The 115,343-nt window shown below is 66.4% G+C and carries 101 protein-coding genes and 3 tRNA genes (1 of these 104 running past the window's edge); 41 read left to right on the forward strand and 63 right to left on the reverse strand.

All coding sequences use genetic code 11. From position 1 onward, the window contains the following. Positions 1-133: 133 nt before the first annotated feature. Positions 134-583: a hypothetical protein gene (locus DZC52_RS01600; RefSeq protein ID WP_116649371.1), complete on the reverse strand. Its 450-nt coding sequence runs from the start codon at positions 581-583 to the stop codon at positions 134-136. Next, positions 580-2,502 carry a CBS domain-containing protein gene (locus DZC52_RS01605; RefSeq protein ID WP_116649372.1) on the reverse strand — a complete coding sequence of 641 codons (1,923 nt, stop codon included), beginning with the start codon at positions 2,500-2,502 and terminating at the stop codon, positions 580-582. The genes DZC52_RS01600 and DZC52_RS01605 overlap by 4 nt, the downstream gene beginning before the upstream one ends. A 165-nt stretch (positions 2,503-2,667) precedes the next feature. Between DZC52_RS01605 and DZC52_RS01610 the strand changes: the two genes are divergently transcribed. Beyond that, positions 2,668-4,356, forward strand: coding sequence for an AMP-binding protein (locus tag DZC52_RS01610; protein WP_116649373.1), 1,689 nt, complete (start codon positions 2,668-2,670; stop codon positions 4,354-4,356). Between the two features lie 21 nt (positions 4,357-4,377). Here DZC52_RS01610 and DZC52_RS01615 read toward each other — a convergent pair whose 3' ends face one another. From DZC52_RS01615 to DZC52_RS01685, 15 genes are all read right to left on the reverse strand, one after another. Continuing rightward, positions 4,378-5,463 carry a DNA polymerase IV gene (locus DZC52_RS01615; RefSeq protein ID WP_281268735.1) on the reverse strand — a complete coding sequence of 362 codons (1,086 nt, stop codon included), beginning with the start codon at positions 5,461-5,463 and terminating at the stop codon, positions 4,378-4,380. Continuing rightward, entirely contained in the window at positions 5,460-5,798 is a 339-nt protein-coding gene (locus DZC52_RS01620) for a PilZ domain-containing protein (protein ID WP_116649375.1), read from the reverse strand. The genes DZC52_RS01615 and DZC52_RS01620 overlap by 4 nt, the downstream gene beginning before the upstream one ends. Positions 5,799-5,802: 4 nt before the next feature. Continuing rightward, positions 5,803-6,753 (reverse strand): DNA polymerase III subunit delta', encoded by a 951-nt coding sequence (gene holB / locus DZC52_RS01625; RefSeq protein WP_116649376.1) that lies wholly within the window; start codon positions 6,751-6,753, stop codon positions 5,803-5,805. Then, complete coding sequence (gene tmk, locus DZC52_RS01630; protein WP_116649377.1) at positions 6,753-7,379, reverse strand: dTMP kinase; 627 nt, start codon at positions 7,377-7,379, stop codon at positions 6,753-6,755. Before tmk ends, holB begins: the two co-directional genes overlap by 1 nt. Continuing rightward, on the reverse strand, positions 7,376-8,374 hold the full coding sequence (mltG, locus tag DZC52_RS01635) for an endolytic transglycosylase MltG (RefSeq protein WP_116649378.1): 999 nt from the start codon (positions 8,372-8,374) through the stop codon (positions 7,376-7,378). Before mltG ends, tmk begins: the two co-directional genes overlap by 4 nt. Beyond that, positions 8,362-9,180 (reverse strand): aminodeoxychorismate lyase, encoded by an 819-nt coding sequence (pabC, locus tag DZC52_RS01640; RefSeq protein ID WP_116649379.1) that lies wholly within the window; start codon positions 9,178-9,180, stop codon positions 8,362-8,364. Before pabC ends, mltG begins: the two co-directional genes overlap by 13 nt. After that, positions 9,173-10,510 (reverse strand): aminodeoxychorismate synthase component I, encoded by a 1,338-nt coding sequence (locus tag DZC52_RS01645; RefSeq protein ID WP_116649380.1) that lies wholly within the window; start codon positions 10,508-10,510, stop codon positions 9,173-9,175. Before DZC52_RS01645 ends, pabC begins: the two co-directional genes overlap by 8 nt. Then, positions 10,507-11,754, reverse strand: a complete 1,248-nt coding sequence (gene fabF / locus DZC52_RS01650) for a beta-ketoacyl-ACP synthase II (protein WP_116649381.1) — start codon at positions 11,752-11,754, stop codon at positions 10,507-10,509. The genes DZC52_RS01645 and fabF overlap by 4 nt, the downstream gene beginning before the upstream one ends. A 57-nt stretch (positions 11,755-11,811) precedes the next feature. Then, positions 11,812-12,051: an acyl carrier protein gene (acpP, locus tag DZC52_RS01655; RefSeq protein ID WP_116649382.1), complete on the reverse strand. Its 240-nt coding sequence runs from the start codon at positions 12,049-12,051 to the stop codon at positions 11,812-11,814. 162 nt (positions 12,052-12,213) lie between these two features. Continuing rightward, entirely contained in the window at positions 12,214-12,963 is a 750-nt protein-coding gene (gene fabG / locus DZC52_RS01660; protein ID WP_116649383.1) for a 3-oxoacyl-ACP reductase FabG, read from the reverse strand. Beyond that, positions 12,963-13,907 (reverse strand): ACP S-malonyltransferase, encoded by a 945-nt coding sequence (gene fabD, locus DZC52_RS01665; protein ID WP_116649384.1) that lies wholly within the window; start codon positions 13,905-13,907, stop codon positions 12,963-12,965. The genes fabG and fabD overlap by 1 nt, the downstream gene beginning before the upstream one ends. Positions 13,908-13,968: 61 nt before the next feature. Then, the gene (locus DZC52_RS01670) at positions 13,969-14,934 is read right to left on the reverse strand and encodes a beta-ketoacyl-ACP synthase III (protein WP_116649385.1); all 966 of its coding nucleotides are present in this window, start codon (positions 14,932-14,934) and stop codon (positions 13,969-13,971) included. A 26-nt stretch (positions 14,935-14,960) separates the two neighbouring features. After that, on the reverse strand, positions 14,961-15,962 hold the full coding sequence (gene plsX, locus DZC52_RS01675) for a phosphate acyltransferase PlsX (protein ID WP_116649386.1): 1,002 nt from the start codon (positions 15,960-15,962) through the stop codon (positions 14,961-14,963). A 16-nt stretch (positions 15,963-15,978) separates the two neighbouring features. Continuing rightward, positions 15,979-16,191 carry a 50S ribosomal protein L32 gene (rpmF, locus tag DZC52_RS01680; protein WP_116649387.1) on the reverse strand — a complete coding sequence of 71 codons (213 nt, stop codon included), beginning with the start codon at positions 16,189-16,191 and terminating at the stop codon, positions 15,979-15,981. Between the two features lie 17 nt (positions 16,192-16,208). Beyond that, positions 16,209-16,721, reverse strand: coding sequence for a YceD family protein (locus DZC52_RS01685; protein ID WP_181918718.1), 513 nt, complete (start codon positions 16,719-16,721; stop codon positions 16,209-16,211). 47 nt (positions 16,722-16,768) lie between these two features. Here DZC52_RS01685 and DZC52_RS01690 point away from each other — a divergent pair, with 47 nt between their 5' ends. The 5 genes from DZC52_RS01690 (at position 16,769) to DZC52_RS01710 (ending at position 23,202) form a co-directional block, all read left to right on the forward strand. Beyond that, positions 16,769-17,359, forward strand: a complete 591-nt coding sequence (locus DZC52_RS01690) for a Maf family protein (protein ID WP_220338241.1) — start codon at positions 16,769-16,771, stop codon at positions 17,357-17,359. Between the two features lie 74 nt (positions 17,360-17,433). Then, positions 17,434-19,419, forward strand: a complete 1,986-nt coding sequence (locus DZC52_RS01695) for a 3-hydroxyacyl-CoA dehydrogenase NAD-binding domain-containing protein (protein WP_116649388.1) — start codon at positions 17,434-17,436, stop codon at positions 19,417-19,419. Continuing rightward, positions 19,419-20,867 carry an acetyl-CoA C-acetyltransferase gene (locus DZC52_RS01700; RefSeq protein WP_116649389.1) on the forward strand — a complete coding sequence of 483 codons (1,449 nt, stop codon included), beginning with the start codon at positions 19,419-19,421 and terminating at the stop codon, positions 20,865-20,867. Before DZC52_RS01695 ends, DZC52_RS01700 begins: the two co-directional genes overlap by 1 nt. 149 nt (positions 20,868-21,016) lie before the next feature. Next, positions 21,017-21,421: a CPBP family intramembrane glutamic endopeptidase gene (locus DZC52_RS01705; protein WP_245960737.1), complete on the forward strand. Its 405-nt coding sequence runs from the start codon at positions 21,017-21,019 to the stop codon at positions 21,419-21,421. Positions 21,422-21,486: 65 nt separating this feature from the next. Then, positions 21,487-23,202 carry a serine/threonine-protein kinase gene (locus DZC52_RS01710; RefSeq protein ID WP_116649391.1) on the forward strand — a complete coding sequence of 572 codons (1,716 nt, stop codon included), beginning with the start codon at positions 21,487-21,489 and terminating at the stop codon, positions 23,200-23,202. A gap of 4 nt (positions 23,203-23,206) precedes the next feature. Here the strand turns inward: DZC52_RS01710 and DZC52_RS01715 are convergent, their stop codons facing one another. From DZC52_RS01715 to folD, 6 genes are read right to left on the reverse strand one after another with little or no spacing between them, the layout of a single operon-like run. After that, on the reverse strand, positions 23,207-24,373 hold the full coding sequence (locus DZC52_RS01715) for a LysM peptidoglycan-binding domain-containing protein (protein ID WP_181918719.1): 1,167 nt from the start codon (positions 24,371-24,373) through the stop codon (positions 23,207-23,209). A 56-nt stretch (positions 24,374-24,429) separates the two neighbouring features. After that, the gene (locus tag DZC52_RS01720; protein WP_116649393.1) at positions 24,430-25,707 is read right to left on the reverse strand and encodes a TRAP transporter large permease; all 1,278 of its coding nucleotides are present in this window, start codon (positions 25,705-25,707) and stop codon (positions 24,430-24,432) included. Beyond that, on the reverse strand, positions 25,704-26,231 hold the full coding sequence (locus tag DZC52_RS01725; protein ID WP_181918720.1) for a TRAP transporter small permease: 528 nt from the start codon (positions 26,229-26,231) through the stop codon (positions 25,704-25,706). Before DZC52_RS01725 ends, DZC52_RS01720 begins: the two co-directional genes overlap by 4 nt. Next, entirely contained in the window at positions 26,218-27,225 is a 1,008-nt protein-coding gene (gene dctP, locus DZC52_RS01730; protein ID WP_116649395.1) for a TRAP transporter substrate-binding protein DctP, read from the reverse strand. Before dctP ends, DZC52_RS01725 begins: the two co-directional genes overlap by 14 nt. After that, positions 27,226-28,080 carry a TRAP transporter TatT component family protein gene (locus DZC52_RS01735; protein WP_181918721.1) on the reverse strand — a complete coding sequence of 285 codons (855 nt, stop codon included), beginning with the start codon at positions 28,078-28,080 and terminating at the stop codon, positions 27,226-27,228. Beyond that, the gene (gene folD / locus DZC52_RS01740) at positions 28,077-28,946 is read right to left on the reverse strand and encodes a bifunctional methylenetetrahydrofolate dehydrogenase/methenyltetrahydrofolate cyclohydrolase FolD (protein WP_116649397.1); all 870 of its coding nucleotides are present in this window, start codon (positions 28,944-28,946) and stop codon (positions 28,077-28,079) included. The genes DZC52_RS01735 and folD overlap by 4 nt, the downstream gene beginning before the upstream one ends. 55 nt (positions 28,947-29,001) lie before the next feature. On the opposite strand from folD, the gene DZC52_RS01745 reads away from it, so the two are divergent. Then, positions 29,002-29,481 (forward strand): glutathione peroxidase, encoded by a 480-nt coding sequence (locus DZC52_RS01745; RefSeq protein WP_116649398.1) that lies wholly within the window; start codon positions 29,002-29,004, stop codon positions 29,479-29,481. Positions 29,482-29,512: 31 nt separating this feature from the next. Here DZC52_RS01745 and der read toward each other — a convergent pair whose 3' ends face one another. The 8 genes from der to ndk all read right to left on the reverse strand — a co-directional run bounded on the left by der (position 29,513) and on the right by ndk (position 37,441). Beyond that, complete coding sequence (gene der / locus DZC52_RS01750) at positions 29,513-30,919, reverse strand: ribosome biogenesis GTPase Der (protein ID WP_245960738.1); 1,407 nt, start codon at positions 30,917-30,919, stop codon at positions 29,513-29,515. Positions 30,920-30,931: 12 nt separating this feature from the next. Then, complete coding sequence (gene bamB, locus DZC52_RS01755; protein WP_181918722.1) at positions 30,932-32,104, reverse strand: outer membrane protein assembly factor BamB; 1,173 nt, start codon at positions 32,102-32,104, stop codon at positions 30,932-30,934. Continuing rightward, positions 32,101-32,748, reverse strand: a complete 648-nt coding sequence (locus DZC52_RS01760) for a YfgM family protein (protein ID WP_116649401.1) — start codon at positions 32,746-32,748, stop codon at positions 32,101-32,103. The genes bamB and DZC52_RS01760 overlap by 4 nt, the downstream gene beginning before the upstream one ends. 53 nt (positions 32,749-32,801) lie before the next feature. Beyond that, positions 32,802-34,082 (reverse strand): histidine--tRNA ligase, encoded by a 1,281-nt coding sequence (gene hisS / locus DZC52_RS01765; RefSeq protein ID WP_116649524.1) that lies wholly within the window; start codon positions 34,080-34,082, stop codon positions 32,802-32,804. Between the two features lie 81 nt (positions 34,083-34,163). Beyond that, positions 34,164-35,102, reverse strand: a complete 939-nt coding sequence (locus DZC52_RS01770) for a helix-turn-helix domain-containing protein (RefSeq protein ID WP_116649402.1) — start codon at positions 35,100-35,102, stop codon at positions 34,164-34,166. Continuing rightward, positions 35,095-35,886: a type IV pilus biogenesis/stability protein PilW gene (gene pilW, locus DZC52_RS01775; RefSeq protein WP_116649403.1), complete on the reverse strand. Its 792-nt coding sequence runs from the start codon at positions 35,884-35,886 to the stop codon at positions 35,095-35,097. Before pilW ends, DZC52_RS01770 begins: the two co-directional genes overlap by 8 nt. Beyond that, complete coding sequence (gene rlmN, locus DZC52_RS01780) at positions 35,883-37,001, reverse strand: dual-specificity RNA methyltransferase RlmN (protein ID WP_116649404.1); 1,119 nt, start codon at positions 36,999-37,001, stop codon at positions 35,883-35,885. Before rlmN ends, pilW begins: the two co-directional genes overlap by 4 nt. A 20-nt stretch (positions 37,002-37,021) precedes the next feature. Then, complete coding sequence (ndk, locus tag DZC52_RS01785) at positions 37,022-37,441, reverse strand: nucleoside-diphosphate kinase (RefSeq protein WP_116649405.1); 420 nt, start codon at positions 37,439-37,441, stop codon at positions 37,022-37,024. Between the two features lie 297 nt (positions 37,442-37,738). Between ndk and DZC52_RS01790 the strand changes: the two genes are divergently transcribed. From DZC52_RS01790 to DZC52_RS01805, 4 genes are all read left to right on the forward strand, one after another. Beyond that, entirely contained in the window at positions 37,739-40,648 is a 2,910-nt protein-coding gene (locus DZC52_RS01790) for a ligand-binding sensor domain-containing diguanylate cyclase (RefSeq protein WP_116649406.1), read from the forward strand. Positions 40,649-40,843: 195 nt separating this feature from the next. Next, entirely contained in the window at positions 40,844-43,117 is a 2,274-nt protein-coding gene (locus DZC52_RS01795; protein WP_116649407.1) for a diguanylate cyclase, read from the forward strand. Positions 43,118-43,203: 86 nt separating this feature from the next. Further along, positions 43,204-43,280, forward strand: a tRNA-Asn gene (locus DZC52_RS01800). A 63-nt stretch (positions 43,281-43,343) separates the two neighbouring features. Beyond that, positions 43,344-44,093, forward strand: a complete 750-nt coding sequence (locus DZC52_RS01805; RefSeq protein ID WP_116649408.1) for an SOS response-associated peptidase — start codon at positions 43,344-43,346, stop codon at positions 44,091-44,093. Between the two features lie 23 nt (positions 44,094-44,116). On the opposite strand, the gene DZC52_RS01810 is transcribed toward DZC52_RS01805, so the two are convergent. Together DZC52_RS01810 and DZC52_RS01815 are read right to left on the reverse strand one after the other, a co-directional pair. Then, positions 44,117-45,544, reverse strand: a complete 1,428-nt coding sequence (locus DZC52_RS01810; protein ID WP_116649409.1) for a Y-family DNA polymerase — start codon at positions 45,542-45,544, stop codon at positions 44,117-44,119. Beyond that, complete coding sequence (locus DZC52_RS01815; protein WP_116649410.1) at positions 45,525-46,187, reverse strand: DNA lesion error-prone repair protein ImuA; 663 nt, start codon at positions 46,185-46,187, stop codon at positions 45,525-45,527. The genes DZC52_RS01810 and DZC52_RS01815 overlap by 20 nt, the downstream gene beginning before the upstream one ends. A gap of 87 nt (positions 46,188-46,274) precedes the next feature. Between DZC52_RS01815 and DZC52_RS01820 the strand changes: the two genes are divergently transcribed. Then, complete coding sequence (locus tag DZC52_RS01820; protein WP_116649411.1) at positions 46,275-49,463, forward strand: error-prone DNA polymerase; 3,189 nt, start codon at positions 46,275-46,277, stop codon at positions 49,461-49,463. Between the two features lie 185 nt (positions 49,464-49,648). Here the strand turns inward: DZC52_RS01820 and DZC52_RS01825 are convergent, their stop codons facing one another. From DZC52_RS01825 to smc, 4 genes are all read right to left on the reverse strand, one after another. After that, on the reverse strand, positions 49,649-50,089 hold the full coding sequence (locus DZC52_RS01825) for a universal stress protein (RefSeq protein ID WP_116649412.1): 441 nt from the start codon (positions 50,087-50,089) through the stop codon (positions 49,649-49,651). A gap of 87 nt (positions 50,090-50,176) precedes the next feature. Next, complete coding sequence (gene ligA / locus DZC52_RS01830) at positions 50,177-52,201, reverse strand: NAD-dependent DNA ligase LigA (RefSeq protein WP_116649413.1); 2,025 nt, start codon at positions 52,199-52,201, stop codon at positions 50,177-50,179. 22 nt (positions 52,202-52,223) lie between these two features. Next, on the reverse strand, positions 52,224-52,952 hold the full coding sequence (gene zipA / locus DZC52_RS01835; RefSeq protein ID WP_116649414.1) for a cell division protein ZipA: 729 nt from the start codon (positions 52,950-52,952) through the stop codon (positions 52,224-52,226). Positions 52,953-53,019: 67 nt separating this feature from the next. Further along, complete coding sequence (smc, locus tag DZC52_RS01840) at positions 53,020-56,505, reverse strand: chromosome segregation protein SMC (protein WP_116649415.1); 3,486 nt, start codon at positions 56,503-56,505, stop codon at positions 53,020-53,022. A 65-nt stretch (positions 56,506-56,570) separates the two neighbouring features. Here smc and queF point away from each other — a divergent pair, with 65 nt between their 5' ends. Beyond that, positions 56,571-56,960, forward strand: a complete 390-nt coding sequence (gene queF, locus DZC52_RS01845) for a preQ(1) synthase (RefSeq protein ID WP_116649416.1) — start codon at positions 56,571-56,573, stop codon at positions 56,958-56,960. Positions 56,961-56,970: 10 nt separating this feature from the next. Here queF and DZC52_RS01850 read toward each other — a convergent pair whose 3' ends face one another. The 3 genes from DZC52_RS01850 to DZC52_RS01860 are packed head-to-tail and all read right to left on the reverse strand — an operon-like array spanning position 56,971 to position 58,377. Beyond that, the gene (locus DZC52_RS01850) at positions 56,971-57,822 is read right to left on the reverse strand and encodes a peptidylprolyl isomerase (RefSeq protein WP_181918723.1); all 852 of its coding nucleotides are present in this window, start codon (positions 57,820-57,822) and stop codon (positions 56,971-56,973) included. Next, positions 57,812-58,081, reverse strand: coding sequence for a BolA family protein (locus DZC52_RS01855; RefSeq protein ID WP_245960739.1), 270 nt, complete (start codon positions 58,079-58,081; stop codon positions 57,812-57,814). Before DZC52_RS01855 ends, DZC52_RS01850 begins: the two co-directional genes overlap by 11 nt. Next, complete coding sequence (locus tag DZC52_RS01860) at positions 58,078-58,377, reverse strand: YciI family protein (RefSeq protein ID WP_116649419.1); 300 nt, start codon at positions 58,375-58,377, stop codon at positions 58,078-58,080. The genes DZC52_RS01855 and DZC52_RS01860 overlap by 4 nt, the downstream gene beginning before the upstream one ends. Before the next feature lie 124 nt (positions 58,378-58,501). On the opposite strand from DZC52_RS01860, the gene DZC52_RS01865 reads away from it, so the two are divergent. The 3 genes from DZC52_RS01865 to DZC52_RS01875 are packed head-to-tail and all read left to right on the forward strand — an operon-like array spanning position 58,502 to position 61,013. Beyond that, entirely contained in the window at positions 58,502-59,314 is an 813-nt protein-coding gene (locus DZC52_RS01865) for a segregation and condensation protein A (RefSeq protein WP_220338242.1), read from the forward strand. 18 nt (positions 59,315-59,332) lie between these two features. After that, positions 59,333-60,238: an SMC-Scp complex subunit ScpB gene (gene scpB, locus DZC52_RS15925; RefSeq protein ID WP_116649420.1), complete on the forward strand. Its 906-nt coding sequence runs from the start codon at positions 59,333-59,335 to the stop codon at positions 60,236-60,238. Positions 60,239-60,257: 19 nt separating this feature from the next. Further along, the gene (locus DZC52_RS01875) at positions 60,258-61,013 is read left to right on the forward strand and encodes a pseudouridine synthase (protein ID WP_181918724.1); all 756 of its coding nucleotides are present in this window, start codon (positions 60,258-60,260) and stop codon (positions 61,011-61,013) included. 54 nt (positions 61,014-61,067) lie between these two features. Here the strand turns inward: DZC52_RS01875 and DZC52_RS01880 are convergent, their stop codons facing one another. The 3 genes from DZC52_RS01880 to DZC52_RS01890 form a co-directional block, all read right to left on the reverse strand. Further along, a complete protein-coding gene (locus tag DZC52_RS01880) occupies positions 61,068-61,742 on the reverse strand; it encodes a YiaD family glycine zipper/OmpA-like lipoprotein (protein WP_116649422.1) in 675 nt (224 codons plus the stop codon). A 93-nt stretch (positions 61,743-61,835) separates the two neighbouring features. Continuing rightward, the gene (locus DZC52_RS01885) at positions 61,836-63,212 is read right to left on the reverse strand and encodes a sigma-54-dependent transcriptional regulator (protein WP_116649423.1); all 1,377 of its coding nucleotides are present in this window, start codon (positions 63,210-63,212) and stop codon (positions 61,836-61,838) included. Beyond that, positions 63,209-64,672: a sensor histidine kinase gene (locus DZC52_RS01890; RefSeq protein ID WP_181918725.1), complete on the reverse strand. Its 1,464-nt coding sequence runs from the start codon at positions 64,670-64,672 to the stop codon at positions 63,209-63,211. The genes DZC52_RS01885 and DZC52_RS01890 overlap by 4 nt, the downstream gene beginning before the upstream one ends. Positions 64,673-64,824: 152 nt before the next feature. Between DZC52_RS01890 and DZC52_RS01895 the strand changes: the two genes are divergently transcribed. After that, the gene (locus tag DZC52_RS01895; protein WP_116649425.1) at positions 64,825-65,208 is read left to right on the forward strand and encodes a DUF4168 domain-containing protein; all 384 of its coding nucleotides are present in this window, start codon (positions 64,825-64,827) and stop codon (positions 65,206-65,208) included. Between the two features lie 96 nt (positions 65,209-65,304). Here DZC52_RS01895 and DZC52_RS01900 read toward each other — a convergent pair whose 3' ends face one another. From DZC52_RS01900 to rnr, 3 genes are read right to left on the reverse strand one after another with little or no spacing between them, the layout of a single operon-like run. After that, entirely contained in the window at positions 65,305-65,880 is a 576-nt protein-coding gene (locus DZC52_RS01900) for a nucleoside deaminase (protein ID WP_116649426.1), read from the reverse strand. After that, a complete protein-coding gene (rlmB, locus tag DZC52_RS01905; RefSeq protein ID WP_116649427.1) occupies positions 65,877-66,611 on the reverse strand; it encodes a 23S rRNA (guanosine(2251)-2'-O)-methyltransferase RlmB in 735 nt (244 codons plus the stop codon). Before rlmB ends, DZC52_RS01900 begins: the two co-directional genes overlap by 4 nt. Before the next feature lie 14 nt (positions 66,612-66,625). Then, complete coding sequence (gene rnr, locus DZC52_RS01910) at positions 66,626-68,761, reverse strand: ribonuclease R (protein ID WP_181918726.1); 2,136 nt, start codon at positions 68,759-68,761, stop codon at positions 66,626-66,628. A 163-nt stretch (positions 68,762-68,924) separates the two neighbouring features. Here rnr and DZC52_RS01915 point away from each other — a divergent pair, with 163 nt between their 5' ends. From DZC52_RS01915 to DZC52_RS01925, 3 genes are read left to right on the forward strand one after another with little or no spacing between them, the layout of a single operon-like run. Further along, on the forward strand, positions 68,925-70,484 hold the full coding sequence (locus tag DZC52_RS01915) for a lytic transglycosylase (RefSeq protein WP_116649429.1): 1,560 nt from the start codon (positions 68,925-68,927) through the stop codon (positions 70,482-70,484). Further along, positions 70,477-71,331, forward strand: a complete 855-nt coding sequence (locus tag DZC52_RS01920) for a M23 family metallopeptidase (RefSeq protein WP_116649430.1) — start codon at positions 70,477-70,479, stop codon at positions 71,329-71,331. Before DZC52_RS01915 ends, DZC52_RS01920 begins: the two co-directional genes overlap by 8 nt. Beyond that, positions 71,315-72,235, forward strand: coding sequence for a hypothetical protein (locus tag DZC52_RS01925; RefSeq protein WP_147307579.1), 921 nt, complete (start codon positions 71,315-71,317; stop codon positions 72,233-72,235). Before DZC52_RS01920 ends, DZC52_RS01925 begins: the two co-directional genes overlap by 17 nt. Before the next feature lie 28 nt (positions 72,236-72,263). Here DZC52_RS01925 and folE2 read toward each other — a convergent pair whose 3' ends face one another. From folE2 to DZC52_RS01980, 11 genes are all read right to left on the reverse strand, one after another. Continuing rightward, on the reverse strand, positions 72,264-73,238 hold the full coding sequence (gene folE2 / locus DZC52_RS01930) for a GTP cyclohydrolase FolE2 (RefSeq protein ID WP_181918727.1): 975 nt from the start codon (positions 73,236-73,238) through the stop codon (positions 72,264-72,266). Between the two features lie 139 nt (positions 73,239-73,377). Next, a tRNA-Pro gene (locus tag DZC52_RS01935) sits at positions 73,378-73,454 on the reverse strand. Between the two features lie 37 nt (positions 73,455-73,491). Then, complete coding sequence (locus DZC52_RS01940; protein ID WP_116649433.1) at positions 73,492-73,848, reverse strand: MerR family transcriptional regulator; 357 nt, start codon at positions 73,846-73,848, stop codon at positions 73,492-73,494. Further along, positions 73,829-74,128 carry an integration host factor subunit alpha gene (locus DZC52_RS01945; RefSeq protein WP_116649434.1) on the reverse strand — a complete coding sequence of 100 codons (300 nt, stop codon included), beginning with the start codon at positions 74,126-74,128 and terminating at the stop codon, positions 73,829-73,831. Before DZC52_RS01945 ends, DZC52_RS01940 begins: the two co-directional genes overlap by 20 nt. Positions 74,129-74,135: 7 nt before the next feature. Beyond that, entirely contained in the window at positions 74,136-76,511 is a 2,376-nt protein-coding gene (gene pheT / locus DZC52_RS01950) for a phenylalanine--tRNA ligase subunit beta (RefSeq protein ID WP_116649435.1), read from the reverse strand. Between the two features lie 22 nt (positions 76,512-76,533). Further along, positions 76,534-77,538, reverse strand: a complete 1,005-nt coding sequence (gene pheS / locus DZC52_RS01955) for a phenylalanine--tRNA ligase subunit alpha (RefSeq protein WP_116649436.1) — start codon at positions 77,536-77,538, stop codon at positions 76,534-76,536. A gap of 2 nt (positions 77,539-77,540) precedes the next feature. After that, positions 77,541-77,897: a 50S ribosomal protein L20 gene (gene rplT / locus DZC52_RS01960; RefSeq protein ID WP_116649437.1), complete on the reverse strand. Its 357-nt coding sequence runs from the start codon at positions 77,895-77,897 to the stop codon at positions 77,541-77,543. A gap of 12 nt (positions 77,898-77,909) precedes the next feature. Then, positions 77,910-78,107: a 50S ribosomal protein L35 gene (rpmI, locus tag DZC52_RS01965; protein WP_116649438.1), complete on the reverse strand. Its 198-nt coding sequence runs from the start codon at positions 78,105-78,107 to the stop codon at positions 77,910-77,912. A gap of 140 nt (positions 78,108-78,247) precedes the next feature. Beyond that, positions 78,248-78,793 (reverse strand): translation initiation factor IF-3, encoded by a 546-nt coding sequence (gene infC, locus DZC52_RS01970; RefSeq protein ID WP_425451380.1) that lies wholly within the window; start codon positions 78,791-78,793, stop codon positions 78,248-78,250. Between the two features lie 32 nt (positions 78,794-78,825). After that, positions 78,826-80,748, reverse strand: a complete 1,923-nt coding sequence (thrS, locus tag DZC52_RS01975; protein WP_116649440.1) for a threonine--tRNA ligase — start codon at positions 80,746-80,748, stop codon at positions 78,826-78,828. Positions 80,749-81,170: 422 nt separating this feature from the next. Then, positions 81,171-81,247, reverse strand: a tRNA-Val gene (locus DZC52_RS01980). A gap of 156 nt (positions 81,248-81,403) precedes the next feature. Between DZC52_RS01980 and mfd the strand changes: the two genes are divergently transcribed. Beyond that, entirely contained in the window at positions 81,404-84,826 is a 3,423-nt protein-coding gene (gene mfd, locus DZC52_RS01985; protein WP_116649441.1) for a transcription-repair coupling factor, read from the forward strand. A 107-nt stretch (positions 84,827-84,933) separates the two neighbouring features. On the opposite strand, the gene DZC52_RS01990 is transcribed toward mfd, so the two are convergent. Next, complete coding sequence (locus DZC52_RS01990; RefSeq protein WP_116649442.1) at positions 84,934-86,292, reverse strand: FAD-binding oxidoreductase; 1,359 nt, start codon at positions 86,290-86,292, stop codon at positions 84,934-84,936. Between the two features lie 49 nt (positions 86,293-86,341). On the opposite strand from DZC52_RS01990, the gene serA reads away from it, so the two are divergent. The 6 genes from serA to DZC52_RS02020 all read left to right on the forward strand — a co-directional run bounded on the left by serA (position 86,342) and on the right by DZC52_RS02020 (position 92,580). Beyond that, positions 86,342-87,574 (forward strand): phosphoglycerate dehydrogenase, encoded by a 1,233-nt coding sequence (gene serA, locus DZC52_RS01995; protein WP_116649443.1) that lies wholly within the window; start codon positions 86,342-86,344, stop codon positions 87,572-87,574. A 29-nt stretch (positions 87,575-87,603) separates the two neighbouring features. Next, a complete protein-coding gene (locus DZC52_RS02000) occupies positions 87,604-87,882 on the forward strand; it encodes a GNAT family N-acetyltransferase (RefSeq protein WP_116649444.1) in 279 nt (92 codons plus the stop codon). A 109-nt stretch (positions 87,883-87,991) separates the two neighbouring features. Beyond that, positions 87,992-88,447, forward strand: coding sequence for a c-type cytochrome (locus DZC52_RS02005; protein WP_116649445.1), 456 nt, complete (start codon positions 87,992-87,994; stop codon positions 88,445-88,447). Between the two features lie 13 nt (positions 88,448-88,460). Continuing rightward, the gene (locus DZC52_RS02010; protein WP_116649446.1) at positions 88,461-89,816 is read left to right on the forward strand and encodes a cbb3-type cytochrome c oxidase subunit I; all 1,356 of its coding nucleotides are present in this window, start codon (positions 88,461-88,463) and stop codon (positions 89,814-89,816) included. Further along, positions 89,809-90,615, forward strand: a complete 807-nt coding sequence (locus DZC52_RS02015; protein ID WP_116649447.1) for a CbbQ/NirQ/NorQ/GpvN family protein — start codon at positions 89,809-89,811, stop codon at positions 90,613-90,615. The genes DZC52_RS02010 and DZC52_RS02015 overlap by 8 nt, the downstream gene beginning before the upstream one ends. Before the next feature lie 36 nt (positions 90,616-90,651). Beyond that, positions 90,652-92,580, forward strand: a complete 1,929-nt coding sequence (locus tag DZC52_RS02020; protein ID WP_116649448.1) for a nitric oxide reductase activation protein NorD — start codon at positions 90,652-90,654, stop codon at positions 92,578-92,580. A gap of 4 nt (positions 92,581-92,584) precedes the next feature. On the opposite strand, the gene DZC52_RS02025 is transcribed toward DZC52_RS02020, so the two are convergent. Both DZC52_RS02025 and DZC52_RS02030 read right to left on the reverse strand, forming a co-directional pair. Further along, positions 92,585-93,673: an ATP-binding protein gene (locus DZC52_RS02025; RefSeq protein ID WP_116649449.1), complete on the reverse strand. Its 1,089-nt coding sequence runs from the start codon at positions 93,671-93,673 to the stop codon at positions 92,585-92,587. After that, the gene (locus DZC52_RS02030; protein ID WP_116649450.1) at positions 93,670-95,934 is read right to left on the reverse strand and encodes an ATPase, T2SS/T4P/T4SS family; all 2,265 of its coding nucleotides are present in this window, start codon (positions 95,932-95,934) and stop codon (positions 93,670-93,672) included. The genes DZC52_RS02025 and DZC52_RS02030 overlap by 4 nt, the downstream gene beginning before the upstream one ends. A 225-nt stretch (positions 95,935-96,159) precedes the next feature. Here DZC52_RS02030 and DZC52_RS02035 point away from each other — a divergent pair, with 225 nt between their 5' ends. The 10 genes from DZC52_RS02035 (at position 96,160) to DZC52_RS02080 (ending at position 106,961) form a co-directional block, all read left to right on the forward strand. Beyond that, the gene (locus DZC52_RS02035) at positions 96,160-96,552 is read left to right on the forward strand and encodes a hypothetical protein (protein ID WP_147307580.1); all 393 of its coding nucleotides are present in this window, start codon (positions 96,160-96,162) and stop codon (positions 96,550-96,552) included. Between the two features lie 108 nt (positions 96,553-96,660). After that, positions 96,661-97,992: a TolC family protein gene (locus tag DZC52_RS02040; protein WP_116649452.1), complete on the forward strand. Its 1,332-nt coding sequence runs from the start codon at positions 96,661-96,663 to the stop codon at positions 97,990-97,992. Continuing rightward, on the forward strand, positions 97,989-99,449 hold the full coding sequence (locus DZC52_RS02045; RefSeq protein WP_116649453.1) for an efflux RND transporter periplasmic adaptor subunit: 1,461 nt from the start codon (positions 97,989-97,991) through the stop codon (positions 99,447-99,449). Before DZC52_RS02040 ends, DZC52_RS02045 begins: the two co-directional genes overlap by 4 nt. Further along, on the forward strand, positions 99,446-102,580 hold the full coding sequence (locus tag DZC52_RS02050; RefSeq protein WP_116649454.1) for an efflux RND transporter permease subunit: 3,135 nt from the start codon (positions 99,446-99,448) through the stop codon (positions 102,578-102,580). The genes DZC52_RS02045 and DZC52_RS02050 overlap by 4 nt, the downstream gene beginning before the upstream one ends. Before the next feature lie 69 nt (positions 102,581-102,649). Continuing rightward, positions 102,650-102,916, forward strand: a complete 267-nt coding sequence (locus DZC52_RS02055) for a DUF5676 family membrane protein (RefSeq protein ID WP_116649455.1) — start codon at positions 102,650-102,652, stop codon at positions 102,914-102,916. Between the two features lie 32 nt (positions 102,917-102,948). Next, on the forward strand, positions 102,949-104,040 hold the full coding sequence (locus tag DZC52_RS02060) for a c-type cytochrome (protein WP_116649456.1): 1,092 nt from the start codon (positions 102,949-102,951) through the stop codon (positions 104,038-104,040). Then, a complete protein-coding gene (locus tag DZC52_RS02065) occupies positions 104,030-104,533 on the forward strand; it encodes a DUF411 domain-containing protein (protein ID WP_116649457.1) in 504 nt (167 codons plus the stop codon). Before DZC52_RS02060 ends, DZC52_RS02065 begins: the two co-directional genes overlap by 11 nt. Positions 104,534-104,609: 76 nt before the next feature. Then, the gene (locus DZC52_RS02070) at positions 104,610-105,554 is read left to right on the forward strand and encodes a cation diffusion facilitator family transporter (protein ID WP_116649458.1); all 945 of its coding nucleotides are present in this window, start codon (positions 104,610-104,612) and stop codon (positions 105,552-105,554) included. Then, positions 105,551-106,486, forward strand: a complete 936-nt coding sequence (locus DZC52_RS02075) for a DMT family transporter (RefSeq protein WP_116649459.1) — start codon at positions 105,551-105,553, stop codon at positions 106,484-106,486. Before DZC52_RS02070 ends, DZC52_RS02075 begins: the two co-directional genes overlap by 4 nt. Positions 106,487-106,544: 58 nt before the next feature. After that, positions 106,545-106,961: a hypothetical protein gene (locus DZC52_RS02080; protein ID WP_116649460.1), complete on the forward strand. Its 417-nt coding sequence runs from the start codon at positions 106,545-106,547 to the stop codon at positions 106,959-106,961. Positions 106,962-107,048: 87 nt separating this feature from the next. Here DZC52_RS02080 and DZC52_RS02085 read toward each other — a convergent pair whose 3' ends face one another. Then, positions 107,049-107,441, reverse strand: coding sequence for a DUF302 domain-containing protein (locus DZC52_RS02085; protein ID WP_116649461.1), 393 nt, complete (start codon positions 107,439-107,441; stop codon positions 107,049-107,051). Positions 107,442-107,503: 62 nt separating this feature from the next. On the opposite strand from DZC52_RS02085, the gene DZC52_RS02090 reads away from it, so the two are divergent. From DZC52_RS02090 to DZC52_RS02105, 4 genes are all read left to right on the forward strand, one after another. After that, positions 107,504-108,964 carry a phospholipase D-like domain-containing protein gene (locus tag DZC52_RS02090; protein WP_116649462.1) on the forward strand — a complete coding sequence of 487 codons (1,461 nt, stop codon included), beginning with the start codon at positions 107,504-107,506 and terminating at the stop codon, positions 108,962-108,964. A gap of 11 nt (positions 108,965-108,975) precedes the next feature. Beyond that, positions 108,976-109,635, forward strand: coding sequence for a lysoplasmalogenase (locus DZC52_RS02095; protein WP_116649463.1), 660 nt, complete (start codon positions 108,976-108,978; stop codon positions 109,633-109,635). Then, positions 109,632-111,101 carry a DASS family sodium-coupled anion symporter gene (locus tag DZC52_RS02100; protein ID WP_116649464.1) on the forward strand — a complete coding sequence of 490 codons (1,470 nt, stop codon included), beginning with the start codon at positions 109,632-109,634 and terminating at the stop codon, positions 111,099-111,101. Before DZC52_RS02095 ends, DZC52_RS02100 begins: the two co-directional genes overlap by 4 nt. Positions 111,102-111,197: 96 nt before the next feature. Then, a complete protein-coding gene (locus DZC52_RS02105) occupies positions 111,198-113,255 on the forward strand; it encodes a M13 family metallopeptidase (protein ID WP_116649465.1) in 2,058 nt (685 codons plus the stop codon). A gap of 107 nt (positions 113,256-113,362) precedes the next feature. Here the strand turns inward: DZC52_RS02105 and DZC52_RS02110 are convergent, their stop codons facing one another. Further along, on the reverse strand, positions 113,363-114,784 hold the full coding sequence (locus DZC52_RS02110) for a pyridoxal phosphate-dependent decarboxylase family protein (RefSeq protein WP_116649466.1): 1,422 nt from the start codon (positions 114,782-114,784) through the stop codon (positions 113,363-113,365). 34 nt (positions 114,785-114,818) lie between these two features. Continuing rightward, positions 114,819-115,343 carry the end of an NAD-binding protein gene (locus tag DZC52_RS02115; protein ID WP_116649467.1) on the reverse strand. 1,167 nt of this gene lie beyond the right edge of the window, so the window shows 525 of its 1,692 coding nt (coding positions 1,168-1,692); its start codon lies off the right edge, out of view — the gene reads right to left on this strand; its stop codon occupies positions 114,819-114,821.

The following is a 115,343-nucleotide window of genomic DNA, read 5'->3' on the forward strand; positions in this document are numbered from 1 at the left end:
TGATAAACTCCTGATTTACAGTACGTATCAATGGGCAGTTACACAAATCTCAGGACAGTCCCTTTTCTTTTTTTAATCTGTGTTCATCTGTGTTCATCTGTGGACAATTAAATCATTTGGCTCACTGCCCCCGTCATCCTCGACCGGCAACGGTTTCCCAGCGCGCAGAGATCAGCATCCACTCGCCGTCGTCCAGGCGCCAGCCGGTTTCGAGCCGGTACCAGCCCCCGGTGTCGGGGATCAGCCCGGTGCCGCCGGTGACCACGGCGTGCATGGTGGCGGTCGCCCGTTCTTCGCCCTGCAGCGCCACTTCGATATCCACCAGTCGCGCCTTGATCTGATCGTGAGCGAGCATCTCCCGGCGCAGCAGGAAGCCGGCGGCGCGGCGGTCCAGGCTGCGCGTGGCTGCGGTGAAATCCTCGGCGATCGGCGCCATGAAGGCCCGTGCGTTGCCTTCCGAAAGGTCGGCCTGCATGCCCTCGATGCGGTTGCGGATCTGTTCCTCGGCCGGGGGACGTTCTCCGCAGGCCGCCAGCATCACCCCGCACAGCAGGGCCAGGCCGGCGTTGCGCAGGCGACTCACTTGAGCTGGTCCTCGCTGAGATAGGACTCGAGCAACCGACTGGCGACCACGATCAGGTCGTACTCGGTGACCAGCCCGACGAGCTTGCCGTCTTCGACGACCGGCAGGCTGCTGAGGCGGTTGTCGCGCATCAGGCGTATGGCCTCGACCGTGGTCGTCTCCGGCGTGACCGTGATCGGATCGGGGCGCATGATATCCCGCACGGTCACCCCTTCGTCGCTACGATTGCCCCGGGCGATCAGACGCAGGAGCTGGCGGTGGGAAACCAGGCCGAGCAACTGGCCCGAGTCGTCCTCGACCGGCACGTGACGGACGTGGCGCCACTCCATCAGGCTCGCGGCGAAGTCGACAATGTCGTCCGGGCGCACGGTGAACAGGTCGGTGGCCATGAACTGACCGACGTGGCGGTAGCTGTCGCGCCAGTCCTGCTGATTGCAGAATCCGGCCAGCTCCCACTCCGAGACCGGCTTGCCGCTCTCGGAAAGATCCACCATGGACGACACCAGCGCTCTCAGTCGTTCGTGCTCGTTGCCCTCCTCGCGCATGCTCTCCAGGGATTCGAGCTGCCAGCGCGCGCCGGTACGACGGTTCTCGACGCGGCCCCGGATCACGCCCAGGTAACGGTCGATGTCGCGCTCGTCGATCCCCGCCTCGAAAAGGCCTTCCCGCGCCATGGGCAGCAGTTCGTCGAGGATCAGTTCCTGCGCGGTGACCTGGCGATCGTCGAACCAGACCTGCTGGGCCCGCAGTCCCTCGCGGGCGGCCGCGAGGAAGTTGCTCTTGACGTCGCTGAAGTTGAGGTGCTCCCGGATGTCCTCAACGGAGTTCGACAGGCGCGACATCATGCCGAAGAAGAACGCCGCATTGGCGACCTCGTCGAGCACGGTCGGCCCGGAGGGAATCACCCGGTTTTCGATGCGCAGGTGGGGCTTGCCGTTGTCGGAGATGCCGTAGCAGGCCCTGTTCCAACGGTAGACGGTGCCGTTGTGAAGGCAGAGGGCCCGCAGTCGCGGCACCTCGCCACGGGCCACCATGCCGATGGGATCCTTCTCGAATTCCGTGGTCAGGACGACACGGAAACGGGCGATATCTTCCTTGAAGATCTCGATGACCGACTCGTCGATCCAGTGATCGCCGAAGTGCACCCGCGGCTTGTGCCCGCGGGCGGCGTGCGCCTCCGAGCGGGCGTCGATGGAGTGCTCGAACACGGCGATGCGCGTTTCGTGCCACAGCCGCTTTCCGAGCAGGATGGGCGAGTTGACGCAACTGGCGAGCAAGGGGCCGGTAACCGCCTGGGCGATATTGTAGAGGTGGGCGAACTCCTCGGCCCCGACCTGGAAATGCACCTGGAAACTCGTGTTGCAGGCTTCCAGCATGAGGTTGTCGTGATTGATGCTGAGCTGGTCGATGCCCTTGATGGCGAAATTGAAATTGCTGCCCCTCAATCTGAGCAAGGCTTCGTTGAGTGCAAAGTACCGGGCGGTCGGAACCATCGCCTCCAGCGACATGTGCTCACGCGTGAGCGTGGGCAGGATGCCAACCAGGGCGATGCGGCTACCCACTGCCGAGGCCTTTTCGCGAGCAATGCCCAAAACCTCGTCGGCTTCCTTCTCCAGCTGGCGCAGGCAATCCCCGCCCAACTCCAGCGGCGAGAGGTTGGCCTCCAGGTTGAACAGGCCGAGTTCGTGAGTGAAACGCGGATCATCGATTGTTTCGAGAATCTGCATGGCGGTCAACGCCGGGCGGGAGGCCTGGTCGACCAGGAACATCTCCTGTTCGGCGCCGATCCGCCGGATGCCCGACTCGATCATGCCGGCGTCGAGCATGTCCTCGAGCGCACGCACTTCATCGAGCAGCGCCTTCATGAAGGCCCGGCGGGTCTGCTCGTCGGCGGTCTGTTCGACGTTCTGTTCGCCCATGGGACGCTCGCCCGAGGTAACTTCCCGGCGATAATAAACGCCCCTCGTGAAAGGGGCAAATGGCGGCTCTCACGGCCGCTGGTTAAAGCTTGTCTCGCGCTGCGACCTGTGCCAAGCTTTAGCCCTTGATGATATTGCAACGGAACGGATCGGAAGGGAGAATCCATGAGCGACAAGCCCTGGCTCAATGAGTATCCGGAAGGGGTGCAGGCCGAGATCGATATGGACGAGTTCGACTCGGTCGTCGACGTCATCGACAAGAGCTGCAACGAGTTCCGCGACAAGGTCGCCTACGTCAATTTCGGCGCAGAATTGACCTTCGGCCAGGTGGATCGGCACAGCGCAGCCTTCGCCGCCCGCCTGCAGGCCATGGGCCTGGAGAAGGGCGATCGCATCGCGATCATGATGCCCAACGTGCTGCAGTATCCGATCGCCGTTTTCGGCGCATTGCGCGCCGGCCTCGTGGTGGTCAACACCAACCCGCTCTACACGGCGCGGGAGCTCAAGCACCAGCTCAACGACTCGGGCGCCAAGGCGATCGTCATCATGGACAATTTCGCCTCCGTCCTCGAGGCCGTCATCGACGACGTGCCCATCGAGCACGTGATTCTCACGCGCATGGGCGACATGCTCGGCGGCCTCAAGGGCGCGTTTACCAACTTCGCGGTGCGCTATGTCAAGAAGATGGTGCCCGCTTACAACCTGCCCAACGCGCGTCCGTTCAACGCGGTTCTTCGCGAGGGCGCCGACGAACGCTTCCTGCCGGTCGAGCTCGGCCACGAGGATATCGCCTTCCTGCAGTACACCGGCGGCACGACCGGAGTGTCCAAGGGCGCCGTGCTCACCCACGGCAACATGGTTGCGAACATGCAGCAGGCCTCGGCCTGGCTGGGCGGTCGCCTGGATGTCGGCAAGGAAACCATCATTACCGCCCTGCCCCTCTACCACATCTTCGCGCTGACGGCGAACTGCCTGGTCTTCGTCAAGCTCGGCGGTCGCAACGTGCTGATCACCAACCCGCGCGACATGAACGGCTTCGTCAAGGAACTGGGCAAGGAGAAGTTCACCGCCATCACAGGCGTGAACACGCTGTTCAACGGCCTGCTCAACACGCCGGGTTTCGTAGACCTGGACTTCTCGAGTCTCAAGATGACCCTGGGCGGCGGCATGGCCGTACAGCGATCGGTGGCGGAGCGCTGGAAGAAAGCGACCGGTGTGACCCTGGTCGAGGCCTACGGCCTGACCGAAACCTCGCCGGCTGCCTGCATCAATCCCATGGATCTCGAAGAGTACAACGGTGCCATCGGCCTGCCCATTTCCTCGACCGAGTGCCGGGTCATCGACCCGGACGGCAATCCGCTTCCCGTGGGGGAAACCGGCGAGTTGTGTGTGCGCGGGCCCCAGGTCATGAGGGGCTACTGGAATCGGCCCGAAGAAACCGCCAAGGTGCTCGGCGACGACGGCTGGCTGCGCACCGGCGACATGGCGAAGATGGACGAAAAGGGCTACTTCTACATCGTCGACCGCAAGAAGGACATGATCCTCGTATCCGGTTTCAACGTTTACCCCAACGAGGTCGAGGATGTCGTGGCCGATCACCCGAAGGTGCTCGAAGTCGGCGCGATCGGCGCGCCGGACGAGAAGTCCGGCGAGGTGGTCAAGGTGGTCGTCGTCCGCAAGGACGACTCGCTGACCGTCAAGGAACTGCGTGAGTTCTGCCGCGAACAGCTGACCGGCTACAAGGTGCCCAAGTACGTCGAGTTCGTCGACGAGCTGCCCAAGACCAACGTAGGCAAGATCCTCCGTCGTGAATTGCGGGATCTCTACGGCGAGGCGCGAAGCTCCGAGGACTGATCGCGCGCCTCTCGGCCCGAATCAACCGAGCAGGTCGGTTTCGTCCGGCCGCTCGGCCAGCCCGGAGACGCCGACACCGATCAGGCGCACGGCGAATTGCCTTCGCCACCCTGCCCAGCCCTCGAGCAATTCCCGAGCGCCTGCGAGTATCTTGCGGGCGCTTCGGGTGTGCCCGCCCAGCGACTGGCTGCGCGTGATGGTCGAGAATCCGCTCGAGCGCAGCTTGATGGTGACGGTCCTGGCGTAGAGCCCGCGGTCGGCCAACCGGGAGGCCACCTTCTCGGCCTGCCGGGCCATCACCTCGACGAGCGCCTCGATCGAGTGAACGTCTTCGGAGAATGTGGTCTCCTGGCTGATCGAGCGGCGCACGCGTTCGACCTTGACTTCTCGCTCATCGATGCCGGCCGCGCGCTCGACAAGCTCCAGCGCGTGGTCCCCGAACAGCCCTGACAGCACGTCGAGACTCGTCCGGCGCAATTGCCCCACGGTAAAGACCCCGACATCGTGGAGGCGTTCGGCCGTGCGCGGCCCGATTCCCCACAGCCGTCGGATCGGCAATGGATCGAGAAAGCGCTGGACCCGGTCGGCCGGGATTTGCACCAGGCCGTCGGGCTTGTCGTAGTCGGAAGCGATCTTGGCCAGGAGCTTGTTGTGCGCCATGCCCACCGAGGCCGTCAGGCCGGTGGTCTCGGCGATGCGGCGCTTGAGCTGGCGGCCGAGTTCGGGCAGGGATTCGCCCCGATCGTGGACGCGCTCGCTGACGTCGAGAAAGGCCTCGTCGAGGCTCAGACCCTCGATCCGGTCGCTGAATTCGGCAAAGATCTCGAAGACCTGACCCGAGACCTCCCGGTAGCGCTCGAAGCGGGCGGCCACGAAAACGCCCGACGGACACAGGCGCCTGGCCCGCGCACCGGGCATGGCCGAGCGAACGCCGTATTGCCGGGCTTCATAGCTGGCCGCCGCCACCACACCGCGGCTGCTGCCGCCGCCGACCATGACGGGGCGTCCGCGCAGTTCGGGATGATCGCGCTGCTCGACACTGGCGTAGAAGGCATCCATGTCGACATGGATGATCGCCCGGCGGGAACGGGAAGGTGCCTGGCTCAGATGGTGCGCGTCGGCTTGTCGCTGTCGAGCATGCCCGCCAGCAGCGAGACGATGGTGCTCTGGGCCTGCTGGCCTTCGGCGCTGTCGGAGAACTGGACCCCGACGCCGCTGTTGGCGGTGTGGCGCCCGCCCGCCGGCGTCAGCCAGGCCACCTTGCCGGGAACGGCGATGCGCTCCTCGCCCATCAGTCCGAGCAGGATGAGCACTTCGTCGCCGAGTTGGAACTGCTTTTTAGTGGGGACGAACAACCCGCCGTTGATCAGAAACGGCATATAGGCGCCGTAGAGCTCCTGCTTGTTCTCGATGTTGTAGGAGAGAATGCCTTTCTGGGCCATGGACTCACTTCCGCGCCGTTTGGGACGCTTCCCATTCTAGCAGCCAACGCCCCAGAAGCAGGTCCTGTCGGACGACGCCGCGCTCGGCTTCGCGATGCCCGTCGAGCGCCATCTGCCAGAGGCGCGCCAGCGTCCGGCGATCGACCGCCTCGGACAGGCGCCGACCGGTGGGTTGCCAACTGCCGGCGCCGCTGGCGCGCGCCATGATGACCGCCAGCCAGCGCGCCAGCCACAGCCAGGTGGCGACCGGGTCGGCCTGCCAGCGCTCCAGCACCTCACCGTGGGGGCGCCCTTCGACCAGATCGTCGAGGATCGACATTCCGGACTCCAGGCCGCCGGAGACGAGCATGTCGCGCGCGGCCAGCGGGGCGCCCGCGCTCAGTTCCAGCGCCGCCTCGCGATCGGCCGGTGCGGCATCGGGGCAGGCCTCGGCCAGCCAGGGCGCGGTCGTTTCGGGGTCGGGCGCGCGCAGGGGCAATTGCTGGCAGCGCGAGCGGATGGTGGCGGGCAGTCGGGCCGGTTGCTCGCTGAGCAGGATCAGCCAGGCGCCCGGGGGCGGCTCCTCGAGCGTCTTCAGCAGGGCGTTGGCCGCATTGCGGTTCATGGCGTCGGCCTGCGGAATCATGCCGACCCGGTTGCTGCCCAGCGAGGCGGTCAGCTGCAGGCGCTCGATCAAGCCGCGCACCTGGTCGACGCCGATGCCCTGCTTGTCTTCGGGGATCTCGACGACGAACAGGTCGGGATGGGTTCCCCCGTCGAAAAGGCGACAGCTCTGGCAAGCGCCGCAGGCGCCCTGCTCGTCCGGCTGGCTGCACAGCAGCAACCGCGCCAGCCAGTCGCCCAGCTCGCGCTTGCCGATCCCGCGCGGGCCGTGGATCAGCGGCGCGTGCCCGAGGCGCTGGCCTTCGATTCGATCACGAAGCGTTCGACAATGAGTCTCGAGCCAGGGCAGCATCAACTCCACTTTGCCTCCAATGCAGTTTCGATGGCGGCCGACACGTCCGGCAGGGGCCGGGAGGCGTCGATGACGACGAATCGGTCGGGTTCGCGCTCGGCCTGGCGCAGGTAAGCCTGCCGGACCCGTTCGAGGAAATCCGGCCGGCTCTGCTCCATCCGGTCCGGCCCCCCTTCCCGGCCGCGTATGCGTTCCATGCCGAGCGCCACGGGAACGTCGAGCAGCAGGGTCAGGTCGGGCCGCAGATCGGGGTGGACCAGGTCGGCAAGGGCTTCGACCGCTGCGTCTCCCAGCTGGCGGCCGGCGCCCTGGTAGGCGCGGCTGGCGTCGGTGAAGCGGTCGCAGACGACATCGGTTCCGGCCGACAGCGCCGGCCGGATGACGCCGGCCAGGTTCTCCTGCCGCGCGGCGAACATCAGCAGCAGTTCGCTCATCGGCGTCAGCGTACCCGTCTCCGGATCGAGCAGGAGCTCCCGGATACGCTCGGCCGCGGCGGTCCCGCCGGGTTCGCGCGTGATGACAACCTCGCGGCCCTTTCGTGACAGCCATTCGGAGATGGTCCGCATGGCCGTCGTCTTGCCCGCGCCTTCGCCGCCTTCGAGCGTGATGAATCGTCCCCGCGTCAAGGCCGCCCCCTTATGTAGCGATCCACGGCGGCATTGTGCTCGGCGAGGGTGTCGGAAAACTGGTGGCTGCCGTCGCCCCGCGAGACGAAATACAGCGCCGTTCCCTCGGCGGGGTGGGCCGCCGCCAGCAGCGAGGCGCGGCCGGGCAGCGCGATCGGGGTCGGCGGCAGGCCATGGCGGGTATAGGTGTTCCATGGATGGTCGGTGCGCAGGTGAACCCGGCGCAGCCGGCCGTCGAAGTCCTCACCCAGGCCGTACATGACCGTCGGATCGGTCTGCAGCCGCATGCCGCGCTCGAGCCGTCTCACGAACACCCCCGCGATCCGGTCACGCTCCGCCGGCTTCCCGGTTTCGCGCTCGATCAGGGAAGCGAGCACCAGCAGCTCGTAGGCGTCGTCGAGGGGCAGCCCGACATCGCGATCCGACCAGGCTTCTTCCAGCGCCGCCTCCATCGCCGTGTACGCGCGTTCCAGCAGTGCCAGGTCACTCGAGCCGCGCACGAAGAAATACGTCTCCGGGAGAAACCGGCCCTCGGGCTCGCAGCCCGGGCAACCGAGCTGCTGCATGAGCCGTTCCGGGCTGTAGTCCGCCGCGACCTTGCGCAGTCGCGTATCCATCGTGAGCGCGGCGCGCATCTCGCTCACGGTCCAGCCCTCGACGATCGTGAAGCGATGTTTGCGGACCCGGCCGGCCTCGATGGTCTCGATCAGGCCCATGACGGAAGTGCCGGGCTCGATGCGGTACTCGCCGGCCTGAAGGACGGGAGATTCGAGGCGACCCAGGAGGCGCCAGCGCCAGTCCAGCCGCGTGACACCGAGCGACTCGAGCTGACGGACCATGCCCTGGAAACTCGTTCCGCTGTCGAGCCAGAGATTGACCTCACCGGCCCGGGTAAGCGGCCGCTGACGGAACTGCTGCCAGTCGAGCAGCAACCAGCCCGCCACGCCAGCGCCCAACACCATGGCCAGGCCGATGCCGATGATCAGTCTTCGCATTCGAACAGTTCGTCCCAGAGTCGCTGCCAGCGCCGCAGCTCGCCGGGGATCGCCAGGCGGCGATCGTCGAGGCGTTGCGCGGGCCGGATACCGGCGACCGAGTTTATCACCATGACCGCTTCGGCCCGGCCCAGGTCTTCGGCCTCCAGTTTCGTTTCCCGAAGGATCACGCCGAGCCGCTCGGTCAGTGCCTGCAAGCCCACGCCCGCCACGCCCGAGCCCGGTCGGGCCGGCGTGACGGCCAGTCCGTCGACGACGACGATCAGGTTGCCGGCGATGGCCTCGACAAGCCGGCCATCGATGTCGAACAGGATCGCCTCGTCCACGCCGGCCCGGCGCGCGTGCTCCGCGGCGAGTACCTGCTCGAGGCGGTTGCCGTGCTTGATTCCCGCCAGCGGCCCGCCGACCGCCAGACGAACAGGGCTGGAGTGCAGCACGATCCCATCGCGGCGCGCCGAGGCAAGCGCCGCCGGCCAGGGTCGTCGCAGCAGGATGCGGCGCGGCACGGGCCTTGATGGCGGCTCGTAGGCCCGCCCGCCGCTGCCGCGCGTGATGCTGATGCGGACCACGCACCTGGACCGGCCCTCTGCCAGCATGGCGCACTCGGCCGCGAGAACCCGCTCGTCGGGCGGCGGGATCAGCAGGCGCTCACAGTCGCGCGCGAGCCGGCGCATGTGCAGCTCCCACAGCGGCGCCCGCCCGCCGACGAAGGCGATGGTCTCGAACTGGTGGTCGCCGTAGAGCAGGCCCCGGTCGTCCGGAGGCACGCAGTCGCTCGCCCTTCCGTCGATGAGCGCCTCAACCATGACCAATGGCGTTGAGCAGGCCGCGGGCCTTGTCTTCGGTTTCGGCCAGCTCGGCGGCCGGGTCGGAATCGGCGACGATCCCCGCCCCGGTCCGGAAGCTGATCCGCTCGCCGCCGACGACCATGGATCGGATGAGGATATTGAGATCCATGCGCCCGTCCAGGCCGAGGTAGCCCAACGCGCCCGTGTAGCAGCCGCGGCCCTGCCCTTCGAGCTCGGCGATGATCTCCATGCACCGGACCTTGGGGCAGCCCGTGATGGTGCCGCCCGGGAACACCGCCCGGATGACGTCGGCCGCGCTGGCGCCGTCCCGGAGCTGGCCACGCACATTCGAAACGATGTGGTGCACGTGGGCGTAGGACTCGACGACCATCAGCTCATCCACTTCGACACTGCCCACGCGGCACACCCGGCCCAGGTCGTTTCGCTCCAGGTCGATGAGCATGATGTGCTCCGCCCGCTCCTTGGGGTGCGAGACCAGTTCGCTGGTCAGGCGGCTGTCCGCTTCCTCGGAGAGACCGCGCGGCCGGGTCCCGGCAATCGGCCGCGTCTGGACGACACGCCCGTCGACGCTCACCAGCCTCTCGGGTGACGAAGAGACGACCGTTCCGCCGGGCAGCCTGGCCAGCGCGGCGAAAGGGGCGGGGTTGGCGCCGGCCAGCGCCCGGTAGATGGCGGCGGGGTCGATCGGCGCTCGACCGACCGCCTCCCAGCCGCGTGAGAGATTGACCTGGAAGACGTCGCCGGCCCGGATGTACTCGCGAATGCGCTCGACCCCGGACTTGAAACGCTCGCCGGGGTCGGCGCTCAGCGCCAGGTCGGGCAGCGGGGCCAGCGGCCCGACGGCGCCCTCCCCGGCCGACGCCACTTCCTCCAGCGCCGCGGCCAGCTCCGCCTCGTCCTCGGCCACGACCCAGCATCGATCATCGAGATGATCCTGCAGCACGGCCGATCGGCAGCGCTGTGCCAGCGCGACGGGCAAGCCGTCGGTCGCCGGCGGGAGCTTCAGGCCCGGTTCGACTTCTCCGGCCAGCTCATAACCGAGATAGACGAACCAGCCGCCGCAGAACGGGAATCGCGAATCGCCCTGGCCCACGCTTGCCCGGCCCTGCCGGTCGGCCAGTTCGTCCAGGAAGCCGGATCCGGCCTCGAGTTCGGATGGGTCGAGCACCAGCGGCTTCTCGTCGGCGGCGCGAAGCAGCAGCGACCAGCGGCCGAGTTTCCCGGCCGAGGCCGAGCTTGCGAGCAGGAAACTCCAGCGATCGGGATAGCGGCGATGAACCGTGAGCAGCGACGGAGCAGTCGCCAGCTCACGCGCCAGGCAGGTCATTCAAACCGTTTCAGCAGCAGCGTACCGTTGGTGCCGCCGAAACCGAAGGAGTTGCTCAAAGCCACGCGGATCGGCTTTTCGCGCGCCTCGTTGGGGACCAGATCGATGTCCCGGCACTCGGGGTCGACCTCGTCGAGGTTGATGGTCGGCGGAATGATGCCGTCCTTCAGGGCGAGAGCGGTGAAGATCGCCTCGACGCCGCCGGCCGCGCCGAGCAGGTGCCCGGTCATCGACTTGGTCGAGCTCATCATCAAGTCACCGGCATGATCGCCGAAGCAGGCTCGAACCGCCGAGCATTCGGCGCGGTCGCCCAGCTGCGTGGACGTGCCGTGGGCGTTGATGTAGTCGACATCGGCCGGATCGAGCCCGGCATCGCGCACGGCGGTTGCCATGCAGCGCGCCGCGCCCTCGCCGCCTTCCGACGGTGAGGTGATGTGATAGGCGTCGCCGCTCATGCCGTAGCCGGCGACTTCGGCATAGATCGTCGCGCCGCGCTTCCTGGCGTGTTCGAGCTCCTCGAGCACGACGATGCCGGCCCCGTTGCTGAGCACGAAGCCGTCGCGGTCCACGTCCCATGGGCGACTGGCCTTCTCCGGCTCGTCGTTGCGCGTCGACAGCGCCTTGGCGGAGGTGAAACCGCCGTAGGCCGTCGGCGTGGTCCCGAACTCCCCGCCGCCGGCCACCATCACGTCCGCATCCCCGTAGGCGATGATGCGCGCGGCATCCCCGATATTGTGGGTCGCGGTCGTGCAGGCGGTGACGATGGAGATGTTCGGACCCTTGTAGCCGTACTTGATCGACAGGTTGCCCGCGATCATGTTGATGATCACGCCGGGCACGAAGAACGGCGAGATCCGGCGCGGGCCGTTGTCGAGGTAGGTCTTGTAGGTCTGCTCGATGGTCGAGATGCCGCCGATCCCCGAGCCGATGGCCAGCCCGATTCTCTCGGCGTCATGCTCGCTGTCGGTCAGCCCGGCATCGGTGATGGCCTGCATCGCCGCGGCCATGCCGTAGTGGATGAAGGTGTCGCACTTCCGCGCTTCCTTGGGCGAAAGATACTCGGTGACGTCGAAGCCCCGAATCTCGCCGGCGATCTTGGCCGGAAAGCGCTCTGGATCGAACGCTTCCAGCGGGCCGATGCCGCTGCGACCGTTGCAGATGGCATCCCAGGCGCTGGCCACGTCGTTGCCGACGGGCGACAGGCAGCCCATGCCCGTTATCACGATGCGACGGTCCCCACGCATGTGCGACTCCGTTATCCGATTGCCAATGACTGTTCGAGTAGACCCTGCAGACGTCGATTACTTGTCGACGTTGGCCTTGATGTAGTCGATCGCCTGCTGAACGCTGGTGATCTTCTCGGCCTCTTCGTCGGGAATTTCGCACTCGAACTCTTCTTCGAGCGCCATGACCAATTCCACCGTGTCCAGCGAGTCGGCACCCAGGTCATCGACAAAAGAGGCGCTGGGGGTCACTTCCTCTTCCTTGACGCCCAGCTGTTCGATCACGATTTTCTTGACGCGTTCTTCAATGCTGCTCATTGGTGATTTCCTCGTTGATAAGGGTTGCCCAAAGCGGGCACATTGTAGTGAACAATTTCGCTCACTGCCAGTTTCCAGGCACCGAATCTTCGGTGAAACCGCCTCGGCCCTGACGAAAGCATTTTATTACAATTCAATAATTTATTAAAACTTTTTCAAGTTTTAGGTCATGTACATGCCGCCATTGACGTGCAGCGTCTGCCCCGTCACGTAGCCGCTGGCGTCCGCGGCGAGGAATCCGACGGCGGCCGCCACGTCGTCGACGCTGCCCAGACGATTGAGGGGAATCGAGTCGGTCAGGCGCTCGCGCTGTTTATCGTCGAGCTCGGCGGTCATGTCGGTTTCGATGAACCCGGGCGCCACCACGTTGGCGGTAATACCCCGGCTGCCCAGCTCGTGCGCGATCGAGCGCGAGAACCCGGCCACGCCGGCCTTGGCCGCGGCGTAGTTGCTCTGACCCGGATTCCCGCTGTAGCCAACCACCGACGAGACGCTGATGATGCGTCCGAACTTCTCCTTGAGCATGCCGCGCAGGCAAGCCCGCGTCATTCGCATCACGCCGCGCAGATTGGTGTCGAGCACCGCATCCCAGTCGTCGTCCTTGAGGCGCATCAAAAGCTGGTCGCGCGTGATCGCGGCGTTGTTGACCAGCACCGTCACGGCGCCGGCCCGTTCCTTGATGGTGGCCACGGTTTCAATGATGGCGTCGGGATCGGTTACGTCGAGGACCAGGCCCCTGCCCTCGCCGAGCCGCTCCGAGATACCCCGGGCGCCCGATTCGGAGGTGGCGGTGCCGAACACCTCGCCGCCCATCGCCTTGAGCCAGTCGGCCGTCGCCCGGCCGATGCCGCGGCTGGCGCCGGTGACCAGAACCACGCGTCCGTCGATGCGGTTTGCCGTCTCGGGGGTCATCACTGCGACTCCTTGTAAGCGCTGATCGTTTCTTCGAGGGTGTCGGGGTTTTCCAGGGCGATCCATTTCGCCTGGCGATCGATGCGGCGACCGAGCCCGCAAAGCACCTTTCCGGGCCCGCATTCGGCGAGCTCCATGATACCCGCCTCGCAGATCGCCCGCACCGACTCGGTCCAGCGAACCGGGCTGGTCAGCTGGCGCACGAGGGCGTCGCGAATGGCGTCGGCGCCTTCGCGGATGGCGACATCGCAATTGTGGATGACGGGGACGCTGGGCGTACCGATGTCGGTGTCGGCCAGGATCTCCCGCATGGCGTCGGCGGCCGGTTCCATCAGCGGGCTGTGGGAGGGGACGCTGACCGGCAGCTTCACGGCTCTCCGGGCACCCGCCTCGCTGCATTTGTGCAGGGCGCGCTCGACCGCGGCCGCATGCCCGGCGATCACGATCTGGCCGGGGGAGTTGTGGTTGGCCGGCACGACCACCTGGTCCTCGGCCACCTCGCGACAGATGGCGGCGACCACTTCGTCGTCCAGCCCCAGGATGGCCGCCATCGCGCCCACGCCTTCAGGCACGGCCGCCTGCATCTGGCGACCGCGCTCGGCCACCAGCGCCACCGCGGTGCGGAACGCCAGTGCCCCGGACGCGACCAGGGCCGAATACTCGCCCAGGCTGTGGCCGGCCATGCGCGCGGGCGCGGGACCACCGAGATCCCGCCAGACGCGCCAGACCGCAATGGCCCCGGCGAGCACGGCCGGCTGCGTGATCTCGGTGCGGTTGAGCTGTTCTTCCGGACCGTTGCCCACGAGCTGCCACAGGTCGGTGCCCAGCACCTCGCCAGCTTCCTCGAAGGTCTCGCGAACTCGAGCATGTCTTTCGGCCAGCGCGGCCAGCATGCCGACCGACTGCGAGCCCTGCCCCGGAAACAGCATTGCAAAATCCGTCATGCGTTCTCCCCTGGCGATGGAATGCTTGAAAAGGAAATGGAAACGACTGATTGGAGGGCGGTCAGTAGGCGACCAGCGCCGCGCCCCAGGTGAATCCGCCGCCGAAGGCTTCCAGCAGCAGCTTGTCCCCGCGCTTGATGGCTCCGCTGCGCAACGCCTCGTCGAGCGCCATGGGCACCGAGGCCGCGGAGGTATTGCCATGCCGGTCGACCGTCACGACCACCTGGTCCATCGACATCTTGAGCTTGCGGGCGGTGGCCTTGATGATGCGAAGGTTGGCCTGGTGGGGAATCAGCCAGTCGAGATCCTCCTTTTCCAGGTTGTTGGCCGCCAGGGTCTCGTCGACGATGCGACCCAGGGTGTTGACGGCCACCTTGAAGACCTCGTTGCCCTTCATCGAAACCGAAACGCCGCCTCGCGCTTCGGCGCGGAAGCCTCGCGAAACGCCCACGTCGACCTTGAGCAGGTCGCTGTAGCCGCCGTTGGCGTGGATATGGGTCGACAGGATGCCGGGATTCTCGTCGGCGGTCAGCACGGCCGCGCCCGCGCCGTCACCGAACAGCACGCAGGTCGATCGATCGTTCCAGTCGAGCATGCGCGTGAGGGTTTCGGCCCCGACCACCAGCACGTTGCGCGCGGTGCCGTTGCGGATGTACTGGTCGGCGACCGACAGGGCATAGATGAAGCCGGAGCAGGCGGCGTTGATGTCGAAAGCGCCGCACTCGGCCATGCCCATACGGTGCTGCAGAAGGCACGCCGTGGACGGAAAGACCAGATCCGGCGTGGTCGTCCCCACCAACAACAGGTCGATGTCGCCCGGCTTGAGACCGGCGTCTTCCATGGCCTGGCGGGCCGCCTGTTCGGCCAGGTCACAGGTCGTCTGACCTTCGGCCGCGACATGGCGCTGGCGGATGCCGGTGCGCTCGGTGATCCATTGATCACTGGTGTCGACGAGTTGCTCGAGATCCTTGTTGGTGAGGACCTTCTCGGGCAGGTAGCGACCGGTTCCGATGATACGCGCGTACATTCTTCGTTATTGTCCCTGCGTTTCGGTCAATAGCTGGCCCAGAGCGCTTCCTCGAGCTCCGGAATCAGGTTTCGCCGTGCTTCCAGCGCGGCAAGGCCGATGGCCGATGCGAAACCGCGCTCGCAGGCGCCGCCGTGACTCTTGATCACGATTCCGTGCACGCCCAGAAGCGGGGCACCATTATGCCGGGCCGGATCGAGCTTGTCATACATGCGCCTGAGCCCGCCCCGAACGACGGCTCCGCGCCAGCCGCGCATTTCCTCGCGCAACTGGCCGAAAATCAGCCGAACCATGCCCTCGGCGCTCTTGAGCAGGACGTTTCCGGCGAATCCGTCACAAACGACCAGGTCGACTTCACCGGCGAACACCTGGTCGGCTTCGACGAAGCCAGTGAAATCCAGACCGGCCTCCGCCTCGATGAGCCGCGCGGCCTCGCGCACCACATCGGGGCCCTTGTTGGGCTCGTGCCCGATATTGAGCAGGCCGATCCGCGGCGACCGATCGCGCAGCACCCGCACGGCGGTGTTGCCGAGTTGGGCGAATTCGCACAGGCGGTGGGCGTTCACGCCGACGTTGGCGCCGAGATCCAGCGCCCAGACCGAGCCGCCGGCCGTCGGCAGCGCCGCCATCAGGACCGGCCGCTCGATCCCCGGCAGCATGCCGAGCACCTGCCGCGACAGCGCCATCAGGGCGCCCGTATTGCCGGCGCTGACCACCGAAGAACTGCGACCGGCGGCGACGCGCTCGAGCGCCACCTGCATGCTGCTACCTCGCCCCTGTCGAAGCGCGTGAGCCGGGCCGGCGTCCATGGGCAGAACCTGATCGGCCGCGACCAGCTCGACCCGATCGCCTTCATCGAGCCCGGCCGCACGCAGCAGCGCACGAAGGCGCGCCACGTCGCCCACCAGGTCGACCCGGAGTCCGGGATCGGACCGAAGCGCCCGGCGGACCGCCGACAGCGTGGTATCGAGCCCGCCGTCGCCGCTCATGGCGTCGACGGCGACACTGGCGCGTCCCTGCGCGGCCATGGGTCAGCGCGGCTTGTCAGCCCTGCGTTTCTTCGAGGTCTTCTTCGTCGATCTCGGGAGCCACTTCCACGACCTGGCGGCCGCGATAGAAGCCCTCGGCCGATACGTGGTGGCGGCGATGGATCTCACCGGTGGTCGATTCTTCCGACAGCGTCGGACCGCTGAGTCCATCGTGCGAACGACGCATGCCGCGGCGCGACGGGGTCTTGCGACTTTTCTGAACAGCCATTGCTCAATACTCCTGTGTCATTTGTCCTTGTCGCGGTTCTTGCGCAGTTCATCGGCCAGTTCCGCGAAGGGCCGGTATGTGTCCGAAGTCGGCGCCTCTTCGCCCACCTTGGACGAGGCCGGATCGATCGGCACCAGCGGCAATCCAAGCAGGACCTCCTCGCCGATCAGGCGAACCAGCTCCACCTTGTTGTCCGGGCACAAAAGCGGCTCGTAGTCTTCGGGCAGCGAATCGGCCGCGCGGTCGTCGGGGACGATGCCCACGACCGAACGGCTTTCGATCGGATGCTCGAAGACCTTCAGGGTTCTCTGGCAGCGCAGCGGCACCCGCCCGCTTACCGAGACCTCGGCCCTGACCTGGCGCTGCTCGTCGTGCCCGAAGACAATGCGGAATTCAATCTCCGCATCACCGGGATCGGCTATCATGCCGTCCAGGCGAGTCAAGCGCGCCAGCGGGACCGTGCCGCTGAATTCCCGTCCGGCGGCGGCCGCCTTGTCCGGGTCGATCCAGTCTGGAAAGTCTCGCGACATAAGCCGATCATTATACCACTCAAACAGCCTGCACAACACTTTGCGTGATGCCCGAATCGAGCCGCAGCCCCATGATCGTGCTCGCATCCAGCTCGCCCTACCGCGCCGAGTTGCTCGGACGCCTGCGCCTGGACTTCGAGAAGCTTTCCCCCGCGATCGACGAGTCGCCCGCAGCGGGTGAATCGGGCGCGGATCTGGCCCGCCGCCTCGCCGCCGCCAAGGCCGCCGCGGTCGTCCGCCAGCGCCCCGGCGCCATCGTGATCGGCTCCGACCAGGTGGCCGAGTGCCGCGGGCGGCTGATGGGCAAGCCCGGCGCGCGCGATGCCGCCATCGAACAACTTTCGTTCTGCAGCGGCGCGGCCATCGTCTTCCATACCGCCGTCACCCTGCGTCGCGACGACGAAGAATTCTCCGGGCTGATCCCGACGACCGTGCACATGCGCCGTCTACGGCGCACGCAGATCGAACGATACGTCGAGGCCGACCGCCCTCTCGACTGCGCGGGCGCAATGAAAAGCGAGGCGCTGGGCATTTCCCTGGCCGAGCGTGTCACGAGCGACGATCCGACCGCCCTGATCGGCCTTCCCCTGACGCTTGTCGTACGACTCCTCGGTCGGTTCGGTATGGAGCTCCCCTGATCCCGTGACCCGCGACACAACGCAGCGGGCATGGTGATAAGCTAACCATACGCACCAGAATGGAGTACTTCCGGATGGCATCAACTGCCTCGCAATCCAGCGCCGGCAGGCACTGGCGGCTGGAATACGATCTCGACGGCATTGCCTGGCTCTACCTCGACCGCGACGACGAAAAGGTCAACAGCCTGGGCTCGAAGGTTCTAGAAGAACTCGAAGCCATCATCGGCCGGCTCGAAGCCGATCATCCCAGGGGGCTGGTGCTGATGTCGGGCAAGCCGAAGTCGTTCATCGTGGGCGCCGACGTGCGTGAGTTCGACGCTACCGACGATGTCGACGAGCTGCGCAGCAACGTGCGCGACGTGCACAAACTGTTCCAGCGCATCGACGATCTGCCCTTTCCCACGGTGGTCGCCTTCGAAGGCTATTGCCTGGGCGGCGGCCTGGAACTGTCGCTGTGCTTCGACTACCGCATCGCGCTGGACGCCGATCACACGCGCATCGGCTTCCCGGAAGTCAATCTCGGCATCTACCCGGGATTCGGCGGATCCGGACGCAGCATTCGCGCCATGGGCGGCCTGCAGGCCATGCAGATCATGCTCACCGGCAAGATGCTGCGAGCGCGCGCCGCGAAAGGCCTGGGCCTGATCGACCAGACCGTCGACCGGCACGGCTCGCTGCGCTGGGCGGCGCGCAACGCCATCCTCAAGAAACGCAAGTCGCGCCGGCCCGGGCTGACCGCCCGCGCGACGACCTGGGGGCCGGTTCGCAAGTTCCTGGCCGGCCAGATGCGCAAGCAGACCGCATCCAAGGCGCGCAAGGAACATTACCCGGCGCCCTATGCATTGATCGACGCGTTCGAGGCGGCCGGCGACTCCTGCTCGGGGATGATCCGCATCGAGGCCGAGGAGGTCCCGAAGCTGCTCGCCGGAGACACCTCGCGCAACCTGCGGCGCGTGTTCCGCCTGATGGAAACGCTCAAGGCCCAGGGCAAGCGCAGCGACTTCAAGGCTCGCCGCGTGCACGTCATCGGTGCCGGCGTGATGGGCGGCGACATCGCGGCCTGGTGTGCGTCCCGCGGACTGGAGGTCACCCTGCAGGACCGCGAAATGAAGTACATCGAGCCGGCCCTCAAGCGCGCCAACGGCCTGTTCAAGCGCAAGCTCAAGACGCCGACGGCCGTTGCGGCCGCGAAAACCCGGCTGATTCCCGATGTCGAGGGCTCGGGCGTGGCCCGGGCCGACGTCATCATCGAGGCCATCTTCGAAGACCGCGACGCCAAGCGCGAACTGTTTGCCAAGGTCAACAAGGCCGCCTCGCGCAACGCGGTGATCGCCACCAACACCTCGGCGATCCCGCTGTCCGAACTGGCCGATGCGCTCGACGATCCGTCGCGCCTGATCGGACTGCACTTCTTCAACCCGGTCGCCAAGATGCCGCTGGTCGAGGTGGTCTACGACGCGAAGCTTTCCGACACCGACCGCGTCGACGACGGATCGAGCTTCGCCACCCAGATCGGCAAATACGCCCTGCCCGTGACTTCCACGCCGGGTTTCCTGGTCAATCGCGTGTTGGCCCCCTACATGCGCAACGCCATGAAGATGCACCGCGAGGGCGTGCCCAAGGAAGCGCTCGACAAGGCCGCCGAGAAGTTCGGCATGCCGATGGGGCCGGTGGAACTCGCCGACACCGTCGGCCTGGACGTGGGCCTGGGCGTGATCAAGACCCTGATGGGCGACGACGCCGGCGAGGACCGCAAGGTGCTCGAGGAAATGGTCGACGCCGGCAAGCTCGGCAAGAAGTCCGGCGAGGGGTTCTACCGCTGGAAGGACGGCAAGCCGCAGCGCGACTCGGACGCCCACAAGGGACATGATCTCGACAAGCTGGCCGGGCAGCTGATGCAGCCCTACTTCGACGAGTGCCGGTCCTGCCTGGACGACGAGGTGGTCGGGGACGCCGACCTGCTCGACGCCGGCATGATCTTCGGCACCGGGTTTGCGCCCTTCCGGGGCGGACCGATGCACTATCTGGAATCAACCGAGGCCGACAAGGAGGCGTCCTGATGCCCGACAATAACCTGCGCCGAATCGCCATTGTCGGCGGGAGCCGCATTCCGTTCTGCCGCTCCGGCAGCCTGTATGCCGATCAATCCAACCTGGACATGCTCACCGCGGCCTTCCAGGGCGTGGTCGACCGCTACAACCTGTCGGGCAAGAAGCTCGACCAGGTGATCGCGGGTGCCGTGACCACGCATTCCAAGGACTGGAACCTGGCCCGCGAGGCGGTGCTGTCGACCGACCTGTCGCCGCTCACGCCGGCCGTCACCATGCAACAGGCCTGCGGCACGAGCCTGCAGGCCGCGCTGCTCGCCGGCAGCCAGATCGCCTCGGGCGAAATCGAGTGCGCGCTGGTCGGCGGCACCGACACCACGTCCGACGTGCCGATCGTGTTCAAGCGCCGTTTCGCCCAGCGCCTGATGAAGCTCAACAAGGCCAAGACCTTCGGCCAGCGCCTCAAGGCCTTCAAGGGCTTCAGTTTCTCCGAGCTGGCGCCGCAGCCGCCGCGCAACTCCGAGCCGCGCACCGGTCTGTCGATGGGGCAGCACTGCGAACGCATGGCGCAGGAGTGGAACATCACCCGCAAGGAACAGGACGAGCTGGCGCTGGAGAGCCACCGCAAGGCCGCCGAAGCCTGGGATGCCGGCTTCTTCGACGACCTCGTCCGCCCGCACAACGGCGTGATCCGCGACAACATCGTGCGACCGGATTCGACGCTGGAAAAGCTTGCCAGCCTCCGGCCGGCGTTCGACCGCTCCGGCAAGGGCAGCCTGACCGCCGGCAACTCGACGACGCTCAGCGACGGTTCGGCAGCGGTCCTGCTGGCGTCCGAGGACTGGGTTCGCGAGCACGACCTGCCGGTGCTGGCCTGGCTGACCCATTCGCGCACGGCCGCTGTCGACTACGTCGACGGCGACGAAGGGCTCCTGATGGCGCCGACCGTGGCGGTCGCCGAGATGCTGCAGCGCGCCGGCCTGGGCCTGCAGGATTTCGACTTCTACGAGATTCACGAGGCCTTCGCCGCCCAGGTGCTTTGCACCCTCAAGGCCTGGGAGAGCGAGAGCTACTGCACCGAGCGCCTCGGCCTGGACGGCCCGCTGGGCAGCATCGATCGCAGCCGCATGAACGTGCACGGCGGATCGGTGGCCATCGGCCATCCCTTCGCGGCGACCGGTGCCCGCATCGTCGGCACCCTGGCCCACGTTCTCGAGAAGGCCGGCTCCGGGCGCGGGCTGATCTCGATCTGCACCGCCGGCGGCATGGGCGTGGCCGCGATCCTCGAGCGCGACAACAACGGCTCGGGCGGCGGTTCCGGAAAGAAGACCGCGAAAAAGGCGGCCGGCAAGAAGTCATCGAAGAAGAAATCTGCCGCCAAGGCCACCAGGAAAAAGACCGCGCAGAAGTCCGAAACCGCAGCCGGAGGCGGTGAATCGACCGCGAGCGGGGAAAGCTGAACGCCCGCACCCGCCCCCTGACGACCGCCCTGCTCTTCCAGGGCGGTCTCGTCGTCCTGGCGCTGGCGCTGGCCTGGCTGTTCGGCCTTCGTCCCTGGGCGGAAGTCGAGATCTCCGGGTGGTCGCTGCTGCTGAGCCTGGCGGCCACGGTGCCGCTGGCCGCCGCCCTGGTCGCCGTGCCCGGCGGCAGGTGGCGCTGGCTGGATGAACTGACCCGCCTCGTGCGCGGCTTTCTCGAACTGCTGTTCCGCAACGCCCGGCCCGGCGCCGTACTCCTCGTCTCGCTCCTGGCCGGCATCGGCGAGGAACTGCTTTTCCGAGGGGTCGTACAGGCGGGCCTGGCGTCCTGGGCTTCGCCCGCCGCCGCCATCCTGATCGCATCGCTGATGTTCGGCGCCGCGCACGCCGTTTCCCTGCCATACTTCGCAGTGGCGGCCTTTCTCGGCCTGTACCTGGGCCTTCTGTATCACTGGACCGGCAACCTGCTCGTGCCCATCGTGGTCCACGCGCTGTACGACTGGATCGCGATCCACTACTACCTGCGACGGCGCTGACCGCGGGAAGAGCCCCGCCCCGCGATGGGTTAACATGACCCTCCGGATCAAGGACAGCCAACGCCATGGAGCGCATCGGCCGCTACAGGATCGAACGTGAACTCGGACGGGGCTCGATGTCGATCGTCTACGAAGCCTTCGATCCGCACATCAATCGCCACCTGGCCGTCAAGGTGCTGCGCGAACGCTATGCGCGCGATCTGAAAAGCCGCCAGCGCTTCCTGCGCGAGGCCCGCTCGGCCGGCGGGCTCAGCCACGCCAACATCGTCACCGTCTTCGACGTCGGCCAGCACGAAGGCTTGCCCTTCCTGGTCATGGAGCGGCTCAAGGGACAGAGCCTGGAGGAGTACCTCGATGAGGGCGGCCGCCTGAGCACCCGGGAAATCCTGGCCATCGGCATCCAGTTGGCCGGCGCGCTGGAATACGCCCACGAGCGCGGCGTCATCCACCGTGACGTCAAGCCTTCCAACATCTATTTCGACCCCGAGTCCGGACTGGTGAAGCTGGTGGACTTCGGCATCGCCGCCATCGGCGACCGCAGCCGGGCCGAAAGCGAGGACTTCGAGACCATCGCCGGCACCCCGAAGTACATGGCGCCGGAACAGATCCAGGGCGGCGAACTCGACGGCCGCACCGATCTCTACGCACTCGGCGTCGTGCTCTACCGCCTGCTGTCGGGATCGATGCCCTTCAAGGCCGAATCGATCGGCGCTCTGATCCACCAGATCGTCCACCGGCCGCCGGCGCGGCTCCAGCCGCTCGACGACCGCACGCCCGTGGACCTGATCGATCTCGTCCATCGCCTGGTGGCGAAGGATCCCGAGGCCCGCCCGGCCGGCGGCTCCCTGGTGCTGGAGGAGCTACAGGAAATCCGGGCCGACCTGGACCGGGGCCTGCTCAACACCGTTCGCGGACGACCGGGCGCGTGGCGCTGGCTGGCCGCACTCTCGCTGGCCCTCATCGTCGTGCTCGGCGGCGGCCTGACCTGGGTCTATCACAGCCAGACCAGCGCCATGACCGAGTCGACCTACGGCTATGGCGACGCGCTGGCCAGCGTGATCGCCCGCGAAACCGCCGAGGCACTCATCCTCGGCGACAACACCGGCCTGTCGAACCTGGTCGACGATTTCTCGGTCAACCCCAGGATCACCTACCTGCACATCAGCAACCGCGACGGGCACGTTCAGGCCAGCACCGACCCGTTCCTGCAGGGCGAGCCGAGGCCCCAGCCGGCTCGCGCCACGATCGAGCGCGAGCAGGGCGCCGTTCGCCTGCTCTCGCGAGAGGACGGCAACCTGGAGTTCCAGACCCCGATCCGCTTCCAGACCGAGCGCATCGGGACCGTGCAGCTGGGGATCGACGGCGAGCAGCTCCAAGCGGCGGCCCGGACGACGCTGACCATGCTCGCGCTGGTGTTTGTCGTGACCCTGATCGTCGTCGGAGTCGGCTTCAGCCTGCTGGTGAGACGCCAGCAGCGATCCATCCAGCGCGTCAGCCGCGGCCTGCAGCGCATTGCGCGCGGGCAGTACGACGCGCGCCTGGAATCCGACGGCCAGGACGTCTTCGCCCCGCTATTCCAGCGATTCAACGACATGGCCAACCGCCTCGAGGAGCGTCACGGCTACCTGCAGCACAAGCCGGCCTACAGTCCGCTGCCCGAGGTCGACGAACGAATCGACGCCGACATCGAAGAAACGGTGGAGATGGATCGCCCGAAAGAGGAATCCAATGTCCTCCCCTTGTCGGAGCGCAAGAACTCCGAGGGAGGTCGCGGGGACTGAAACCTCAGCCCTGCCCGAGCGCTTTCAGTTCTTCCTTCGCGCGTCGGGCGCGTTCGAGGTAACGCACGGCCGGTTCGAACGCCGGATCGATCGTCACCACCCGCTCCCACAGTTCGATCGACAAATCGACCCGCTGATCGCGCCAGGCCGAAAGGGCGCCGTCGTGGTAGTGCTCGATCAGGGCGGTCTCCACCCGCTCGAGCTTCCCGCCGTGGGTCTCGGTGAGGTCGGCCGCCAGTTCGCGCGCAGACACGAGCGCGTCGAAGGCCGCGTCGTAACTTCCGCGCGCGAGCTCCTGCTCCGCCCGACCCAGTGAGAAACGCGCCTCTACATGTTCGCGCTGAAGCGCAAAAGGGCCTTCCTCCGCGTTCGTGCCCAGCCAGGGAGAGGCCTGGTTGAGGGCTTTCAGAGCCTCGCCGGGGTCGTCGTCCCGGCAGGCGGCCTGCGCCAGCGCCACGGCGGCCCGCGCGAGCAGCGCATCGCCCTCGGCCTGCAGGTTGCCGGCGCGGGCGGAACTGAGCAGAAGGGCGTAGGCCTGGCGATATTGTTCCCGCTCGATGAGCCGACGCGCCGTGGCAGGCAACTCGGCACCCGCCCGGACCTCGTCTTGCTCCTGATCGGACGCGCCTGCATCCTGTCGGCCCGATTCCGGCACCGAAGGGGACTCGACCGTCCCGACCGGTTCGACGACCGGCACCCGGATACGCTGGCCCGGCCGCAGCAGGCGCGGCACCTCGATGCCGTTGAGCCGCGCCAGCGAATAGAACAGCAGTTCGTTGTCGATGGTGCGCCCGGCGATGGCCGAGAGGCTGTCGCCGGGCCGGACTTCGATCTCCTCGAAGGACTCGCCGAGCAGTTCCTCCGGGGGCTGGCGGATCTGGGCCAGCAGCAGTTTCGCCGTGGGACTGCCCGGATTCTGTTCCAGAATCGCCGAAAGCACGGTTTCCGCCCGGGCTTCCTCGCCGTTCTGCAGCAGGGTCATGGCCCGCCCGATCGAGTCGGCGCCCGGGGCCGATTCGACTTCGGAGCCGGTGTGCGCGCCCGGCTGCCCGGGCGGTTGCTCCCCGGCACTGCCCGGGCGCTTGAATGGCCAGAGTTGGCAGCCCGCCAGGGCCAGGCAGGTCATCAGGATCACCAGCAGACGGGCCAGCGACAAGGGCGAATTGGGCATCGAGGAGCCTCGTCGATTCATCATGCGGCAGTGTAGCGCAGTCTCGTCCCCCCGCCTCAGTCGCCGAGCAGGGACGGCAGCGCCAGGCTGAGGGCCGGCCACCAGGTGATGATCAGCAGCGCGACCAGGAGGATGCCGAGAAACGGCAGCGTGGCGCGGTAGACGGTGAGGATATCTCGCTCGAAGCGGTGACTGGCCAGGAACAGGTTGATGCCCACCGGCGGCGTGCAGTAGCCAATCTGGAGGTTGGCCAGAAACACGATGCCGAGGTGCACCGGGTCGACGCCAAAAGCCATCGCGACCGGGATGATCAGCGGCGCGAGAATCACCAGGGCGGCGAAAATATCGAGAAGCATCCCGGCGACCAGCAGCAGCGCATTGACGGCGAGCAGGAACACCAGGCGGCTGTCGATCAGGGGCTCGATCCATTCGAACAGACGCTGCGGCACGCCGGCGTCGATCATCACGTTGGTCGAGGCCAGGGACATGCCCAGGACAACGAGGATGGCGGCCACCAGCACCATGGCTTCCGTAATCACTTCGGGCAGCCTGGAGAATCGAACCTCTCGGCGGATCAGGACCAGCGTGACGAGCACCCAGGCAGCCGTAACGACCGCCGCCTCCACGACCAGCAACCAGCCCGAGTAAATGCCGCCGAGCACCACCAGGGGCAGCGGCAGCTCCCAGGCGTTCTCGCGCAATACCTTGCCGAGCGGCTCTCGCGGGCGTTCGTCCCTGGGCAGGCCGCGCTGCACCCAGGCGGCGTAGCCGCCCATCAGCACCAGCATGAGCAAGCCCGGCAGCAGACCGGCAAGGAAGAGATCGTCGACGCTCAAACCGGCGCGCGGGGCGACCTGCTGGGCGACCACCGCGTAGAGAATCAGGGGCAACGAGGGGGCAAAGAGTACGCCCAGGCTGGAGCCGGCCGTCACCATCCCGAGACTGAAGCGTTCCGGATAGCCGCCCTTCACGAGCGCCGGCAGGAGCAGGCTGCCGAGCGCGACCACGGTGATGCCCGAGGCGCCGGTAAAGGCCGTCATCAGCGAGCACAGGACCAGCGCGAGGATCGCCAGGCCGCCGGGCATCCAGCCCAGGGCCGAGCGCGTCAGCTCGACCAGGCGTCCGGGAGCACGGCTGTGCGCCAGCAGCACGCCGGCGAAAGTGAACAAGGGCAAGGCCACGAGCACCGGCAGTTCACCGATGCGCATGAACTCCATGCTGGCCAGCACCGGATCGAGCCCGGCCTGCCAGTAGCCTCCCAGGGCGGCCAGCGCGATCACCGCGAACAGCGGCATGCCCAGGAGGGCCAGGAGGACGAGGAGAAAGACCATCATTCGGACGGCTCCCGCGTCGAGACCGGCAGGACTTCTCCCTTCGGCGGCGCGAAGGCCCAGGCCATGAAGCGGGCCGCCATCATGCCGAATCCGATCGGGACGATGACCTGGACCACCCAGTTGGGCACATTCAGGAAGGCAATGGCCTGGAACTCGTATTCGAGCGAGACGATATCGAGGCTCGTCCAGGTCAGGGCCAGGCAGACCAGCGACGTGGCGCCGAAGACTCCACGCCGGAGCCAGACGACCCCGCCGGGCGGCAGCCAGCGTTCGACCAGGTCGATGCGGATGTGCCGCAGTCGGCCGGTGGCGACCACGCCGCCCAGCATGGCCAGCCACAGCACGATGGCCCGCATGGCACCGTCGGCCCAGGGCAGCGCCATGCCCGCGAAATTCCGGAAGCCGATCTGCGCCAGGCCGATGACGACCAGGGCAAGAAACAGCACGCTCAGCGTGCCGGTCTCGAGGGCGCGGATCGTGCGCTCGGCCCTGTCGTCTTCGTTCCGGCGATCACTCTCCGCCACGCAGGCGCTCCAGCTCGGCTTCCAGGCGGTCGAGGTGCGGCAGCTCGAAGCGGCCTGCCTCGACGGCGTCACGGCGGATCCGGTGAGCCAGCTCGTGCCAGTAGCTCACCAGCGACGGCGCCGGCTGCAGGATCTCGACGCCGCCCTCGCGAAGCGCCTCACGGGCCTCGGCATTGTCTTCGAAGTTGTCGGCCTCGATGCGCTCGAGCGTGGCCCGCAACTCCTCGAGAAGGATGGCTCGATCGGCCTCCGGCAAGCGATCGATCGTCCGCTGGTCCAGACCGATGGTTCCGGCGGTCATCAGCAGCGGCATGTCGAGCATGCTCTCCGCCCGGGTGTGCCACTGCAGGATGATCGTGGCCGAGGGCGTGCTCGCGAAGGTGTTGACCGCGCCGGTCTGCAGCGCCGTGTAGACCTCCGCCAGGGGCAGCGGCACCGGCGTGGCGCCGGCCTCTTCCAGGGTCCGCTGCGAAAGGCGGTCACCGGCGGGCACCCAGATGCGGAATCCGCTATCGATCTCCTCCGGGTCGGCGGTGGGCATTTGGCGATCGCTGAACAGGTAGGCGAATCCACCCAGGCTGATCCCCGGCGCGATGATGCCCCCTTCGGCCAGCCCCTCGATGACCAGCGGATCGAAGGTTTCGCGAACCGCCCGCACTTCCTCGACATCGCGAAAGACGAAAGGCATCGAATACAGGTTGGCGACCGGTGCAACCGAGGCCAGCTCGCCCACCGTGAAGGCGGCACCGTGCAGCTGCCCCAGGCGCATGCGGCGCAGCACGGCTTCGGCGTCGCCCATGACGCCGCCTGGATAGAAGCGCAGGCGCACGCCGCCGTCGGTGCGCTCCTCGATGCGATCGGCCGTGGCGCGCATGCGCTCCATCCAGCTCGATCCGTCGGGCGCGATGGTCGCCAGCTTGATCTGGGCGGCGTCGGAAGTCGCCGCCAGGCAAAGGGCGGCCAGCGCCAGCAAGGCCAGGGTCATGTGCTTCATCTAGTCGAAAATCCTTTCGGTCTGGGCCAGTAGCTCCCGCGCCCGCTGACGGGCCACGGCATTGACCAGCCGGTATTCCGGGGCATCGACCTCGCTGTCGACGACGCCCTCGAGCGTCGACACGAACAGCTCGCGATCGAAAAGCAATCGGGCGTAATGATCGGCCAGCATCACGTCGACGATGAGATTGTTCCCTTCGGAAACGCGCCGGGCCCGTTCGAAGTACTGACGGGCCAGGTCGGGACGACCGCCCGCCGCCGGCGGGCGCTGGGAATGGAGCACGGCCAGGTACAGCCAGGCGGCGCCGTCGTCGTGGCCGGGTGCGGTCTCGACCACCCACTCGAGCAGGGCCTGGGCGCGCGGCAGGTCGGCCAGTGCACCGTAATCGTCCGAGTGGCTGTCGATCCAACCCACCCAGGTGGTCGCCAGCAGGTAGGCGGCGGGCAGATCGTCGGATTCGAGCTTCCCGATTCGTGCATCGAGGCGCTCGAAAGTGATCTCGTCAAGACCGCACAGCGGCTGCGCGCGGAGGCACGCTCCGCTGCGGGCATGAGCCAGCGCACGCCTGGTCAGTCGACGCGTCGAGGCCTCGCCGTTGCCGAACAGGGTCGCGTAAGTGCCGGTCAGCCGCGCGGTGGTCAGGAGGAGCCCGGCATCGTCCGGGTTGGACTGCAGGCGCGCCTCCAGCAGCAACAGATAGGCCGGCAGGGCATCGGCGATCGTGGCCGGGTCTTCGTACTGGCGGATTGCCGTCTCGAGATCGTCGGCCAGGCGCTGGGTCTGGCGTTCGACGATGGCCGAGCAGCCGGCCAGCAGGGCCAGCGTGATGAGGACGAGCAGCGGACGGAAGTTCACGGCGCCCGCACCACCAGCCCGGCCGCCTCGACCGTGTTCTGCATCAGCGTGGCGACCGTCATCGGTCCGACGCCGCCGGGAACGGGCGTGATCCAGCCGGCACGCTCGGAGGCCGCCTCGAAGTCGACATCGCCGTGCAGCTTGCCGTCCTCGCCGCGATTGATGCCGATATCGACCACGATCGCGTCCTCGGCGATCCACTCGGGCCGGACGATGCCCGGCTTGCCGACGGCGACGAACAGCACTTCGGCGCGTTCGACGTGAGCCTGCAGGTCGCGCGTGAAGCGATGCGCGACCGACACCGTCGCACCGGCGAGGAGGAGTTCGAGCGCCAGCGGCCTGCCGACGATATTGGAAGCACCCACGACCAGCGCGTTCATGCCCTTGGTGTCGATGCCGTGAGCCGCCAGCAGGGTCATCACGCCGCGCGGCGTGCACGGCCTCAGCCCGGGATCGCGCAGGGCCAGGCGCCCCATGTTGACGGGATGGAAGCCGTCGACGTCCTTGTCCGGGGCGATCCGGCGCGTCACCGCCCGTTCGTCGAGATGGGCCGGCAGCGGCAGCTGCACCAGGATGCCGTCGACCGCCTCGTCGCGATTGAGCGCGTCGATGAGGGCCAGCAGTTCGCCCCGCCCCACCCCGTGCGCGAGACGATGGGTGGTCGAGACCATGCCGGCACGCTCACAGGCGCGGATCTTGTTGTTGACGTAGACCTCCGAGGCGGGATCGTCGCCGACCAGGATCACGGCAAGACCCGGCGGCCGCCCGCCTTCCCCGACATGATGGGAGACGGCGTCGGCCACGTTGGCGATCAGTCGGTCGGCGACCGCTCGGCCGTCGAGAATTCGGGCTGGGGACTTCGTCATGCGCTACATTGTAAGGTAGGATTCGAACGGAAACCGACTCGGAGCCAGACTTGCCGTGAACCTGTTCAATCATCATTTCATGGACCTTTCGGGCGCGCGCATCTACCTCGAGCGTTACCGCAACCAGCCCTTCTTCATCGTCAACATCGCCACCGAGAGCCGCTTCGTGCCGCAACTCAAGCGGCTGCAGCAACTGCACACGCAATTCAGCCGGCACGGGCTGGTCATCATCGCCATTCCCTGCAACGACTTCGACGAGGAACCGCGCGAGGAAGCGCAGATCGACGAGTTCCTGCGGGAGAACTATCCCAGCAGCTTCATCGTCACCCAGCGCTACGCGGTGACCGGTCCCGAAGCCCATCCCCTGTTCCGCGAAATGCTGCAGGAAAAAGGTGCTGCCGCCCTGCCCCGCGGCACGTTCAACAAGTACCTGTTCGACCGGCGCGGTGAACTGGCCGAGCACTTTCCTCCGGAAACCCTGCCCGACGACCCGATGCTGGTGCGATCGATCAATCAGCAGCTCGGCGGTGTATGAGACTGGCGCGGCGGGCCGCTGAGCCGGCCGGCTAGCGCTTCCGGTTCTTGCGCTGCGTGAACTGCTTGAGCCGGCGACGCTTCTGGATCTGTCGCGGCGTCAGCGGGTTGCGGCGACCGGCGTAGGGGTTGTCGCCTTCGCGGAACACAAGGCGAACCGGGATGCCGGTCAGTCGGAAATGCTTCCTGAAGCAGTTGACCAGGTAACGCTGGTACTGGTCCGGAATCCCCTTGGCGCGGTTGCCATGGATGACGATGCGGGTCGGAAAATGCCCGCCACCGTGTGCGTAGCGAAGCTTGGGCGTCTTGCGCTGGACCGAGGGCGGGGGGTGAGCTTCGACCGCATCCCGCAGCACCCGTGTGAGCGCGCCGGTCGACAATTCCTGCTCCCCGGCCGCCTGGACGTGCTCGATGGCGTCGGTCAGCTCCCCGAGGCCGCTGCCGTGAAGCGCAGAGATCGTCACGACCGGCGCAAAGCGCGCGAAGTCGAGCCGCTCGGCCACTTCCACCAGCACGGCGCGACGCCGGTCCTTGTCCAGCGCGTCCCACTTGTTCAGCGCGATGACCAGGCCGCGACCGGCCTCGATGACGTGACCGGCCAGCCTGGCGTCCTGCTCGGTGATGCCCTCGACCACGTCGCAGACCAGGCAGACGATGCGGGCCTGTTCCATCGACTGCAGGGCCTTGATGGTGCTGAAACGCTCAATGCCCTCCTGGCTTCCGCGGCGGCGCCGGATGCCCGCCGTGTCGATCAGGTGGTAGCGTACCCCGTCGCGCTCGATCGTCGCGTGGATGGGATCTCGGGTCGTTCCCGCCACCGGGGTGGCCAGTGCCCTTTCCTCACCCAGCAGGCGATTGAGCAGCGTCGACTTGCCGGCATTGGGTCGACCGATCAGGGCCAGGCGCAGGCCGTCGTCGTCGGGGACGCTGCTGTCTTCAGGTTCGGGCAGGCGCTCCACGACGGCGTGGCCGAGCTGTTCGAGGCCGCGGCGATGGCTGGCGGCGATGGGAAAGATGTCGCCCAGTCCGAGTTCCGCCGCCTCGGCCAGGGCCATGTCGGGGTCGAGCCCGTCGGTCTTGTTGACGACCTGGATGACGGCCTTGCCCCGATTGCGCAGGTCCGAGGCAATCTCGTGCTCGACGGGAACGACGCCCGCGCGGGCGTCGGTGAGGAACAGCACCAGATCCGCTTCGTCAATCGCCAGACGAGTCTGGGCCTGAGCGCCGAGCTCGACCTCGCCGCCGGCCTCGTCGAGGCCGCCGGTGTCGACGAGGATGACGGTTCGTCCATCGAGCTCCGCCCGGCCGTAGATCCGGTCGCGGGTCACCCCCGGCGTGTCCGCCACCAGAGCGTCACGAGTCCGCGTCAGCGCATTGAACAGCGTGGATTTTCCGACGTTGGGTCGCCCGACGATGGCGACCACCGGCAATGCAGACACGCTAGCTCGTCCTCAGCCCGAACGGCCGACTCGCCAGGCGCTCAATCTTCCGCCTTCGTCGAGCAGGTAGAGCGTATCGCCCACGACCAGCGGCGCCGCTGCCGGGGCATCGTCACCTGCCCTCGCCCGGCCGACGATCTGCCCGCTGTCGGCGTCGAAGAAATGCAGGTAGCCTTCGAAATCGCCCACGGCCACGAGCCCGCCCAGGAAAACCGGGCGCGTCAGTTCTCGTCGAAGCAGCTGATCGTCGCGCCACAGCGTTGCGCCGTTGCGGCGGTCGACCAGCCAGACATTATCCTCGCTGTCGGTGACGGCGAGCTGGGTCCGGCGCAGACTCAGGCCGCTCGAAGATGAAATGTCCTTGACCCACAAGGTGCGCCCGGACTCCAGCGCCAGACCGGCGAGCCGCCCGTGATAAGTCACCACGTAGAGCTCGGTGCCCACGACCAGCATCGGACCGTCGATGTCCGCCAGGCGATCGAGTTCGGTGCGGCCCTCGGGTGCGCTCACGCGCTGCTCCCAGAGCACCGATCCGTCGGAGACGCGGATTGCGGTCACCTGGCCGTCGTCGTAGCCGATGTAGACCTGCCCCGCGCGCGGGAGCGGATCGCCGTTTCCGCGCAGGGTCAGGAGGGGAACGCTGCGGTCGTGCACCCAGATGCGCGCGCCGTCGCTTCGATCCAGCCCGAAAACACGGCCGTCGATGCAGCGAGCCACGACGATGCCGTCGTGCAGGACCGGCTTGGCCAGGATCTCGGAGGAAAGCTGGGCCCGCCACTGGATCCGTCCCGACTCGCGATCGATGACCACCAGCTCCCCGTCGAAGGTGCCGACGATGACCAGGTCGGGCGTCACGGTGGGGCCCGCTGAAATCGGCAGCTCGATATCGATCTCGCGCTGCACCCGCCCGGTCTCGGCATCGACCGCCGTGATCAGGCCTTCATGGTCGGCCACCCAGACCTGCCCGTCGGTGTAGACGGGCCGGATGCGGGGCTGGCTGCGATTGGTGCCTTCGCCGGTATCGACGGACCAGACCCGGTCGATCGGCACCGGCTGGCTGATCTCGGTCAGCTCCGCCGGCTCCGGCTCGTCACTACCGCCGCCGAACCAGCCACCGATGGTCTGGCAGCCGGCCAGGGCCAGCAGCGCGGGAACCAGCAGGAAAAGTCGTCCCTGCCGGGTCACGAAGGACCTCCTTCGGTCGTTGCGGCGTCGATCTTGATCTGGAGCAGCCGCGGGTTGCCCCCGTCGGCCGTGCGCCGGGCCAGGGCATCTTCCCAGGCCGCGCGGGCTTCGTCGACGCGACCGCGTTCGAACAGCAGGTCACCGCGCGTTTCGGCCCAGGACGCCTCGAACCCTTCGGGCGCGGCGCCTTCAAGCAGCGACAGGGCCTGTTCGTACTCGCCCTGGGCTTCCAGCACTCGCGCCAGACGCAGCTTGGCGACCGGCCAGAGCGATTCGAGGCGACGGTTCTCGAGAATGCCCCGGTAGATTTCGGCGGCCGGTGACAGGCGGCCGTCGTCGACCCAGGCAGCGGCCAGCTGCATTCCCGCCAGCCCCGTGTAGGCGGTCTCGCCGACAGTCTCGAGCATGACCTGGTATTCCGACTCGGCCGATTCGAGGTTGCCCTCGGTCACCTGCTGGCTCACGACCTGGTAGTAGTCCGACCCCATCAGCTGCTGATCGGCGCGGTAGTCCTGCCAGTAGCGGAACCCGAAAATGCCGCCGAAGGCGAGTATCAGGCCGACGATGATCGCCGGGGTGTATTCCTTGATCCACTTGCGGACGCGTTCGCCCTGTTCGTGTTCGTCGTAAAGCTCTACGGCCATGTCGGGTTGATCCTTGCAGTGGGCATGGTGAAAATTCGATCGCCTATGATAAATCAGTCGCCCGTGTCGGCGGCAAGCAATGCCTGCAGACGCTGCGGCAACCGATCGAGCGCGACCATCTCCTGCCCGGAGTCACCGCGCAGGTCCTTGATCGCGGCTTCGCCGCGCGCGAACTCGGCCTCGCCGAGAATCACGCACCAGCGTGCGCCGCTCCGGTCGGCGCGCTTGAACTGGGACTTCATGCTGCCCCCGCCGAGCGCGGTTGCGAGCGAGAGCCCGGGTGCCGCGTCGCGAACGCGCTCGGCAATGGCCAGCATGTCGGCATCGCCGACCTGGCTGACCACGAACGCGTCGGCGTGCTGGCTCGCCGCCACGCCGGCAGCCTCGAGCATCGCCAGCAGCCGCTCCACGCCGAGCGCGAAGCCGATACCCGGCGTGTCCTTGCCGCCCTGCATGGCCACCAGGTCGTTGTAACGACCGCCGGCGCAGACCGTGCCCTGAGCCCCGAGTTCGTCGGTGACCCACTCGAAGACGGTGCGGCAATAGTAGTCGAGTCCGCGCACGAGGCCGGTGTTGACGGTGTAGTCGATGCCCAGGCGATCGAGCATCGATTTCACCTGTTCGAAATGCGCTCGCGCCTCTTCGCCGAGTTCGTCGGCCAGTCGCGGCGCATCGGCCATGATGGCCTGTGTCTCCGGGCTCTTGCTGTCGAAGATTCGCAGGGGGTTGGTTTCCATCCGCCGCTGGCTGTCGGCGTCGAGCCGTTCGCGGAAGGGCTCGAGGTAATCCACGAGCTTTCGGCGATAGCGCTGTCGATCCTCCCGGTCGCCCAGGGTATTGATCTCGAGCCGGATCCGGCCTGCAAGGCCGAGTTCGCGCCAGAGCCGCTCGCCCAACGCGATCAGTTCGACGTCGGTCGTGGCCTGCTCGAGCCCGAAGACCTCGGCGCCGAACTGGTGGAACTGCCGCTGGCGCCCTTTCTGAGGCCGCTCGTGCCGGAACATCGGACCCTGATACCAGACCTTCAGCCCCGGCACGTGCAGCAGACCGTGCTGGATGGCCGAACGCACCACGCCCGCCGTGCCTTCCGGCCGCAGGCAGAGCACGTCACCGTTGCGATCCTCGAAGGCGTACATTTCCTTCTCGACGACGTCCGTCGACTGGCCGATGGCGCGCGTGAACACCTCGACCTTTTCCAGTATGGGCAGGCGGATCTCGTGAAAATCGTAGGCCGCAAAGACCCGGGAAATGCGAGCCTCCAACCATCGCCACATCGGCGTCTGGTCCGGCAGGATATCGTGCATGCCGCGAATCGACTGGATATTCTTCATCAGTATTGCTTCCGTCACAAAAGACGAGCCCGCCGGCGGCGGGCTCCAAACGCAATCCTCGCTGGCCGAGCTGTCAGGCCGGGCTCAACGCGTCACCTGGCCGTCGGCCGCAACCGCGATTTCAGCGACGTCGCCGCTTTCGTGCCCTTCCCAGGTGACCTCCCGGCCATTGACCTGGAGACGGACGGCGCTGGAACGGCCGACCAGCAGGCTGAACGGCGCCTGCCCCTCATAGTTGCGCGTCTGACCGGCGCGCAGAAGATCGTACTCCAGCCGCGTACCCGCCGCGTCGAGAATCTCGATCCAGCTGTCTTCGAGCAATTCGAGTTGCAGGGCGCTGGGCCTGGGGCCGGCTTCCTCGACGGCCGTATCCTCCGACGGGCCCGAGGCTTCGTTCATGTCCGGATCCGCTTCCGCCGTCGCTTCGCGGCTCGGCCGCATCGGATTCAGGGGCAGCGCCGAAGCCGACACGTGCCGCACCGAACTCGAATCCGGCCCTTCGGCAGGGGCACCGTCCGTCGATGCCTTCGAACTTCGCCCGGCGGCCTCGTCGGTTTGCGCCAACGACGTCTCCGGGGAGCCCGCGTCGCGATCGAGCATGCGCGAACCACCCGCCAGGAAAGCGTAGACCAGGGGCACAACAACCGCAACGGTTACAATGGCATACGTTGAAATCTTGAGATAGCGCTCGAGCCGCCATTCACGCCGGGAAGCGGGCAAAACTTCCTGCAGCTCGGGAAGCTGGTCCTCGCCCGCCTCGGCCAGGACATCGTCCGGATCGAGATCGAGCAGCCGGGCGTAATTCCTGATGTAGCCGCGGCGATAGAGACTGGAGAGTTTATCGACTTGCCCGGTCTCGATATCGTTGACGACCATTCCAGGCAGGTGGAGTTGTTGGGCGACATCGCCCTGGTCGAGGGAAAGGGCTTCCCGGCGGCGCTTGAGTTGAGCGCCGATGCGTTCGTATCGTTCCTTGCTGTCCTGTTGTGTTGCTTCAGTGCTTGCGCTGGTGTTTTCAGTCATCTCGGCTGGTCTGTTGTCTTATATTTCGAGCTTCGGCCGAATCGGGGAACTGATCCTCGAGTCGCCTGAAGTAGCGGGCGGCTTCCCGCTCGTTGCCAAGCCGTTGTTCGATCCGGTACCCGAGCAGCAACGCTCCCGGATCGGCCCCTGTCACCGCCTCGTAACGCTGCAGGAAGGCGCGCGCCCGGAAGGCGTCGTCACGCTGCAGGAACAGGCGGGCCAGATTGAATAGTGCGTCAGGATACTCCGGAGCGACCTCGAGTGCCTGGCGGAGGTAGCGCTCGGCTTCGTCGAGCCGACCGGCGCGAATCGCGCAGGAGCCCGCGTTGGTATGGACGACTTCCTTCGTGTCGTAGAAGGGATCGTTGATCGAGCGCCGGAAGATCTCGTCGGCCTCACGATACTCGCCCTGTCGGCACAGGAAAGCCGCGTAACCGTTCAGGGTGGCGCCGTCCTCGGGCGCAAGACTCACGGCTTCGCGATAGTAACGCCGGGCGCGGGAGTCGCGGCCGAGCTGTTCTTCGATCAGGGCCAGCGTCACGTAGGCCGGCACGTGCGCGGGGTCGAGCTCGACCGCCCGCTCGAGTTTTTCCAGGGCCACCTGGTAATCGCCCCGCTCGAAGTAGCCCACGCCGAGCCGCGTGTTGACATCCGCCGCTCGAACCGGACTGACTCGATCCATGCCCGTGCGCCCTGTGTTTGCGGGTTCGGGCCTGCTGGTACTGGCACAGCCCACCAGCATGGCGACGATGACGGGCAGCATGAACAGGCGCAGCCCGCTCACGACGCCACCGCCTGCCGCGCCAACTGCTGCTGAACCATCTGCCGCCGCTGGCTCGGGCTGAGCAGCTTGCCGACCAGCTGGCCGCAGGCGGCGTCGATGTCCTCACCGCGGGTCTTGCGGACGGTGGTGATGAGACCGGCCGCACGCGTGATCTTCTGGAATTCGTAGATCGCTTCGTCCGAGGAACAACGGAACGGCGTGCCGGGAAAGGGATTGAAAGGAATCAGGTTGATCTTCGACGGCAGGACGCTGAGCAGCCGGACCAGCGCTCGGGCATGCTCCGGCCGATCGTTGACGCCGTCGATCATGGTGTACTCGAAAGTCACCGAGCGCTTGGGCCGCGCCTTGACGAAGCGCTTGCAGGCAGCGATCAGCTCCTCGACCGAGTACTTGCGGTTGAGGGGAACCAGGCGGCTGCGCAGCTCGTTGTCCGCCGCGTGAAGCGAGACGGCGAGCGCGAACTCGTCGCCGTGGGCCAGATCGTCGATGCCCGGCACCACGCCGGAGGTGGAGATGGTCACTCGCCGCGAGGCGAGACCGTAGGCCAGGTCGTCGCGCAGCAACGACAGCGCGGGGCGAACGGCGTTGAGGTTGAGCATGGGTTCGCCCATGCCCATGAACACCACATTCGTGACGCGGCGCTCGTCGCCGTGGAGCTCTCTCAGGCGCTGCACGGCCTGCCAGACCTGCCCGATGATCTCGGCCGCATCGAGATTCCGGTTGAACCCCTGCGTCGCGGTCGAGCAGAACGTGCAGTTGAGCATGCACCCCACCTGCGAGGAAATGCACAGCGTGCCGCGGCTGGTTTCGGGGATGTAGACCGTCTCGACGGCGTTGCCGCCTGCGATGGACATCAGCCACTTGACCGTGCCGTCGGAAGAGCGCTGTTCGCGCATGATGGCCGGCGGCGCGACGCCGGCCGCGCATTCGAGGCGCTCACGCAGGGACTTGGACAGATCCGTCATCTGTCCGAAATCGGTCACGCCGCGCTGGTGAATCCACTGCAGCAACTGGCGCGCGCGAAACGGTTTTTCGCCGAGGTCGACGAAAAACCGCTCGAGCCCCGCCCGGTCGAGACCGAGCAGGTTGGTGATTTCTTCAGGCCCTGCGGGCATTTGCGAGATTTCTCTGATAATTACCGTGAGTATATCTCATCATCACCGAAAAAGAAGGCGATTTCCTCTTTCGCGGTGTCGGCGCCGTCCGAACCGTGCACGGCGTTTGCATCGATGCTGGTCGCAAAGTCGGCGCGAATCGTGCCGGGAGCAGCCTGCTGCGGGTCGGTCGCGCCCATCAGCTCACGATTGCGGGCGATGGCATCCTCGCCCTCCAGGACCTGGACCATCACCGGGCCGGACATCATGAAGGCCACAAGGTCCTTGAAGAACGGGCGTTCGCGATGAACGGCGTAGAAACCTTCGGCTTCTTCACGGGAGAGGTGCTTCATGCGGGCGGCGACGATCTTGAGGCCGGCGCGCTCGAAGCGGGTGTAGATCTCGCCGATGACGTTCTTGGCCACGGCATCGGGCTTGATGATGGACAGAGTGCGTTCCATTCCTGCTCCTTCGGACAGATTGCTGGGTCGGTCGTCTGAATTGAGACGCCGTGCGGGTGACGCGACCGGAGCGACTCTGGGGCCGCCTCCGGACAAACCGCAAATTGTATACCTGAACCGCCCTGAATTCATGCCCGAAGGCCACAATCCAGGGCCCCGCCGTCGGCAAGAGGCTTGTATCCGGCGTGAGGGAGTGCACATAATGGCGGCATAGGGTCCGGGGACTGCACGTTGCGGGAGACGACCCTCGTCATCGCAAGCCCCGGGAACGTCCGGCCGCATTCTTCGGGAAGGGAAATGCGCCATCTGTCCATTCTTGCAGCGGCCTGTGGGCTGCTGTGTCTCGTTCTGCCCGGCCTGGCTCATCCCCAGGTCGGCCGCCTGCCGTTCGATGATCTGCATCACCAGGTCTGGACCACCCGGGAGGGGATCCCGCACAACACCATCAACGCCATCGCCCAGACTCCCGACGGCTATCTCTGGTTCGCCACCTGGGAGGGGATCGCCCGTTTCAACGGTCACCGCTTCCGGCTTTTCGAGCGCGGCCCGGAGACCGGCCTGCCGGACGCCGGCGTGCTCTCCTTGTCGGTCGACGAGGGGGGTCGGCTCGTGGCTGCCGGGGCCCGCGGCGGCCTGTCGCTGACGGACGGGCACAGCTGGCAGCCGCTGGCGACCGCACCAACGATGATCACCCATGCCGTCATCGATTCGCACAGGCAGCTGTGGATCGCGACCCAGGGCGCAGGCGTCATCCGCCGTCAGCTCGACGAATCCGGTCGAATGGTGGCCCAGGAGTCGTTTCTTTCCAGCGCTTCGGCTCATCAGGTCCTCACCGATGACCGCGGTGCCTGGGCGGCCACCTCACGCGGCCTGCTGCGAATTCCGCATGTCGGCGAAGCCCGACTCGTCAGCGGAACCGACTTGCCATCGGCGCCGGTACTGAGCCTGCTCGCCGACGACGACGGACGGCTGTTTGTCGGAACCGAGCAGGGCCTGTACGTGCGCGACGGTCTCGAGCAGCCATTCCGGTCCGTGCACGCGCGACTCGACGATCTCGCCGTCAGCGCGCTGCTCGAAGACCGGGGCGGCGCCCTGTGGATCGGCACCATCAACTCCGGCCTCTACCGGCTGAACGGCGGAGGCGTGCGCCACCTGGGAACACAGGACGGCCTGCCCAACAATCGCGTCGTTTCCCTCTACCAGGACTTCGAACACAGCCTTTGGGTCGGCACGAACGGGGGACTATTCCGCCTGCGCTCTGCGCCTTTCGTCACCACGACCCGTGATCAGGGCCTGGTCGGGAACTACGTGCGGGCGGTCATGCCGCACGCCGACGGAAGCTTGTGGGTCGGTACCAGCGAGGGGGTGAGCCGCATCGACGGCGAGCAGGCGCGAACCGTCGGCGACGGCGACGACCCGATTGCGCTGTCGACGCTCAGCCTGGCCCAGATGCCGGGCGGAGACGTACTGATCGGCACGCATTCCGACGGCGTCCTCCACTGGCGCGACGGTCAGGTGGTGGCACGTCACGACCGCGCGAGCGGCCTGCCGTCCAACGACATTCGCTACATCCTGGTCGACCGCGAGCAGCGCATCTGGATCGCCACGGCCAGCGGCCTGGCGCGGGTCGACCAGGAGGGCACAACGGTTTTCCTGCCGCGCGACGGCCTGCCGGGCGATTTCGTCATCGCCGTCGAGGAAGACAGCCGGGGGCAGATCTGGGTCGGCACCGGCTTCGGCCTGGCCCGCTACGCCGGGGGGCACTTCGAGCCGATCTCGCTCTACCATCTCGACGAGGCGATGTACGTCTACGGCATCCACGAGGATCGCACACGCTACAGGCTCTGGCTGGCCACCGACCGCGGCCTGGTTCGCTACGACCCGATCTCCGGCGACGCCGAGCTGGTGGGACGCAGCGCGGGCATGCCGGTCGACAAGCTCTTCCACGTCGTCGACGACCGCCACGGTGCCTTCTGGCTGACCAGCAACCGCGGCATCATCCGCGTACTCCAGGAACAGGCCGTCGCCGTTGCCGATGGCGAGCGCGAGAAGATCGACTTCGAACTCTACACCGAGGGCGACGGTCTCCTCAGCGCCCAGGCCAACGGTGGCGCCGGGCCTCCGGCGGCCTGGCACGAGGGCCGGGTCTGGGTGGCGACCGCTGTCGGCCTCGCGAGCGTCGATCCGGATCACCTGACGCGCTATGAGGACACCGTCCTGCCGGTCAGCATCGAGCACTTCGCGGCCGACGGCAACGAGCAGCGTATCGACGGGCCGGTGAAACTGCCGGCCGGCACCGGACGAGTCACGATCCAGTATGCGGGGCTGGGATTCATCATGCCGCAACGGATTCGCTACCGCACCAAGCTCGAAGGGTTCGACGACGAATGGGTCGATCGGCGGGGCCAGAACGTCGCCGAGTACACCAACCTGGGCCCCGGCGACTACGTTTTTCGGGTCTCGGCCGCCTACCCGTACGGCGACTGGAACGGCTCGGAGACCAGCCTGCGATTTTCCATCGCTCCCCTGCCCTGGCAACGGGCCTGGTTCTGGGTGGTCGTCATACTCGCACTGTCGGGCCTGATCGGGCTCGCGACGCAGTGGCGCATGCGGCGCCTGGAGCGGCGCGCCAGGGAGTTGAGCGCCCAGGTGGACGAAAAGACGCGCGAGCTCAAGCAGCAGGCAGAAAACTTCGAGCGCCAGGCGCGCATCGACCAGCTGACCGGTCTGGCCAACCGGCGCGCATTCGATGAATGGCTGGCCGAAGAATTCCGCCGCAGCCGCTCCGAGGACCGTCCGCTGAGCCTGGTGATCATGGATCTCGACCACTTCAAGCGGGTCAATGACGAGTACTCCCACCTCATCGGCGACGAAGTGATGCGCGTGGTCGCGGATGTGCTGCGCAAACACGTCCGCGCCGGCGACCAGGCCGCGCGCTGGGGCGGCGAGGAGTTCACGCTGACCTTCCACGACATCGACGGAGAGCAGGCGGCGGGCATCAGCGAGCGAATACGCCGTTCGATCGAGACCACCGACTTCGGGCGACTGGCGCCGGACCTCACCATAACCGCAAGCTTCGGCGTCAGCGACAATCGCCAGGCGCAGAACTACGAAGATCTCCTGAGACAGGCCGACCAGGCCCTCTTCCGGGCCAAGGACGAGGGCCGGAACCGGGTCGTGGTACACGTTTCGGAAACGGATTCGTGAAATATCCCGCGCGGGTGGCCACGCTCGGTGCTGCAGTTCGAATCACCCCCCTGTCAACTCCGCTAAACTGGCGCGCGATCAAAAAGGGGTACGAGCAATGAACCATGAGCCCGCCCGCCGCGCGCGAGCGTCCGGATTGCGGCAGAACCTTTCTCCATTCGCTGCCACGCGGGCGAAGCGGGGAATGATCCGCGAATGAGCACTGCGCCACAGGCCGCGCCACGCTCCGGCGGGCTTCTCGGCTCGGCAGCCGTGGTCGTTCTCGTCGCCCTGCTGCTGGCCTGGTCGGTGGTCGACGAATGGCGGTTCGCCAGCCAGCGAATCGGCGTCCTCATCAGCCAGGATGAACAGGGCGTGCTTATCGAAGACGTCGAGCCGGACTCCCCCGCCGAGCGGGCGGGGCTGCAATCCGGTGATCGCGTCATTTCCCTGGAAGGCCGGGCGTTCTCGACGCTGGAAGAGCTCGACGAGCTGTTCGATCGGCACCAGCAGCCCGGCGGCGTCCTGCGCGGCGAGGTCGCCCGGGACGGGAGAACGTTGCCGATCGAGCTCGAGCCGGGCGTCCCGATCGACCTGGCGGGCCTGCTCGCCAAGTTTGTCCTGGTGGCCGCCTACCTCGGCCTGGCGGCGCTGGCATCGCGCTATCGGCGGCAGGACCCGAGAGCGAGAATCCTCACTCTCTTCGTCGCGCTCGTCGCCGTCGAGCTCGCCCTGCCGGCGGGCTATACCCTGGGCGAGCTGGCGGTCACCGGCACCCTGCTGTTCTGGCTGCTCTCGACCGGTGTGCAGTTCGCGATGGAACTGCACCTGGTCAGCCTGATCCCGAAGCGCCTTCCCCTGCTGCAGAAGCGCCCGCGCCTGGTCTGGGTCTACTATGTCATCGGCTTCGGCTCGGGCTTTCTGCTCGCCTCCGCAGCTGTCTATCAGTGGTACCTGGCGCCGCCCGACGGGCCGCCCCTGCTCATGTGGACGGAGACGGCCGTGCTTGTAAGCTGGGCCGTATCGGTGGCCGGCATCCTGGCCTGGCAGGCATGGCGCGCGGAATCGGCCCGGGAGACGAACCAGGCGCTGATGGTGCTGGCCGGCCTGCTGCCCTGGGCCGTCTACATCGTGGTGTCGTCGGTCTGGCCGGGCTGGTCGCGCATCGATCCGGCCCTGGCCGAGCACATCGAGAACGTCATCCTCCTGATCTTTCCGGCCACGGTCTTCCTGGCCATCTTTCGCTACGGCCTGTTCGACGTCGAGTCCCTGGTCCGCCGCGGTCTCGTCTACGGGGCCGTCGCGCTGCTCGTCATCATTTTGCTCTATACGCTGCTGACCACGGCGCTGCCGCTGTTCGAACAGGCCTTCGGTCTGCGAACGAGCCAGTGGATCGTCACCGCCTGCGCGCTGATCATCGGCATCCTGTTCCGCCCCCTGCGCCGGGGAATCGAGCGACTGGTCGAGCGCGGCCTGTTCCCGAAACGCCGAGCACTGCGCCATCGCCTCATCCAGGTCGCCCGCGCGCTTTCCACGCAGGGCCGCCTGGAAACGCTGGTCCAGCAACTGGCGGATGAATCGCGCCAGGCGCTCGACCTGTCCTGGTCGGCAGTCGTGGCGGTCGACGAAGCCCAGGACGGGCTGACCACCGCTTTCAGTCGGGGCATCGAAGCCGACCGGCGCGAACGCTTGACGTCCCTGCTTCACGAGCGCTCCAGGGCCTTCGGCCATCTCGAGCGCCTGCGTCGCCCCGTCACCGTCAACCGGCTCCGTCGCCAGGACGAGCAGAGCGCCGAGGAGTTGGCGGCCATCGGAGCCGAGGTTCTCGTCCCCCTGTATTTCCAGCGGCGGATGATCGGCACGCTTTGTCTCGGACGCAAGCACAACGGCGAGCTGTTCCGGCGCGAGGAGATCGAGCTCCTCGACCTGTTCTCGCACCAGGTGGCCACCAGCCTGGAGAATCTGCGGCTGTTCCAGGACGCGACCTACGAGGAACTCACCGGCCTGCTGCGGCGCGAAGTGGTGCTACGCCAGCTCGACACCGAAGCCGCCCGCGCCGTTCGCCGCGGCACGCCGTTGTCGGTCTGCATGATCGACCTCGATCACTTCAAGTCCGTCAACGATGCCCACGGCCACTTGTTCGGCGACCGCATCCTGTCACGGGTGGCCGGGGTGATGCGAGAACGCGTTCGCGCCGTCGACGCCATCGGGCGTTACGGCGGCGAGGAGTTCCTGCTGGTCCTGCCCGAGACCGACGACGAGGGCGCGCGCCGGCTTGCCGAGGAACTGCGCCAGGCCGTTGCCGACCTGGCTTTCGAAAAGCCCGACGGCAGCGGCACCCTGGGCGTGACCATTTCCATCGGAACCACCACATCGGCCTCAGGCAAAGACGCCCCGGAGCGCCTCGCCGCCCGCCTCCTCCAGCGGGCAGACGAGGCCGTCTACCGCGCCAAGTCCGGCGGCCGCAACCGCATCATCGCCCTGCCCTGAAAGCCAGACCGGATTTCGCGGAAAAAGTCGCTCAAAGCGCTTGACGGACCGGGCTGCAATGCGCAAAATATGCGGCTTCACATGATTCCCCGGTAGCTCAGCTGGTTAGAGCGGGTGACTGTTAATCACTAGGTCGTTGGTTCGAATCCGACCCGGGGAGCCAGATTCGAGAAGGCCCTGCACGGTATCATCCGTACAGGGCCTTTTCTTTTTCCGGAGCGCGCGAATGTGCGGACGCGGCGGTCACGAGTTTTCCTGGCGGCAGGTCTATGAGTACCTCGACCTGTTCGGCACCCCGCCCGACGACGGGCTGCGCCTGCTCAACGTCGCGCCCTCGACGCGCCGGGGGGATTCGGTGCGCTGGACCGTCCTGCCGGCCGTCATGCCCGATGAACAGGGCCGTCGTGTTCTCCAGCACATGGTCTGGCCGCTGCTCCCGCCCTGGATGAAGGGTGAGCTGCCCAAATTCTCGACGGCCAACTGCCGCAGCGAACCGGGCGTGCCCTTCTCGGAAACGGTGGTAAAGAAGCCGACCTTCCGCAATGCCTGGAAGCGCGGACAGCGCTGCCTGGTGCCGTTTTCCTGGTTCTACGAGTGGGACCAGCGCAGCAAGCCCAAGCAGCCCTGGCGCGTCATGCCGGCCACCGAGCCGATGCTGATCTTCGCCGGCCTCTGGGACGAGTCGACAACCCGCGAGGGCGAAACCCGCCGCTCCTTCACCCTGATCACCACCGAACCCAACGGCCTGCTGCGCGAAATCGGCCATCACCGCGCGCCGGTGATGCTCACCGGGAATCAATGGCAGACCTGGCTGACCGGGTCACCGGAGGCCGCCGAGCAGCTTCTTGCGCCGCCCCCGGAAGACAGCCTGCGCGCCGAGCCCGTGAGCACGAAGGTCAACAACCCCGAATACCAGGGGGAGGACCTGCTCGAGCCGATTGAACTCCCGCAAGGGCAAGCCGGGCTGGACCTTTAGGGCTTCGAATTTGAAAATTTCGGTCAATCGAACAGGCCATGAATGAACCACCCTTCCCTGGGCCGGTGTTCGTGAAACACCCATAGCCGCCGTCCGTGACGGTCGCGGGCGACGAAATAGTCGCGCCGGCAGTCTTCCTCGTCCCACCAGCCGGCCTCGATGCGCTCGGGGCCGTCTTCCAGCCTGAGGTTCTCGCGTCGGCAGGGACAGGGAGCGGGCAACAGCCAGGTCGGTCTCGGCCGTTCGTCCTCGCAATTCGAAGACGTGCCCGGCTCGACCCAGCGCCAGGCCTTCTCCGGGCGGTGATCGGGCTGCGGCGCCAGGCCGGACAGTCCCGCCTCCCCGAGGCGCGCCTTGAGGCGATCCAGCAGCGCCGGCCAGGCGTCGCCGCGGTTGTGGCCGCTCCACAGGTCCGCCTGCGGCGGGCGGTGTTCGCCGGTGCTCTCGGCGCGCAGTTCGACGGCCTCGACGGGCGCCGGCAACTCGAGGTTCTCGAGCTTGAGCGCGAGCAGTTCCAGCAGGCGCTCGGCGTCCATGCCCGGACGCGACAGCCCCACTTCCAGCGGAATGCGACCGCCGCCGTCCTCGCGATGCAGCGTCACGTGCAAACGCGTGAGCGCCTGGTCGCGAACGTCGAGCCAGTGCGCCATGCGCTCGATCGCCCGGCGAAACACGAACAGCAGGGCCGCGCTGTCGCTGCTGGCCGCCGGCAGCTCCAGGCGCAGACAGAAGACCTCGGGCGGCTGCCAGGCGGCCAGCGGCGTGGGCGCCCTGCCCTCCAGGCACAGGAGATGACGGTTCAGGGCCGGTCCGAAACGACGCGCCCGCTCGGGCGCCGGCAGGCGCAGCAGCCCGGCTACGGAATCCAGGCCGCAACCCGCCAGGGCCCGGGCCTGCCTGTCGTCGAGGGCCAGCGCGGTCAGCGGCAGCCCGTGCAGTTTCCGGCGCATGATCTCGCGGTCGGCGGCGTGCAGGCCGTGGCGGGCGAACAGCCGGGCCGTCGCGGGGACCGGCGCCGAGCCGGCGCGCACCGGCAGGCCGCGGCGTTCGAGATCCGCGCACAGGGCCTCGACCAGCGGCCGCAGCCCGCCGTAGAGACGCCGGCTGCCGGCGATTTCCAGCAGCACGCCGTCGCTCGGCGCCTGCACCACATGGCTGCTGCCCTGCCAGGCGCCCAGCGCCAGCTGTTCGAGCAGGGCCGCTTCGGCCCGGGAGTGGCGCGGGCGGCTCTGCAGGGCCGGCGCGATCGCCAGCGCCGTCGCCAGGGGCTGGCCGGGCGTCACCCCGGCGCGACGCGCGGCCGAACTGGCCTGCAGGATGATATGGCGGCCGCGCTGATGGCCGTGCACGGCGTGCAGCTCCGGCACCTCCGGATCGCACTGCCAGGCCGCCAGCAGCGGCAGCTGCGGGCAGTGCAGCCCCAGCCACAGTTCATTGCATCGAACGGGCATGGCGACGATAGCGCTCCAGGTCGACGACGGACTCCGATTCCGGGCTCAGGCACCTGGACTCGACCAGGCCGGACGGGCTGCGCAGGATCTCGACCTCCGGACCGGGAGACAGGCCCAGGCGCAGGGCCGACACGGAAGGCGGCGGCGACTGGTCCGGGCGATAGACCACGAAGGTCGGCCCGGGGCTGCGCTCGGCGGCCAGCTGCAGGCGGCGCACGGCGCGCTCCCCCACCGGCCCGGCGGGCGGCCAGACCACGACGCTGCCGCACAATCCGCTTTTCAGGCACTGCTCGGCCGCCCACAGCGATTCGCTCGCCTCGCGCACCACGACCAGGTGATCGAGCGCCACGCCGGCGCTGATCAGCGCCTGCGGCCCCGGCACCAGGGCCGGACCGGCCAGCACCACCGGCTCGGCCCGCTGCGTGCAACGCGCCAGAAGCGGCAGCAACAGGCCCAGCTCGCCGCAACCGCTCAGGCTCGGCAGAAGCTCGGTCAGGCGACCCAGCGGCCAGCCGCCGCCGGGCAGGCCGCGGTCGAGCCAGCCCAGGCCGGTCGATGCGGCCGGAAAGGTCTTGCGCGCCCGGCCCCGCCACAAATCCGGACGGCGATCGAGCAACTGTTCAAGTGAGGCGTCGGCCGACATTGCGGACTCCGTACGGGTGGACCAGAATACTGTATAAGTTTACAGTTTCTCAGAACCCGCGAATTCACGAATTGCCCGGAATCCGTCTTGAGCGAGTCAGCCCAATCAACGCCCGAGTACGCCGAACTGCATGCCCTGAGCGCCTTCAGCTTCCGGCGCTCGGCCGCGCATCCTCAAGCCCTGGTGCGGCGCGCCGCCGAATGCGGCTACTCGGCGCTGGCGATCACCGACGAATGCTCGATGGCCGGCGTGGTCCGCGCCCACGAGGCCGCCCGGGAACACGGCCTCCACCTGATCGTCGGCAGCGAACTTCACCTGGACGATCTTCACCTGGTGCTGCTCGCACCCGACCGGACCGCCTACGCGCAGATCTGCCGCCTGATCACCCGCGCCCGCCGGCGCGCCGGCAAGGGCGCGTACCGGGTGTTGCCCGAGGACCTGGACGAAGGGCTCGACGACGTGCTGGCGATCTGGAAACCGACACGGCAAGTGGGGAGAAACCCACTTGCGCGTGTCGTCCCGGCCGAAGAGCCGGGACCTTCCATGCTCGACCGCAACACTGCCTGGCTCAAGGAACGCTTCGGCGGTCGTCTGTGGCTCGGCGCCACCCGCCTGCTCGCACCCGGCGAACGCGCCTGGTTCCGCGAGCTCGACGCGCTGGGTCGAAGGCACGGCATTCCGCGCCTGGCCTGCGGCGACGTGCGCCTGGGCGTGCGCGAGGACAAACCCCTGCTCGACGTCTTTACCGCGCTCGAGATGGGCCGCCCCGTCGCCGACTGCGGCCTGGCCCTGGCCGCCAGCGGCGAGCGGCACTTACGCGAGCGCAAGGTGCTGGCGAAGCTCTACCCGGCCGAATGGCTGGCCGAGACCCTGCGCCTGGCCGGGCGCTGCGGCTTCTCGCTCGATCAGCTCCATTACCACTACCCGCGCGAGCTGGTGCCGGCGCCCCTGAGTCCCGGCCAGCACCTGCGCCGGCTCGCGCTGGCCGGCGCCCGCCGGCGCTATGGCGATCCGGTGCCGGAAAAGGTGCAGGCCCTGCTCTCGCGCGAACTGGCGCTGATCGAGGACATGGGCGTGGAAGCCTTCTTCCTGACCGTGCACGACCTGGTGGTGTTCGCCCGCTCGCGCGGCATCCTCTGCCAGGGCCGCGGTTCGGCGGCCAACTCGGCGGTGTGCTACTGCCTGGGCGTGACCGAAGTCGACCCGTCGAAGCAGCAGCTCCTGTTCGAGCGTTTCCTGTCGAAGGAACGCAACGAACCGCCGGACATCGACGTCGACTTCGAGCACGAGCGCCGCGAAGAGGTGCTGCAGTATGTCTACGAAAAATACGGCCGCGAACGCGCCGCGCTGGCCGCCACCGTCATCTGCTACCGACCGCGCAGCGCCATGCAGGACGTCGGCCGGGCGCTGGGCCTGGAGCCCGAACGCGTCAACCGCCTGACCGCCTCCCTGGCCTGGTGGGACGAGCCCGGGGTCTGGCCCGAGCGCCTGCGCGAATGCGGCCTGGATCCGGACGCGGCGCTGACGAAGCGCTTCCTCGAACTGACCGGCCGCCTGATCGGCTTTCCCCGCCACCTCTCCCAGCACGTCGGCGGCATGGTCATCTCCGATACGCCCCTGCACGAACTGGTGCCGGTGGAGAACGCCGCCATGGCGGACCGCACCATCATCCAGTGGGACAAGGACGACCTCGAGTCCCTGGGCCTGCTGAAGGTCGACTGCCTGGCGCTGGGGATGTTGACGGTGATCCGGAAAGCGATGGATTTGATCAATAGTCAGCACCAGGCACCAAGCACCTCCCCCACCAAAAAACCAAAAAACGAACACAAGCTCACGCTGGCGACGATCCCCCGCGAAGATTCCCGCACGTATGACATGCTCTGCCGGGGTGACGCAGTCGGCGTCTTCCAGGTCGAGTCTCGGGCGCAGATGGCGATGTTGCCCAGGCTCAAGCCGCGCTGCTTCTACGACCTGGTCATCGAGGTGGCGATCGTGCGGCCCGGGCCGATCCAGGGCGACATGGTGCATCCCTACCTCGAGCGCCGGCGTCATCCCGAACAGGTGAGCTACCCCAGCCCCGAACTGAAGAACGTTCTCGAGCGCACCCTGGGCGTACCCATCTTCCAGGAGCAGGTCATGCAGATCGCCATGGTCGCGGCCGGCTTCAGCCCCGGCGAGGCCGACCAGCTCAGGCGGGCGATGGCGGCCTGGCGGCGGCGCGGCGGCCTGGAACCGTTTCGCGAGCGGCTCATGTCGGGCATGCGCGAGCGCGGCTATTCAGAAGAATTCGCCGAGCGCATCTACAGGCAGATCTGCGGTTTCGGCGAATACGGCTTTCCCGAATCGCACGCGGCCAGCTTCGCCCTGCTGACCTACGTTTCCTCCTGGCTGAAATGCCACCACCCCGCCGCCTTCGCCTGCGCGCTGCTCAACAGCCAGCCGATGGGCTTCTACGCCCCGGCCCAGATCATCAACGACGTCAAACGGCACGGGGTGCGGGTGCTGCCGGTGGATGTGCGTTACAGCGAGTGGGATTGCACCCTCACCAAAACACAAAAAAACCAAAACACCAAAACACCAATCCGCCTGGGACTACGCATGATCAAGGGCTTTCGCGAGGACATCGCTGTAGGCATCGCCGAGGCGCGCCGAACGGCCCCCTTCTACAGCGTCGACGAACTGGCCGAGCGGGCCGGACTGGATCGGGGCTCGATGAAGAAACTGGCCGACGCCGGTGCGCTGAAGGGTCTGGCCGGGCATCGTCATCGGGCGCGCTGGGCCGCGCTGGGCGCGCGGCGGCAGGGCGACCTGCTGGCCGATGCCGAGATCCGCGAACAGCCGGTCCAGTTGTCGCTGCCCGATGCCAGAAGCGAACTGGTCGACGACTACGCCAGCCTGGGGCTGAGCCTGGAGCGGCATCCGCTGAAGTTGCTGCGGCGTCGGCTGGGCCGTCACGTGCTTCGCGCCAGCGACCTGCCCCGGCAGGCGGACGGTCGCCGAACGGTCGCGGCCGGCCTGGTCACGCATCGCCAGCGGCCGGGCACGGCCTCGGGTGTGGTCTTCCTGTCGCTGGAAGACGAGACCGGCATCGTCAACGTGGTGGTCTGGCCGAAGCTGCTCGAGCGCTATCGCCAAGCGGTGCTCGGCGGCAGCATCCTGCGCGTGGCCGGCAAGCTGCAGAACGTCGAGGGCGTGTGCCACCTCGTGGCCGAACGCATCGACAGCCTCGATACCTGGCTGACCGAGCTGGACAGCCGTTCGCGGGATTTTTGTTGAGCGGAAGAATAGATGGGCCCGGGGAAAGACCGGTGCGTCGTCATGCCTCACGCAAAGCCGCAGAGACGCAGAGTGCGCAGAGGAAGAAAGAGAAAAGAACATCTCTTCTTTTCTCCGCGAACTCTGCGGCTCCGCGTCTCTGCGTGATGCCCTTTTTCTTGCTCGACGCTACGCCTGCGACTTGATCAAGTAATGATCGTGACGGGGCTCTTGGCGTGGCGGCTGACCTTGTCGCTGACGCTGCCGAGCACCAGGGACTTCATGCGCGACAGTCCGCGGCGACCCATGATGACCATCACGCCGGGATCGTCCTCGGCGTAGCGCACGATCTCTTCGGCCGGATCGCCGATGGAGGTTTCTTCCTCGATGTCCTTCGGCGCATCGTCGCCGAGCGCTTCGCGCGTCTTGTCGAAGGCGCGCTGTGCCGCCGCCTGAGCTGCATGGTCGATGTCGTCGCGGGACATGCCGGCCATGCCGATGACTTCGACCGAGGCGGCCGGAAAGACGTAGAAAAGGCGCATCGGAACACCCAGCGCGGCAGCCATACCCGCGGCGAACTTCACGGCGCGATTGGCATTGTCGGAGCCGTCGACCGGCACCAGAATTTCCTTGACCGGATGATTCATGTCTGTCCTCCTGCTTTGCGTGTCATGGTCGCTACCAGATCGGATTCTGCGGGAGAACGTCAACTCCCGTCTTGACCTGAAACAACTTCAGCCGCCGTGCTTGCGCAGCAGTTCTTCCAGTGCCGCCTCGTCGAGCACGTCGATACCCAGTTCCCCGGCCTTGTCGAACTTCGACCCCGGGTTCTCACCGGCGATCACCGCCGTGGTGTTCTTCGAGACACTGCCGGTTACCCGTGCCCCGAGCGATTCCAGGCGCTTCTTGGCCTGTGAGCGCGTCAGGCCCGATAGTGACCCGGTCAGCACATAGGTGCAATCGGACAGGGGCAGGTCTCCGGTATCGGCGGCCGACTCTTCGGGATCGTAGCTTACACCGGCTTCGAGAAGCTCTTCGATCACCTTGCGATTGTGCGCCTCGTCGAAGAAGGCATGAACATGCCGGGCGACCACCGGGCCGACGTCGCGCACGGCCTCGAGATCCTCGACGGATGCCTCGGCAAGCTTGTCGAGCGTGCCGAAGTGCCGGGCGAGTGCCCGGGCGGTGACTTCCCCGACCTCGCGGATGCCGAGCGCGAAAAGCAGCCGGCCCAGTGCCACCTTCTTGCTGTCTTCCAGGGCCTGCAGGAGGTTCTCCGCCGACTTCTCTCCCATGCGGTCCAGGCCCGCGAGCGTGTCTCGATCGAGCTTGTACAGATCGGCCGGGCTGTGCACCAGGTCCTGGTCCACGAGTTGGCCGATGACCTTTTCCCCGAGTCCGTCGATGTCCATGGCCGCGCGGCTGGCGTAGTGCTCGAGCGCGCGCTTGCGCTGCGCCGGGCAGACCAGGCCGCCGGTGCAGCGCGCAACCGCCTCGCCCTCGACCTGTTCGACGGCCGAATCGCATTCGGGGCAGCGCTCCGGCATCTCCCAGGGTTCGAGTTCGCCCTCGCGGCGCTCCGGTATCGAGCGCACGATCTCGGGGATCACGTCGCCGGCCCGCCGAACCACGACGTAGTCGCCGGGGCGTACGTCCTTGCGGCGGATCTCGTCGATGTTGTGCAGCGTCGCGTTGGTTACCGTCACGCCGCCCACGAAAACCGGCTCGAGGCGGGCGACGGGCGTGAGCGCACCGGTGCGGCCGACCTGCACCTCGATGCCCACGAGGCGCGTGGTTTCCTCCTGCGCGGGAAACTTGTGCGCGATGGCCCAGCGCGGCGCGCGCGAAACGAAGCCCAGTTCCTGCTGCTGATCGAGATCGTCGACCTTGTAGACCACGCCATCGATGTCGTAGTCGAGCTGGTCACGACGCTCGCCCGCCTGCTCGTAGTAGGCCAGCAGGCCTTTCAGGCCTTTTACGCTTTGTGCTTCCGGGCTCACGGGCAAACCCATGCCGCGCAGCTTCTCGAGTATTTCGGAATGGCGTCCCGGCAGGCCGTCGGTGGTGGCGGCCTGATAACAGAAGAAATGCAGCGGCCGCCGCGCCGTTACGCTGGAGTCGAGCTGCCGGAGACTGCCCGAGGCGGCATTGCGCGGGTTGACGAAGGTCTTCTCGTCGGCGTCGGCGAGCCTTTCGTTGAGCTCGGCGAAGCCCGAGCGCGTCATGAAGATCTCGCCGCGCACCTCCAGCGCTTCGGGCAAGTCATCGCCGCGAAGCTTGAGCGGCACGGCGCGTATGGTGCGAACGTTGGCGGTGACGTCCTCGCCGCTGCGGCCGTCCCCGCGGGTGGCTGCGAGCGTCAGGCGGCCGTTTTCGTAGCGCAGGGCGATGGCGACGCCGTCGAGCTTGGGCTCGGCGCTGTAGACCACTTCGTCGATGTCGAGGCGATCGCGCACCCGGCGGTCGAACTCCGCCACCTCGTCTTCGCTGAAGGCGTTGCCGAGCGACAGCATGGGGATGCGATGCGCGACGGTCTCGAAGCCTTCGGCCGGACGCGCCCCCACGCGCTGGGTGGGCGAGTCCTCGGTGACCAGGTCGGGATGCTCGGACTCGAGCGCCTCCAGCTCACGCAGCAGGCGATCGTACTCGGCGTCCGAAATGATCGGATCGTCGAGGACGTAATAGCGATAGTTGTGCTCGTGGATCTTCTCGCGCAGGGTTTCGATGCGCGATGCCGCGTCCTTTCGCTCGTCGTTCATCTATTGCCGGCACCCGCTCCCGTCATTGATCGGGGGCGCCCTGGATCATGCCCGTGCGGCGGTCGTATTCGCGCATTTCCTCGCGGATCTGCGCGATGCGCTGTCGGGTGAGCAGGCATTTGGCATCGTCGAGGACATCGGCCTCGAGGAGTTTGCTGATGCGCTCGGCCGTGGCCAGCATCGCGTCCCAGGCATCCAGCGCGCTGACCGGCGCCGGCAGGGTCAGGAAGAGCGTCACGCCCGGCGTGTCGAAGACGTTCCACTGCGATGGATCGAAATGCCCCGGCGGCGTCAGGTTGGCCATGGAGAAGACCGGCTTCTTCGCACCCTCGTGGCGTCGGTGGAAGATGTTCATCTCACCGAAGTTGAGGCCCGCCTTGATCGCCGCGTCCAGCAGCTCGGAACCGCTGATGCGCTTTTCGCCCCGCCGGCAGATGTAGAGGTAGACGATCTTGTCGGGCGACTCGTGAACCGCGGACTGGCCGGTCGCCACGTGATCCTTGCCGGCACCGGCCTCTTCGGCTGCGGGCCACAGGGATGCGGTCTCCGGCGCCTTTCGATCGGCGTCCCGATCGCTCGCATCGTCGTCGTCATCCGGGCCGGCATCGGGTCCGCCGAGCGTCGGTTCCCGCCGGGCGGCGCGCCAGCGCGCGTGGTTGCGCTTGGATTCCCCTTCGGGCTTGTGCAGCAGCACGATGAGCGCCAGCACGACCAGGCCCAGCAGGATCAGGATGAGGCGCAGATTGTCCACGAATCAGAATTCCCGAGCGTTGCGGTGTTCGAAAGTGTAACCGAAGCGCCGTGGCGCTCCACGTCGATCAGGCCTGGGCCAGCGCGACGGCCCGATCCAGGTCGACCGACACCAGTCGCGACACACCCGGCTCGCGCATGGTAACGCCGAGCATCTGGTGAGCGACTTCCATGGTGACCTTGTTGTGCGTCACGACCAGGAACTGAACCTGCTCGGACATCTCGCGCACCATGTCGGAGAAGCGACCCACGTTGGCGTCGTCGAGCGGCGCGTCGACCTCGTCGAGCAGGCAGAACGGCGCCGGGTTGAGATTGAAGATCGAGAACACGAAGGCCACCGCCGTCAGCGCCTTTTCTCCGCCCGACAGCAGGTGGATGCGGGCGATGCGCTTGCCCGGCGGGCGCGCCAGGATGGCGACCCCGGCCGACAGCCAGTCCTCACCGACCATTTCCAGGTGACCGTGCCCGCCGCCGAACAGGCGGGGGAACAGCGTTTCCATGTTCTTGTTGACCTGCTCGAAGGTCTCGCGGAAACGCGTGCGCGTATCCCGGTCGATCCGGCTGATCGCCTTCTCGAGCGTCTCGAGGGCCTCGACGAGGTCATCGTGCTGGCGATCCAGGTATTCCTTGCGCTCCGACTCGGTGTCGTACTCGTCGATCGCGGCGAGGTTGACCGGCTCGAGCCGGCGGATCTTCTGCTCCAGGGTTTCGAGCTCGCCCTGGTACTTCTGCGCCTCGGCGCCGTCGGGCAGTTCGCCCAGCAGCGCTTCGAGATCGGCACCCAACTCTTCGATACGCCCGGCGATGGTCTCGGCCTTGAGCTGCGTTTCCTTCAGCGCGAGTTGGCGGCTGGACTGGTCGGCCCGGATCTGCTCGGCTTCCCCGGCGGCCTTCTGGCGAATCTCGTCCTGTTCGCGCCACTTGGCCTCGAGCGACTCCAGTCGTGACCGGGCTTCGCGCAGGCGTTCCTCGATCTTGAGGCGCTCGTCGAGCAACTCGTCGCGCTTCTTCTGCTGGGCGGCGACCGGCTCGTCGCCCTGCGCCAGGGCCTCGCTGAGCTCCAGGTAGCGAGACTGAAGCTGGCCGACCTGGTTGTCCATCCGCTCGATCGACTGGCGCAGCGATTCGAGCCCGGCCCGGCTGGACTCGACCTTGAGCGACAGTTCCTCGCGCTGGCGGCGGGCTTCGGCCAGGCGTGATCTGGCCTGCTGCCGAGCCTCGTCCAGCTCGCGCCGCTCGCGCTGCAGCGGCTCACGGCCGGCCTCGGCTTCTTCCATGCGCTTGAGCGCCGCTTCCATGTCGCGACGGGCCGCGCCCACGGCTTCGCCGTCCTCGGCCTGGCGCGCCTTCAGCGTCTCGACCTCCTCGAGCGCTTCGCGACGCTGGCGTTCCAGGTTCTCCAGCCGGGATTCCAGGCTGCTGAGCTGACCCTGCAGACGGGCGTGCTCGCGCTGGCCGGCCTCCAGCTCGGATCCTTCCTTCGAGATCTCGGCTTCGAGGCGCTCGCGCTCGTCGCGCGCCTCGGCCAGCCGGGACTCGATTTCGGCGATCCGCTCGCCGTCACTCTCGATCTGCTCGCCGAGTTCGCGAATTTCCTGTTCGCGCTGCAGCAGACCGGCCTCGTCGGCCGCGCCGGCGGGCTGGCGCAGCCAGCCCGCGCCGAGCCAGACGCCCTCGGGCGTGATCACCGATTCGTGGTCGTCGAGCTCGGCCAGTTTGCTTTGCGCCACGCCGAGGTCAGGCACACAGTGGACGCGGGCGAGCACATCGCCCAGCGCACCGGCACCGCTCACCTTTTCGGAGAGCGTGCCCGGTCGGGACGGCCTTTCGCCCTCGCCGGCCAGACGCAGGCCGGCCTCCGGCAGTGCGTCGCCCAGATGGGCATCGATGCCCTCGACGCAGATCGCCTGCAGCCAGTCCTCGAGCACTGTCTCGACGGCGCGGTTCCATTCCCGCTCGGAGACCTCGAGCTGGTGGAGCACCCGGGCCTCGGCGTCCAGACCCTGGGACTCGAGCCAGCGGGCAATGGCTTCGTCGTTGTCCTCGCCGCGGTTGAGCAGGCGCAGCGAATCGACGCGCGCCTGGCGCTCATGGCGCTGGGCGCGAGCGCTTTCGAGATCGTTGCGGAGTTGTTCGATGCGCTGGCGAAGCTCGCCCACGCGGCTGCGCTTGCCTTCCACTTCCTCGCGCATCCGCTCCAGCCGGCTCTCGCTGCCGGCAATCTGCTCGACAAGCGTTTCCTTTTCGCCGGCCAGGCGCTCGACGGCGGAATCGCCGCTCTGCTCGTCCAGGCTCTTGAGGCGCTCGGCGGCGCGGTTCATCCGGTCGTCGAGATGCTCGATGCGCTGGCGCAGCAGCTCGGCCTCGCTGGACGCGGACCCGGCGCCCTCCTGATGGGCCTGCCAGCGCGCCTGCCAGGATTCCAGGCCCTCGTCGACGCGCTCGACTTCGGACTGCGCCTCCTTTTCGGCCTCGCGCGCCGCCTCGAGCTCGGGATTGAGCCGGGCCAGGAGCTCGGATGTTTCCTTGACCTGCGCCTTGTCGAGCACGAGATGCTGCTTGAGCTCGTTGAGCTGGGCCTCGGTTTCGCTGTACTCGGACTGCTGGCGCTTGCGGATCTCGCGCTGGTGCTCGATGGCCTGCTCGATGCGCGCGATCTCGCCGGCCACCTCGTAGAGCTCGCCCTGAACCTTCGAGACCGCCTCGCGGGCCTCGTGCTGGCCCTGGCGCAGCTCCTCGAGCTCCTTTTCGGCCGAGCGCTGGGTCGACAGCGCCGACTGCAGCTGGTTTTCCACCTCCCGCAGCGCCTTCTCCTCGCCTTCCGAGCGGGACTTCATCTCGCGCCAGCGCAGCGCCATCAGCCGGGCCTCGTCGTCGCGATAGCGCGCCTTGAGCTTCTTGTAGCGCTCGGCGGCATTGGCCTGGCGCTTGAGCTTGTCGAGATGCTTGCTGACCTCTTCGCGCAGATCGCTGAGACGCTCGAGATTCTCCCGGGTGTGGCGGATGCGGTTCTCGGTCTCGCGGCGGCGCTCCTTGTACTTGGAGATGCCGGCAGCCTCTTCCAGGAAGGCGCGCAGGTCCTCGGGGCGAGCCTCGACGATCTGCGAGATCATTCCCTGCTCGATGATCGCGTAGCTGCGCGGCCCCAGGCCGGTGCCGAGGAACAGGTTGGTGATGTCCTTCTTGCGGCACTTGGTGCCGTTGAGCCAGTAGCTGGACTGGCCGTCGCGCGTGACCTGGCGCTTGACCGAGATTTCGTTGTAATCGGCGTATTCGCCGCCGGCGCGGCCGTCGCTGTTGTCGAAGATCAGCTCGACCGTGGCCGTGGCCACCGGCTTGCGCGCGCTCGAGCCGGAGAAAATCACGTCGCTCATCGATTCGCCGCGCAGCTGGCGGGCCGAGGTCTCGCCCATCACCCAGCGCACCGCGTCGATGATATTGGACTTGCCGCAGCCGTTCGGCCCGACAATACCCATCAGATTGGAGGGAAACTTGATCGTGGTCGGCTCCACAAAGGACTTGAAGCCGGACAGTTTCATTGCGGTCAGTCGCATCGAGACAGAGTATTGTTCGTAGTTGTTGTAATGTACGCGCTTTTGACGCCAGGAGCCCGACCGAAATGGCCATCGAAGCCAGCCGAAATCTGGAAACTTTTCCCAACCCGCAGCCGGCGCGGGATTATACCATTCGCATCCGGATTCCCGAATTTACCTGCCTGTGCCCGAAAACGGGACAGCCGGATTTCGCCGAACTGCTGATCGAGTACGTGCCCGAGGCCGAATGCGTCGAGCTCAAGGCGCTCAAGGGCTACGTCTGGAGCTACCGCGACGAGGGCGCCTTCCACGAAGCCGTCACCAACCGCATTCTCGCCGACCTGGTCGAGACCGTCCAGCCGCGCTTCATGCGCCTGAGAGCCGAATTCAACGTCCGCGGCGGCATCTACACCACCGTGGTGGCCGAACACCGCGCGGAAGGCTGGCAGGCGACGCAGCGCGTCGACCTGCCCTGAAAACCGGTCATTACTGCTGCCCGGCGTCTGTTTCGGCGTCGGGCTGGGCCTCTTCGAGCGGCAGCATGGGCGTGATCTCCGCCTGGTCGTAAAGCGATTCGACCAGGGCCCGGCCCTGCTGTTGCCGGAGCGAACGGGCGATGCCCTCGCGCACCTGCTCGAATGACGGCACCTGCAGGTCGCGGGTGTCTTCCACCCGGACCAGGAACCAGCCCCGGCTGTCTTTCAACGGCTGGGGCACGATTTCGCCCGCTCCCGCCTGAGCAAGCGAGGCGGCGAAGTCCTGCGGAACCTGACTGCGATCGATCCAGCCGGGCTGATTGACCGGAAGGCCGGAAGCTTCCGCCTCGGCCCGCAGCGCAGCGTAATCGACTTCGCCGTCCTGCAGGCGCTTGATGGCGCGAAGCGCGCGCGCCTGGTCGTCGTAGCCGATGATCTCGATGCGGTACTGCGTGTCGCCCGAACGCTGCAGCTGCGCATCGTAGACATCGCGCATGTCCTGCTCGGACACCGTCTGACCCGACTGCGCCCGCTCGAGATAATGGCGATAAAGGGTCTGCATTTCCGCCAGGCGCAATTGCGCGCGGATGTTCGGATCTTCGTCCAGCGCCTCTTCGCGGGCCGCATTGGCCACGACCTGCATCCGGATGAGCTCGTCGAGCACTTCGCGCATGCCCTCGTGGTCGTCTTCGGAAACGCCCCGCCCTTCCATCACCGCTTCGAGCATGGGCAGGGTCACCGGTGTGCCGTCGACCTCGACGAGAACGACCGTGTCGTCGTCCGGGTCGCCGGACTCGCCTTCCGGTCCGCCACATGCGACGAGCCCAACGGAAGCTAGAATAATCAGGTATTTATACGTCATTCTTGGCAAGCGCCTCGATGTTGAGTGCATGGATATCGGTCTGCATCAGTTCGCCGACGGCGGCATAGACCCGCCGGTGCCGGGCCAGTCGCGGCAATCCGGCAAAGACGTCGCTGACGATCCGGACCCGAAAGTGACCGCGACCGTCCTTCGCCCCGGGGTGGCCGACGTGCAGGTGGGATTCGTCGACGATCTCGAGCTCGTCGGGCTGCAGCTGCGACTCCAGCCTTTCGCGGATCATGGCGACGCGATCGCTCACGGCAGCACCTGCTTGAACGGATGCACCTCGGTTTCCGTCCAGGCCCCGGCGTTGATGTAGGGATCCGAAGACGCCCATTCGCGGGCCGATTCCAGGCTGTCGAACTCCGCCACGATCAGGGAACCGGCAAAGCCGGCCGGACCGGGGTCTTCCGCGTCGATCCTCGGCAGCGGACCGGCCAGCACAAGGCGGCCCTCGTCGAGCAGGGCGTTGATGCGCGCCAGGTGCGCTTCGCGCGCGGCACCGCGCCGTGCCAGGCTGTCCTCGGCGTCGCGGCCGACAATCATGTAGAGCATTGCGTTCTCCGCAGCGATGATTGCCCGGCATTGTATCGGCATGAGCAACCCCGCGCTGCGCAGACCGGCCCCGGCGCCACATCGACATCACCTGCCCGGGCGTAAACCGCTACACTTGCACTCCATGACCGAGACGCCAGAAAACCGGGCCCGACAGGAAGAGATGCCCTTTGCCATCGTGCAGGGCGCTCCCGTGCTCAAGCTGCCCGACGACCTCTACATTCCGCCCGATGCGCTGGAAGTGTTCCTGGAGGCCTTCGAGGGGCCGCTCGATCTCCTGCTCTACCTGATTCGCCGCCAGAATCTAGACATCCTCGACATCCCCATCGCCGAGATCACCCGGCAGTACACCGGCTACATCGAGATGATGACCGAGATGCGCCTGGAGCTGGCCGCAGAGTACCTGGTCATGGCCGCCATCCTCGCCGAGATCAAGTCGCGCATGCTGCTGCCCCGGCCGCAGGCCGAGGACGACGAGGAGGAGGATCCGCGGGCCGAACTGATCCGTCGCCTGCAGGAATACGAACGCTTCAAGCAGGCCGCCGAGGATCTCGACGAACTGCCGCGCCTGGAGCGGGACGTGGCCGTGGCCGTCGCGGAGGTCGAGGATCAAGGTCAGGTCAAACTGCCGCCGGAAGTCGACCTGCGCGAGGTCCTGCTGGCGCTCAAGGACGTCATGGCGCGTGCCGAAATGTTCGCGCATCACCACGTGCAGGCCGAACCGCTGTCGGTCCGCGAGCGCATGTCGCGCATCATCGACCTGGTCTCCAACAACCAGTTCGTCGAGTTCGACGCCTGCTTCGATCTCGAGGAAGGTCGCATGGGTGCCGTGGTCACCTTCCTCGCCATGCTCGAGTTGCTGCGCGAACACCTGATCGACCTGGTCCAGCAGGAACTGTTCGGCAGCATCTACGTGCGCACCCCGACCCACGCCTGATTTCGAAGACGACCCCTGATGGATATCGACTACCTCAAACGCATTGTCGAAGGCGCGCTGCTGGCGGCCGGAAACCCGCTGAGCCTCAACCAGCTCAACAGCCTGTTCCCGGACGGCGAGCAGCCCGGCCACGGGCCTCTGCGCGAGGCGCTGGCCGCGCTGGACGCCGAAATGGAAGGCCGCGCGGTGGAGCTGCGCGAGGTGGGTAGCGGGTACCGGCTGCAGATCCGCAGCCAGATCATGCCGATCATTTCCCAGCTCTGGGCCGAGAAGCCGCCCCGCTACTCCCGCGCGCTGCTCGAAACCCTGGCGATCATCGCCTACCGCCAGCCGATCACCCGCGGGGAGATCGAACAGATTCGCGGCGTTTCGGTCAGTTCCAATATCCTGCGCACCCTCCAGGAGCGCGACTGGATTCGCGTGGTGGGTCATCGCGACGTGCCCGGCCGTCCGGAATTGATCGGCACGACCAAGGCTTTTCTCGACTACTTCAACCTGAAGTCGCTCGACGAGTTGCCGACGTTGGCCGAGATCAAGGACATCGACAACCTCGAGCCGGAGCTCGAACTGCAGAGTCCGGAATCCGAATCCGACTCGTCCAAAGCGGAGAAGGACGCCAATGCCCAAGTCGACCAGGAACAATCCGACCAGGAACAATCCGACGCAGAAGAAACAGACCCGGAAGCCGGCGAAGACGACCGAGCGGGCGAAGAAGACGACGAAGCCCGGCAAGCCCACGAGCCGCCGGGACAGCCCGAAGACGACGGGGAAACCGGCGCAAGGGCCGGCGAAGACGAGTCCGGGGAACGATTCGAAGAACAGCCCGAAGAATCGGAAGAACAATCCGAAGAGCAAGGGTCGCAAGCCGAAAACGAAGCGGACGCGACGGGCGAACCAACGGACGACGAGCGTCCGCCCCACTGAGACGAACGCCGAGGAGCGCTTGCAGAAGGTCCTGGCCCGCGCGGGCCTGGGCTCCAGGCGCAAGCTGGAGGCCCGGATCGAGGCCGGCGACATCCGCGTCGACGGGCGCGTCGCCGAACTCGGCACCACCGTGCGCGAAGGCAGCCAGGTGGAAATGGACGGACGCCGATGGCGTATCAGCACGCAGCCGGCCGAGCACCGGACCCTGATCTACCACAAGCCCGAAGGCGAAGTGACCACGCGCAGCGACCCCGAAGGCCGGCGCACGGTCTTCGATCGCCTGCCCCAGCCCAGGCAGGGCCGCTGGATCGCGGTGGGCCGGCTCGACATCAACACCGCCGGACTGCTGGTCCTGACCACCGACGGCGAACTGGCCAACCGGATGATGCATCCGGCCGGCCAGGTCGATCGCGAGTACCTTTGCCGGATCCGGGGCGCGGTCAGCGAAGAACAGATCGAGCAGCTCAGGCACGGCGTGCAGCTCGAAGACGGCCCGGCCCGCTTCACCGACATCGTGCCGGGCGAGGTCACCGGCGGGCACAGCTGGTACACCGTCGCCCTCATGGAAGGAAGGCATCGTGAAGTGCGCCGCCTGTGGGAAGCCGTGGGCGCGCAGGTCGCACGGCTCAAGCGCGTGCGCTTCGGGCCGGTCTTCCTGCCCGCGCGCGTCAAGAGCGGCCATTACGAGGAACTCTCCGCCGACGATCACCGCATCCTGCGCGAGGACGTGGGCCTTTCCTCGGCCAGCGTGGAGCTGACCGCCGAAGCGCTGTAATGCCCCACTGGCCGGTCATGCGGGTCGCGCCGCATGACCGGCCTTCACCTCAACTCAGTCCGCGGTGACGGGCATCAGCGTCAGTTCCACGCGTCTGTTGGCCTGGCGGCCTTCCTCGGTTTCGTTGCTCGCGACCGGATGGTCGGGGCCGTAGCCATAGGTGGCCAGGCGAACCGGATCGATGCCCTGCGCGACCAGGTAGTCGCCGACCGCCTCGGCCCGCCGCTCCGACAGCGCCATGTTGTAGTCGCGGGGACCGGTCGAGTCGGTGTGTCCATCGATGACCAGCACGGTCTTCTCGTACTCGTCGAGAACGAGAGCGACGGAATTGAGCACCTCGAAGAATTCCGATCGAAGGCTGGCGCTGTCGAGGTCGAAGGTCACATTGCCCGGCATGTTGAGGATGATCTCGTTGCCGCGGCGCGTCACGCTCACCCCGGACCCCTCAAGCTGGCGACGGAGTTCGGCCTCCTGGCGATCCATGTAGTTGCCGATGGCCGCCCCGCTCAGCGCGCCGATGCCGGCGCCCAGGGCCGCGCGCTCGAGTCGGTCGCCCCCGGTCACCGCGCCGATGACCGCGCCCACGCCGGCGCCGATGGCCGCGCCCTGGGAGGTGCGCGTGGCGCGCTCCTCCCCGGTGTACGGATCGGTCGTCGTGGCGCAGGCGGCGAGCAGGACGACGACGGCGGCGATGAGAATCCGGGCGAAATGTCGTGTCGGCATGTTCATGCAGCGTTCTCCTTCAGGGTCGAGTCGAAAACCGTGTCGATCATGACCTCATGATGGACACGAGGCACTTCAACCCCCGCTGAACAAAACCGGTCAGTCCTCATCCAGCCAGCGGTAGAGCGTGCGCCGGCCGACGCCGAGCAGCGCAGCGGCGCGCCGTTTGTTGCCGTCGACCTTCTCGAGCACATGGCGGACGTAGCGACGACGCAGCTCTTCCATCGTGGGCAGCATCTCGCCCTCGTCGAGCATCGCCTCGAGCGGATCGGCCGACGCCATCCGTTCGGCACGGCGGTCGCCCTGTCGGACCCGATCGGGCAGATGCGCAGCCTCGACCTGCTCACCTTCGCAGAAGGTCACCGCGCGCTCCATGGCGTTGCTCAGCTCTCTCACGTTGCCCGGCCAGGCGTATTCCCGGATCGCGACCAGGGCCTCGTTGCTCAGCGATCGCGCCGGGCGCTGCCGGGCCGCGGCGAAGCGACCCACGAACTGCATGGCCAGCATCTCGAGGTCCTCCCCGCGATCGCGCAAGGGCGGCACCTCGAGCTGGAAGGCCTCGAGACGGAAGTAGAGATCCTCGCGAAACTGCCCGTTGCGGACGCGCTCGTGCAGGTCCTGGTTGGTGGCGGCCACCAGGCGCACATCGACATGGTGTTCGCGCTCGGCACCCACCGGCCGGACCTGCCCGTCCTGCAGGGCCCGCAGCATCTTCGCCTGCAGCGACATCGGCATCTCGCCGATCTCGTCGAGAAACAGCGTGCCGCCCTGCGCTTCCCGGAACAGGCCCTTCCTGGCGCGATCGGCGCCGGAAAAGGCGCCCTCGGCGTGACCGAAGAACTCCGATTCCATGAGCTCCGCGGGTATCCCGGCGCAGTTGACGGCCAGGAAGGGCTCGTCGGCGCGTGGGCTTTCGGCGTGGATCGCGCGGGCGACCAGGTCCTTGCCGGTGCCCGATTCACCGCCGACCAGCACGGGGCCGTCGGCCCGGGCGACCTGCCGGATGCGGTCGAAGAGCACGCGCATGACCCGGCTGGAACCCTGCATGCCGTGGAATGAAGGCCCCTCGAGCAGTTCCCGGAACCGCTGCACTTCCTCGTGCAGGCGGCGGTTGGCGATCACGCGCTGGACACTGAGGACGAAGTGGTCCATGTCCAGCGGCTTGGTCAGGAAGTTGTCCGCCCCCGCCTGCAGCGCCGAAACGGCGCGCTCCACGGTCCCGTAGGCGCTGATCATCAGCACCGCCGGGGGGGCATGCCGCTCGCGCAGCCGTCCCAGCAGGGCCAGGCCGTCCATGCCCGGCAGCTGCAGGTCGCTGACGACGAGGTCGGGCTCGAATTCGTCGATGATCTCCAGCGCCTGCTCCGCTGTCTGCTGGGCATCCACGCTCCAGCCCTCGGCCTCGAGCTCTTCGACGAGCAGTTCCGCCAGCGTCCGGTCGTCCTCGACGACGAGAATGCGCGCTCCCTGACTCATTCCTTCCTCGCTTGCAGCGTCATGACCATGCGGCTTCCACCGAGCGCCTCGCTGACACCGACCTCGATCGACGCGCCGTGTTCCTCGGCGACGCCGCGGACAATGGCCAGGCCCAGGCCGGTGCCGCCCTGCCCCTTGCCGGCAGTGTGGAACGGTTCGAAGATGCGCTCGCGCTGATCCGGCGGCACGCCGGGTCCGTCGTCCTCGACCGTCACGACCACCCGGCCGTCGCCGTCGTGGCCGAGCGTCACGCACACCCTGCGTTCGGCGGCCTGGACGGCGTTGCGCACGAGGTTGAGCAGCGCGTGCTCGAGCCGGGCCGGCCAGCCGCTGACCGTCACGGAAGCGTCGGTGCCGGCCAGCCGCAGTTCGATGCCGCGACTCTCGCACTCGGGGCGGACGCCCGCCAGCACGCGCTGCACCAGGCGCTGCAGGTCCACGGGCTCGGGATCGCTGCGGTCGCTTCGTGCGAACTCCATGAGCTGGTTGATCAACTCCCGGGTGCGGGCCACCTGGCGCCGGATGCGCTCCAGGCGCCGGATCGAATCGTCGGACAGGCCGTCCTCGCGCTGCAGCCGACGGGTGTCGCCGTCGATGACCGTGAGGGGAGAACCGAGCTCGTGCGCCACCCCCGAGGAAAACTGCCCCAGGCGGGCCAGGTTTTCCTGCTCGAGCATCCGCCGTTCCATGCGGCGGCGCTCGCGGCGCTGCCGCGACAGTTCACCGGCCATCCGGTCGAGTCCGTCGAGCATGCGGTTGAGCGCAGCGGCCACCGAAGCGATCTCGACCGGCCCGTCCACGCGCGCCCGGTGGGAACGGTCGCCGGATTCGACCAGGGCCATCGAGTCGACCAGGCGCTCGACGTGCCGGCCGACGGCCAGGCGATGACCGAACAGCACGATCAGCAGCAGCACCCCCATCACCGTCGCCCAGGCCAGCCAACTGCGTACCTGGATCTGGTCGAGGCGCCGCGCGATCTCGCTTTCCAGGCGAACCACCTGCAGCAGACCGACGATCCGGCCGGTCGCACCGGTCAGGGGAACGAAATAGGAGAACACCGGCTCGCCGGCGAGCTGGGCGTAGCGACCCGTCTCCTCGCCGATCTGGACGAGCTCGGCCGCCTCGATCTGCTCGCGGGGACCCGGCCAGGCTTCACCGGCCACGGCGATGCGTCGGCCGTCCGCGTCGTAGACGTAGGCACCGTAGACCCGACCGATCTCGAAAGCGGCGTCGAGGGTGCGCTGGATGTCCTGCCGATCCCGTTCCTGCATCGCCTGCTCCACGGGGACGCGCAGCGTTCTCGCGACGAGTTCGATTTCCTTCTGGAGGCGACGCTCGATCAGGGTCTCGACACCCTCGTAGGTCAGCCACACCGCCAGGGTGCCGAACACGGCGAGCGGTAGGATCACCAGCAGGATCAACTGCAGACGGAGGCTGCGTAGCGGCTTCAATAATGTCACATGCGCCATTGTGACACACCAAATGGCACGTTGCCGGAGCACATCGAGCGCGCGAGCCGTCTCTGGCGGCGCGATGAACAAATGGCACAGGTCTTGCTCCCTGGTATTCGCGAAGGAAACTCATCCACACGCGAAACCCAAGGAGTTCATCCATGCAATTTCGTACTACGCTCAAGCTTTTCGCCGTCGCCGGCACCCTGATGATCGGTTCTGTCGCGGTGGCCCAGGAAGCCGCCCAGCAGTCCCGGCAGTCCGCGCCGCAGACCATCGAGGTCAGCGACCAGCAGCTGCAGCAGTTTGCCGATGCGCAGATGGAAATCGCGAGCATCCAGAAGGACTTCCGGTCCCGCCTGCAGAACGTCGAGGACCCGCAGAAGGCCCAGGAGCTCCAGCGCGAGGCCAACGAGGAGATGACCACCGCGGTCGAAGAAGTCGGCCTGGACGTGGAATCGTTCAACCAGATCGCGATGTCGATCCAGAACGATCCCGAACTTCAGCAGGAGCTGACCCAGATGCTGCAGGAACAGCAGCAGTAATCACCGACTGCGAAACCGAGGTCCGTCGGGCCTCAAAGAGAAAAGCCGGGGACTCCCCCGGCTTTTTTCGTTCCTGAATTCCGAGCTCTCTCCCCGTCAGGGGTTGTAGATCGTGTGCCCCCGCGCCGCGTAGCGCTCGAGGATCTTCGCGGCCTCCTCGCGCAGGATGCCGGTGCGCACTTCGATCCCGCGCCGTTCGAGCGCCTCGACCCAGTCGCCGGGCTTGGCGCCTTCGTCGAAACCCGAAGCCTCGGCATCGGCCTTGGTCGCCCCGCACAGCACCGAACTCACGCCCGACCAGGGAATCGCCCCGAAGCACATCGCGCAGGGTTCGCAGGAGGTCACCAGCTGAAGGGGACCGAGGCGCGTCCCGGCGAGACTCCACGAGCCCATCACCCGCTGCGCGACACTCAGCGCCACGATCTCGGCATGGGCGGCCGAACACAGCTGCGGCTCGACGCGGTTGACGCCCAGGGCCACGACTTCACCGCTGTCCTCGGCAACCACCAGCGCTCCGAAGGGACCGCCCGTGCGACGGCGCACGTTCTGGTCTGCCAGGCTGACCGCCACCGCCATCCGTTCCCGGGCCGTGGGCAGGTAGCGCGGCAGCTTCTCGGAAAACTCGCCCATCCAGTCGGGCAGGTCCACCCGGAATCCGCTGTCGGCCCTCATTGCGTTCTCCTCTCGACGGCCGCGAACAGGGCGACCCCCGCCGCGACGGATACATTGAGACTCTCGATTTCTCCCGGCATGGGGATTTCGACGAGCTCGTCGCAATGCTCGCGAGTGAGGCGCCGCATGCCGCCCTCCTCGCCCCCGAGCACGAGCGCGAGCGCGCCGTCGAGGCGCGCCCCGAACAGGCTGTTGCCGGTTCCGGCCGCCAGGCCGACGCGCCAGACGCCGTGATCGGCGAGCGCTCGAAGACTGCGCGCCAGGTTGGTCACGACGACCAGCTCGACGCGCTCGGCCGCACCCGCGGCCGCACGGCGCGCGGCGGGCGTGAGACCGACGGCCTTGTTGCGCGGGATGACGACGGCCGTGACACCCGCGGCCGCCGCGGTTCGCAGGCAGGCCCCGAGGTTCCCGGGATCCTGGACGCCGTCGAGCACGAGGAACAGGGCGCGCTCGTCGATCGATTCGAGCAGCTCCTGCAGGCGACGATCGTCGCCGGGCTGCCGCGGCGTGAACTCGGCGATGACCCCCTGGTGGCGGACCTTTCCGGCCATGCGATCAAGCGCGCGTTCTTCCGCACGCTCGACGGCCACGCCGGCTGCCCTGAGGTCGGCTTCCAACTCGCCGATCCGCCGCCCCGCCGGCTTGAGCCAGGCCCGCACGATTCGTTCGGGAGCGTGGCGAAGCAGCCCCTCGACGGCATTGATGCCCATGGCCAGTTCGCGTTTCATTTCGATCAGGTCACTCAGTCGTCCTTCCGATCCACCAGGCGAAAATCGATCTTGCGCTCTTCGAGATTGACTGCGATGACCTCGACGCGGACCCGGTCGGCAAGCCGGTACTGCAGGCCGCGGCGCTTGCCCGTCAGGCTGGAACTTACGGGGTCGAAGTGATAGTAGTCATTGGGCAGCGCGGTGACGTGCACGAGGCCGCTGACCGCCATGCCGTCGATTTCGACGAACAGGCCGAAGCTGGTGACCCCGGAGATGATGCCGCCGAAGATGTCGCCGACGTGACGCTGCATGAACTGGCACTTGAGACGCTCTTCCACGTCGCGCGAGGCGTCCTCGGCGCGGCGCTCCGTCCAGGAGCAGTGGCGGCCCAGCTCATCCATGCGCGTGTCGCCATAGTGGAAATCGCCGCGCTTACCCTGCCGGCACAGATGCTTGATGGCGCGGTGAAGCAGCAGGTCCGGGTAGCGTCGAATCGGCGAGGTGAAGTGCGCGTAGTGCTCCAGGGCGAGCCCGAAATGCCCCTTGTTCTCGGGCTGGTAGACGGCCATGCTCAGGCTCCTGAGCAGCTGGGCGTTGACCAGCGACTCGTCGGGCCGCCCTGCGACCTTTCGCTGAATGGCCGCGAACTGCTGCGGGTCGGGCTCCTCGGACCAGCGCACCTGCAGGCCGCTGACGCGCAGGAATTCTTCCAGCCCTTCGAGCTTGTCCGCCGGCGGCGGCTCGTGCACCCGATAGAGCATCGGCAGCTTGCCCTTGCCGACGAATTTCGCCGCTTCCACATTGGCGGCGATCATGAACTCCTCGATGAGGCGGTGCGCGTCGTGGCGCTGCTGCAGGCGGATATTGGCGACCCGCCCCTCGGTGTCGAACTCGAAGTAGGCCTGCTGTGAATCGAAGTCCAGGGCGCCGCGCCGCTCGCGCTTGCGCAGGAACAGGCGAAAGACCTCGTAGAGCGCCTGCAGGTTGCCCAGGACGTGACCGAAACGCTCGACCAGCTCGGGGTCGCCGGCTTCCATGATCCGGCGCACCTGGTCGTAGGTGAGCCGGGCCTGCGAGCGCATCACGGCTTCGTGGAAACGGCTGGACGTGACCTTGCCCTTGTCGTCGACATGCATCTCGCAGACCACGCAGAGGCGATCGACGCGCGGGTTGAGCGAACACAGACCGTTCGAGAGGGTCTCGGGCAGCATCGGGATGACGCGGTCGGGAAAGTAGACCGACGTACCGCGCTTTTCGGCCTCGTCGTCGAGCGGCCGGCCCGGACTCACGTATTCCGCGACGTCGGCGATGGCGACCAGGATGCGGAATCCGTCGCCGCGGGGCTCGGCGTATACGGCGTCGTCGAAGTCGCGCGCGTCGGCGCCGTCGATGGTCACCAGCGGCAGGTCGCGAAGGTCGACGCGCTCGGCGGCCTTGTCCGGAGCGACTTCGTCGCCGAAGGCCTCGGCCTCGCCAATCACGGCTTCGGGAAACTCCCAGGGAAGCTGGTGGCTGTAGACGGCGATGTCGGTGGCGATGCCCGGCTCGTCGGCGTGACCCAGCACGGCGATGATTTCACCCACGGCGCCGCGCTTCATGGTCGGCGGCTTGTCGATGCGCACGACCACCACCTGGCCCGGCGTCGCCTTGCCGACGCGCTCGGGCGGCACCAGGATGTCCTGGGTCAGGCGCGGATCGTCGGGGACGACCATCGCCACGCCGGATTCGATCAGCAGGCGTCCGGCCACCTGCGTGTGCACGCGCTCGAGCACCTCGACGATGGCGCCTTCCTTGCGACCGCGCCGGTCGACCGCGGTGACGGCCGCTAGCACGCGGTCGCCGTTGAACACCTGGCGCATCTGCTTCGGCGCCAGGTAGAGATCGTCGTCGTCGCCGTCGGTGACCACGAAACCGTACCCGTCCGGGTGGGCACTGATGCGACCGGAGATCAGGTCCATCTGCGATGGCAGGCCGTAGGCGGCCCGACGGTTCTTGACCAGCTCGCCCGATGCAACCATCTCCATCAGTACGGGTCTGAGAAGTTCGTCCGACCGGGGTTTGTCCAGGTCGAACAGATGCGAAAGCTGGCGGCGCGTTACCGGCCGCCCGGCGTCTTCCAGCGCGGCGCGAATGCGCTCGCGGGAGATATGCGAAGATTGATTGCTCATGCGGGTCATTGTACCGTTCCGTCCGCGAGCAGAAGGCCATCTTTCACGCAATCGACTTCAACAACCGACACGGCATGCGAACGATGCACCAGCCCGAACCCGATTCATGCGAATAAAGCCGAAAACCGACGCCATCAATTCCACCCGGCCCGCCTTGCGACGAATGGGCCGACTGAGCGCCGCCATGCTGATCCTGCTCGGCTCCGGCTGCGCCATGGTGGAGACCGAGGATGCCGCACCCGACCCGATCCCGCAGAAGAACCCGATCGACCTGCCCGATCCGTTTTCGGTCGTCGAGGAAGCCACCCGCCACCTGGGCGACGAGCTCGACCCTGATCCGCAACCGGCGCGACCGCCGCACCTCTGGGCTCGCGTCGTGGCGCGTTTCGAGTTCGCCGAATGTCCGGCCGACAGTCGGGCCGAGCAATGGGCCCGGTGGTACGGAGAGAGAGACGAGTACATGGAGCGGGTGCTCGATCGCGCCCGGCCCTGGCTCTACGACATCGCCGGGGAACTCGAGCGGCGCCAGCTGCCGGGCGAACTGGCCCTGCTGCCCATCGTGGAGTCCGCCTACGACCCGTTCGCCTACTCGCATGGGCGCGCCGCCGGCACCTGGCAGTTCGTCAGCGCCACGGCCCGCGAGCGCGGCATCGAGATCAACGACTTCTACGACGGCCGTCGGGACGTCTGGGCGGCCACCCGGGCAGCGCTGAACTACCTGGAATACCTGCACAGCCGTTTCGGCGACTGGAACCTGGCCCTGGCCGCCTATAACGGCGGACAGGGCCGCGTGGCGCGCGCCATCGACCGCAATCGCCGCGCCGGCCGCGAAACCGACTGGGATGAACTTCGCCTGCCGCGCGAAACCCTCGGCTACGTGCCCAAGCTCAACGGGCTGGGATGCCTGTTCGCCGAGCCGGCGCGCTACGGCTTCCAGGTACCCGTCTGGGACAACCGCCCGCAGATTGCGCGCATCGAGCTCGACGGCCCCGTCGACATCGTTGCCGTTTCGGTGGCCGCGGATATCGACATCGCCGAACTGGTCGCCATCAACCCCGGTCTCAACGGTCACCTGACGCCCCCGGGTGGACCGCACCACCTGATGGTCCCGGCCGGGCGAGCCGACCGGGTTCGCGAAGCGATCGCCGACCTGGGTGCCGAAGACATGATCGTCTGGCGCGAAATTCGCGTGCGTCGCGGCGACACGCTTTCGCACCTCGCCCGCCGTCACGGCACCACCGTGCGTGAACTGCGCGAAGCCAACAATCTCCGCAATGACTTCCTGCGCGTGGGACAGAAGCTGCGCCTGGCCGACAACGGCCGGACGCCTCAGAACTCACCCCACGCCGAGCGCTATGCCCAGCTCGAGCGCCTGCAACAGCGACTGCTTCCGACCAAGCGTTTCCAGCACCAGGTCCGGCCGGGCGAAAGCCTGTGGGTGATCGCGCAGCGCTACGGCGTGAGCGTCGATGAGCTTCAGCGCTGGAACGGGCTCGGCAGCGACAGCCTGATTCGTCCAGGCGACCGAATCCTCGTGAACATGACGCAACCGGGTAGCTCGCAAAGCCGGGAGTACACGGTGCGCCGCGGAGACTCCCTGTGGACCATCGCACGGCGTCACGACGTCTCGGTACGGGAACTGATGCGCTGGAACGGACTCAACGAGGGTGCGATCCTGAGACCCGGGCAGACCCTGACCATCCGCGGAGACGGCAATGCATAGCCAGCTTTCCGGCCTCGTCCTGGCCACCGGCCTCCTGCTCATCACCCCGCTCCCGGCGGCAGCCGAGGAGGACAGTCCCGTCCGATTCGAGGGTGAAGTCGTCCAGGGCGGCCTGGTCGTGGGACGCGCACCGGCAGGCAGCTCGGTCGAAGTCGACGGCGAACCGGTCATGACCAGCCCGGATGGACGCTTCCTGCTCGCCTTCGAGCGCCAGCAGACCGAACCGACGCGCGTCGAGGTCGTCCTGCCGACCGGCATGCGCCTGGAAGAAACGCTCGCTCCGCAGCCTCGGGAATTCGACATCCAGCGCATCGACGGGCTGCCGCAGGACAAGGTCACGCCCCCGGAGTCGGTTCTGTCCCGAATCCGCGAGGATGCACGGCAAGCACGGGAGGCGCGGAACAGACGCGACGCACGGCTGGATTGGGCGGCGGGCTTCGACTGGCCCCTGACCGGCCCCGTCACCGGCGTGTACGGCAGCCAGCGCATTCTCAACGGCGAGCCGCGCAACCCCCACTGGGGCATCGATATCGCCGCGCCGACCGGCACGCCCGTGCGCGCACCGGCTCCCGGGGTCGTCACGCTGGCCCACCCGGACATGTACTTTTCGGGAGGCACCCTGTTCATCGACCACGGTCACGGCCTGGTGTCGGCCTTCCTTCACCTGCACACGATGCACGTAGAGCCGGGCGACGTCGTCGACCGTGGAGAGTTGATCGCCGAAGTCGGGGCGACCGGGCGAGCGACCGGCCCGCACCTGGATTGGCGAATGAACCTGCGCGAGGTGCGAATCGACCCCGCCCTGCTGCTCGACTGGGACGAAAACCCCGATGCCCAGGCCCCCTGAAATCCTTCGCCGCGACTCGATCGCCTCGCCGCACGGTCGCGTGACGGGATGCTGCGCCGTCGTGCTGCTGATATCGGCGTTGACCGGTTGCGCAACAACGCCGGCCGGAAACGTAACGCAAGAGCCGTCGAGGCCCTCCCCGGTAATCGAGCAGGTGGCTGCCCGGATGCCCGGCGAGTACGTCAGCGTCCGCGAAGACCAACGGCGCGCCCAGACCCTGACCATCAGCCGCGAGGCCAGTGGCGCAGGCGATCGGCTGGACCTGTCGATGCAGCAGGCCGCCGTCAACGGCGAAGATGCACGCCGTTTCGGCCTCAAGCTCGAACCGGGTGCGATGTCGAACCGCCTCGAGGGTGAAATCGCCCTGCTCGATCCGAAGGGCCGCGCCCGGCGCAGCTGCCCGATGGCATTCCAGGTCTCCGAGCGCGGACTGGTGGGAGAAACCGATCCGAGCTCCTGTCGCTTCGGTGACGGCGAGGACAGCGTCGGGCTGCTCAAGGAAATCGCCTTCGACGGCAGCGAGCTGACCATCGGGGACCGGCTCGTGGATCCCGTTTCGGGCCAGGCGGTCGGACAGGACCGGATCATCCGCTTCCTGCCGGTGCGCGACTACGAGGGCTGGCTGGGCGTGCAAGAAGACGGACAATGGCGGGTGGCCCGTCATTTCACCCTTCGTACCGGAGACAGCGTCGAGCCGCTGGATGCGGCCGAAATGAGCCTGGGCCTGTCGATTTCGCTCAACTATTACCGGATGGAACGCGGCGGCGACGAGACCCTGATGCGCCTGACCGTGACCCGCCTGGAAGACGGATCGGTCGTGGCCGAAGCCTGGGCGGCTCCCGGTTCAGGCACGATCGGCGTGGCCCTGCCCGAGCTGCAGGTCGGGCTGAACGGTCCGGACTGAGTTCCCGGACGGCCCGACGCCGACCAGTTCAGTCGTGCCGCCAGCCGGAAGGCTGGCCGTCGATCGGCTGATAGCCGCCTTCCACGCCCTTGGTCACGATCGCCACCGCGTTGTGCGGGTGGAGGCTCTCGAAATGACGGCAGCGGGCCCAGAAGTCGATGACGCGTTCCTCTGACTCCAGCACCGTCTGAACCCGACGCGCGGCGTCTTCGCAGAACATCAGGTTCTGGCCATTGAGCAGCGCGAAGGCCTGCTCGTCTTCCCGCTTGACGGCCGCCTGCACCGGGGTCTTGAGAGCCCCTTCGACGGAATCGATCATCTCGACGAAGGGAAAAGCCTCGAAGCTCGGCGCCAGCTGGAGCCGGATATCGGCGGCGCTGCGCTGGCTGTGAGGCGTGGCCACGATCCCCTCTTCGCTGCCCAGCCACTCGATCACGGCTTCGATGTCGACCGGACCGTCGTCGCCGAAGTCCCTGCGGAACTGATCCTGGATGAGCTGGCGCGCCAGTGCCGCGGAACAAGGACAGGTACTCGAGTAAGCGATCTGCAGCGCCATCTCGACCTGGAACTCGCGATCGTCCAGGCTGGCGATCAGGCTGATCGGGTAGCGCTTCCAGCCGCTATTGTCGCTGACCAGCGACTTGCGCCGCAGCATGTAATCGAAGTCGAGCCGCACCATGGCGGTCGAACTGAGGTCTTCGTGCGAGGCCAGAAAATCGCGAAGAAGGTGGCGCAAGAGCGCGGGCGTGACCGTGTGCTCGGCCAGGGCCCGATCCAGGTGCAGGTAGAGCCGGGACATGTGGATGCCGCGCTTCTCGGGCCGCTCGAGGTCGACAAAGGCGCTGATATGGGCCGTTGTTTGAACATGCTTGCCATCGGTGGCGTCCAGCAGGATGGGCATTTCGATCGTGTTCATGCCGACCCAGTCGAGCTGGCCGGCCACCTGGGCCCGGGCATGGGAGGCAACATCCGGCATGTTCGCGACTTTGGATCGATTCTTCATAAGGCTCTCTGCTGCGTTGAGGCGATAGACGCCCTGCATTGGTAGGGACGATTTTATTGCGAAGCGACATTGAACGCCAATTGCAATGAAAGCCCCGTGAACCCGGGCGGGTGACGCAGGAGATGTGAGGAAAAGGAAATGGTCGGAGCGGCGAGATTCGAACTCGCGACCCCCACAACCCCATTGTGGTGCGCTACCAGGCTGCGCTACGCTCCGACCGAAACTTGCTTGGGGCTAAAACGACTATTTTACCCTAGCGACGCAATACGTGCAGGATTTCTTCGAGCTCGACGCGCATCTGGCGCACGAGCTGCTGGCTGCGTGAGACGTCGTTTTGCGCCGTGTCGCCTTCGAGCCGCTGACGGGCGCCCTGGATGGTGAAACCCTGCTCGTGGAGCAGGCTGCGGATCTGGCGCACCATCAGGACGTCGTGGCGCTGGTAGTAGCGACGATTGCCTCGACGCTTGACGGGCTTGAGCTGGGGAAACTCCTGTTCCCAGTAGCGAAGCACGTGCGGCTTGACGGCGCAAAGATCGCTCACCTCGCCGATGGTGAAGTAGCGCTTCGCCGGTATCGGCGGCAGCTCCTGGTTACTCCGCGGATCCAGCATACGCTTCCACCCTCGCTCTGAGTTTCTGCCCCGGCTTGAAGGTCACGACCCGCCGGGCCGATATCGGGATTTCCTCGCCCGTCTTGGGATTGCGCCCGGGGCGCTGATTCTTGTCGCGAAGCTGGAAGTTGCCGAATCCCGACAGCTTGACGTGATCGCCGTCCTCAAGGGCCTGACGGATGGTCTCGAACCAGGCGTCCACGAATTCCTTGGCTTCGCGCTTGTTCAGACCGACCTCATCGAACAGTGCGGAAGCCAGGTCAGCTTTGGTCAACGACATCCCCTTTTCAACCTCTCAATTTGGCACCGAAGCGACTGTCGAGATCGGCCAGCACCGTCTCGAGCAGTGCATCGATCTCACGATCCTTTAGGGTGCGCGAAACATCGCGCAAAATCAAGCCAATAGCCAGGCTTCTGAACCCGGTTTCGATCCCCTCCCCCCGATACTGGTCGAATATGACGCAGTTTTCGAGCAATCCGCCGGCCGATTCGCGCACCGCCTCGATCAGCTCTCCGGCGGGATACTCGTCGGAAACGACGATGGCGATGTCGCGGCGGACGGCGGGGAAGCGGCCGCTGTCGCGGTGCTCCGGGAGACGGCGGCCGCTGATGCTGCTGCCGTCGAATTCGGCCACGAAAACGGGCCGATCGAGTTCCATCGCGCCGGCCAGTGCCGGGTGAAGCTGACCGAGCCAGCCGGCCTGGACACCGTCGATGAGCAACCGCGCCGCCTGTCCCGGGTGCAGCCAGGGCAAATCGGTGCGTTCGAAGCTCACCTCGCCGTCGATGGCGTTGAACGCCAACAGGTTCTCGACTTCGCCCTTGAGGTCGAAATAGTCCAGCTCGCGCGGCTTGCCGCTGAAATGCTCGGGCCGGACATCCCCGGTCATCAGCAGACCGAGCCGCCAGGCTTCCTCGAACGATTCGGCGCCGTTGCGGAAGCAATGGCCGGTCTCGAACAAGCGGAAGGACGGCATCTGTCGACGCAGGTTGCGGCCGGCAACGTCCAGCAGACCGGGCAACAGGCTGGTGCGAAGCACCGCCATTTCGCGGCTCAGCGGATTGGCCAGGGGCTGGGCGCCTTCGCCCATGGACAGGCGGTCCAGCTGCTCCTGGCTGACGAAGCTCCAGGACATGATCTCCTGGAAGCCGCGCGCGGCGAGCTGCTCTCGGAGTTTCCTTTCGCCGGTCTGCGTCTCCGCCGGCGCCTTGACCACGATTTCGCCCCCGGGATGACGGGCCGGAAGGCGGTCGTAGCCGTGGATGCGGGCGACTTCCTCGATCAGATCCGCTTCGATCTCGATGTCGCGCCTGGCCGTCGGCGCCAGGACACAGAAACGATCTTCGCTGCGGCTGACTTCCATGCCCAGTCGCTCGAGCATGGACTGGACGGAATCCGGGTCGAATTCGGCGCCCAGCACCCGGTTGAGGCGAGCCATGCGCAGTTCGACGCTCGAGGTGCCCGGCAAGGCATCGTCGTCCACGGCTTCGACGACCGGCCCGGGCCGGCCGCCGGCGATGGCCATGATCAGCCCTGTGGCGCGCTCGATCGCCAGGCGCTGCAGCGCAGGGTCGACGCCGCGCTCGAAGCGATGCGCCGATTCGGTCGAAAGACCCAGGCGCCGTGCGCGCCCGCTGATCGTGGCGGGATTGAACCAGGCCGACTCCAGCAGGATATCGCGCGTGGTCTCGCCGACCGCCGAATGCTCACCGCCCATCACGCCGGCGATGGCCAGTGGACGCTCGTGGTCGGCGATCAGCAGCATGTCTTCATCAGGCTCGACTTCCTGACCGTCGAGGAGCGTGATCGTCTCGCCCTTGTGCGCCCGCCGGACGCGAATCCCGCCTTCGATGCGATCAAGGTCGAACGCATGCATGGGCTGGCCGAGTTCGAGCAGCACGTAATTGGTGACGTCAACGACGGGACCCAGACTTCGGATTCCGGAGCGACGCAGGCGCTCGACCATCCAGAGCGGGGTTGCCGCCGCCGCGTCGATGCCCTCGATCACGCGTCCGACGTAGCGCGGACAGTCCTGCGGGCTCTCGAGGGCGATCTCGACGCCCCGCTCGATCTCGGCCGACACCTCGTCGATGGCCGGAGCGCGCATGGGGCGGGCCGTGATCGCGGACAGTTCCCGCGCCAGGCCGCGCACCGAAAGGCAATCGGCGCGATTGGGCGTGAGGTCGATCTCGAGGATCGAATCATCCAGATCCAGGTAGGCGGACAGGGGCTCGCCCACGGGCGCATCGCCCGGTAGCTCCATGAGACCGTCGGCGTCCTCGCCCAGGCCCAGTTCCGGTTGGGAACAGAGCATGCCTTCCGATCCCACGCCCCGCAACTTGGCCGGCTTGATCTTCAGCCCGCCGGGCAGCTTCGTGCCCAACGTGGCCAGCGGCGCCTTCAGGCCTTCCCGGGCATTGGGCGCACCGCAGACGATGGTGCGCTCCTCGCTGTCGCCGGCGACCTTGCACACGCGCAGCCGATCAGCGTCGGGGTGCGGCTCGACGGAGACGATCTCGCCGACGACCACGCCTTCGAGCGGCGGCGCCACTGGTTCGATCGAATCGACTTCCAGTCCGGCGAGGGTGAAGCGCTCGGCGATTTCATCCGCATTCAGACCGGAATCCACCCATTCGCCGAGCCAGCGATGACTGATTTTCATGGAATTCTCTTAGCCTCCCCGCTTAGCGAAACTGACGCAGGAAGCGCAGATCGTTGTCGAAAAACAGGCGCAGGTCGTCGACGCGATAGCGGAGCATCGCGAAGCGCTCGACGCCCAGGCCGAATGCATAGCCGGTGTATTCCTCCGGATCGACGCCGCAGTTGGTCAGGACATTGGGATGCACCATGCCGCAGCCGAGCACTTCGAGCCAGTCGCCCGCCGTGCCGTCGGGGTGGCGCCAGCGGACATCGACTTCCGCCGAAGGCTCGGTGAACGGGAAGTAGGACGGACGCAGCCGCATTTCGAGATCGTCCTCGAAGAAGGCATTGACGAAATCCGACAGCATCCCCTTGAGATCGGCGAAGGTCACGTCGCGATCGACGAGCAGGCCTTCGACCTGGTGAAACTGCGGGGTATGCGTCTGGTCCGAGTCGGACCGGAACACACGACCGGGCGCGACGATGCGAACCGGAGCACCCCGCTCCTTCATCACCCGGATCTGCACCGGTGAGGTATGCGTGCGCAACAGGCGGCCGTCCGGCAGGTAGAACGTGTCGTGCATGGCCCGCGCCGGATGGTGCGGCGGGAAATTCAGCGCCTCGAAATTGTAGTAGTCGTTCTCGACTTCCGGCCCGGTCGCCACTTCGAAGCCGAGTCGCTGAAAAATGTCGAGCAGTCGATCGAGCGCGCGGTTGACGGGATGGGCGCCACCCGCTTCTGCGGCACGCCCGGGCAGGGTGACGTCGATCGTCTCCTCGGCCAGGCGGGCGTTCAGATGTTCGCGTGCGAGCACGTCGCCGCGATCGGCGATGGCGCTTTCCAGGGTCTGCTTGGCGCCGTTGATCTGCTGGCCGGCCTCCCGCCGCTGCTCCGGCGGCAATTGGCCCAGTTCCTTGAGTTGCGCGGTCAGCGCCCCCTTCTTGCCGAGGAAGCGAACCCGGACCTCGTCCAGGGTTCGCTCGCTGTCGGCCTTGGCGACCTGCTCGAGAGCGTCCTCGAGCAGGTTCTGCGATGCCGTCGTCTCCATGCTCAGCCCAGGCTGGACTGAGCTTTCTCGGCCAGGGCCTTGAAGGCGGCCTTGTCGTTGACGGCCAGGTCGGCCAGGACCTTGCGGTCGATGGCGACATCGGCCCGCTTCAGGCCGTTGATGAAACGGCTATAGGACAGACCGTTCTCGCGCGCCGCGGCGTTGATGCGCTGGATCCACAGGCTGCGGAAATCGCGCTTGCGCTGACGGCGGTCGCGGTAACTGTACTGGCCGGCCTTGATGACCGCCTGCTTGGCGACGCGAAAGACCTTGCGGCGGGCGCCGTAATAGCCCTTGGCGCGACTGAGCACCTTGCGGTGACGACGACGGGCGACTACTCCACGTTTGACTCTTGCCATGATCGCTCTCCCTTACAGCTTCGGCAGCATCTGGCGCACGGCTTTCTCTTCCGCGCGGGTGACCAGGGTGGAAGCACGCAGGCGACGCTTGCGCTTGGTGTCCTTCTTGGTGAGGATATGGCTGTGGTTGGCGCGTTTGCGCTTGATGCGCCCGCTACCCGTAGCCCGGAAGCGCTTGGACGCGCCCCGATTGCTCTTCATCTTCGGCATTGTCTTGCTCCTTTTGTTTTACCTTCGTGCAGCGGCTCCCGGGCCGTCCGGGCAACGCTTGTGCGAGCTGCATTCCGGCGAGTTGTATCCGACAGCAAAAACCGCCGGTTCGTTCAACGCCGCTCAGGAAGCCATCCTTGTCAGGATGTCTTTTTGGGCGACAGCATCATGACCATCTGTCGCCCTTCCATGCGCGGGCGCTGCTCCACGACCGTTTCTTCGGCCATGTCCTGCTCGACCCGCTGGAGAATCTCGAGACCGAGCTCCTGGTGGGCCATTTCGCGACCACGGAAGCGAAGGGTCACCTTGACCTTGTCGCCCTCTTCGATGAACCGGCGCAGGTTGCGCATCTTGACGTCGTAGTCATGGTCATCGGTTCCGGGGCGGAACTTCACTTCCTTGATCTGAATCTGTTTCTGCTTCTTGCGCGCCGCCTGCGCCTTCTTGGACTGCTCGAAGCGGTACTTGCCCCAGTCCATGATGCGGCAGACGGGCGGATCGGCCTGCGGCGCGATCTCGACAAGGTCCATGCCCTCTTCCTCGGCACGGGCCAGCGCATCCCTGATCCCCATCACCCCGATCTGATCACCTTCGGAACCTACTACGCGCACTTCGCGCGCCGTGATGTCTTCGTTGCGTCGGGTCTGCTTATCCGTTGCGATGTGTGCTGCTCCTTGGTTTTGAATCCGTTGCGTCTGAAATCAACGCGAGCGAACCGTCAATTATCGTCGATCGGGCCGCGCCGTGCCACCTCCTCGGAAAGGCGCGCAACCAGATCGTCGATGGGCATCGCGCCCAGGTCGGTCCCGTCGCGCAGCCGCACGGCTACCTGGCGATTCTCGACTTCGCGATCGCCCACGACCAGCAGGTACGGGATCTTCTCGAGCGTGCGGCCGCGAATTTTATAGCCGATCTTCTCGTTCCGCAAGTCCGATTCCACCCGAAAACCTTGCTGATTCAGGGCGTTGGTCACCTCGCGAACGTAGTCGGCCTGGGCGTCGGTGATGTTCATGACCACCGCCTGCACCGGCGCGAGCCAGAGCGGCAGGTCGCCGGCGTAGTGCTCGATGAGCACGCCGATGAAACGTTCGATCGAACCGAGAATGGCGCGGTGCAACATGACCGGCACGCGGCGCTCGCCGTCCTCGTCGACATACTCGGCGCCCAGGCGGCCCGGCATGGAGAAGTCGACCTGCATGGTGCCGCACTGCCAGACGCGGCCGATGCAGTCGGTCAGCGAGAACTCGATCTTGGGGCCGTAGAAGGCACCCTCGCCCGGCTGCAGTTCGTATTCGATGCCGGCCGCCTCGAGCGCATCGGCCAGGGCCTTCTCGGCCTTGTCCCAGACTTCGTCCGAACCCACACGCTTTTCGGGACGGGTCGAGAGCCTGACCGCCACGTCGGTGAAGCCGAAATCGTTGTAGACGTCGAAGACCAGCTTGTTGAAGGCCAGCACTTCGTCGCGGATCTGATCCTCGGTGCAGAAGATGTGCGCGTCGTCCTGCACGAAATTGCGCACGCGCATCAAGCCATGCAGTGCGCCCGAGGGCTCGTTGCGGTGGCAGGATCCGAACTCGGCCATGCGCAACGGCAGGTCGCGGTAGCTCTTCAGGCCCTGATTGAACACCTGCACGTGGCAGGGGCAATTCATCGGCTTGACCGCGTAGACGCGATCCTCCGACGAGGTGATGAACATATCGTCGCCGAAGTTCTCCCAGTGGCCGGACTTCTCCCACAGGCTGCGGTCGACGATCGAGGGCGTGTGGATTTCCTGGTAGTCGGCCTGGCGCAGACGCTCGCGGATGTAGTCCTGAAGGGCCAGGTAAATGCGCCAGCCGCGGTCGTGCCAGAACACCATGCCCGGCGCTTCGGGCTGGATGTGATAGAGATCCAGGCGCGCACCGAGCTTGCGATGGTCGCGCTTTTCGGCCTCCTCGAGGCGCTTGAGGTAGGCCTTGAGCTGCTTCTTGTCCGGCCAGGCAGTGCCGTAGATGCGCTGCAGCATCTCGTTGTCGGAGTCGCCGCGCCAGTAGGCGCCGGCCAGCTTGGTCAGCTTGAAAGCGCCGAGCTTGCCGGTCGAAGGCACGTGCGGGCCGCGGCACAGGTCGATGAAATCACCCTGCCGATACAGCGACAGCGCCTCGTCGGCCGGAATGTCCTCGATGATCTTCGCCTTGTACTCCTCGCCCATGTCGCGGAAGAACTCGACCGCCTCGTCGCGTTCCATCACGGAGCGCTCCACGGCGATGTCCTCGGCGACGATCTTCGCCATTTCCTTCTCGATCTTTTCGAGATCCTCCGGGCGAAACGGCTCCTCGCGGGCGAAGTCGTAGTAGAACCCGTCGTCGATGACCGGACCGATCGTCACCTGGGTTTCGGGAAACAGCCGTTTGACCGCCTGCGCCATCAAATGCGCGGTGGAGTGGCGGATCATGTCCAACCCCTCCTCGTCGCGCGGCGTGATGATCCGCAGGTCGGCGTCCCGATCGATCCTGAAACTGGTATCCACCAGCCGACCCTCGACCTCACCGGCAAGCGCCGCCTTGGCCAGGCCCGGACCGATCGACTCGGCCACCTCGTGCACCGTCACCGGATGATCGAAATCCTTCCGGTTACCGTCTGGAAGCGTAATCTGAACCATGGTTGTGAATTCTACCGTCACTCAGCCCGAAAAGTTGGGACAAATTCGGGAAAACTGAAGCCTTTGCCGCCCTTTTCAGGGGAAGCTTCGATCCCGGCCCGATTGGGGATGGCCTGCTTCAGTTCGACGCGGTGGCGAGGCCCTCAGCAGGCCATCCCCAATCGGGCCTCCCCGCAGAGTCAGATTCCCGGCGCACCCTGGAATGAACTGGAACAAGCTTCGCGCGAAAGCGGCGCTGCTTTAGTGGGGGTGGCCTGCACGGCCCGCAATCGAAACCGAATGCTTCCCAGCGCTTCTCGAGTGCGTCGATTTCAGTGACGCCCGTAGCGCAGGAACCGCAGTGTACTCAAATGTACATGAGGATTCCGAGCAACGCGCGGCACTGAAAGCGGCGTGCTCGAGGAGGGCTGGGGAGCATTCGGTGGTGGGCGATGCTGGATTTGAACCAGCGACCTCTGCCATGTCAAGACAGCGCTCTAACCAACTGAGCTAATCGCCCTTCCGAACTAAGCCGGCAAGTCTACCCGAAGTTGCGAAAATCGACAAGCGTCAATATCGGAAATTCTCCGCGACTCCCGGGCGCCGGAATCACACTTCACCCGGCCGCCCCGCTCGCGCTTGGTAAAATGCGCGGTTTCACCGACCCCACCGAGTCATGTCCGAGCGCTTCTCCGTATTCAACCCGCCCCGCGACGGCGAAGGCCGCGTCGACTGGCCCCTGCTCGAGGGGCTGCCGCTGGCGCTGGCCATCTCGTCCTACGCCGGCCGCAAGGGCGGCCCGGTGCTGGTCGCCGTGCCCGACGGCTACGCCGCCCGGCACCTGAGGGACGACATCAACCAGCTCGGCACGGTCGACGCGGAGCTGTTTTCGGACTGGGAGATCCTGCCCTATGATCTCTATTCGCCCCACCCCGACCTGATCTCGCGGCGACTGGACCTGCTCTCGCGCTTGCCGGGCATGGATGCGGGTGTCGTGATCGCGCCGATCACGGCCCTGATGCAGCGCCTGCCGCCGGTGGCCTGGGTGCAGGGCCAGAGCCTGAACCTGGCCGTGGGCGAGCGCATCGACAGCGAGTCTTTCCGGGCCCGACTGCACGCCGCCGGCTACCAGGTGACCGAGCAGGTCTGGCAGCCCGGCCAGTTCGCGATCCGCGGCGCGGTGATGGACCTGTGGCCGATGGGCCGCCCGGACCCCTACCGGCTCGAACTGTTCGACGACGAGATCGAGTCGATCCGGACCTTCGACGCCGAGAGCCAGCGCTCCACCGGCAAGCTCGAGCGCATCGACATGCTGCCGGCGCGCGAGTACCCGTTTGACGAAGACAGCCGCCAGGCTTTTCGGCGCGCCTTTCGCAACCGCTTCGATGTGGACCTCAGGCGCGCCCTGCCCTACCAGGAAGTCGGCGAGGGCCATCACAGCCAGGGCCTGGAGCAGTACCTGCCGCTGTTCTTCGAGGCCACCTCGAGCCTGACCGATTACCTGCCGAGTCCGCACCGGCTGCTCCTGCTGCCCGGCGTCGAGGACGCGGCCCGGGACTACTGGCACGAGGTCGAGCACCGCCGCGAGCAGCGCGGCGGCGACATCGAGCGGCCCGTGCTCGATCCCGGGGAGCTGTTCGTGCCGGCCGCGGACATGATCCGGACGATGGAGGACGACGCCGCCGTCAAGGTCACCCGGCGCAAACCGGCCGCCGAGGTCGTCGCGCCCGCCCCGACGCTGGACCTCGACGAGAAGGCCGAGGACACGGCCCGCAAACTGCGCGGAATGGATGATCGGGTCATGATTGCCGCCGACACGGCCGGCCGACGCGAGTTGATTCGCGACGCGCTCCGGGCCGGGGGGCTTCGCCCGAAACTGCTCGATTCCTGGTCGGCCTTTCTCTCGGGCGACGACCCGCTGGCGGTCGTCGTCATGCCGGTATCGGGTGGCTGCCGCCTGGGCGACCGCGGCATCACCGTCCTGACCGAAAGCGAACTCTTCCCGGGCCACACGCGCACGGTGCGGCGCGAGCGGCGGACCGGCCAGGATCCCGAGTCGATGATCAAGAGCCTGGCCGACCTCCAGCCCGGCGCGCTGGTCGTCCACCTGGAACACGGCATCGGCCGCTACCTGGGCCTGGAGGTGCTCGACGCCGGCGACACCACGGCCGAGTACCTCTGCCTGGAATACGCCGGCGGCGACAAGCTCTACGTGCCGGTCACCGATCTGCATCTGGTCAGCCGCTACACCGGCGCCGACCCCGACAGCATCGACCTGCACAAGCTCAGCTCGGATCGCTGGGCGCGCACCCGGCGCAAGGCCGCCGAGAAGGTGCGCGACGCCGCCGCCGAACTGCTCAACCTGCAGGCACGCCGAGCGGCCCGGCAGGGCCAGAGCTACGAGCTCGAACGCGGCCTCTACGCCCGCTTCGCGGCCGGCTTCGAGTACGAGGAAACCGAGGACCAGCAGGACGCCATCGACGCAGTGCTCGCCGACCTGGCCTCGACCGAGCCGATGGACCGCGTCGTCTGCGGCGACGTCGGCTTCGGCAAGACCGAGGTCGCCCTGCGCGCGGCCTTCGTGGTGGCCAACTCCGGCCGGCAGGTCGCCATGCTTGCACCGACCACCCTGCTGGCCGAGCAGCACTACCGCAATTTCGCCGACCGCTTCGCCGACTGGCCGGTCAAGGTCCGCCTGCTCTCGCGCACCGGTGCGGCCGCCGGCAAGACGCTCGAAGGCCTGCGTGACGGAACGGTCGACATCGTCATCGGCACCCACCGGCTCCTGCAGAAGGACATCAAGTTCAAGGAACTCGGCCTGGTCATCATCGACGAGGAACAGCGCTTCGGCGTGCGCCAGAAGGAACGCCTCAAGGCCCTGCGTGCCGAAGTCGACCTGCTCACGCTCACGGCCACGCCGATCCCGCGCACGCTCAACATGTCCATGGCGGGCCTGCGCGAACTGTCGATCATCGCCACCCCGCCGGCCAAGCGCCTGGCGGTTCGCACCTTCGTATCCGAATGGGATTCGGCGGCGATTCGCGATGCCGTCTCGCGCGAGTTCCAGCGCGGCGGTCAAGTGTATTTCCTGCACAACGAAGTGCGCACCATGGCGCGCCAGGTCGCCGAGCTGGAGGAGATGTTCCCCAACGCGCGCATCGGCATGGCCCACGGGCAGATGCCGCCGGGCGAGATGGAGAAGACCATGCGCGACTTCTACTCGCGCCGCATCAACCTGCTGGTGTGCTCGACCATCATCGAAAACGGCATCGACGTACCCACGGCCAACACCATCATCATCAACCGCGCCGACAAGTTCGGCCTGGCCCAGTTGCACCAGCTTCGCGGGCGCGTCGGCCGCTCGCACCACCTGGCCTACGCCTACCTGATCACGCCGCCCTGGAAAGTGATGACCCGTGACGCCAAGAAACGCCTCGAGGCCATCCAGACGCTGGAAGAACTGGGTGCGGGCTTCACCCTGGCCAGCCACGACCTCGAGATCCGCGGCGCCGGCGAACTGCTCGGCGAGGATCAGTCGGGCCAGATCGAGGCGATCGGCTTCGCGCTCTACTCCGACCTGCTCAACCGCGCCGTGGAGGCGCTGAAGAACGGCGAGGAACCCGATCTCGACGAGCCGATGTCGATCACCAGCGAGGTCGACCTGCACATCACGGCCATGATCCCGGAAGGCTACCTGCCCGACGTGCACCAGCGCCTGGTGCTCTACAAGCGCATCAGCCAGGCCGACACCGACAGGAAACTCAACGACCTCCAGGTCGAGATGATCGACCGCTTCGGCCTGCTGCCGCAGGAGGTCAAGAACCTCTTCGCCACGGCCGAGCTGAGACTGCGGGCCAAGAAGCTCGGCATGAAGCGCCTCGAGGTCGGCCCGGCCGGCGGCCGGGTGGAGTTCCAGGCCAAGCCGGACATCAACATGGGCGAGCTGCTCAAGATGATCCAGAAGGAATCGCACACCTTCGAACTGCCCGCCAACGACCGGCTGCGCATCAAGGGCGAATTCGAGGAGATCGAAGACCGCTTCCACCTGGCCGAGGAACTCCTCGAACGCCTGGCACCGGAGGAACGTCAGGCGGCTTAAAGGTCAAAAGCGTAAAACCCTGGAACCACGGAAGACACGGAAAGCACGGGAAAACAAGTAAAGAATCTTTTCCTTCCGTGTCTTCCGTGGTTACAAGGTTTTGACTGTCAGAAAACCTTCCCGGGATTGAAGATGCCTTCGGGGTCGAAGGCGGCCTTGATCTGGCGCATGAGTTCGATCTCGGCCTTCGAGCGGGTGTAGTGCAGGTCCTCGCGCTTGAGCAGGCCCACGCCGTGTTCGGCCGAGACGCTGCCTTCGAACTGGCGCACCAGCTCGAACACGCGCGGGCTGAGCTCGCGGCCAGCGGCGTGGAAGTTCCCGATCGACCAGTCCTCGGGCCTGAGCACGTTCATGTGCAGGTTGCCGTCGCCGATGTGGCCGAACCACACGACTTCGAACTCCGGATAGTGCTCGGAAACCAGGCGGTCGAGCGCATCGAGGAATTCGGGTACGCGCGAGACGCGCACCGACAGGTCGTTCTTGTAGGGCGTCATCGGGCTGATCGATTCGCTGATCGCCTCGCGCCAGCGCCACAGTTCCTTCGCCTGGGTGAGCGACTGGCTGATCGTGCCGTCGGCCAGGTGGCCGGCCTCCGCCAGGCGCTCGAACAGTTCCAGTGCGCGTTCCTGGCTGGCCTGTCCCGGATCGTCGAACTCCACCACGGCGTAGTACGGGCACTCGCCATCCAGCGGGAAGTCCTCGCCGGTGGCGCCGGCGACGTACTCGATCGAACGCCGGTCGAAGAACTCGAAGGCCGACAGGGTCAGCCCGGCGCGCAGCTCGGTGAAGACCGGCATGATCGACGACAGGCCGGCGAACCCGATGAGCAGCACGGACTGTTCCGGCGGCGGCCGGGTCAGCGCCATGGTGGCTTCGGTGATGATGCCGAGCACGCCTTCGGAGCCGATCATCAGGTGCCTGAGGTCCAGGCCGGTGTTGTTCTTGACCAGGCCGCGATTGAGTTCCAGCACCTCGCCGGTGCCGGTGACCACGGTCAGGCCCTGCACCCAGTCGCGCGTCATGCCGTAGCGCAGTACCCGGATGCCGCCGGCGTTGGTGGCGATCGAGCCGCCGAGCTGGCTGGAGGCCGCCGCTGCCCAATCCACGGGGTAGTAAAGTCCGGCTTCGGTCGCCCGGCGCTGCAGCTCGCCGACCGGCAGGCCGGCCTGGGCGCGCAGGCCGGGCTCAGTCGTATCGAGTTCGACAAGCTCGCGCATCTTCTCGAGGGAGACCACGACCTCGCCGCTGCTCGCCACCGCGCCCCCGGACAGACCGGTTCGCCCGCCGCTGGGGACCAACTTCAGGCCGTCGCGGCGAGCCAGGCGCACCAAGTCCACGACCTCTTCGGTGCTGCGCGGAAACACGACCGCCTCCGGGCGCGCCGGCCAGAAGCGCGTCCAGTCCCGGCCATAGTGCGCCAGGGACTCGTCGTCGGTCAGCGATTCGATCGGATCAAAGCGACTCATGACGTTATTATCACCCTTTCAGAACGCAGACACCCGGACGATCGCCCGAATGGCCGCCAAGCACTCCCTACCCAAGGACAAGATCAACTTCCTGCTGCTCGAGGGCGTGCACGACCGCGCCGTCGAGAGCGTGCGGAGATCGGGCTACGAAAGCCTGCGGGTCGAATCCACAGCGCTCGAGCCCGGGGCCCTCAAGGAGGCCCTCGCCGGCGTGCACTTCCTCGGCATCCGTTCACGCAGCCACATCACCGAAGAGATACTCGACGCGGCAGACAAGCTGACCGCCATCGGCTGTTTCTGCATCGGCACGGACCAGGTCGACCTCGACGCCGCCCGCAAGCGCGGCATCCCGGTCTTCAACGCGCCGTACGCCAACACCCGCTCGGTGGCCGAACTGGTGCTCGCCGAGATCATCATGCTGATGCGCGGCATTCCCGAAAAGAACATGGCCGCCCACCGCGGCGAATGGCTCAAGACCGCCGCGGGCTCTCACGAAGTGCGCGGCAAGACCCTGGGCATCGTCGGTTTCGGCCATATCGGCTCGCAGCTCGGCATCCTGGCCGAAGGGATGGGAATGAACGTGATCTTTCACGACATCGTCGACAAGCTGCCGCTGGGCAATGCCCGGCCGGCCTCGAGCCTGACCGAGGTGCTGCAGCAGGCCGATATCGTCAGCCTGCACGTGCCCGATACCGACCAGACCCGCGGCATGATCGGCAAGCGCGAGCTGGCTGCCATGCAGACCGGAAGCCGCCTGATCAACGCCTCGCGCGGCAAGGTGGTCGACATTCCCGCCCTCGCGGAGGCGCTGAAATCGCATCACCTCGCCGGTGCCGCCATCGACGTGTTTCCATCGGAGCCCTCCGGGCCGGACGAAACCTTCGTCAGCGAACTGCGCGGGATGGATAACGTTCTGCTGACGCCGCATATCGGCGGTTCCACGCGCGAGGCCCAGGAAAACATCGCGCTCGACGTGGCCGGCAAACTGGTTCGATACTCCGACAACGGCTCGACCATGGGCGCGGTCAATTTCCCGGAAGTCGCCCTGCCCGACCACGCCACCGCGCGGCGCATCCTGCACATCCACCGCAACGAGCCGGGTGTGCTGCAGGCGGTCAACTCGGTCTTCTCGGAGGCCGGCGTCAACATCGTGGCCCAGTACCTGCAGACCATGCCCGACGTCGGCTATGTCGTGATGGACGCCGAAACCGGGGACGCCACGCGCATCATCCGCGGCCTGGAAGCCATTCCGGCCACGATCCGGACCCGCTATCTCTACTGATCAACCCTGCCAGGCATAGGGAGTCGCCCATGAGCACCATCGACATCCAGCACAACGAGGAACGGCAACGCTTCGAAGCCTTGGTCGACAACCAGCTCTGCGTGCTCGAGTACGTGCGCGACGGCAACACAGTCAGCATGAATCACGTGCGCGTGCCTGAAGCCGTCGGCGGCCGGGGCATTGCCGGTGAAATCACCCGCTACGCGCTGGACTGGGCCCGGGACAAGGGCTTGCGGGTGGTTGCCAATTGTCCGTATGTGGCCAGGTGGATCGAACGGCACCCGGAATATGAGCAGCTGCTAACTTAAATGGCGGATTAAAAAGCGGTTTTTCCTTGTAGCCTCACCCGCCTAGGCCATAGAATGCAATTGATGGATATCAAACATCACTTTCATTCATTGGCTTGAGGAGGGTCCGATGATCGAGGGTCTCAGCCGGAACGCCGCCCGGAACATCTTTCTGGGCGGTTCAATCATCTTCTTCATCATCTTCGTCGGACTGACGGCACACAGCCACTACTACATCGTCACCGAATCGACCGATCACGAAGGACTGACCGAGTCGGTCAAGCTCGGCAAGCACGTGTGGGAAAGGGAATCGTGCATCAACTGCCACAGCCTGCTCGGCGAAGGCGCCTATTTCGCGCCCGAACTGGGCAACGTCTGGCTCCGCTACGGTGGCGCCGAGGATCCGGAGGCGGCCCGGCAGGGCATCAAGTCCTGGATCTCCCTGCAACCGCTGGGCGTCCCCGGTCGACGTCAGATGCCTTCCTACAAGCATCTGACCGAAGAGGAGCTGGACGCACTGGTCGATTTTTTCCGCTGGACCAGCGAGATCGACACGCAGGACTGGCCGCCGACGATTTCGGGATAAGAGGGAGAGCTGAATGAAGTACCAGACGCAGAAAGTCGCCTATCCGTTTTTCATTGCCGCCCTGCTGCTGTTCGCCGGCCAGGTGCTCTTCGGCCTGCTGGCCGGGGCGGTCTACGTGTGGCCCGAATTCATGGCCGAGGCCATGCCGTTCCACATCATGCGCATGAGCCATACCAACCTGCTCGTGGTTTGGCTGCTGATCGGGTTCTTCGGCGCCACTTACTACCTGCTGCCCGAAGAAGCCGAAACCGAGCTCCACAGCCCGATGATCGCCTACATCCAGCTGGGTATCTTCGTGTTCGCCGGGGCCGCGGCCCTGGTCGGCTACCAGTTCGGCATTCACGAAGGCCGTGAATTCCTCGAGCAGCCCCTGTGGGTCAAGATCCTGTTGACCATCTCGTTCCTGATGTTCCTCTACAACGGCAGCCGAACGCTGCTGGCGGGCCGCCGGACGGCGATATCCATGATCCTCATGGCGGGTCTCTGGCTGGCTGCCATCTTCTGGCTGTTCTCCTTCTACAACCCGTCCAACCTGTCCCTGGACAAGATGTACTGGTGGTACGTCATCCATCTCTGGGTGGAGGGCGTGTGGGGCCTCATCATGGCCTCCCTGCTGGCCTACCTGCTGGTCAAGATGTCCGGCGTCGACCGCGAAATCATCGAGAAGTGGCTGTACGTGATCGTCGGCCTGGTGCTGTTCGCCGGCCTGCTCGGCACCGGCCACCACTACTACTGGATCGGCACGCCGGGCTACTGGCAACCGTTGGGCAACATCTTCGGCGCGCTCGAGGTGCTGCCGCTGTTCTCGATGGTGGTTTTCACGTTCTACATGTTCTGGCAGGGCAGCCGCAACCACCCCAACAAGGCGGCGATTCTGTGGACGCTCGGCTGTGCGGTCATGGCCTTCTTCGGCGCCGGCGTGTGGGGGCTGATGCACAACATGTCCTGGGTCAACTACTACAGCCATGGCACCCAGGTCACCGCCGCCCATGGCCACCTCGCCTTCTACGGCGCCTACGTGATGCTCAACCTGGCGGTCATCAGCTACGCCATGCCGCAACTGCGCGGCAAGCTGCCCTACAACCAGATCCGCAACATGTGGAGCTTCTGGATGATGACGGGGGGCATGGCCTTCATGACCTTCACGCTGACCTTCGCCGGCGTGGTCCAGACCCACCTGCAGCGCGTCATGGGCGAGAACTACATGACCACGCAGGACCAGATCTGGGTGTTCTACGCCATGCGCTTCGGCGCCGGCATCATCGTGGTCATCGGGGCGCTGGTCTTCCTGTGGGCCACCCTGGGCAAGCCGCGCGAACAGACCCCGAAGGGCGCCGCACACGTGGCCGCCGGCAGCGCCGATGGGTGATCCCGAGCCAGGCGCCGAATCCTCGGCACAGCTGCCCTGGTACCGCGAGACAGCCGGCGAGTGCGCTTTCTTCGAGGCGGCCTGGCAACAGGGCCTGCCTCTGCTGCTGAAAGGCCCGACCGGCTGCGGCAAGACCCGCTTCGTCGCGCACATGGCCGCCCGCCTGGGGCGGCCGCTGTTCACGGTTGCCTGTCACGACGACCTCACCGCCGCCGACCTGACGGGCCGCTACCTGCTCTCGGGCGGCGACACGCAGTGGGTTGACGGCCCCCTCACCCGCGCGGTGCGCGAGGGCGGCATCTGCTACCTCGACGAGGTGGTCGAGGCGCGCAAGGACGTCACCGTGGTGCTGCATCCGCTGACCGACGACCGGCGCGTCCTGCCGCTGGAGCGAACCGGAGAAATCCTGCAGGCGCCGCCGGAGTTCATGCTGGTGGTCTCCTACAACCCCGGCTATCAGCACGTACTCAAGTCGCTCAAGCCCAGCACGCGTCAGCGCTTTGCCGCGTTGAGCTTCGATTTCCCGCCGCCGGAGGTGGAGACCGAAATCGTGGCCGCCGAAAGCGGCCTGTCGAAGGACCTGTGCGCCGGCCTGATCAACCTCGCCCGCCGCATCCGGGAACTCAAGGGCAAGGATCTCGAAGAAGGGGTGTCGACCCGCCTGCTCGTGTACTGCGCCAGCCTGGTCGCCGGCGGGATGGCCATGGAAACCGCCGCCCGGGCGACGTTGATCCAGCCGCTCAGCGACGACGGGGACGTGATCGCCGCCCTCGAGGAACTGCTGTCGCACAGCTTCTGAGGAAGCTCTGATCACATGCACGGAGCTTGAGCCCCGATGCCCGAATGGCTCGAATTCGAGGAACTGGTCGGCCGCTGGTGGCACCGCTGGGCTTCCAGCGCGACCAGCTATCGGGTCCACGCCGAGGCGGCCGTCACCTTCGAATCCCTGCGTGATTCACTGGCCGTCTACTTCCGCGCCCTCGGCGGCCCGGCCGGGGTCACGCTGACCACCGCACGCGCGGCCGGGAAGACACATCGACTGAGCTGGCGCCAGCGTCTCGGAATGGACCAGGAGCACATGGAGCTGGCCCGGCTCGACGGCGAACACCTGGTACTGCCGCAGCGCAACGCCCTGTTCGCCGCGTCCGAGAACAACCGCCGCCTGTACTTCTGGCAGACCGCCTTCACGGCCTACGGCCACCTGCCGCCGGCGACGGCCGACCCCCTTCAGCGCGACCTTCTCTACCTGGCAGCATCCACCCGGGCCCTGGCAGCCCTGCAGCGTGATTTCCCCGGCTGGCGGCCGCGCTATGCCGACATGGCAGCTCAGCTGATCCACCTGCGGCCATCGCGGCGGCTTCCGCCGGCCGAGGACGCCGTCGAGCGCGTGATTCGTCACCTTCTCGGTGAGGACCTGCGGCTGGACGATCGCGCGGGCAGCATGCTTCGTGCCGTGACCGACGACCCCGGATCGATTCGCGAATTCCGCGCCCCGGCCGGCTACCGCCCGCCGCTGCCGGTGCCGCTGTGGCCAACGCTCGATCCAGGTACTGCCCCCGACGAGGAAAGAGCCGCCGATGACGAAGAGACCGACGGCGAGGCCACAGAAATCGGCGAACAGATGTTCCGGGCGAGCCGGCGCCGCCTGGACCAGACCGAGCGCGACGACCCGCTGATGCTCAACCCCTTCGAAAAGATCATCTCCTGGGCGGAGATGGTCAACGTCAACCGTCCGGTCGACGACGACGAAGAAGAGGATGCGCGCCAGGCTGCGGAAGGGCTCGACGAGCTGACGATCTCCAAACACCGAAAGAAGGCGGCCACGCGCCTGAAGATGGGCCTGGAAATCGCGTCCGAGGCGATACCGGAGTCGTCATTGCGCGCAGGAGTCACCTGGCCGGAATGGCATTACGGCCGCCGGCGCTATCTGCCCGACTTCTGCGCGGTACAGGAACTCGAGCCCGCCCTGGCCGATGAAGACTGGTCGCCGGATGCCGATACCCGGGCTCGCATCCGGCACGTGCGCCGCCAGTTCCAAGCACTGAGACCGCACCGCGAGCTGCTGCGCGCCCAGCTCGACGGCGACGAACTGGACATGGATGCCGTGGTGCGCATGGTGACCGAGCGCGCCGCCGGTCACTCCGGCTCTGACCGCATCTACGCAACCTGGCGCGACACATCACGCGACCTGGCGGTGGCCACGCTGGTGGACGTATCGCTGTCGACCGACTCCTGGCTCGACGACCGGCGCGTCATCGACATCGAAAGGGAAGCCCTGCTGGTGCTCGCCAACGGCATCGACGCCTGCGGAGACGAGCAGGCGGTCTACAGCTTCACCTCGCATCGCCGCAAGCGCGTTGAAATCACCCCGCTCAAGCGCTTCGAGGAAGCCATGGACCGCAACATCGAACGCCGAATCGCGGCACTCGAGCCCGGGCGCTATACGCGCATGGGTACGGCCATCCGCCACGTTGCCGCGGAGCTTGCCGAGCGGTCCAACCGGCACCGCTTGCTGCTGGTGCTGACCGACGGCAAACCCAACGACACCGATCACTACGAAGGGCGCTACGCCATCGAGGACACGCGCATGGCCGTGCGCGAGGCCCGACGGAAGGAGCTGGTCGTCTTCGGCGTCACCATCGACACCCACGCCCGACAGTATTTCCCCCTGATCTTCGGGCGCAGCGGCTACGCCATCGTGCCGAGGGCGTCGGCATTGAGCCGCGCCCTGCCCGCCATCTATCGCCAATTGGTGCAGCGATGAACGCTCAGATCAGTTCGCGCTGGGCGTAGACGGCCTTCCAGATTTCACCGCGCTTGTGGGCTATTTCCGTCTCGAAGTAGTGACGCAATCGTCGGCGATCGTCCGGCTGGTCCTTGAGCGCCGAACCGACGATGAAATGCACCAGGCTGTCGATGCCCACCTCGCCGTCGGTGTAATAGCGGGCATGGATGCACATGGCATGCCCGACGCTGACTGCCTCGGCCGTCGACATCGTGGCGCCGGCCAGGCGGTCGGTGGAGCGACCGCTGAGCGACTGGCCGTTGCGCAGCTCGTGGAAGATGGTCACCAACGCCATGATCACCGAGGCGTCGATGCGCACCTCGATGCCGGCGTATTCATTGAGACGCCCGACTTCGCGCGTGACCACGGCGATCTCGTCCTCGACATCGCGAATCGGCCGAATGGTTTCGAAGTTCATCCGCCGCTTCAGGGCCGCGCTCATTCGATTGACGCCCTCATCGATGCTGTTGGACGTGGCGATGACATTGAACCCGGCACGGGAATACAGCACGCCGGCCTGGCCGCTGAGCTCGGGGACGGTGATCAGCCGGTCGGAGAGGATGGACAACAGCGCGTCCTGCAGCGGCTGGGGACAGCGCGCCACTTCCTCGAAGCGAACGATCTTGCCGTCGCGCATGCCCCGGTAGATCGGGCTGGGCACCAGGGCCTCGGGCCGGGGACCGCCCTGGGCCAGCAGCGCATCGTTCCAGCTGTAGAGCAGCTGCTCGACATCGCCGACCGCCCCGCCCTGCAGGGTCAGCGAGGAGTCGCCGGAAATGGCCGCGGCCAGCAGCTCCGACAGCCAGGACTTGGCCGTGCCGGGCTCGCCGACCAGCAGGCAGCCGCGATCGGTGCACAAGCCGATCACCACGCGGGTGATCACACCGGGATCGACCACCATCTTGGACGTTATGCCGAGTTCGGAGTCACCGAGTACGAACTTCTCGACGGCCAGCGGGGACAGTTTCCAACCGGGCGGAACGGGATGGTCGTCCCATTGCTTGAGCAACTTGAGTTCGTCCGCGAAGGCCTTTTCGGCCGGCGGTCTCTGTAGCCGTGGTTTGCGACTCATCGCTGCTCCCTCCGGCCGCCGCGCTGCTCGGGCGCCATGCGGTCCTGCGGCAGGATGCGTGGCAGTTCCTCGAGCGGAATCGTGCCGTTGATGACGTGATCGAGCGCGCTGTCGCGCATCGTGATCAGGCCGGCGTCGAGCGCCTGCCAGCGCAGCTCGCCGGCCGGCGGCTGCAGCGAGATCACCCGCCGGACATCGTCGTTGGCCTGGAGGTACTCGACGACCGCGATCCGCCCGCGCGTGCCCATGCCGTTACAGCGTTTGCAACCAGCGCCGCGGAAGCAGCGGAAGTTCACCGGCACACGATCCGGGAAGAGTTCTGCGAGGATCCCGGGATCGGGTTCGGACGGTTCCCGGCAGTGTTCACAGATCCGCTTGGCCAGGCGCTGGGCGATCACGGCAAGGAGCTCGCCGGCGATCGAATTGGGGAGAACGTCGAGGTCGTAGAGCCGCTGCAGCGCGTCCACCGAGTCGTTGGCATGCAGGGTCGACAGCACCAGATGGCCCGTCTGGGAGGCGCGCATGGCTTCCAGCGCCGTTTCGGCATCGCGGATTTCACCCACCAGGATCACGTCCGGGTCCTGACGGACGAAGCTGCGCATGGCGTCGGCAAAGCTGAAGCCGATCTCCGGCCGTGAACGCGTCTGCTGGATGTTGTCGATGGAGTATTCGATGGGATCCTCGACCGTGATCACCTTGCGGCGGCCGTCGTCCGCCAGCTCCTGCAGCGCGGCGTAGAGCGTGGTCGACTTGCCCGATCCCGTTGGGCCGACGACCAGCACCAGGCCGGCCGGGTTATCGAGCAGGCGCTGGTAGAAACCGGCCACCCGCTCGGACATGCCCAGTTCCTTCAGGCCCAGCACGCGTCCGGTCTGCGAGAGCAGGCGAATGACGGCGTGCTCACCATGAAGCGAAGGCTGGATCTGTACCCGCAGATCGTAGTTGGTCGCGCCCACGCGCATGTGCGAGCGCCCGCCCTGCGGCAGGCGACGCTCGGCGATGTTGATCTCGGCGCGCACCTTGATCACGTTGATCAGGCCGGCGTGGTCGCGCGGGCTCAGCTGATAGTGGGTCAGGTCGTGCAGCTCCCCGTCCACGCGGATGCGGATGCGGATCCGATCGCCGTAGCGTTCGACGTGCACATCGGAGGCCTTGGCGCTGACGGCGTCCAGCAGGACCGATTCGTAAAGCGAGACCAGGTAGTGGCTGAGTTCCCGTTCGGACGTCTCGAGCAGATCTTCCGATCGCGTCGGCTCCGGATGCTGTTCGGTCCACTTCAGCATCTCGTTGCCGCGGGCGGACAGGTCGATGACCTGCCAGAGCCGCCGGAAATCGGTAGGCGTGACCAGCAATCTGACCACGGACCTGAAGTCCTGAACCCGCGCAACGTCCTCTGTGGCGACATCCGGGTTGTCGGTCGCGACGTACAAGGTCCCGTCACTTGAACGAATCGGCACCAGCCGCTGATTGTCCAGGAAAGTTTTGGAGAAGCGCTTGAACAAGGCCAGGTCCAGGCGCTTGAGCAGTTCATCGGCGCTCGTCAGCTGGAGCCCGTAGCGTTCGGCGAGTCGACGGTAAAGCTCAACGTCCGTTGCATCGCTATGGCGCTGGAGCGTGGTGATTACCGGCTCGCGCCGGCGGCGGGCCTCTGCCCGGGCTTCCCGAAGCTGATCTTCGTCCACGTAGCCCAGGTCGATCATGATCTCCCCGGCGTCGTGGGCCAGATTGACGGGGCCGAGTTCCTGCCGCTCGAGGGATTCGTTCCTGCGTGTGCGTGCCACCAGCACTGGAACCAGCGGGTCGTCGCCCTCCAGGGTCACCAGATGACCGCCGTCGGCGAGTTGGTCGACGAGCCGTTCCGAATCGTCCATGCGTGCATTGCAGAACACCAGGTCGAAGGGCGCCAGGTCGGGCGCACCCTGCTCGCCTTCACCCAGGATCAGGTGCAGGTTGCCGATCCCCGCCCGTTCGAGATTCCGCCGTGCGATGTCGGCCACATCGGAGTTTCGCTCGACCACCACCAGGTCGTCAGTGAGCCGAGCCAGTGCAGCGGCCAGGTAACCGGCCCCGCTGCCGACGACCATCACGTGCCGGCCCAGAAGCTCGAAAGTCTCGAGCCGGCCGAGGATACGCTCGACGGCATCGCGCGTCGGGATGCTCCGCCCCGAAATGACCCCCTCCAGGTCGCCCGACGCCAGAAACAGCGACCGGGGGAGCGAGTCGAGCAGACGTCGGATTCGTTCCGATGGCGTTGGATTCATGCGGCCCGTTCCCGAACGGCCGCCGGGAACCCACCGTCGAGCCGCCGTGCGGCTAGCGAAGGCTTCATGGCTTGACCCCCTTTCGTCAGTGCTGTGCAAAAGATAGCAGAATCGCCGGCACCGGCGGAACCAACCGCGATTCCAGCCCTCCTAGAAGATGCTACGAGTCACACTGGGACGCCCGTGTTCTTGCTCCACTCATATGGCTACTGCTAAGCTTTAATGATGAAGCCCGTGCTTTCCCTGACATTGCACTGCATCCTCGCCGTTGCCCTCCTGACGGGCAGCGTTTCGGCATGGGCGACCGGAGCCGCTCATGGCGGCGAATCCGAAATCGCTTCCTCCGGACAGGTCGAAGCGGATTCGGGCCATTGCCATGTCCCTCGGAAGACGGCCGAACGCGCCCCGGATTGCGGCGACGATGACCAGGGCTGCTGCGCCGACCAGGCGGACTGCCCGTACGAAAGCTGCGATTGCTCCTGCTCGGCATTGACCCTGGTGGTGCCGACCCGCATTTCGACTTCCCAATACCTGCCGACGCGCATCGCGTCGTCCAACCTGCCTCCCGGATCGCTCCGCAACGCCATCGACACGCCTCTCCGCCCTCCCCAGGCGTAGTCACAACCACCTGATGTGACGACCCGGGCCCGTCGGCATCGCCGAAACGGCCCACCAACAACGCCAGGAAACCGTTGGGTTTCCGAAAAATCCGAGGAGAGGTTCGCCATGGATCATGGAACCTTTTTCAAGTCGAAGGCCCTCGCCGGTCGGCACCTTGCATGGTGCTGTACCTTGCTGCTGGCTTTCTCAAGCGCTGCGCTTGCCGGCGACGCGAGCAGTCGCCAATCGACCGACGAAGAGAGTGCACCAGCCGCAACGACGACCAGCCTGACGCTCGCCGAGGCCGTCTCGCTGGCGACCACGGCGGCCGACCCGACCGTGGAACGATTCAGCGCCCGCGCCGAGGCACTGGCCAGCGAAGCGGTGGCCGAAGCCCAGCTCCCCGACCCCATGGTTTCCGCCCAGGTCGTCAACGTCCCGACCGACTCGTTCGATCTGGACCAGGAACCCATGACCCAGGCCGTAAGGGTCGGCGTGCGGCAGGAGTTCCCGGCGGGCCGGACGCGATCGCTCCGCGCCGACCAGCGCAACGCCGAGGCCGAGGCCGAAAGAGCGCGGACCGAAGAGGCCCGGCGCCGCATCGCGCTGGCAACCCGGCAAGCCTGGCTGGAACTGGCCTGGCAGCAACGGGCTGTCGAAATCCTCGAGCAGAGTCGCGACCGCATCGAACAGCACATCGAATCGCTGCAGTCACGCTTCGCGACCGGTGGACTGAATGCCCAGAGCCTGCTGCGCTCGGAACTCGAACTCTCGTTGCTCGACGACCGCATCACCGAGCACGGCCGAATGACCGAACAGGCCCGCGCCGCCCTGGCGCGCTATATCGGGAGCGAGGCTTTCCGCCCCGTTCCAGACACCCTTCCCGAATTCGAGCTTCGCTCCACGAATCTCGAACAGCTCGAACAACGCCTGGTCGATCATCCGGAAGTCATGGCCCGGCAATCCCTGGTCGAAGCCGCCGACGAAAGCATTGCGCTGGCCCGACAGGCTTACAAGCCCAGTTTCGCGCTCGAAGCGGGCTACGGCTTCAGATCCGAACGGCCTGACCTGGCCAGCATCGGGGTGAGCCTGTCGGTGCCGCTGTTCACCGGCCAGCGGCAGGACAAGCGGCACGAAGCGGCCGTGCAGCGCAGCCGGGCCGCTCAGTTCGAGCGCGACAGCCGCCTGCGCGATCTCCGCAGGCAGCTCGACGAGGCCCTGAGCGATTGGCGGCGCTACCAGGAGCGCCTGGCGCTGTACCAAGAGGTGGTCAGACAGCGCGCGGAGGAGACCGTGGAGGCCTCGATCACGACCTACGCCAACGGCCAGACCGACTTCGCCGAACTGATCCGCAGCCAGCTGGCCGCCCTCGACGTGCAGATCAAACAGGCCGAACTGGCCGCCCGGGCCGGCCAGGCCTGGGCCCGCATCACCTACCTGGTGGGAGATCAACCGTGAACAGGATACAAATCGTCATCATCGCCCTGCTGGCCGCCGCGGCCGGCTTCGGCGCCGCCTGGTTCCTTGCCGGTTCGAAGGGTGGCGATTCCGGGCAAGCGGGCCAAACCGAGCGTGAAATCCTCTACTGGGTTGCCCCCATGGATCCCAACTACCGGCGCGACGAGCCCGGCAAATCGCCCATGGGCATGGACCTGGTGCCCGTCTACGCCGACGAAGCGGATCAGGGCGGCGGACAGGAGCCGTCGATCCGCATCAACCCGGCGGTCGTCAACAACATCGGCGTCAAGCTGGCCCCGGTCGAACGCCGCGACATGTCCCGCGACATCGAGGCCGTGGGCCTGGTCACACCCGACGATGGGCGCATCTCGCACGTCCATGTACGCACTGAGGGCTGGATCGAGAATCTGCACGTCGAAACGCAGGGCGATCGGGTCACGGCGGGTGAATCGCTTTTCGAGATCTACTCGCCGGCGCTGGTCAGTGCGCAGGAGGAGTACCTGCAGGCCGTCCGGACCGGCAACCAATCGCTCCTGCGGGCGGCACGAATCCGGCTGCATGCGCTGGGCATGTCGGACGGGCAAGTTGACGCACTCAGGCAGCGCGGCAGCTCGACGCGGCTATTCACGGTGCAAGCGCCCAGGGACGGTTACGTCATGGAACTCAACGTCCGTCAGGGCATGTACGTACAGCCGGGAGACACGATCATCAGCATCGTCGACCTGTCCCGCGTCTGGGTCGAAGTCGACCTCTTCGAAGGCCAGATCGCCTGGGTCGAGACCGGCCAGGCAGCCTCGATGACCCTGCCCTTTTCGGCGACCGACCGCGAATGGACCGGCGAAGTCGACTACGTGTATCCAACCATGCGCGCCGAGACGCGAACAGGGCGCGTGCGACTGGCCTTCGACAATCCCGACCTGGCGCTCAAGCCCAACATGTACGCCAGCGTGGCGATTGCAGCCGACCCCCACCGCGATGCGCTGGCCGTACCCACCCAGTCCATCATCCGAACCGGCAACGGAAAGCGCGTGATCCTGGCACTTCCCGAAGGCCGCTTCCGTCCCGCGCAGGTCGTTACCGGCCTTGAGGTCGACGGCATGACCGAGATCATCGACGGCCTGAACGAAGGCGAGCGCATCGTCGTCTCCGGCCAGTTCCTGATCGACTCCGAAGCGAGCGTGGACGCCAGCCTGCTGCGCATGGCCGATGAAGCCGACGGCGTCGAAGCGGTGGATCACGGGGCCATGGAGCATGACGCGATGGATCATGGCGAGATGAATCATGGCGACATGGATCATGCCGAGATGAATCATGGCGAGATGAATCATGGCGAGATGGACCATGGCCAGATGGACCATACAGAAATGGACCACAGCCCCATGGATCAAGAGGCCATGGATCAGGGTGGCAACGTTGATCCGCAGTCGGACGATGACGGCTCTGGAGGCCGCCCATGATCGGTGCCGTCATTCGCTGGTCCATCCGGAACCGCTTTCTGGTCCTGATGCTGTCGGCCCTGCTGGCGGCGTGGGGCACGATCGCGATGTTCCGCACCCCGCTGGACGCCATCCCCGACCTCTCCGACGTTCAGGTGATCGTCAAGACCACCTACCCCGGGCAGGCGCCCCAGGTGGTCGAGGACCAGGTCACCTATCCCCTGACCACCGCGATGTTGTCCGTTCCGGGCGCGACCACGGTGCGCGGCTACTCGTTCTTCAACGACTCGTTCGTCTACGTCATCTTCGAGGACGGCACCGACCTGTACTGGGCGCGCTCGCGCGTGCTCGAGTACCTCAGCCAGGTCGCTCCGACGCTGCCGCAGGAGGCCCGGCCGGCGCTGGGACCGGATGCGACCGGCGTCGGCTGGGTCTACCAGTACGCCCTGGTCGATCGCTCCGGCGAGCACGACCTGGCCGACCTGCGCTCGCTTCAGGACTGGTTCCTCAAGTACGAGCTGCAGACCGTCGAGGGTGTTTCCGAGGTCGCCTCGATCGGCGGCATGGTTCGCCAGTACCAGGTGGTGGTCGATCCCGACAAGCTCCGCGCCTACAACATCCCGCTCTCTCGTGTTCGTGAGGCCATCCAGAGCGGCAACATGGAAACGGGTGGCCGCGTCATCGAGATGGCCGAAGCCGAGTACATGATCCGCGCGACCGGCTACGTCGATTCGCTGGAGGATCTCGAGGCGATTCCGATCCGGACGACCGAAGACGGGGTCCCCATCCGCATCCGTGATATCGCCCGTGTGCAGTTCGGCCCCGAGCTCCGGCGCGGCATCGGTGAACTCAACGGCGAGGGTGAAGCGGTCGGCGGCATCATCGTGATGCGCTTCGGCGAAAACGCCCTGGCCACGATCGAGCGGGTCAAGGACAAGCTTTCGGCGCTCCGGGAGAGCCTGCCCGAAGGCGTCGAAATCGTCGAGACCTACGACCGTTCTTCGCTGATCAATCGAGCGGTCGACACCCTGCGCGAGAAGCTGATCGAGGAATTCATCGTCGTCGCCCTGGTCTGTCTCGTCTTCTTGTTCCATTTCCGCTCGTCGCTGGTGATCGTACTCAGTCTGCCGCTGGGGATCCTGTCGGCGTTCATCATCATGAACCTCCAGGGGATCAACGCCAACATCATGTCCCTGGGCGGCATTGCGATCGCCATCGGCGCGATGGTGGACGCCGCGATCGTGATGATCGAGAACTACCACAAGCACCTCGAGCATCACGGCGATTCGCTCGAGGGTGAGGCGCGCTGGAACGCGCTGACAGAAGCGGCCGTCGAGGTGGGTCCGGCCCTGTTCTTCTCGCTGTTGATCATTGCGCTGAGCTTCGTGCCGATCTTCGCGCTCGAGGCGCAGGAGGGGCGAATGTTCAAGCCGCTCGCCTTCACCAAGACCTACGCCATGGCGGCCGCCGCCGGACTGGCGATCACGCTGGTGCCCGTGTTGATGGGTTATCTCATCCGGGGGCGGATCACGCCCGAGCACAGGAACCCCGTCAACCGTTTTCTGACCTGGGCCTACCGACCGGTTCTGGCCGCGGCCCTGCGCTTCCCGCTCACGACAGTCGTGGCCACCCTGGTCATCCTGGCCAGCGCCTGGGTGCCCTACAGCCGATTGGGCAGCGAGTTCATGCCCGAACTCGACGAGGGCGACCTGCTCTACATGCCCAGCGCCTATCCCGCCGCGTCTGCCGGCAAGATGGCGGAAATCCTGGGGCAGACCAATCGCCTGATCATGTCGGTGCCGGAGGTCGAAACCGCCTACGCCAAGGCCGGGCGCGCCGACACCGCCACGGACCCGGCGCCGCTGACCATGGTGGAGACAACCATTCGGCTCAAGCCCCGATCGGAATGGCGTGAAGGCATGACCATGGACAAGCTCAAGGAGGAACTCGACGCCCTGGTCCAGGTGCCCAGCCTGACCAATACCTGGATCATGCCGATCAAGAACCGCATTGACATGCTGGCCACCGGGATCAAGACGCCTGTGGGCGTCAAGGTCGCCGGCCCCGACCTCGAGGTCATCAACCGCATCGGCTCGGAGATCGAGCGCGTGATCGAAGACGTTCCGGGAACCGCATCGGTCTATGCCGACCGCGTCACCGGCGGGCGCTACGTCACCATCGACGTCAAGCGCGAAGAAGCGGCCCGATTCGGACTCAATATCCGCGACGTGCACGAAATCGTGCGCTCGGCCGTCGGCGGCATGACGATCAGCCAGAGCGTCGAAGGACTCGAACGCTATCCGATCAATATCCGCTATCCGCGCTACAAGCGTGAGTCGGTCGAGGAATTGCGCGAACTGAGCATCGTCACGCCCCGCGGCGAGCAGATCCCGCTTTCGGCCGTAGCCGACATCGGAGTCGAAACCGGTCCCGGCGTCATCCGCACCGAGAATGCCCGTCTCAATGGCTGGATCTATATCGACGTCAACGACCCGGATCTCGGCGGCTACGTGCAACGGGCCAGGCAGGCAGTGGCCGATCAGATCGACCTGCCGCCCGGCTATTCACTAGGCTGGTCCGGGCAGTACGAGTTCATGCAGCGCGCGGCCGACAAGCTGAAGCTGGTGGTGCCCGCCGCGATCGGCATCATCGTGCTGCTGCTGTTCATGAACTTCCGCAACCCGGTCTCGGTGCTGATCATCCTGGGCACCCTGCCCCTGTCGCTGGTCGGCAGCTACTGGCTGCTTTACCTGCTGGGCTACAACATGTCGGTGGCCGTCGGTGCCGGCATGATCGCGCTCGCCGGCGTGGCCGTGGAAATCGGCGTGCTGATGATCGTCTATCTCGACCAGGCGCTGGCAGGCAAGCGAAGCGAACTCGCTGCCGAGGGCGCGGAGCTCGGAAAGCAGGACGTCGTTGAGGCCGTGACCAACGGTGCGCTGCTCAGGGTTCGCCCGATCATGATGACCGTCGCGGTAATCATCGCCGGCCTGCTGCCGATCATGCTCGGCCACGGCACCGGCTCGGAAATCATGCGCCGCATCGCCGCCCCCATGGTCGGGGGCATGGTCAGTGTCACCGTGCTCACCCTGCTGGTGGTGCCGGTGATCTACTACCTCTGGAAATCCCTGGGCGCCCGCTCGAACCCGTAGCGAGCCAGTTTTAATGTACGAAGCAACGTACTGGAGGACATCATGGAACGATCGAATGGACAAACCCCAATGTCACTGAAAGCCCGCGTCGTCTCCACGGGGCACGCGCTCTCGCTGTTTCTCATCGTGAGTTACTTGTTGTGTGTGGGCTTCGGCCTTCTGGCGCCGGAGGGTCTCCGCATGTACCAGGCCTGGGCACCCCTGCTGCCGGGTTTCGAGTGGCTTACCGCAAGGGGATTTCTGGCCGGTGCGATCGGTGCTTACCTCTATGGCTGGTACATTGCCGGTGTATTCGTCCCACTCAAATACTGGGCCGAAAACCGCCGTAGAGCGTAGTCGAAGCGGCAGGATTCAAAGGAGTCCCAATCGTGAAAACCACTGTAATCGTCATCAAAACGCTCCTCGCCACCACCGTCCTTCTCGTGCTGGCGATATTCGCTTTCGCGTGGAGCGGCCTGTATCCCGTCTCCGCCGGTTCAGGGCACACCGCCCCCGTGGCCTGGTTGCTCGAGACCGTGCGCGAACGCTCCGTCTCGGTGCGGGCCGCCGACCTGGTCGTGCCGGACGATCTCGACTCGCAGCAACGGATCGCCGCAGGCGCCGGTCACTACAAGAGCATGTGCGCGGGCTGCCACGGCCAACCGGGGCAGGACCCGGCCGATGCCTGGGATCCTCAACCCCCGGCGCTCTATCGCTATCGCGTCGATGCCGCCGAGGCGTTCTGGACCGTCAAGCACGGCCTGAAGATGACCGCGATGCCCAGCCATCTCGACCACAGCGACGAAGAGAACTGGGACACGGTCGCATTCGTTCGTGCCCTGCCGGACATGGACGCCGCCGAATATGAAGCTCTGACCGCCGATGCCACGCACGACCACGGCAACGGTGGCGGGCACGATCACGGCGCCGATTCCTCGGATCATCACGACGATGAATCCGGGCAGGACGGGCACCACGACCAAGGGGGCATGGGCGAGTCGTCGGAAGACACCGAATCGGCTGGGCACGATCACGAGCATGCGATGGCGGCATCCACACCCGTAGCGACGGTGGACGGCTTCCGCCATGCACTGGCCGAAGGTCGAGGAGAGGATGCCCTCGCCTATCTGCACCCCGGAGCAACGATTGTCGAGGGCGGTCACGTCCAGACCGTGGAGGAATACCGCGGCGGACACCTCGGCAGCGACATGGAATTCCTGCGCTCGATCGACGTGAAACAACTGTCCCGGTCTGTCAATTCTGGCGGCGGACAAGCCACGGTCGAGACCCGATCTCGTTTCACCGGCGAAATCGGCGGCGAGACACTCGATCTCGAGAGCACCGAATTCGCCACCCTGGTCGAAACGGGCGACGGCTGGCGCATCAGCCAGGTTGCCTGGAGCGCCCGGCCTTACGGCGAGGATCAGAAGGACGAATCGAATCACGAACACGCCCCTGGAGAAGAAGACCATGACCATTAAACACGCCTTGTCCACCGGACTACTGCTCACGGCGGCCGCCCTGACTGCCGCCTGCCAGGCCCAGTCGACCGATGAATCCGCCCCGGCGGGGGCCGAGACTTCTCGGCCCGAGATGACCGTCTACCATGACCCCAACTGCGGCTGCTGCGGCAAGTGGGTCGATCATATGCGGGCCAACGGCTTCGATGTCGAAACCATCGCGACCCGGGACATGAACAGCATCAAGCTCGATCTCGGCGTGCCGCGCAATCTCCCCTCCTGCCACACCGCCGTGGTCGGTGACTACGTGATAGAAGGGCACGTCCCCGCAGAAGACGTCAAGCGACTCCTCTCCGACAAACCCGACGCGGCCGGACTGAGCGTCCCCGGCATGCCGCTCGGCTCGCCCGGGATGGAGATGGGCGAGCGCCGCATGGCCTACGACGTAATCCAGTTCGGCGAGGACGGTGACACGACGGTCTTCAATCACTACGAAGCGATCGACGGGCAATAAACGGTTAGGCGCCGACTTATCAGGGGTTCCGGCCCCGAGGTCGGGTCGCCCGTCACCACCAAGGAGGCGCACGAACATGCCCGAACACAGTGCACACGGACATGCCGGCCACATGCCCTCGAGCGGTCGGGGCATGGTCATCTCCGCCTGGCTGACCGGCGTCTACTTCGTCATCGAAATGGGCATCGGGCTCTGGACGGGCTCGATCGCCGTCATTTCCGACGCCTTCCACACGTTCTCCGCCGTCGGCGGCGTACTGGTCGCCATCGTGGCCGCCCGGCTGGCCCGGCGGCCCGCCGACGAGGATCGCAGCTTCGGCTGGTACCGCGCCGAAGTCATCGGTGCGCTGGTCAACGGCGGATTCCTCCTGGCCATGGCCGTGTTCGTGATCGCAATGGCCGGCATGCGACTGAGCGATCCGATCGACCTGCCGCCGGCGCCCATGCTGTGGGCCGCGGCCGGCGGACTGGTCACGGAGCTCATTTCCCTGGGCCTGATCTGGAAGCAGAGCCGCAGCGACCTGAACGTCAAGGGCGCGCTATGGCACATCATCCAGACCTTCGTCGGCAGCCTGCTGATCATCGTAACGGCGCTCGTCATCCACTTCACGGGTTTCCTGATGATCGACCCGCTGCTGGGCATGGCCTTCGGATTCGTCCTGCTGTGGGCCAGCTGGGGCATTCTCCGTGACGCCATGCATCTGCTGATGGAGGGCACCCCGCCTGACGTGGACCTGGTCGAGATCGTCACAAGGCTGGAGGACCTGGATGGCGTCGGCAATGCGCACCACGTCCATGCCTGGGCGCTGACCAGCGGTCGGTACGTCTTCTCGGCCCATCTGCGGGCTGCGGACGACGCAGACGCACAGGCCATCCTGAAAACCGCCTACCGACTGCTCAGGGACGAATACGGCTTCTTCTTCGCGACCCTGCAGGTCGAACAGACCTGCCTGGACGAAAGTGGCGCGGAAGCGATCGACCTCACGCGCGAGGCCAACGCACCGCATCCGCACGAGCCGTGAAGACCTTTCTTCTGCTCGCGCTGATCACCGTCTCCGAGGCGACGATCGGGGTATTCGTCAAGCTGACCGACGGCCACATCCCGATCCACACACTGACCTTCTACGCCATGAGCTTCGCCGCCCTGTTCCTGTTCGCGGCGCGCTGGGCCGTCACTGGACAGGCACCCCGATTCCCGGTAGGCAACCTGAAGGACACGATCGTCATCGGCATTCTGGTTGCCGCGCAGGGCGGCTTCTTCAACTACGCCATGTCGCTCGTCCCGATCGCCAACGCGGTCATTTTCTGGAGCGTTGCGCCCTTCTTCGTGTTCTTGTTCTCCTGGTTTTTTCTGGGTGAGAAAGCGCGGCCAGCCTACGTCGCCATCTTCGGCCTGGCCCTGATCGGCATCGTTCTCGCCAACCCGCTCGGAGAAGGCCGTCAGCTGGGAAACCTCGTGGCCCTGGCCACCGGCGCCATCTATGCGGCGATGGTTACCTACATGCGCTACGAAGGCCTGACCGAAACCGGCAATGATATCGCCTGGTCGCTGTTGACCGCCGCCCTGGCGCTTTCACCCTCGCTTGTACTGTTCGGCACCGGCTCGCCGTTTGAATGGCTCGCCTACTCCCGACTCGGCGGGCTAGAAGTGCCGGTGTTCGTCTGGGCGCTGGGACTCGGGGTCATTTCGACGGGTTTTGCCTATTTCGGTATCTCGATCGTGCTTCGATCGATTACCGCGAATATCTATTCGCTGGTCGACATCATCGTCTCACCGGTCGTCGCCGCAACGCTCGGCTGGCTCGTGTTTGCCGAAATGCCCGGGCAGCGGATGATCGCAGGCGGGGCGCTCCTGCTGGGGGCCGGATTCTGGCTGACCCGGGAAATGAGCCGGGGCAAGGAACACGAGCCGGTCCATGCCTGTCACATTAGTAAGCGCGCAAGTAATTGCTGAACCCAATGGCTCGGTACCGGCCACGCTGATCACCAAAGGAACGACAAGGAGTCAGACCATGAACAAGCGCACACCGATTCTTTTGGCGCTCACCCTCCTCGCCACGACGCCGGCCTTCACCGGAGACGAACACCGGGGCGAGCAGAAAATGGGCGGCCACGGCATGCAGTCAGACAGCGGCATGATGGATCACGACGCCATGCAATCGCGCATGCAGACCATGCGCGAAACCATGCGACAGATCCAGAACACCGACGACCAGGCCGAACGTCGCCGACTGATGCGCCAGCACATGCAGCAGATGCACGATGCCATGGGCGAAATGAGCCGCATGGGCGGCATGAACGGCGGAATGATGAACATGAACGCTGATCAGTGCCGGCAGATGATGCAGAACCACGCCGACATGATGCAGGCCATGATGGAGCAAATGGGCGCCCACATGCGTGCCAGCGGCCGCCACGGACGAAACTGAATCGCGTTGCCCAGCTGGGCCGGTCTCGGGGGGATTCGAGATACGCCTCGTCCCGGATCGTTCGATCCGGGATGAGGGGTTCTCGGATCAGATGGCGTCGAATACCCTCGCCAGGCGGTCGCGCACTTCCGCGGCTACGTCGTGAACGGCGGCGTTGTCGACAAGCTCCAGTACGGCCTGAGGGTCCATGAATTCCACATGGACCCGCTCATCGTCGCCTTCGCGCACGACCACGTTGCACGGCAGCAGGACGCCGATCTGCGGTTCCGCCGTCAGCGCCCGGTGCGCCAGTTCGGGGTTGCAGGCGCCCAGGATCCGGTAGGGGCGCGTGTCGGTGTCCAGCTTCTTCTTCAGGGTCGCCTGGACATCGATTTCGGTCAGCACGCCGAAGCCCTGCTCGGCCAGCGCTTCGGTCACGGCTTCGACCGCCTGCTCGAAGCTCGACGCTACGGTCTTTCCGAAACTGAATTCATTGCTCATCGCGATTCTCCTCGCTTGGTGTCCGGCGTATCGTAACAACCGCATCCGGCATAATAGGCCGCATGCCCGAAATCCTGAAAACGAGCAAACGCTCGACCACCTGGCTCCTGCGCGGCGGCGTGGTGCTGGCGGCCGTCTATCTTGCCACCTTCATCTGGCACCAGGTCAAGCCGCTGCCGGACGGACTGGACTTCGCCGGCCCGTGGCGCCCGGCGAACACGGTGCGCTTCCACGCCGACTCGACCTGGCTGGATTCCGGCGGCGAGCAACACACCGAGCAGGCGATCTTCGAAGCCGCCTTCGCGATGCTCGAACGCGCCGAGCGGCTGGCGGTCAGTGACTTCTTCCTGGTCAACCGCTTCGCCGGGCAGGCCGGCGACGGCTACCGGCCGCTGTCGGGGCAGCTGGTCGAAGCCCTGAGCAACGAAAGCCGATCGCACCCGGCCCTGACCGCGACCCTGATCACCGACCCCTTCAACGACCTCTACGACGGCGTGGAGCAGCCTCTGTTCGAAGCGCTCGAGCAGGCCGGAGTCGAGGTTGTCGAAACCGACCTTACCCGACTGCGCGACCCCAACCCGCTCTGGTCGGCGGCATGGCGAATCTGCTGCCAGTGGTTCGGCAACGGACACGAAGGCGGCTGGCTGCCCAATCCGGTGGGCGACGGGTCGGTGACGCTCCGGACCTACCTCGCGATGCTCAACTTCAAGGCCAATCATCGCAAGACGCTGTTCGTGTACGGCGATCAAGGCCCGGAGGCCCTGGTCACTTCAGCCAATCCCCACGACGCCAGCAGCCGGCATGACAACGTCGCTTTCTCCTTCGATGGCCCCGCGGCGGTCGACCTTCTCGAAACCGAGAGCAGCGTGGTGGCATTCTCGACGGGACATCGTCCCGATTGGACCCGAAACTTGGCCGGCCCGCTCGGCGTCGTCGCTGCCGAGGTCCGGATTCTCACCGAAGCGGCCATTCGCGACGCCGCCCTGGAAATGATCGGCGAGGCCGACGAAGGCGATTCGCTCGACCTGCTGATGTTCTATCTCTCGCATCGCGACATCGTCGAGGCCCTGGTCGCTGCCGAGCAACGCGGCGCAACGGTCCGCGTGCTGCTCGATCCCAACGAGGACGCCTTCGGTCGCAAGAAGAACGGGGTGCCCAACCGCCAGGTCGCCTGGGAGCTGCACGAGGCCGGCCTGCCGGTGCGCTGGTGCAATACGCGCGGCGAGCAGTGCCACGGCAAGATGCTGGTACTGCGACCGAGCCAAGGCGAGCACCAGGTGCTGGCCGGTTCGGCCAATTTCACGCGCCGCAACCTGGACAACTACAACCTGGAGACGAATGTCCAGATCCGGGCTGCCGCGAACAGCGCCATGATGCAAACGGTGGCGGGCTTCTTCGAGGAGCGTTGGTCCAACACCCCCGATCGCATCCACAGCCTGCCCTACGAGCGCTACGCCGATCATTCCCGCCTTCGCTACTGGCAGTACCGGCTGATGGAAGCCACCGGTCTTTCGACATTCTGAGGAAGAAAGCAATGAACGACGCGCCGAACCGCATCACCCTGGCCAGAGCCGCCTTCATCATCATCGGCGCCGCCTACTGGATCACGCTGTGGCTGCCGCCGCTGCCCGGCAGCTGGATCCTCAAGTTCACGCCGATGCTGATCGCCGCCGCAGCGCTGGCCGGCACCTTGCGGCCGGCCGCTGCCTGGCCGATGGCGATCGGCTTCGTGGCCGCGGCCGGCGGCGACCTGTTCCTGGCGCTGGACCGGCACGGCTATTTCACCTTCGGCCTCGGCTGCTTCCTCATCACCCAGCTGGCCTACTCCCTGGCCTTCTACCGTCATCGCCAGGCGTTCGCCGCGCGCTGGGCCTGGTGGCTGCCGGTGATCGTCTTCGGTGTGGCCGTGCTCGCCTGGATGTGGCCGGGACTGGGCGCCGACCGCGTTCCGGTCACCGTTTACGTCGCGGCACTGGTGAGTATGGCCATCACGGCGTCGACCGTGGAGACGAGACCCGCACGCTTGTTCGCGGGCGCTGCCCTGTTCGTCGTCTCCGACGCGCTCATCGGCGTTACGCGCTTCGTGGCGGACTTCGAGCACTCGGTACCGACCATCATCGCCATATACATGCTGGCCCAGTACCTGATCTTCACCGGCAGCCTGCGGGCCTTGCCGCAAAAAAGCCGGACATGACCCGCGCCGGCGAGCACGGCAGCGCCCTGCGGCCACGCATCGGCCTGATCGCCGGGCCGCTGGCTTTCCTCGTCATGCTGCTCCTGCCGGCGCCGGAAAGCATGCCCGAGCAGGCCTGGCGCGTGTCCGCCGTTGCCACCCTGATGGTCGTGTGGTGGATCTGCGAAGCCCTGCCCATCGCCGCCACCGCCCTGCTGCCCATCGTGCTGTTCCCGCTGCTCGGCGTGACCGACATCGCCGGAGCGACCACGCCCTTTGCCAATCCGCTGATCTACCTGTTCCTGGGCGGCTTCATCATCGCGCTCGGCATGGAGCGTTCCGGCCTGCACCGGCGCATCGCGCTGTTCATCATCCGGCGGGTGGGCACGCATCCGCGGGCGCTCGTCGCCGGTTTCATGCTGGCCGCCGCTTTCCTGAGCATGTGGGTTTCCAATACCGCCACCGCAATGATGATGCTGCCCATCGCGCTTTCGGTGATCCGCCTGGTCGAAGGCGACGACGCCTCTACCGCCGGCGGGGACTTCGCGCTGATCCTGCTGCTGGCGCTCGCCTACGCCTGCAACATCGGGGGGCTGGGCACGCTGATCGGAACGCCGCCCAACGCCCTGCTCGCCGCCTATCTGCTGGAAAACCACGAGCTGTCCATCGGTTTCGCCCAGTGGCTGCTGGTCGGCCTGCCGCTGGTCGTCCTCGCCCTGCCCCTGGTCTACCTGGTTCTCACGCGCGTCGTGTTCCACGTGTCGGGCAATGAACTGCCGGGCGGACGGGAGATGCTCCATGAAGCGCTGGCCCATTCCGGGCCCATGACCCGGGCCGAGAAGCAGGTCGCCGCCGTGTTCGTCCTCACCGCCGCGCTCTGGGTCACCCGGCCGTTGATCGAGCCCTGGCTGCCGGGGCTTTCGGACACCGGCATCGCGATCTTCGGCGCCCTGCTCCTGTTCGTCGTGCCGCTGGACTGGCGGGGCTGGCGATTCGTGCTGACCTGGCGCGACACGGCGCGGCTTCCCTGGGAGGTCCTGATCCTTTTCGGCGGCGGGCTCAGCCTGGCGGCCGGCATCGCCGACTCGGGCCTGGCCGGCTGGATCGGCTCGGCCTTCCAGCAGCTCGAGGCGCTGCCCGTCCTCGTTCTGATCCTGATGGCCGTCGCCGCCGTGATCTTCCTGACCGAAGTCACCAGCAACACAGCGACGGCGGCGGCCTTCCTGCCCATTCTCGGCTCCGTCGCGGTGGGGATGGGGCTCGACCCGGTGGTGCTGGCCGCGCCAGCGGCCGTCGCCGCAAGCTGCGCCTTCATGCTGCCGGTGGCCACGCCACCCAACGCCATCGTCTACGGCAGCTCGCGCGTCTCGATCCCGCAGATGGCGCGCGCGGGCCTGGCCGTGAACATCCTGATGATCATCGTGGTTACGGGCTTGATGTACTTTCTACTCGGCTGGGTCTTCGGCGCCGACATGGCACCGGGTTGAACCCCCGGGCAGGCTCGTTGTCCTTACCTGTTTGAGTTGCCGCCGGTCGCGGCGGCGCCCTTTCACACGCCAAGACAAAGTAATCGGGGAATCTGCATGAAGAGATTGCATCAATGCCTGACCGCCGCCGCCCTGCTGGGCCTGCTCGGCGCGCAGACCCACGCCGACGATCACGCCGGCGCCTCGCCGGAGGCCAAGCTGGGCGAATGGGGTATCGCCACATCGAACATCAGCGAGACGGTGCAGCCGGGCGACGACTTCTTCACCTGGGTGAATGCCGGTTGGCTGGAATCGACCGAGATTCCGCCGGGCTTCTCGCGCTGGGGGGCGTTCAACGAGCTGCGCATCCTGTCGGAAGAGCGCGTCGACGACATCATCAGCGACCTGGGCGACAACGACCCGCAGCCGGGCAGCCCCTCGCAGCAGGTCGGCGACCTCTACGCCAGCTACATGAACACCGATCGCATCGAGGAGAAAGGCCTGGATCCGGTTCGCGAAACCCTTGATGAACTGCTCGCCATCGATTCGCACGAAGCCGCCGCCCGCTGGATGGGCCGGCAAGGCACGGGCTCGATCGTGGCGGCGTTCGTGACGCTCGACCAGGGCAACCCCGAGCGTTACCTCACCTACCTCTACCAGAGCGGCCTGGGCCTGCCCGACCGCGACTACTACACGCGTGAGGACGAACCCTTCCCGGGGCACCGCCAGGCCTATCGCGACTACATCGCCGCCACTTTCGAGCGCGCCGGCGTCGACAACGCCAGCGATCGAGCCGACGCAGTGCTCGCGCTGGAGATGAAACTGGCTGAAAACCACTGGACCCGGGTCGAAGCCCGTGACCGCCAGGCCAACTACAACCTGATGACCCCGGCCGAGCTGGCCGAGAACGCCTCCGGCTTCCCCTGGCAGGCTTTCCTCGCCGAACGCGGGCTCGAGGGCATCGAGGAAATGGTGGTCGCGACCAATACCGCCATTTATGCCAACAGCGAGCTGTTCGCAGCAACGCCTGCCAGGGATTGGGCTTCCTGGCATGCCTTCCACTGGATCAACAACCATGCCCCGCTTCTGTCGGGTGAGTACGCCGACGCCCACTTCGCGCTGTTCGACAAGCGTCTCAACGGCGTCGAGGAACAGCGCGAGCGGGCCAAGCGCGGCATCAACTTCGTCAGTTCCCGCCTCGGCGAGCTGGTCGGGCGCGTCTACGTGGAGCGTCATTTCCCGGCCGACTACCGCGAACAGATGATGGAGCTTGTCGAATACCTGCGCCGGGCCTTCGCCGAGCGCCTCGACACCCTGGCCTGGATGGACGAAGAGACGCGCGCCGAAGCCCACCGCAAGCTCGAGGCCTTCCTGCCCAAGATCGGCTACCCGGAAAAGTGGCGCGACTACTCGGATGTAGCGATCGCCGCCGACAACCTGGTCGGCAACAGCCGCCGGATCAGCGAGTGGGCCTGGAACGACCAGCTGGCCAAGCTCGACGAGCCGGTCCGCTCCTGGGAATGGGGCATGACGCCGCAGACGGTCAACGCCTACTACCACCCGACGCGCAACGAGATCGTCTTTCCGGCCGCCATCCTGCAGCCGCCCTTCTTCGATCCCAACGCCGACCCGGCGGTCAACTTCGGCGCCATCGGTGGCGTGATCGGCCATGAAATGGGCCACGGTTTCGACGACCAGGGTTCGCGCTCCGACGCCGACGGCGTGCTGCGCAACTGGTGGACGGACGCCTCGCGCGAGCAGTTCGAACAGCGCACAGGCAAACTGGTCGAACAGTACAACGGGTTCGAGCCCATCGAGGGCATGAACATCAACGGCGAGCTGACCCTGGGCGAGAACATCGGCGACCTTGGCGGGCTGTCGATCGCCCATCACGCCTACGAGATGTATCTCGAAGATCACTCCGGAGGCGAGGCGCCCGTGCTCGACGGTTACACCGGCGATCAGCGCTTCTTCATGGCCTGGGCCCAGGTCTGGCGCAACCTCTGGGCCAGCGAGGAGTCGCTGCGCAACCGCCTGATCAACGACTCGCACAGCCCGGCCGAGTACCGCGTCAACGGCATCGTGCGCAACCTCGACGCCTGGTACGAGGCCTTCGACGTCGGCTCGGACGCCGAACTCTACCTGGCGCCCGAAGACCGCGTCAGCATCTGGTAATCAAAACCTTGTAACCACGGAAGGCACGGAAGAAAAAGCAGTATTCTCGCTTCACTTTCCGTGTATGGCCGTGCCTTCCGTGGTTCCGGGGTTTGTTTCGCAGCGCCTCAAGCAGCTGCGAGGTCCCGGGCAGTCTCCTCGATCAGGGCCCAGGCCGCTTCCACGTGCCCGCGCTCCACCCGGGTCTGGCCCGGGACCAGGCGCAGCGCATAGCGTCCGGCCAGGCGCGTGTGGGTGATATACAGCCTGCCATCGTCCTGGATTTGGGATAGTAGCTTCCGGTTGGCCCGCTCGATGGCTGCTTCATCCTTCGTGTTCGCGGGCAACCAGCGAAAACACACGCAGTTCAGCGGCGCCGGTGCGAGGCGCTCGAAAGACGGATGGTTGTCGATGGTGTCGACCAGCCACTGGCCGTACTCGATATGCCGCCGGATCATGGCCTGGAGGCCGCTGCGGCCGAAGCTGCGCATCACGAACCACAGCTTCAGCGCGCGGAAGCGTCGACCCAGCTGGATGCCCCAGTCGCGGTAGTTGCGCACCTGTGTATCGACTCGGGTCCTGAGGTACTCGGGCTGGATGTCGAAGGTTCGCACCAGCGACTCGGCGTCGCGCACGTAGTAGGCCGTGCAGTCGAAATTGGTCGCCATCCACTTGTGCGGATTGACGACGAAGGAATCGACGGACTCGCCCGAGCCGAGCATCCAGCGGAACTCCGGCAACAACAGCGCCGTGCCGGCATACGCCGCGTCGACGTGCAGCCAGACGTCCTGTTCTCGGCAGATCTCGCCGATGGCGTCTATCGGGTCGATCGCGGTGGAACTGGTCGTGCCGAGCGCGGCGATCACGCACAGCGGCGTGACGCCTTCGGCGCGGTCGGCCTCGATGCATTCCGCAAGCGCCCGGGGCCGCATCGCGAAGTCGTCGTCGACCGGTATCTTGCGAAGCGCGCTCGACCCGAAGCCGGCGATACGAACGTCCTTTTCGATCGATGAATGCGCCTCGGTCGAACAGTAGATCGCAAAGCGCCGACCTTCGAAGCCCTGCTCGTTGATCTTGAAGCCGGTCGCCCGCTCCCGGGCGCTCAACAGCGCACAAAGCGTGGCGGTCGACGCGGTGTCCTGGATCACGCCCTCGAAGTCGTCCGGCAGGCCCAGCCAGTCGCGCAGCCAGCTCACCACGCGGCCTTCCAGTTCGGCCGCCGCCGGCGAGGTCTCCCAGCTCATGCACTGGGCGCCGAGCGTGGCCGTGAGCATCTCGGCCAATACCGACGGGTAGGAACTGTTTGCCGGAAAATAGGCCATGAACATCGGGTGTTGCCAGTGCGTCATGCCCGGCAGGATGATCTCGCGGAAATCGGCGAAGACGTCGTTCATGTCCTCGCCCGACTCCGGGCCGGCCTCCGGCAACATCTCGGCAATACTGCCCGGTTCGACTCGCGACTTGACCGGCCGCTCTTCGAGTGTTGCCAGGTAATCCGCCATCCAGTCGACCAGTTCATGGGCTTGGCGGCGAAACTCGTCGTTGTCCATTGTTCCTGCTGCAGCTTGGTGGGATCTTACCCGGCTAATGCGCCACCGCCCGACGCCACCACGGACGTCGCGCCAGGCGCGGCTGGCCGGTACGCAGGTAGTGTACGACGTCCGGGTCCACGGCCACGGCCCAGATCAACTCCGCCGAGTGCGGCGTGCCGCAGAACAGGATGCGGTCGCCCATCGCGAGCGGCTCGTCGTCGTCCGGCAGGAGCATCACCCGGTCGTCCCGGATGATCATCAGGACCAGCGCGTCCATCTTCTCGCTTCGGTTGCGGGGGTCGAGCGTGAGCATGCCTGCAGTGAATGTGCGACCCGCTTCGATGGCTTCGGCCAGCGGGGGCGTTCGCTTCTCGCTGACGCGACTGGACCAGAATTGCACGCGCTCGTCGCCGATGCGTTCGCGAAGTCGCTTCAGGCAGTCCCTGTTCCAGTCCTCGTCGTTCTCGAGCATCTTGTCGACGAAGGCCGGCACCATGGTCGCCTCGAGCACGGGACGGACGGCGGAAGCCACGATGCCGCTGACCGAACAGGTCAGATGCGTACCGGCCTCTTCGAA

It is taken from the genome of Wenzhouxiangella sediminis (assembly GCF_003410055.1).
In the GTDB taxonomy this organism is placed as follows: domain Bacteria; phylum Pseudomonadota; class Gammaproteobacteria; order Xanthomonadales; family Wenzhouxiangellaceae; genus Wenzhouxiangella; species Wenzhouxiangella sediminis.

Coding starts and splice junctions, on each gene's coding strand:
- DZC52_RS01605 (WP_116649372.1), bottom strand. CDS start 2,502: ATGGGCGAACAGAACGTCGAACAGACCGCCGACGAGCAGACCCGCCGG.
- DZC52_RS01610 (WP_116649373.1), top strand. CDS start 2,668: ATGAGCGACAAGCCCTGGCTCAATGAGTATCCGGAAGGGGTGCAGGCC.
- DZC52_RS01620 (WP_116649375.1), bottom strand. CDS start 5,798: ATGGCCCAGAAAGGCATTCTCTCCTACAACATCGAGAACAAGCAGGAG.
- holB (WP_116649376.1), bottom strand. CDS start 6,753: ATGCTGCCCTGGCTCGAGACTCATTGTCGAACGCTTCGTGATCGAATC.
- mltG (WP_116649378.1), bottom strand. CDS start 8,374: ATGCGAAGACTGATCATCGGCATCGGCCTGGCCATGGTGTTGGGCGCT.
- pabC (WP_116649379.1), bottom strand. CDS start 9,180: ATGGTTGAGGCGCTCATCGACGGAAGGGCGAGCGACTGCGTGCCTCCG.
- DZC52_RS01645 (WP_116649380.1), bottom strand. CDS start 10,510: ATGACCTGCCTGGCGCGTGAGCTGGCGACTGCTCCGTCGCTGCTCACG.
- fabF (WP_116649381.1), bottom strand. CDS start 11,754: ATGCGTGGGGACCGTCGCATCGTGATAACGGGCATGGGCTGCCTGTCG.
- acpP (WP_116649382.1), bottom strand. CDS start 12,051: ATGAGCAGCATTGAAGAACGCGTCAAGAAAATCGTGATCGAACAGCTG.
- fabG (WP_116649383.1), bottom strand. CDS start 12,963: ATGACCCCCGAGACGGCAAACCGCATCGACGGACGCGTGGTTCTGGTC.
- fabD (WP_116649384.1), bottom strand. CDS start 13,907: ATGACGGATTTTGCAATGCTGTTTCCGGGGCAGGGCTCGCAGTCGGTC.
- DZC52_RS01670 (WP_116649385.1), bottom strand. CDS start 14,934: ATGTACGCGCGTATCATCGGAACCGGTCGCTACCTGCCCGAGAAGGTC.
- plsX (WP_116649386.1), bottom strand. CDS start 15,962: ATGGCCGCGCAGGGACGCGCCAGTGTCGCCGTCGACGCCATGAGCGGC.
- rpmF (WP_116649387.1), bottom strand. CDS start 16,191: ATGGCTGTTCAGAAAAGTCGCAAGACCCCGTCGCGCCGCGGCATGCGT.
- DZC52_RS01685 (WP_181918718.1), bottom strand. CDS start 16,721: ATGTCGCGAGACTTTCCAGACTGGATCGACCCGGACAAGGCGGCCGCC.
- DZC52_RS01690 (WP_220338241.1), top strand. CDS start 16,769: ATGCCCGAATCGAGCCGCAGCCCCATGATCGTGCTCGCATCCAGCTCG.
- DZC52_RS01695 (WP_116649388.1), top strand. CDS start 17,434: ATGGCATCAACTGCCTCGCAATCCAGCGCCGGCAGGCACTGGCGGCTG.
- DZC52_RS01700 (WP_116649389.1), top strand. CDS start 19,419: ATGCCCGACAATAACCTGCGCCGAATCGCCATTGTCGGCGGGAGCCGC.
- DZC52_RS01710 (WP_116649391.1), top strand. CDS start 21,487: ATGGAGCGCATCGGCCGCTACAGGATCGAACGTGAACTCGGACGGGGC.
- DZC52_RS01715 (WP_181918719.1), bottom strand. CDS start 24,373: ATGCCCAATTCGCCCTTGTCGCTGGCCCGTCTGCTGGTGATCCTGATG.
- DZC52_RS01720 (WP_116649393.1), bottom strand. CDS start 25,707: ATGATGGTCTTTCTCCTCGTCCTCCTGGCCCTCCTGGGCATGCCGCTG.
- dctP (WP_116649395.1), bottom strand. CDS start 27,225: ATGAAGCACATGACCCTGGCCTTGCTGGCGCTGGCCGCCCTTTGCCTG.
- folD (WP_116649397.1), bottom strand. CDS start 28,946: ATGACGAAGTCCCCAGCCCGAATTCTCGACGGCCGAGCGGTCGCCGAC.
- DZC52_RS01760 (WP_116649401.1), bottom strand. CDS start 32,748: ATGGCCGTAGAGCTTTACGACGAACACGAACAGGGCGAACGCGTCCGC.
- DZC52_RS01770 (WP_116649402.1), bottom strand. CDS start 35,102: ATGACTGAAAACACCAGCGCAAGCACTGAAGCAACACAACAGGACAGC.
- rlmN (WP_116649404.1), bottom strand. CDS start 37,001: ATGCCCGCAGGGCCTGAAGAAATCACCAACCTGCTCGGTCTCGACCGG.
- ndk (WP_116649405.1), bottom strand. CDS start 37,441: ATGGAACGCACTCTGTCCATCATCAAGCCCGATGCCGTGGCCAAGAAC.
- DZC52_RS01790 (WP_116649406.1), top strand. CDS start 37,739: ATGCGCCATCTGTCCATTCTTGCAGCGGCCTGTGGGCTGCTGTGTCTC.
- DZC52_RS01795 (WP_116649407.1), top strand. CDS start 40,844: ATGAGCACTGCGCCACAGGCCGCGCCACGCTCCGGCGGGCTTCTCGGC.
- DZC52_RS01805 (WP_116649408.1), top strand. CDS start 43,344: ATGTGCGGACGCGGCGGTCACGAGTTTTCCTGGCGGCAGGTCTATGAG.
- DZC52_RS01810 (WP_116649409.1), bottom strand. CDS start 45,544: ATGCCCGTTCGATGCAATGAACTGTGGCTGGGGCTGCACTGCCCGCAG.
- DZC52_RS01815 (WP_116649410.1), bottom strand. CDS start 46,187: ATGTCGGCCGACGCCTCACTTGAACAGTTGCTCGATCGCCGTCCGGAT.
- DZC52_RS01825 (WP_116649412.1), bottom strand. CDS start 50,089: ATGAATCATCCGGTCAAGGAAATTCTGGTGCCGGTCGACGGCTCCGAC.
- ligA (WP_116649413.1), bottom strand. CDS start 52,201: ATGAACGACGAGCGAAAGGACGCGGCATCGCGCATCGAAACCCTGCGC.
- smc (WP_116649415.1), bottom strand. CDS start 56,505: ATGCGACTGACCGCAATGAAACTGTCCGGCTTCAAGTCCTTTGTGGAG.
- queF (WP_116649416.1), top strand. CDS start 56,571: ATGGCCATCGAAGCCAGCCGAAATCTGGAAACTTTTCCCAACCCGCAG.
- DZC52_RS01850 (WP_181918723.1), bottom strand. CDS start 57,822: ATGACGTATAAATACCTGATTATTCTAGCTTCCGTTGGGCTCGTCGCA.
- DZC52_RS01860 (WP_116649419.1), bottom strand. CDS start 58,377: ATGCTCTACATGATTGTCGGCCGCGACGCCGAGGACAGCCTGGCACGG.
- DZC52_RS01865 (WP_220338242.1), top strand. CDS start 58,502: ATGACCGAGACGCCAGAAAACCGGGCCCGACAGGAAGAGATGCCCTTT.
- scpB (WP_116649420.1), top strand. CDS start 59,333: ATGGATATCGACTACCTCAAACGCATTGTCGAAGGCGCGCTGCTGGCG.
- DZC52_RS01880 (WP_116649422.1), bottom strand. CDS start 61,742: ATGAACATGCCGACACGACATTTCGCCCGGATTCTCATCGCCGCCGTC.
- DZC52_RS01885 (WP_116649423.1), bottom strand. CDS start 63,212: ATGAGTCAGGGAGCGCGCATTCTCGTCGTCGAGGACGACCGGACGCTG.
- DZC52_RS01895 (WP_116649425.1), top strand. CDS start 64,825: ATGCAATTTCGTACTACGCTCAAGCTTTTCGCCGTCGCCGGCACCCTG.
- DZC52_RS01900 (WP_116649426.1), bottom strand. CDS start 65,880: ATGAGGGCCGACAGCGGATTCCGGGTGGACCTGCCCGACTGGATGGGC.
- rlmB (WP_116649427.1), bottom strand. CDS start 66,611: ATGAAACGCGAACTGGCCATGGGCATCAATGCCGTCGAGGGGCTGCTT.
- rnr (WP_181918726.1), bottom strand. CDS start 68,761: ATGAGCAATCAATCTTCGCATATCTCCCGCGAGCGCATTCGCGCCGCG.
- DZC52_RS01915 (WP_116649429.1), top strand. CDS start 68,925: ATGGGCCGACTGAGCGCCGCCATGCTGATCCTGCTCGGCTCCGGCTGC.
- DZC52_RS01920 (WP_116649430.1), top strand. CDS start 70,477: ATGCATAGCCAGCTTTCCGGCCTCGTCCTGGCCACCGGCCTCCTGCTC.
- DZC52_RS01925 (WP_147307579.1), top strand. CDS start 71,315: ATGCCCAGGCCCCCTGAAATCCTTCGCCGCGACTCGATCGCCTCGCCG.
- folE2 (WP_181918727.1), bottom strand. CDS start 73,238: ATGAAGAATCGATCCAAAGTCGCGAACATGCCGGATGTTGCCTCCCAT.
- DZC52_RS01940 (WP_116649433.1), bottom strand. CDS start 73,848: ATGCTGGATCCGCGGAGTAACCAGGAGCTGCCGCCGATACCGGCGAAG.
- DZC52_RS01945 (WP_116649434.1), bottom strand. CDS start 74,128: ATGTCGTTGACCAAAGCTGACCTGGCTTCCGCACTGTTCGATGAGGTC.
- pheT (WP_116649435.1), bottom strand. CDS start 76,511: ATGAAAATCAGTCATCGCTGGCTCGGCGAATGGGTGGATTCCGGTCTG.
- pheS (WP_116649436.1), bottom strand. CDS start 77,538: ATGGAGACGACGGCATCGCAGAACCTGCTCGAGGACGCTCTCGAGCAG.
- rplT (WP_116649437.1), bottom strand. CDS start 77,897: ATGGCAAGAGTCAAACGTGGAGTAGTCGCCCGTCGTCGTCACCGCAAG.
- rpmI (WP_116649438.1), bottom strand. CDS start 78,107: ATGCCGAAGATGAAGAGCAATCGGGGCGCGTCCAAGCGCTTCCGGGCT.
- thrS (WP_116649440.1), bottom strand. CDS start 80,748: ATGGTTCAGATTACGCTTCCAGACGGTAACCGGAAGGATTTCGATCAT.
- mfd (WP_116649441.1), top strand. CDS start 81,404: ATGTCCGAGCGCTTCTCCGTATTCAACCCGCCCCGCGACGGCGAAGGC.
- DZC52_RS01990 (WP_116649442.1), bottom strand. CDS start 86,292: ATGAGTCGCTTTGATCCGATCGAATCGCTGACCGACGACGAGTCCCTG.
- serA (WP_116649443.1), top strand. CDS start 86,342: ATGGCCGCCAAGCACTCCCTACCCAAGGACAAGATCAACTTCCTGCTG.
- DZC52_RS02000 (WP_116649444.1), top strand. CDS start 87,604: ATGAGCACCATCGACATCCAGCACAACGAGGAACGGCAACGCTTCGAA.
- DZC52_RS02005 (WP_116649445.1), top strand. CDS start 87,992: ATGATCGAGGGTCTCAGCCGGAACGCCGCCCGGAACATCTTTCTGGGC.
- DZC52_RS02010 (WP_116649446.1), top strand. CDS start 88,461: ATGAAGTACCAGACGCAGAAAGTCGCCTATCCGTTTTTCATTGCCGCC.
- DZC52_RS02015 (WP_116649447.1), top strand. CDS start 89,809: ATGGGTGATCCCGAGCCAGGCGCCGAATCCTCGGCACAGCTGCCCTGG.
- DZC52_RS02020 (WP_116649448.1), top strand. CDS start 90,652: ATGCCCGAATGGCTCGAATTCGAGGAACTGGTCGGCCGCTGGTGGCAC.
- DZC52_RS02025 (WP_116649449.1), bottom strand. CDS start 93,673: ATGAGTCGCAAACCACGGCTACAGAGACCGCCGGCCGAAAAGGCCTTC.
- DZC52_RS02030 (WP_116649450.1), bottom strand. CDS start 95,934: ATGAATCCAACGCCATCGGAACGAATCCGACGTCTGCTCGACTCGCTC.
- DZC52_RS02035 (WP_147307580.1), top strand. CDS start 96,160: ATGAAGCCCGTGCTTTCCCTGACATTGCACTGCATCCTCGCCGTTGCC.
- DZC52_RS02040 (WP_116649452.1), top strand. CDS start 96,661: ATGGATCATGGAACCTTTTTCAAGTCGAAGGCCCTCGCCGGTCGGCAC.
- DZC52_RS02050 (WP_116649454.1), top strand. CDS start 99,446: ATGATCGGTGCCGTCATTCGCTGGTCCATCCGGAACCGCTTTCTGGTC.
- DZC52_RS02055 (WP_116649455.1), top strand. CDS start 102,650: ATGTCACTGAAAGCCCGCGTCGTCTCCACGGGGCACGCGCTCTCGCTG.
- DZC52_RS02065 (WP_116649457.1), top strand. CDS start 104,030: ATGACCATTAAACACGCCTTGTCCACCGGACTACTGCTCACGGCGGCC.
- DZC52_RS02070 (WP_116649458.1), top strand. CDS start 104,610: ATGCCCGAACACAGTGCACACGGACATGCCGGCCACATGCCCTCGAGC.
- DZC52_RS02080 (WP_116649460.1), top strand. CDS start 106,545: ATGAACAAGCGCACACCGATTCTTTTGGCGCTCACCCTCCTCGCCACG.
- DZC52_RS02085 (WP_116649461.1), bottom strand. CDS start 107,441: ATGAGCAATGAATTCAGTTTCGGAAAGACCGTAGCGTCGAGCTTCGAG.
- DZC52_RS02090 (WP_116649462.1), top strand. CDS start 107,504: ATGCCCGAAATCCTGAAAACGAGCAAACGCTCGACCACCTGGCTCCTG.
- DZC52_RS02095 (WP_116649463.1), top strand. CDS start 108,976: ATGAACGACGCGCCGAACCGCATCACCCTGGCCAGAGCCGCCTTCATC.
- DZC52_RS02100 (WP_116649464.1), top strand. CDS start 109,632: ATGACCCGCGCCGGCGAGCACGGCAGCGCCCTGCGGCCACGCATCGGC.
- DZC52_RS02105 (WP_116649465.1), top strand. CDS start 111,198: ATGAAGAGATTGCATCAATGCCTGACCGCCGCCGCCCTGCTGGGCCTG.
- DZC52_RS02110 (WP_116649466.1), bottom strand. CDS start 114,784: ATGGACAACGACGAGTTTCGCCGCCAAGCCCATGAACTGGTCGACTGG.